Source organism: Nocardia gipuzkoensis, from assembly GCF_021183645.1.
Classification (GTDB): Bacteria; Actinomycetota; Actinomycetes; order Mycobacteriales; family Mycobacteriaceae; genus Nocardia; species Nocardia abscessus.
Window position 1 is genome coordinate 4916368 of the sequence record NZ_CP089225.1, and the last position, 114381, is coordinate 5030748.

At 68.5% G+C, this 114381-nt stretch carries 103 protein-coding genes and 1 pseudogene (1 of these 104 only partly in view); 58 read left to right on the plus strand and 46 right to left on the minus strand.

What is annotated here, in order from left to right; all coding sequences use genetic code 11:
• Positions 1 to 405 precede the first annotated feature (405 nt).
• The 9 genes from ctaD (at position 406) to LTT66_RS22300 (ending at position 10195) form a co-directional block, all read left to right on the plus strand.
• On the plus strand, positions 406 to 2148 hold the full coding sequence (gene ctaD, locus LTT66_RS22260; RefSeq protein ID WP_233060442.1) for an aa3-type cytochrome oxidase subunit I: 1743 nt from the start codon (positions 406 to 408) through the stop codon (positions 2146 to 2148).
• Between the two features lie 140 nt (positions 2149 to 2288).
• Positions 2289 to 3506, plus strand: coding sequence for a phosphoserine phosphatase SerB (serB, locus tag LTT66_RS22265; protein ID WP_233060443.1), 1218 nt, complete (start codon positions 2289 to 2291; stop codon positions 3504 to 3506).
• Positions 3507 to 3574: 68 nt separating this feature from the next.
• Positions 3575 to 4000 carry a protease inhibitor I42 family protein gene (locus tag LTT66_RS22270; RefSeq protein WP_233060445.1) on the plus strand — a complete coding sequence of 142 codons (426 nt, stop codon included), beginning with the start codon at positions 3575 to 3577 and terminating at the stop codon, positions 3998 to 4000.
• On the plus strand, positions 4000 to 4803 hold the full coding sequence (locus LTT66_RS22275; RefSeq protein WP_233060446.1) for an aminoacyl-tRNA hydrolase: 804 nt from the start codon (positions 4000 to 4002) through the stop codon (positions 4801 to 4803). Before LTT66_RS22270 ends, LTT66_RS22275 begins: the two co-directional genes overlap by 1 nt.
• 146 nt (positions 4804 to 4949) lie before the next feature.
• A complete protein-coding gene (locus tag LTT66_RS22280; protein ID WP_181718804.1) occupies positions 4950 to 5783 on the plus strand; it encodes an ABC transporter ATP-binding protein in 834 nt (277 codons plus the stop codon).
• 185 nt (positions 5784 to 5968) lie between these two features.
• Positions 5969 to 6739, plus strand: a complete 771-nt coding sequence (locus LTT66_RS22285) for an NUDIX hydrolase (protein WP_233069353.1) — start codon at positions 5969 to 5971, stop codon at positions 6737 to 6739.
• Positions 6740 to 7028: 289 nt separating this feature from the next.
• Positions 7029 to 7805 (plus strand): enoyl-CoA hydratase-related protein, encoded by a 777-nt coding sequence (locus tag LTT66_RS22290; protein ID WP_233060447.1) that lies wholly within the window; start codon positions 7029 to 7031, stop codon positions 7803 to 7805.
• Between the two features lie 37 nt (positions 7806 to 7842).
• Entirely contained in the window at positions 7843 to 8820 is a 978-nt protein-coding gene (locus tag LTT66_RS22295) for a class I SAM-dependent methyltransferase (protein ID WP_233060449.1), read from the plus strand.
• Positions 8821 to 8971: 151 nt separating this feature from the next.
• Positions 8972 to 10195 carry a THUMP-like domain-containing protein gene (locus tag LTT66_RS22300; protein WP_233060450.1) on the plus strand — a complete coding sequence of 408 codons (1224 nt, stop codon included), beginning with the start codon at positions 8972 to 8974 and terminating at the stop codon, positions 10193 to 10195.
• 25 nt (positions 10196 to 10220) lie between these two features.
• On the opposite strand, the gene LTT66_RS22305 is transcribed toward LTT66_RS22300, so the two are convergent.
• Together LTT66_RS22305 and LTT66_RS22310 are read right to left on the minus strand one after the other, a co-directional pair.
• Positions 10221 to 10817 (minus strand): hypothetical protein, encoded by a 597-nt coding sequence (locus LTT66_RS22305; RefSeq protein ID WP_233060451.1) that lies wholly within the window; start codon positions 10815 to 10817, stop codon positions 10221 to 10223.
• A gap of 44 nt (positions 10818 to 10861) precedes the next feature.
• Complete coding sequence (locus tag LTT66_RS22310) at positions 10862 to 12169, minus strand: outer membrane protein assembly factor BamB family protein (RefSeq protein ID WP_233060452.1); 1308 nt, start codon at positions 12167 to 12169, stop codon at positions 10862 to 10864.
• A gap of 233 nt (positions 12170 to 12402) precedes the next feature.
• On the opposite strand from LTT66_RS22310, the gene LTT66_RS22315 reads away from it, so the two are divergent.
• Complete coding sequence (locus tag LTT66_RS22315; protein ID WP_195064648.1) at positions 12403 to 13152, plus strand: acyltransferase; 750 nt, start codon at positions 12403 to 12405, stop codon at positions 13150 to 13152.
• A 75-nt stretch (positions 13153 to 13227) separates the two neighbouring features.
• Entirely contained in the window at positions 13228 to 13773 is a 546-nt protein-coding gene (locus tag LTT66_RS22320; RefSeq protein WP_181718797.1) for a DUF1697 domain-containing protein, read from the plus strand.
• Between the two features lie 11 nt (positions 13774 to 13784).
• Here LTT66_RS22320 and LTT66_RS22325 read toward each other — a convergent pair whose 3' ends face one another.
• The 3 genes from LTT66_RS22325 to LTT66_RS22335 are packed head-to-tail and all read right to left on the minus strand — an operon-like array spanning position 13785 to position 17517.
• Positions 13785 to 15038: a glycosyltransferase family 4 protein gene (locus LTT66_RS22325; protein ID WP_195064646.1), complete on the minus strand. Its 1254-nt coding sequence runs from the start codon at positions 15036 to 15038 to the stop codon at positions 13785 to 13787.
• A complete protein-coding gene (locus LTT66_RS22330; protein ID WP_233060454.1) occupies positions 15035 to 16702 on the minus strand; it encodes a 1,4-alpha-glucan branching protein domain-containing protein in 1668 nt (555 codons plus the stop codon). The genes LTT66_RS22325 and LTT66_RS22330 overlap by 4 nt, the downstream gene beginning before the upstream one ends.
• A complete protein-coding gene (locus LTT66_RS22335; RefSeq protein WP_233060455.1) occupies positions 16699 to 17517 on the minus strand; it encodes a class I SAM-dependent methyltransferase in 819 nt (272 codons plus the stop codon). Before LTT66_RS22335 ends, LTT66_RS22330 begins: the two co-directional genes overlap by 4 nt.
• Positions 17518 to 17781: 264 nt before the next feature.
• Between LTT66_RS22335 and LTT66_RS22340 the strand changes: the two genes are divergently transcribed.
• Entirely contained in the window at positions 17782 to 18567 is a 786-nt protein-coding gene (locus LTT66_RS22340; protein WP_181718794.1) for an electron transfer flavoprotein subunit beta/FixA family protein, read from the plus strand.
• 38 nt (positions 18568 to 18605) lie between these two features.
• On the plus strand, positions 18606 to 19562 hold the full coding sequence (locus LTT66_RS22345) for an electron transfer flavoprotein subunit alpha/FixB family protein (protein WP_043695803.1): 957 nt from the start codon (positions 18606 to 18608) through the stop codon (positions 19560 to 19562).
• 110 nt (positions 19563 to 19672) lie between these two features.
• On the opposite strand, the gene LTT66_RS22350 is transcribed toward LTT66_RS22345, so the two are convergent.
• Positions 19673 to 20329: a Uma2 family endonuclease gene (locus LTT66_RS22350; RefSeq protein WP_233060456.1), complete on the minus strand. Its 657-nt coding sequence runs from the start codon at positions 20327 to 20329 to the stop codon at positions 19673 to 19675.
• A 109-nt stretch (positions 20330 to 20438) separates the two neighbouring features.
• Between LTT66_RS22350 and LTT66_RS22355 the strand changes: the two are divergent.
• From LTT66_RS22355 to LTT66_RS22365, 3 genes and pseudogenes are all read left to right on the plus strand, one after another.
• Positions 20439 to 20538: pseudogene (locus LTT66_RS22355) on the plus strand (FAD-binding protein); the annotation flags it as partial.
• Between the two features lie 231 nt (positions 20539 to 20769).
• Positions 20770 to 20991 carry a hypothetical protein gene (locus tag LTT66_RS22360; RefSeq protein ID WP_233060457.1) on the plus strand — a complete coding sequence of 74 codons (222 nt, stop codon included), beginning with the start codon at positions 20770 to 20772 and terminating at the stop codon, positions 20989 to 20991.
• A 403-nt stretch (positions 20992 to 21394) separates the two neighbouring features.
• Positions 21395 to 22450, plus strand: a complete 1056-nt coding sequence (locus tag LTT66_RS22365; RefSeq protein ID WP_233060458.1) for a cobalamin-independent methionine synthase II family protein — start codon at positions 21395 to 21397, stop codon at positions 22448 to 22450.
• A gap of 215 nt (positions 22451 to 22665) precedes the next feature.
• Here the strand turns inward: LTT66_RS22365 and LTT66_RS22370 are convergent, their stop codons facing one another.
• The 3 genes from LTT66_RS22370 to LTT66_RS22380 form a co-directional block, all read right to left on the minus strand.
• Positions 22666 to 23343 (minus strand): hypothetical protein, encoded by a 678-nt coding sequence (locus LTT66_RS22370; protein WP_233060459.1) that lies wholly within the window; start codon positions 23341 to 23343, stop codon positions 22666 to 22668.
• Positions 23344 to 23600: 257 nt separating this feature from the next.
• Positions 23601 to 23810 carry a DUF397 domain-containing protein gene (locus LTT66_RS22375; protein WP_233060460.1) on the minus strand — a complete coding sequence of 70 codons (210 nt, stop codon included), beginning with the start codon at positions 23808 to 23810 and terminating at the stop codon, positions 23601 to 23603.
• Entirely contained in the window at positions 23807 to 24700 is an 894-nt protein-coding gene (locus tag LTT66_RS22380; RefSeq protein WP_233060461.1) for a helix-turn-helix domain-containing protein, read from the minus strand. The genes LTT66_RS22375 and LTT66_RS22380 overlap by 4 nt, the downstream gene beginning before the upstream one ends.
• A 237-nt stretch (positions 24701 to 24937) precedes the next feature.
• Here LTT66_RS22380 and LTT66_RS22385 point away from each other — a divergent pair, with 237 nt between their 5' ends.
• The 3 genes from LTT66_RS22385 (at position 24938) to LTT66_RS37460 (ending at position 26969) form a co-directional block, all read left to right on the plus strand.
• Entirely contained in the window at positions 24938 to 25639 is a 702-nt protein-coding gene (locus LTT66_RS22385; protein WP_233060462.1) for a hypothetical protein, read from the plus strand.
• Positions 25640 to 25644: 5 nt separating this feature from the next.
• Positions 25645 to 25905: a hypothetical protein gene (locus tag LTT66_RS22390; protein WP_233060463.1), complete on the plus strand. Its 261-nt coding sequence runs from the start codon at positions 25645 to 25647 to the stop codon at positions 25903 to 25905.
• Positions 25906 to 26039: 134 nt separating this feature from the next.
• Positions 26040 to 26969, plus strand: coding sequence for an IPT/TIG domain-containing protein (locus LTT66_RS37460; protein WP_408638660.1), 930 nt, complete (start codon positions 26040 to 26042; stop codon positions 26967 to 26969).
• Between the two features lie 152 nt (positions 26970 to 27121).
• On the opposite strand, the gene LTT66_RS22400 is transcribed toward LTT66_RS37460, so the two are convergent.
• Complete coding sequence (locus tag LTT66_RS22400) at positions 27122 to 27979, minus strand: LysR family transcriptional regulator (protein ID WP_233060466.1); 858 nt, start codon at positions 27977 to 27979, stop codon at positions 27122 to 27124.
• Positions 27980 to 28091: 112 nt separating this feature from the next.
• Between LTT66_RS22400 and LTT66_RS22405 the strand changes: the two genes are divergently transcribed.
• The 3 genes from LTT66_RS22405 to LTT66_RS22415 all read left to right on the plus strand — a co-directional run bounded on the left by LTT66_RS22405 (position 28092) and on the right by LTT66_RS22415 (position 31509).
• Entirely contained in the window at positions 28092 to 29381 is a 1290-nt protein-coding gene (locus LTT66_RS22405; protein WP_233060467.1) for an NAD(P)/FAD-dependent oxidoreductase, read from the plus strand.
• A 269-nt stretch (positions 29382 to 29650) separates the two neighbouring features.
• The gene (locus tag LTT66_RS22410) at positions 29651 to 30478 is read left to right on the plus strand and encodes a GNAT family N-acetyltransferase (RefSeq protein WP_181718788.1); all 828 of its coding nucleotides are present in this window, start codon (positions 29651 to 29653) and stop codon (positions 30476 to 30478) included.
• A complete protein-coding gene (locus LTT66_RS22415; protein ID WP_233060468.1) occupies positions 30475 to 31509 on the plus strand; it encodes a lysophospholipid acyltransferase family protein in 1035 nt (344 codons plus the stop codon). The genes LTT66_RS22410 and LTT66_RS22415 overlap by 4 nt, the downstream gene beginning before the upstream one ends.
• 132 nt (positions 31510 to 31641) lie before the next feature.
• Here LTT66_RS22415 and LTT66_RS22420 read toward each other — a convergent pair whose 3' ends face one another.
• Positions 31642 to 32007: a hypothetical protein gene (locus LTT66_RS22420; protein ID WP_195064638.1), complete on the minus strand. Its 366-nt coding sequence runs from the start codon at positions 32005 to 32007 to the stop codon at positions 31642 to 31644.
• Positions 32008 to 32254: 247 nt separating this feature from the next.
• Between LTT66_RS22420 and LTT66_RS22425 the strand changes: the two genes are divergently transcribed.
• The 4 genes from LTT66_RS22425 to ligA all read left to right on the plus strand — a co-directional run bounded on the left by LTT66_RS22425 (position 32255) and on the right by ligA (position 38218).
• Positions 32255 to 33484 carry a cysteine desulfurase family protein gene (locus tag LTT66_RS22425; RefSeq protein WP_233060470.1) on the plus strand — a complete coding sequence of 410 codons (1230 nt, stop codon included), beginning with the start codon at positions 32255 to 32257 and terminating at the stop codon, positions 33482 to 33484.
• Positions 33484 to 34599, plus strand: coding sequence for a tRNA 2-thiouridine(34) synthase MnmA (mnmA, locus tag LTT66_RS22430; protein ID WP_233060471.1), 1116 nt, complete (start codon positions 33484 to 33486; stop codon positions 34597 to 34599). The genes LTT66_RS22425 and mnmA overlap by 1 nt, the downstream gene beginning before the upstream one ends.
• 180 nt (positions 34600 to 34779) lie before the next feature.
• Positions 34780 to 35817, plus strand: a complete 1038-nt coding sequence (locus LTT66_RS22435) for a methionine synthase (RefSeq protein WP_408638862.1) — start codon at positions 34780 to 34782, stop codon at positions 35815 to 35817.
• Positions 35818 to 36103: 286 nt separating this feature from the next.
• Positions 36104 to 38218 carry an NAD-dependent DNA ligase LigA gene (gene ligA / locus LTT66_RS22440; RefSeq protein ID WP_233060473.1) on the plus strand — a complete coding sequence of 705 codons (2115 nt, stop codon included), beginning with the start codon at positions 36104 to 36106 and terminating at the stop codon, positions 38216 to 38218.
• A 151-nt stretch (positions 38219 to 38369) separates the two neighbouring features.
• On the opposite strand, the gene LTT66_RS22445 is transcribed toward ligA, so the two are convergent.
• A complete protein-coding gene (locus tag LTT66_RS22445) occupies positions 38370 to 38699 on the minus strand; it encodes a hypothetical protein (RefSeq protein ID WP_233060475.1) in 330 nt (109 codons plus the stop codon).
• 195 nt (positions 38700 to 38894) lie between these two features.
• Here LTT66_RS22445 and LTT66_RS22450 point away from each other — a divergent pair, with 195 nt between their 5' ends.
• The 3 genes from LTT66_RS22450 (at position 38895) to LTT66_RS22460 (ending at position 41275) form a co-directional block, all read left to right on the plus strand.
• Positions 38895 to 40139 carry an AAA family ATPase gene (locus LTT66_RS22450; RefSeq protein WP_233060477.1) on the plus strand — a complete coding sequence of 415 codons (1245 nt, stop codon included), beginning with the start codon at positions 38895 to 38897 and terminating at the stop codon, positions 40137 to 40139.
• Between the two features lie 21 nt (positions 40140 to 40160).
• Positions 40161 to 40484 (plus strand): hypothetical protein, encoded by a 324-nt coding sequence (locus tag LTT66_RS22455; RefSeq protein ID WP_233060479.1) that lies wholly within the window; start codon positions 40161 to 40163, stop codon positions 40482 to 40484.
• Positions 40485 to 40750: 266 nt separating this feature from the next.
• Positions 40751 to 41275, plus strand: a complete 525-nt coding sequence (locus LTT66_RS22460; RefSeq protein WP_408638662.1) for a GNAT family N-acetyltransferase — start codon at positions 40751 to 40753, stop codon at positions 41273 to 41275.
• A 235-nt stretch (positions 41276 to 41510) separates the two neighbouring features.
• Here LTT66_RS22460 and LTT66_RS22465 read toward each other — a convergent pair whose 3' ends face one another.
• Positions 41511 to 42161, minus strand: coding sequence for an ACT domain-containing protein (locus tag LTT66_RS22465; protein ID WP_181718780.1), 651 nt, complete (start codon positions 42159 to 42161; stop codon positions 41511 to 41513).
• A gap of 327 nt (positions 42162 to 42488) precedes the next feature.
• Here LTT66_RS22465 and gatC point away from each other — a divergent pair, with 327 nt between their 5' ends.
• Both gatC and gatA read left to right on the plus strand, forming a co-directional pair.
• Positions 42489 to 42788 (plus strand): Asp-tRNA(Asn)/Glu-tRNA(Gln) amidotransferase subunit GatC, encoded by a 300-nt coding sequence (gatC, locus tag LTT66_RS22470; protein WP_043695677.1) that lies wholly within the window; start codon positions 42489 to 42491, stop codon positions 42786 to 42788.
• Positions 42785 to 44269, plus strand: coding sequence for an Asp-tRNA(Asn)/Glu-tRNA(Gln) amidotransferase subunit GatA (gatA, locus tag LTT66_RS22475; RefSeq protein WP_233060481.1), 1485 nt, complete (start codon positions 42785 to 42787; stop codon positions 44267 to 44269). Before gatC ends, gatA begins: the two co-directional genes overlap by 4 nt.
• Before the next feature lie 96 nt (positions 44270 to 44365).
• Here gatA and LTT66_RS22480 read toward each other — a convergent pair whose 3' ends face one another.
• Genes LTT66_RS22480 through LTT66_RS22490 form a run of 3 tightly spaced genes read right to left on the minus strand, consistent with a single transcriptional unit; the run spans position 44366 to position 47047 of the window.
• Positions 44366 to 44812: an SRPBCC domain-containing protein gene (locus tag LTT66_RS22480; RefSeq protein ID WP_233060483.1), complete on the minus strand. Its 447-nt coding sequence runs from the start codon at positions 44810 to 44812 to the stop codon at positions 44366 to 44368.
• Positions 44813 to 44867: 55 nt separating this feature from the next.
• Entirely contained in the window at positions 44868 to 46256 is a 1389-nt protein-coding gene (locus LTT66_RS22485) for an alpha/beta-hydrolase family protein (protein WP_233060484.1), read from the minus strand.
• Entirely contained in the window at positions 46253 to 47047 is a 795-nt protein-coding gene (locus tag LTT66_RS22490; RefSeq protein ID WP_233060485.1) for a hypothetical protein, read from the minus strand. Before LTT66_RS22490 ends, LTT66_RS22485 begins: the two co-directional genes overlap by 4 nt.
• A 167-nt stretch (positions 47048 to 47214) precedes the next feature.
• On the opposite strand from LTT66_RS22490, the gene LTT66_RS22495 reads away from it, so the two are divergent.
• The gene (locus LTT66_RS22495; protein WP_233060486.1) at positions 47215 to 48438 is read left to right on the plus strand and encodes a sensor histidine kinase; all 1224 of its coding nucleotides are present in this window, start codon (positions 47215 to 47217) and stop codon (positions 48436 to 48438) included.
• A 65-nt stretch (positions 48439 to 48503) separates the two neighbouring features.
• Positions 48504 to 49166 carry a response regulator gene (locus LTT66_RS22500; protein WP_043695664.1) on the plus strand — a complete coding sequence of 221 codons (663 nt, stop codon included), beginning with the start codon at positions 48504 to 48506 and terminating at the stop codon, positions 49164 to 49166.
• Positions 49167 to 49173: 7 nt separating this feature from the next.
• Here LTT66_RS22500 and LTT66_RS22505 read toward each other — a convergent pair whose 3' ends face one another.
• Complete coding sequence (locus LTT66_RS22505) at positions 49174 to 50076, minus strand: serine hydrolase (RefSeq protein ID WP_233060487.1); 903 nt, start codon at positions 50074 to 50076, stop codon at positions 49174 to 49176.
• A 268-nt stretch (positions 50077 to 50344) separates the two neighbouring features.
• Between LTT66_RS22505 and LTT66_RS22510 the strand changes: the two genes are divergently transcribed.
• Positions 50345 to 52135 (plus strand): serine/threonine-protein kinase, encoded by a 1791-nt coding sequence (locus tag LTT66_RS22510; RefSeq protein ID WP_233060488.1) that lies wholly within the window; start codon positions 50345 to 50347, stop codon positions 52133 to 52135.
• A gap of 10 nt (positions 52136 to 52145) precedes the next feature.
• On the opposite strand, the gene LTT66_RS22515 is transcribed toward LTT66_RS22510, so the two are convergent.
• The 3 genes from LTT66_RS22515 to LTT66_RS22525 are packed head-to-tail and all read right to left on the minus strand — an operon-like array spanning position 52146 to position 55756.
• Entirely contained in the window at positions 52146 to 54638 is a 2493-nt protein-coding gene (locus LTT66_RS22515; RefSeq protein ID WP_233060489.1) for an FtsX-like permease family protein, read from the minus strand.
• Positions 54639 to 54687: 49 nt separating this feature from the next.
• A complete protein-coding gene (locus LTT66_RS22520; protein WP_181718771.1) occupies positions 54688 to 55395 on the minus strand; it encodes an ABC transporter ATP-binding protein in 708 nt (235 codons plus the stop codon).
• Between the two features lie 52 nt (positions 55396 to 55447).
• Positions 55448 to 55756, minus strand: coding sequence for a hypothetical protein (locus LTT66_RS22525; RefSeq protein WP_181718770.1), 309 nt, complete (start codon positions 55754 to 55756; stop codon positions 55448 to 55450).
• Positions 55757 to 55914: 158 nt separating this feature from the next.
• Here LTT66_RS22525 and LTT66_RS22530 point away from each other — a divergent pair, with 158 nt between their 5' ends.
• The 3 genes from LTT66_RS22530 to LTT66_RS37465 all read left to right on the plus strand — a co-directional run bounded on the left by LTT66_RS22530 (position 55915) and on the right by LTT66_RS37465 (position 60346).
• Entirely contained in the window at positions 55915 to 57225 is a 1311-nt protein-coding gene (locus LTT66_RS22530) for a sensor histidine kinase (RefSeq protein ID WP_233060491.1), read from the plus strand.
• A 238-nt stretch (positions 57226 to 57463) separates the two neighbouring features.
• Positions 57464 to 58153, plus strand: a complete 690-nt coding sequence (locus LTT66_RS22535) for a response regulator (protein WP_181718910.1) — start codon at positions 57464 to 57466, stop codon at positions 58151 to 58153.
• A 63-nt stretch (positions 58154 to 58216) separates the two neighbouring features.
• Positions 58217 to 60346, plus strand: a complete 2130-nt coding sequence (locus LTT66_RS37465; RefSeq protein WP_408638663.1) for a serine/threonine-protein kinase — start codon at positions 58217 to 58219, stop codon at positions 60344 to 60346.
• 46 nt (positions 60347 to 60392) lie between these two features.
• On the opposite strand, the gene LTT66_RS22545 is transcribed toward LTT66_RS37465, so the two are convergent.
• The 8 genes from LTT66_RS22545 to LTT66_RS22580 form a co-directional block, all read right to left on the minus strand.
• Positions 60393 to 60791, minus strand: a complete 399-nt coding sequence (locus LTT66_RS22545; RefSeq protein WP_233060493.1) for a rhodanese-like domain-containing protein — start codon at positions 60789 to 60791, stop codon at positions 60393 to 60395.
• Positions 60788 to 61336: a cysteine dioxygenase gene (locus LTT66_RS22550; RefSeq protein ID WP_233060495.1), complete on the minus strand. Its 549-nt coding sequence runs from the start codon at positions 61334 to 61336 to the stop codon at positions 60788 to 60790. Before LTT66_RS22550 ends, LTT66_RS22545 begins: the two co-directional genes overlap by 4 nt.
• Before the next feature lie 116 nt (positions 61337 to 61452).
• Positions 61453 to 62718 carry a cytochrome P450 gene (locus LTT66_RS22555; RefSeq protein ID WP_233060497.1) on the minus strand — a complete coding sequence of 422 codons (1266 nt, stop codon included), beginning with the start codon at positions 62716 to 62718 and terminating at the stop codon, positions 61453 to 61455.
• Positions 62719 to 63075: 357 nt separating this feature from the next.
• Positions 63076 to 64035 carry an SRPBCC family protein gene (locus LTT66_RS22560; protein ID WP_233060499.1) on the minus strand — a complete coding sequence of 320 codons (960 nt, stop codon included), beginning with the start codon at positions 64033 to 64035 and terminating at the stop codon, positions 63076 to 63078.
• On the minus strand, positions 64032 to 64355 hold the full coding sequence (locus LTT66_RS22565; RefSeq protein ID WP_181718763.1) for an ArsR/SmtB family transcription factor: 324 nt from the start codon (positions 64353 to 64355) through the stop codon (positions 64032 to 64034). The genes LTT66_RS22560 and LTT66_RS22565 overlap by 4 nt, the downstream gene beginning before the upstream one ends.
• A 70-nt stretch (positions 64356 to 64425) precedes the next feature.
• Positions 64426 to 65013, minus strand: a complete 588-nt coding sequence (locus LTT66_RS22570; protein WP_195064617.1) for a TetR/AcrR family transcriptional regulator — start codon at positions 65011 to 65013, stop codon at positions 64426 to 64428.
• 168 nt (positions 65014 to 65181) lie between these two features.
• Positions 65182 to 66312 (minus strand): Gfo/Idh/MocA family protein, encoded by a 1131-nt coding sequence (locus LTT66_RS22575; RefSeq protein WP_233060501.1) that lies wholly within the window; start codon positions 66310 to 66312, stop codon positions 65182 to 65184.
• Between the two features lie 574 nt (positions 66313 to 66886).
• A complete protein-coding gene (locus LTT66_RS22580; protein WP_233060503.1) occupies positions 66887 to 67042 on the minus strand; it encodes a hypothetical protein in 156 nt (51 codons plus the stop codon).
• A 167-nt stretch (positions 67043 to 67209) separates the two neighbouring features.
• Here LTT66_RS22580 and LTT66_RS22585 point away from each other — a divergent pair, with 167 nt between their 5' ends.
• The 5 genes from LTT66_RS22585 to gatB all read left to right on the plus strand — a co-directional run bounded on the left by LTT66_RS22585 (position 67210) and on the right by gatB (position 72764).
• Positions 67210 to 68100, plus strand: a complete 891-nt coding sequence (locus LTT66_RS22585; RefSeq protein WP_233060504.1) for a serine hydrolase — start codon at positions 67210 to 67212, stop codon at positions 68098 to 68100.
• Positions 68101 to 68182: 82 nt separating this feature from the next.
• Positions 68183 to 69217 (plus strand): ATP-dependent 6-phosphofructokinase, encoded by a 1035-nt coding sequence (locus LTT66_RS22590; RefSeq protein ID WP_233060505.1) that lies wholly within the window; start codon positions 68183 to 68185, stop codon positions 69215 to 69217.
• A 117-nt stretch (positions 69218 to 69334) separates the two neighbouring features.
• Positions 69335 to 69778, plus strand: coding sequence for a hypothetical protein (locus LTT66_RS22595; RefSeq protein WP_233060506.1), 444 nt, complete (start codon positions 69335 to 69337; stop codon positions 69776 to 69778).
• 651 nt (positions 69779 to 70429) lie between these two features.
• Positions 70430 to 71194 (plus strand): alpha/beta hydrolase family protein, encoded by a 765-nt coding sequence (locus LTT66_RS37250; RefSeq protein WP_332909631.1) that lies wholly within the window; start codon positions 70430 to 70432, stop codon positions 71192 to 71194.
• A gap of 64 nt (positions 71195 to 71258) precedes the next feature.
• A complete protein-coding gene (gene gatB, locus LTT66_RS22605) occupies positions 71259 to 72764 on the plus strand; it encodes an Asp-tRNA(Asn)/Glu-tRNA(Gln) amidotransferase subunit GatB (RefSeq protein WP_195064613.1) in 1506 nt (501 codons plus the stop codon).
• A 22-nt stretch (positions 72765 to 72786) separates the two neighbouring features.
• On the opposite strand, the gene LTT66_RS22610 is transcribed toward gatB, so the two are convergent.
• From LTT66_RS22610 to LTT66_RS22620, 3 genes are all read right to left on the minus strand, one after another.
• Positions 72787 to 73728, minus strand: a complete 942-nt coding sequence (locus tag LTT66_RS22610; protein ID WP_233060507.1) for an SMP-30/gluconolactonase/LRE family protein — start codon at positions 73726 to 73728, stop codon at positions 72787 to 72789.
• 106 nt (positions 73729 to 73834) lie between these two features.
• Positions 73835 to 74467: an NAD(P)-dependent oxidoreductase gene (locus LTT66_RS22615; protein ID WP_233060508.1), complete on the minus strand. Its 633-nt coding sequence runs from the start codon at positions 74465 to 74467 to the stop codon at positions 73835 to 73837.
• The gene (locus tag LTT66_RS22620) at positions 74464 to 75417 is read right to left on the minus strand and encodes an EamA family transporter (RefSeq protein ID WP_233060509.1); all 954 of its coding nucleotides are present in this window, start codon (positions 75415 to 75417) and stop codon (positions 74464 to 74466) included. The genes LTT66_RS22615 and LTT66_RS22620 overlap by 4 nt, the downstream gene beginning before the upstream one ends.
• Positions 75418 to 75496: 79 nt before the next feature.
• Here LTT66_RS22620 and LTT66_RS22625 point away from each other — a divergent pair, with 79 nt between their 5' ends.
• Positions 75497 to 76384, plus strand: a complete 888-nt coding sequence (locus tag LTT66_RS22625) for a LysR family transcriptional regulator (protein ID WP_233060510.1) — start codon at positions 75497 to 75499, stop codon at positions 76382 to 76384.
• 573 nt (positions 76385 to 76957) lie between these two features.
• On the opposite strand, the gene LTT66_RS22630 is transcribed toward LTT66_RS22625, so the two are convergent.
• Positions 76958 to 78064, minus strand: a complete 1107-nt coding sequence (locus tag LTT66_RS22630) for a PQQ-dependent sugar dehydrogenase (RefSeq protein ID WP_233060512.1) — start codon at positions 78062 to 78064, stop codon at positions 76958 to 76960.
• Positions 78065 to 78182: 118 nt separating this feature from the next.
• Here LTT66_RS22630 and LTT66_RS22635 point away from each other — a divergent pair, with 118 nt between their 5' ends.
• Positions 78183 to 79058: a DoxX family protein gene (locus LTT66_RS22635; RefSeq protein ID WP_233060514.1), complete on the plus strand. Its 876-nt coding sequence runs from the start codon at positions 78183 to 78185 to the stop codon at positions 79056 to 79058.
• A gap of 118 nt (positions 79059 to 79176) precedes the next feature.
• Here the strand turns inward: LTT66_RS22635 and ilvD are convergent, their stop codons facing one another.
• The gene (gene ilvD / locus LTT66_RS22640) at positions 79177 to 81018 is read right to left on the minus strand and encodes a dihydroxy-acid dehydratase (protein WP_195064605.1); all 1842 of its coding nucleotides are present in this window, start codon (positions 81016 to 81018) and stop codon (positions 79177 to 79179) included.
• A 411-nt stretch (positions 81019 to 81429) separates the two neighbouring features.
• Complete coding sequence (locus tag LTT66_RS22645; protein WP_233060516.1) at positions 81430 to 82017, minus strand: PH domain-containing protein; 588 nt, start codon at positions 82015 to 82017, stop codon at positions 81430 to 81432.
• Positions 82018 to 82353: 336 nt separating this feature from the next.
• On the opposite strand from LTT66_RS22645, the gene LTT66_RS22650 reads away from it, so the two are divergent.
• The 3 genes from LTT66_RS22650 to ilvC all read left to right on the plus strand — a co-directional run bounded on the left by LTT66_RS22650 (position 82354) and on the right by ilvC (position 86016).
• On the plus strand, positions 82354 to 84288 hold the full coding sequence (locus LTT66_RS22650) for an acetolactate synthase large subunit (RefSeq protein WP_233060518.1): 1935 nt from the start codon (positions 82354 to 82356) through the stop codon (positions 84286 to 84288).
• Positions 84285 to 84788 carry an acetolactate synthase small subunit gene (ilvN, locus tag LTT66_RS22655; protein WP_039799659.1) on the plus strand — a complete coding sequence of 168 codons (504 nt, stop codon included), beginning with the start codon at positions 84285 to 84287 and terminating at the stop codon, positions 84786 to 84788. The genes LTT66_RS22650 and ilvN overlap by 4 nt, the downstream gene beginning before the upstream one ends.
• 226 nt (positions 84789 to 85014) lie before the next feature.
• Positions 85015 to 86016, plus strand: coding sequence for a ketol-acid reductoisomerase (ilvC, locus tag LTT66_RS22660; protein WP_174188615.1), 1002 nt, complete (start codon positions 85015 to 85017; stop codon positions 86014 to 86016).
• Positions 86017 to 86086: 70 nt separating this feature from the next.
• On the opposite strand, the gene LTT66_RS22665 is transcribed toward ilvC, so the two are convergent.
• Positions 86087 to 86377, minus strand: coding sequence for a hypothetical protein (locus LTT66_RS22665; RefSeq protein ID WP_233060519.1), 291 nt, complete (start codon positions 86375 to 86377; stop codon positions 86087 to 86089).
• A gap of 446 nt (positions 86378 to 86823) precedes the next feature.
• Here LTT66_RS22665 and LTT66_RS22670 point away from each other — a divergent pair, with 446 nt between their 5' ends.
• The 3 genes from LTT66_RS22670 to LTT66_RS22680 all read left to right on the plus strand — a co-directional run bounded on the left by LTT66_RS22670 (position 86824) and on the right by LTT66_RS22680 (position 90365).
• Positions 86824 to 87798 (plus strand): acyl-CoA thioesterase, encoded by a 975-nt coding sequence (locus LTT66_RS22670; protein ID WP_408638863.1) that lies wholly within the window; start codon positions 86824 to 86826, stop codon positions 87796 to 87798.
• A 31-nt stretch (positions 87799 to 87829) separates the two neighbouring features.
• Positions 87830 to 88720 (plus strand): AAA family ATPase, encoded by an 891-nt coding sequence (locus LTT66_RS22675; protein ID WP_233060523.1) that lies wholly within the window; start codon positions 87830 to 87832, stop codon positions 88718 to 88720.
• Between the two features lie 220 nt (positions 88721 to 88940).
• Entirely contained in the window at positions 88941 to 90365 is a 1425-nt protein-coding gene (locus tag LTT66_RS22680) for a vWA domain-containing protein (RefSeq protein WP_233060525.1), read from the plus strand.
• Positions 90366 to 91287: 922 nt separating this feature from the next.
• On the opposite strand, the gene LTT66_RS22685 is transcribed toward LTT66_RS22680, so the two are convergent.
• The 4 genes from LTT66_RS22685 to LTT66_RS22700 form a co-directional block, all read right to left on the minus strand.
• Positions 91288 to 96750, minus strand: a complete 5463-nt coding sequence (locus LTT66_RS22685) for a DEAD/DEAH box helicase (RefSeq protein WP_233060526.1) — start codon at positions 96748 to 96750, stop codon at positions 91288 to 91290.
• 14 nt (positions 96751 to 96764) lie between these two features.
• Positions 96765 to 97661, minus strand: a complete 897-nt coding sequence (locus LTT66_RS22690) for a hypothetical protein (RefSeq protein WP_233060527.1) — start codon at positions 97659 to 97661, stop codon at positions 96765 to 96767.
• Between the two features lie 16 nt (positions 97662 to 97677).
• Entirely contained in the window at positions 97678 to 99765 is a 2088-nt protein-coding gene (locus tag LTT66_RS22695) for a hypothetical protein (RefSeq protein WP_233060529.1), read from the minus strand.
• Positions 99766 to 100218: 453 nt separating this feature from the next.
• Positions 100219 to 100518, minus strand: coding sequence for a hypothetical protein (locus tag LTT66_RS22700; RefSeq protein ID WP_233060531.1), 300 nt, complete (start codon positions 100516 to 100518; stop codon positions 100219 to 100221).
• Positions 100519 to 100656: 138 nt separating this feature from the next.
• Between LTT66_RS22700 and LTT66_RS22705 the strand changes: the two genes are divergently transcribed.
• Entirely contained in the window at positions 100657 to 101847 is a 1191-nt protein-coding gene (locus LTT66_RS22705) for a NaeI family type II restriction endonuclease (RefSeq protein WP_233060532.1), read from the plus strand.
• On the opposite strand, the gene LTT66_RS22710 is transcribed toward LTT66_RS22705, so the two are convergent.
• Entirely contained in the window at positions 101840 to 102112 is a 273-nt protein-coding gene (locus LTT66_RS22710; protein ID WP_233060533.1) for an HNH endonuclease, read from the minus strand. The two genes, LTT66_RS22705 and LTT66_RS22710, sit on opposite strands and share 8 nt — an antisense overlap.
• 34 nt (positions 102113 to 102146) lie before the next feature.
• Complete coding sequence (locus LTT66_RS22715; RefSeq protein ID WP_233060535.1) at positions 102147 to 102638, minus strand: hypothetical protein; 492 nt, start codon at positions 102636 to 102638, stop codon at positions 102147 to 102149.
• A gap of 325 nt (positions 102639 to 102963) precedes the next feature.
• On the opposite strand from LTT66_RS22715, the gene LTT66_RS22720 reads away from it, so the two are divergent.
• Positions 102964 to 103134, plus strand: a complete 171-nt coding sequence (locus tag LTT66_RS22720; protein ID WP_233060538.1) for a hypothetical protein — start codon at positions 102964 to 102966, stop codon at positions 103132 to 103134.
• A 541-nt stretch (positions 103135 to 103675) separates the two neighbouring features.
• On the opposite strand, the gene LTT66_RS22725 is transcribed toward LTT66_RS22720, so the two are convergent.
• A complete protein-coding gene (locus LTT66_RS22725; protein ID WP_233069356.1) occupies positions 103676 to 104083 on the minus strand; it encodes a very short patch repair endonuclease in 408 nt (135 codons plus the stop codon).
• 185 nt (positions 104084 to 104268) lie between these two features.
• Here LTT66_RS22725 and LTT66_RS22730 point away from each other — a divergent pair, with 185 nt between their 5' ends.
• Entirely contained in the window at positions 104269 to 105573 is a 1305-nt protein-coding gene (locus LTT66_RS22730) for a DNA cytosine methyltransferase (protein WP_233060540.1), read from the plus strand.
• A 278-nt stretch (positions 105574 to 105851) separates the two neighbouring features.
• Here LTT66_RS22730 and LTT66_RS22735 read toward each other — a convergent pair whose 3' ends face one another.
• Positions 105852 to 106754: a hypothetical protein gene (locus LTT66_RS22735; protein ID WP_233060541.1), complete on the minus strand. Its 903-nt coding sequence runs from the start codon at positions 106752 to 106754 to the stop codon at positions 105852 to 105854.
• Positions 106755 to 107111: 357 nt separating this feature from the next.
• On the opposite strand from LTT66_RS22735, the gene LTT66_RS22740 reads away from it, so the two are divergent.
• Positions 107112 to 107816 carry an HNH endonuclease gene (locus LTT66_RS22740; protein ID WP_233060543.1) on the plus strand — a complete coding sequence of 235 codons (705 nt, stop codon included), beginning with the start codon at positions 107112 to 107114 and terminating at the stop codon, positions 107814 to 107816.
• A 164-nt stretch (positions 107817 to 107980) separates the two neighbouring features.
• On the opposite strand, the gene LTT66_RS22745 is transcribed toward LTT66_RS22740, so the two are convergent.
• Positions 107981 to 109423, minus strand: a complete 1443-nt coding sequence (locus tag LTT66_RS22745) for a cytochrome P450 (RefSeq protein WP_233060545.1) — start codon at positions 109421 to 109423, stop codon at positions 107981 to 107983.
• A gap of 128 nt (positions 109424 to 109551) precedes the next feature.
• Here LTT66_RS22745 and LTT66_RS22750 point away from each other — a divergent pair, with 128 nt between their 5' ends.
• A complete protein-coding gene (locus tag LTT66_RS22750; RefSeq protein WP_233060546.1) occupies positions 109552 to 110019 on the plus strand; it encodes an NUDIX hydrolase in 468 nt (155 codons plus the stop codon).
• 28 nt (positions 110020 to 110047) lie between these two features.
• On the opposite strand, the gene LTT66_RS22755 is transcribed toward LTT66_RS22750, so the two are convergent.
• The gene (locus tag LTT66_RS22755) at positions 110048 to 111067 is read right to left on the minus strand and encodes a Gfo/Idh/MocA family protein (protein WP_233060548.1); all 1020 of its coding nucleotides are present in this window, start codon (positions 111065 to 111067) and stop codon (positions 110048 to 110050) included.
• Positions 111068 to 111099: 32 nt separating this feature from the next.
• Positions 111100 to 112104 carry a LacI family DNA-binding transcriptional regulator gene (locus tag LTT66_RS22760; protein WP_233060550.1) on the minus strand — a complete coding sequence of 335 codons (1005 nt, stop codon included), beginning with the start codon at positions 112102 to 112104 and terminating at the stop codon, positions 111100 to 111102.
• Between the two features lie 258 nt (positions 112105 to 112362).
• On the opposite strand from LTT66_RS22760, the gene LTT66_RS22765 reads away from it, so the two are divergent.
• The 3 genes in view from LTT66_RS22765 to LTT66_RS22775 are tightly spaced (at most 17 nt apart) and all read left to right on the plus strand, a layout consistent with a single transcriptional unit that may run on beyond the window.
• Positions 112363 to 113271, plus strand: coding sequence for a TIM barrel protein (locus tag LTT66_RS22765; RefSeq protein WP_233060551.1), 909 nt, complete (start codon positions 112363 to 112365; stop codon positions 113269 to 113271).
• Complete coding sequence (locus tag LTT66_RS22770) at positions 113268 to 114275, plus strand: sugar ABC transporter substrate-binding protein (RefSeq protein WP_233060553.1); 1008 nt, start codon at positions 113268 to 113270, stop codon at positions 114273 to 114275. Before LTT66_RS22765 ends, LTT66_RS22770 begins: the two co-directional genes overlap by 4 nt.
• 17 nt (positions 114276 to 114292) lie before the next feature.
• Positions 114293 to 114381, plus strand: the beginning of a protein-coding gene (locus tag LTT66_RS22775) for an ABC transporter permease (RefSeq protein WP_233060555.1). Its footprint extends 958 nt past the window's final position; the window shows 89 of its 1047 coding nt (coding positions 1-89); its start codon is at positions 114293 to 114295; the stop codon falls past the right edge of the window.

The following is a 114381-nucleotide window of genomic DNA, read 5'->3' on the forward strand; positions in this document are numbered from 1 at the left end:
CGACCTCTCGGACTCCACCTCGCTCAATCGCCGTATCCATGCGCGCAGCGGTGCCGCCTTACGTGCCCAGCGCACCCCGACCACGTCTTTCGAGCGAAGCGAGACCGAGCATGCGCCGTTCGCGGCCCGGCTCGTGTCCGAGCGGCCGCCGCGTCCGCGACGTAGTCGCCAGCGGCGGTCGCTCGGACGCGAGCCATAAAGGGGCCGCGAACACCCAGCGCCGCAGGCGCTGGCAAACCAACACAGCGAACAAATACGACAGAGAGTAGGACCCGTTCGGTCGGCTCGGGGGGCGCGGGTTTACGATTCGAAGAGCGCAAGCGAACTGTCGTCTGTCCCGACATAGGGATGGATGCGATCAGCGGAGCCTGCGGAGCGACTTAAAGGCACCTTTCAGGAGGATCAGTGACTGCCGTAGAGCCCCAGCCAGTCCCTCAGTTGGAAGCGACTCGGCCTTATCCGGCTCGGACCGGGCCGAAGGGCTCGTTCATCTACAAGATGGTCACCACCACGGACCCGAAGGTTCTGGGTGTCATGTACCTGACCACGTCGATGGGCTTCTTCCTCATCGGTGGCCTGATGGCCCTGCTGATGCGCGGTGAGCTGGCGCGGCCCGGTCTGCAGTTCCTCTCGACCGAGCAGTTCAACCAGCTGTTCACCATGCACGGCACGATCATGCTGCTGTTCTACGCGACCGCGATCGTGTTCGGCTTCGCCAACATCATCCTCCCGCTGCAGATCGGCGCCCCCGACGTCGCCTTCCCGCGCCTGAACGCCTTCAGCTACTGGCTGTACGCGTTCGGCGCCAGCATGGCGACCGCGGGCTTCATCACCCCGGGTGGCGCCGCGGACTTCGGCTGGACGGCGTACGTGCCGCTCACCGACATCCTGCATTCGCCCGGTGTCGGCACCGACCTGTGGATCCTGGGCCTGGCGGTGTCCGGTCTGGGCACCATCCTCGGTGGCGTGAACATGCTGACCACCGTGGTCTGCCTGCGCGCTCCGGGTATGACCATGTTCCGGATGCCGATCTTCACCTGGAACATCGCCGTCACCAGCGTCCTGGTGCTGCTGGCCTTCCCGCTGCTGACCGCCGCGCTGTTCGGCCTGGCCTACGATCGCCACCTGGGCGGCCACATCTACGACCCCGCGACCGGCGGCATCCTGCTCTACCAGCACCTGTTCTGGTTCTTCGGCCACCCCGAGGTGTACATCATCGCGCTGCCGTTCTTCGGCATCGTCTCGGAGATCTTCCCGGTCTTCTCGCGCAAGCCGATCTTCGGTTACACCACGCTGGTGTACGCCACGCTGGGTATCGCCGCGCTGTCCATCGCGGTGTGGGCGCACCACATGTACGCCACCGGCGCGGTGCTGCTGCCGTACTTCTCGTTCATGACCTTCCTGATCGCGGTTCCGACCGGTGTGAAGTTCTTCAACTGGATCGGCACGATGTGGCGCGGTCAGCTGACCTTCGAGTCGCCGATGCTGTTCTCCATCGGCTTCATCGTCACCTTCCTCTTCGGTGGTCTGTCCGGCGTCATCCTGGCCAGCCCGCCGCTGGACTTCCACGTCACCGACTCGTACTTCGTCGTGGCGCACTTCCACTACGTGCTCTTCGGCACCATCGTGTTCGCCACCTACGCGGGCATCTACTTCTGGTTCCCGAAGATGACCGGCCGGATGCTGGACGAGCGCCTGGCGAAGTGGCACTTCTGGACGACCTTCATCGGCTTCCACACCACCTTCCTGGTCCAGCACTGGCTGGGCGCCGAGGGCATGCCGCGCCGCTACGCCGACTACCTGCCCGGCGACGGCTTCACCACGCTGAACACGATCTCCACGATCGGCGCCTTCGTGCTCGGCGCGTCGATGCTGCCGTTCCTGTGGAACGTCTTCAAGAGCTACCGCTACGGCGAGGTGGTCACCGTGGACGACCCGTGGGGCTACGGCAACTCGCTGGAGTGGGCCACCACCTGCCCGCCGCCGCGGCACAACTTCTACGAGCTGCCGCGCATCCGCTCCGAGCGTCCCGCGTTCGAGCTGCACTACCCGCACATGGTCGAGCGCATGCGGGCCGAGGCCCACGTGGGCTGGGGCTCGGGCAAGCATGCCACCGAGGTCCATGAGACGGCGGCATTGACGAAGTAGGGCGGATTCACCGCGACGAGTGTGCACCTGCTGGCGACAGCGGGTGCACACTCTTTTGTGGAGAGCAACACGCACCGTTGGCGTTGTGACAACGATGTCCACCGGCAGCGACGGCGAACACCGAATTTGGAGCGCATCAGTTGGCCGACACCACCGTTCTCGTCACCGTCACCGGGCCGGACCGCCCCGGTGTGACGTCCGTGCTGCTCGCGGCGATGTCCCGGCACCGGGTCAGCCTGCTGGACGTCGAGCAGGTCGTGATCCGGGGCAGGCTGACCCTGGGCGTCCTGGTCACCTGCCCGAACGACGCCGAGGCGTTGCAGGAAGAGCTCGAAGAGGCCATGAACACCGTCGGCATGCACGTCGACGTGGAGGTGGACGCGGCGATCGGCAGGCAGCCGATGTCCACCCACGCGGTGGTCATCCTCGGCAGCCCGGTCACGGCGCGCGCGTTCAGCGCGGTGTCGCGGCAACTGGCCGCACTGGGCGCGAACATCGACACCATCCGCGGGATCGCCGACTACCCCGTGACGGGGATGGAGCTGATGGTCACCGCGATCGATTCCGGCCCCGACACCGATTCGCGGCTGCGCACGGCACTGGCCGAGGTGGCGGTGGCCGAGCAGGTGGACGTCGCGGTGGAGCGGGCGGGGCTGGCCCGCCGCGGCAAGCGGCTGATCGTGTTCGACGTCGACTCGACGTTGATCCAGGGCGAGGTCATCGAGATGCTCGCCGCGCACGCGGGCGTCGAGGACGAGGTGCGCAGGGTGACCGAGGCCGCCATGCGCGGGGAGATCGACTTCGCCGAATCGCTGCGCCAGCGGGTCGCGACGCTGGCCGGTCTGGACGAGTCGGTGATCGAGGAGGTGGCCGACCGGATCGAGCTGACCCCCGGCGCGCGCACCACGATCCGCACGCTGCGCCGGATCGGTTTCCGCTGCGGCGTGGTGTCGGGCGGCTTCCGGCAGGTGATCGAACCGCTCGCGCACGAGCTGGAATTGGACTTCGTGCAGGCGAACACGCTGGAGGTCGTGGACGGCAAGCTGACCGGCCGGGTGGTCGGGGAGATCATCGACCGGGCGGCCAAGGCGACCGCGCTGCGCAAGTTCGCGGCCGAGGCCGGGGTGCCGATGGAACAGACCGTCGCGGTGGGCGACGGCGCCAACGACATCGACATGCTCAACGCCGCCGGGCTCGGCGTCGCCTTCAACGCCAAGCCCGCGCTGCGGGAGATCGCCGACGCCGCGCTGTCGCATCCCTATCTGGACGCCGTGCTGTTCATCCTCGGGGTCACCCGGCACGAAGTGGAGGCCGCCGACGCCAGGGACGGCCTGCTGCGCCGCGTTCCGCTGGGCTGAGCGTCCGGCCCGGTCGCGTCCGCCTCGGTAGGCTCGCTGCTGTTGATCATTCGGCGATCGGAGGACGGGTGCGCAAGTCCCTGCTTGTGCTGCTGGCCGGGTTGGTGGTGGCGGGGTGCGGCGGCAGTGACTCGCCGGATGGGACGACGAACGGTGCCGCGAATCCCGTTGTGCGCGTGGGCGTGGCCGACCACGGGCAACAGCGGCGACTGCACGTCGGGCAGCGGCTGATCGTCGCGCTTCCGGCGAATCCGTCCACCGGTTACTCCTGGAGCATCGCGAAAGTGGATGCGGCCGTGGTGAAGCTGGACGGCGAGGCCGATTTCGAACCCGATCCGGCCGTGCCGGTCGCGCCGGGCGCGGGCGGGACGTCGGTGTGGACCTTTGTGGGCGCGGCGGCGGGTGCGACGGCGCTGACGATGGAGTACACGCGTCCGTGGGAACAGGGCCTGGAGCCGGCCAGGACGTTTTCGTTGACGATCGAGGTGGAGTGATGACGAGCATCCCGGAATGCGGCGCCGAGATCCGGGACGCCGGCGAGACCCGCACGGGCCCGGCGGTATCGGACGTCGAAGGGTTCCGGGTCCGGCACGCGGAGCTGTCCGGTGGATACGGCACGGGCGATCCGGAGGACCCGGCCATGGTGCAGGCGATGCCGATGGTGCTGCATCTGCCGAAGACCGATCCGCCGCCGCGCAGCGCGCTGCTCGCCGCCGCCGCGTCGGCCACGGTGGCGCTGTGCCTGGACGAGCGCGTCGGACCCGGCGGTGAGTGGGAACAACCGTATCTGGGGTGGAAGCGCTCGCGGATCCGGAAGGTGGCGCGCCGCGCCCGCGGCGCCCAATGGCGTGCGACCTGTGCCGTCCCGGGCGTCACCGTCGAGATCGGCGGCGCGCAGGCGCGGGCGCTGGTCCCCGGACCGGTGGGCGCGGTCGATCCGCGGATCAAGCGTCTGCAGATCGGCGGCACCGATCTCGAGCACGACGATCCCGGGCCGCCCGACCCGGAACTGCCGGTGCTGTGGGTGAACGCCGGGCTCGGGATGACGTTGGGCAAGTCGGCCGCGCAGGTGGGTCACGCGAGCATGCTGCTGGCCGGTGCGCTGCCGGTGAGTGACGCGCTGCGCTGGGCGGAACTCGGCTTCCACTGCGCGGTGCGCGAAGCCGGCGCGCAGCGCTGGGCGGCGCTGGCCGAGCAGGTGGCCGAGGGCAGCGCGGTCGCCGTGCGCGACGCGGGGTTCACCGAGGTGGCGCCGGGCTCGATGACGGTGATCGCGGTGCCCGCCCGATCCTGGTGAACGCTCTCGGGAGACCGTCGCGGTCGTCATGGGCGTGTCGGACGGTGCGGCGGACGCGGTCGTGACGGCGGTGATCCGGCATAGATCCGACCGACCGGATCGTTTTGCCTCCCCGCGTTGGCAACTGCCCCCTCGGGTGGGCCAAGATGGAGCGCGTGCCGCAACCGGATCCCGATCTGCTCATCGATTTCACCGACGTAACCGTCCGCCGCTCGGGCCACACCCTGGTCGGTCCGGTCACCTGGCAGGTCGAGCTCGACGAACGCTGGGTGGTCCTCGGCCCCAACGGCGCGGGCAAGACCTCGCTGCTGCGAATGGCCGCCGCCGAGATGCACCCCACCGGGGGCATCGCCCATCTGCTCGGGGAGCGGATCGGGAAAGTCGACATCAACGAGTTGCGTCCGCGCATCGGGCTCTCCTCGGCCGCGGTGGCCAGCCGGGTGCCGGTCGACGAGAAGGTCAGCGACCTGGTGGTGTCCGCGGGCTACGCGGTGCTGGGCCGCTGGCGCGAGCGCTACGACGACGTGGACACCGACCGCGCCATCGACATGCTGGAGAGCTTGGGCGCCGAACACCTCTCCGACCGCACCTACGGCACGCTGTCGGAGGGCGAGCGCAAACGGGTGCTGATCGCCCGCGCGCTGATGACCGATCCCGAACTGCTGCTGCTCGACGAGCCTGCCGCCGGCCTGGACCTGGGCGGCCGGGAGGAGCTGGTGGAGCGGCTCGGCGATCTCGCCGCCGACCCGGACGCACCCGCGATCGTGCTGGTCACCCACCACGTGGAGGAGATTCCGCCGGGGTTCACCCACGGCCTGCTGCTCAACGAGGGCGAAGTGGTCGCGCAGGGACTGCTCTCCGACGTGCTCACCGCCGAGAACCTCAGCGATGCCTTCCGCCAATCGATCGCGCTGGATCGAGTCGACGGTCGCTACTTCGCGCGGCGTGCACGGCGCGCGGGCAGGCACCGGACCCGCTGACTCGGACGGCGTGCCGTCGCGAACCAAGCGCGCGTTAGGCGTACCTCCGCCGTCGCTCCGGCCGTGCGCGGGCTGAGGGACGGACTACGTCCGACCGCGCCCGTTAAGGTGCAGGGGTGAGTGAGAAAGAGGCGCAGGCAGACTCTCAGCAACCGGTACCGCCGCTGAAAGACGCGTCGACGGTGATGCTGCTGCGCGACGGCGCCGACGGGCCGGAGATCTTCCTGCAGCGCCGGGTCGGCGCCATGGCGTTCGCCGCGGGCATGACCGTGTTCCCCGGCGGCGGCGTCGATCCGACCGACGGAACCGCGGACATCGCCTGGGCCGGACCCGAGCCCACCTGGTGGGCCGAGCGATTCGCCACCACCGAGGCCACGGCCAAGGCGCTGGTCTGCGCGGCCGTGCGCGAGACGTTCGAGGAGTGCGGTGTGCTGCTGGCCGGTCCGGCCGCCGACAGCGTCGTCTCCGACACCACCGGTTACCGGGGGGCACGCGGCAGGCTGGAGCGCAGAGAACTGTCGCTGGCGTCGTTCCTCGCCGAAGAGCGGTTGGTGCTGCGCGCGGACCTGTTGCGGCCGTGGGCGAATTGGATCACCCCGGTGATCGAGCCGCGCCGCTACGACACCCGGTTCTTCGTCGCCGTGCTGCCGGACGGGCAGCTGGCCGACGGCGCCACGTCCGAGGCGGCGGAGGTGCAGTGGAGCACCCCGGCCGAGGCGCTCGAGCGCTGGCGCTCGGGCGTCGACGTGCTGCTGCCGCCCACCTGGTCGCAACTGGTCGCGCTCGGCGCGTTCCGGTCCACCGCCGACATCCTGGCCGCGCAGCGGGCGATCGATCCGATCATGCCCGTGCTGGCCGATCTGGACGGCAAGCGGCTGCTGTCCTTCCCGGACAACCAGCGCTACTTCGCCGACCTCCCCGATCCCCGGCGGCTCAAGGGATCCGCGCGCCCGTGAGCGGCGCCACCCGCCTGCGGGCCTGACCGCTCGCGCTGTGTCTGTTGTCGGCGTGAGCGGGGCCCTGCGTGGTGACGCTGCGCTGCCGCCTGCGGGCCTGACCGCTCACGCTGTGTCTGTTGTCGGCGTGAGCGGGGCCCTGCGTGGTGACGCTGCGCTGCCGCCTGCGGGCCTGACCGCTCACGCTGTGTCTGTTGTCGGCGTGAGCGGGGCCCTGCGTGGTGACGCTGCGCTGCCGCCTCCGGGCCTGACCGCTCACGCCGGTGCGCACCCGGTAGCGTGGCCTCTCATGGCCGAATTCGTGACCCTGGAGCTGCCCGAGGGCGATGCCGCGCGGGGCGTGGCCGTCCTGCGGATCGCGCGCCCGCCGATGAACCTGCTGAACGTGCAGCTGGTGCGCGAGCTGGCCGAGGCGGCGGACGCCGCCGCCGTGCACCCGGGCGTCGCGGCGGTGGTCGTGTACGGCGACGAACGGGTGTTCTCGGCGGGCGACGACGTGGCCGAACTGTTCGGTCTCGGGAGCGAGCAGGCCGCCGCCATGGCGGCCGATCTCCAACATGCTCTGGGCTGCCTGGCCAGGATTCCGCAGCCCACCGTCGCCGCGATCAGCGGTTACTGCCTCGGCGGCGGGCTGGAGCTGGCGCTGGGCGCCGACCGCCGCGTCATCGGGGACAACGTGAAGCTGGGTCTGCCGCAGATCAAGACGGGCCTGATCCCGCTCGCGGGCATCCGGCGGCTGGCCCTGCTGATCGGGCCGGGCCCGGCGAAAGACCTCGTCTACACCGGTCGCTTTGTCGAGCCGGAGGAGGCGAAGGCGCTCGGCTTGGTCGACGAGGTCGTCGCGCCGGACGACGTGTACACCGCCGCGATGCGGTGGGCGCGCCGGTTCGTCGACGGTCCGGCCCGCGCGCTGGCGGCCGCGAAGGCGGTCTTCGAAGCCGGTCCGCACGGCCTCGATCGGGCCCGCGGCGAGTGGTCCGGCCTGTTCACGACGCAAGATCGCCTGATCGGAACAGGTTCCTATTTGGCCGACGGTCCAGGGTCGGCGGAATTCGTGGGGCGATAGCAGGCGTCAACTGGGGATTTGGGTAGGCTTGCCGACCATGACGGTACGTCCCGACGACCCCGCGCCGAACCCGCACGCCACCGAGGCAGAGGTCGAAGCAGCGCTCAAGGATACGAAGCTGGCCCAGGTTCTCTACCACGACTGGGAGGCCGAGACCTACGACGACAAATGGTCCATCTCCTATGACGAGCGCTGTATCGAGTACGCGCGCGGCCGGTTCGACCTGGCCGTCGGTCCCGCGCCGCTGCCCTACGACAAGGCGCTCGAGCTGGGCTGCGGTACCGGATTCTTCCTGCTGAACCTGATGCAGGCGGGCGTGGCGAAGTCCGGCTCGGTCACCGATCTGTCGCCGGGCATGGTGAAGGTCGCGCTGCGCAACGCGCAGCACCTCGGGCTGGACGTGGACGGCCGGGTCGCCGACGCGGAGACCATCCCCTACGACGACGACACCTTCGATCTGGTGGTCGGGCACGCCGTGCTGCACCACATCCCGGACGTCGAGCTGGCGCTCAAGGAGTGCCTGCGCGTGCTCAAGCCGGGCGGCCGCTTCGTGTTCGCCGGTGAGCCGACCACGGTCGGCAACTTCTACGCCCGCTGGCTGGGCCGGATCACCTGGAAGGCCACGACCACGGTGACCAAGCTGCCGATGCTGAGCGACTGGCGGCGCCCGCAGGAGGAGCTGGACGAGTCCTCGCGCGCGGCGGCCCTGGAAGCGGTCGTCGACCTGCACACCTTCGACCCGCGCGCCTTGGAGGCGATGGCCCGCTCGGCGGGCGCCGTCGAGGTGGCCGCCAAGACGGAGGAATTCGCGGCCGCACTGTGGGGCTGGCCGGTGCGTACCTTCGAGGCGGCCGTGCCCGCCGAGAAGCTCACCTGGCGCTACCGGATGGCGATGTACCGCGCCTGGCTGGGGCTGAGCTGGGTGGACGAGAACGTCATGCGCCGCGTGGTGCCGCGCCAGTTCTTCTACAACGCCATGATCACCGGCGTGAAGCCGAGCTCCGCCGGAAAGTAGTGGGCGGCGATCCCCTTCGCGTCCATGTCGCCCGCCTCGACGGCACGGCCGGTGCCGGAGAGGTGGGCGGGCGCGAAGCGTTCCCGCGCCGGGATTCCGAGGCGGCACGCCGCGATTACGGCGGCGGAGCGGACGTCACAGGGGATCGGTAGTGGGCTATCGCATCTCCCATGAGGATGTCCGTTACCTGGGTAGCGCGGCCGGTCGAGCCGCGCTGGCCGAGGTGGACCTGTTGGAGCTGACCCCGGCGACGCACCTGCGCGATTTGGAGCGGGTGCGTCGCACGCACGGCGACCGGGCGGCGGCTCTGATCGAGACGGTGCGATTGCGCCGCAGAGCCGGCGCCAAACTCCTCGATGCCGGGCAGTGGCTCTTCACCGACGACGCGCTGCAGCAGGCCACCCCGACGCTGGTGGCGCGGCAGCGCGCCGCACGGCTGGCCGGACGGACGGTGCACGACGTCACCTGCTCGATCGGAGCCGAACTCGTGGAGCTGGCCCGGGTGTGCCCGGCGGTGCTCGGCAGCGATCTGGACGAGGTGCGGCTGGCTATCGCCGCGCACAATCTGGGGCCGCACCGGCTCGGGGCGGGGGAGCCGGGTTCGCCTGCGCCCGCCACCGGTCCTTCGCCGCAAACCCGAAACGTGATGCTGGCCAGAGCCGATGCGCTGCGCCCGAGCAGTCGCGACACCGTGATCATCGCCGATCCGGCTCGGCGTGCCGACGGCCGGCGCACCCACGACCCGGCCAAACTGAGCCCACCGCTGCCGGATCTGCTCGCGGCCTACACCGGGCGCGATCTCGCCGTGAAATGCGCTCCCGGTTTGGATTTCGATCGGCTGGGCTGGTCCGGTGAGGTGGAGGTGGTCTCGCTCGACGGCTCGGTGCGTGAGGCATGCCTGTGGTCTTCCGGACTCACCGAACCCGGTGTCACCCGTCGCGCGACGGTGCTCTCGTCCGAGGGCGCCGCGTGGACCCTCACCGATGCCGAACCCGACGACATCGATGAGCGCGGGCCCGGGCAATGGATCATCGACCCGGACGGCGCCGTTGTGCGCGCCGGACTCGTCCGTCACTACGCCTCGAAACACGGCCTATGGCAATTGGATCCGCGCATCGCCTATCTCACCGGCGATACCGTCCCCGACGGGGTACGTGGCTTCCGCATCCTCGATCGCCTGGACTTTCGCGAGAAATCCCTGCGCGCCGAACTCCATCGCCGCGACTGCGGCCCCCTCGAAATCCTCGCCCGGGGTGTCGACGTCGACCCTGATGCTCTTCGTTCGCGCCTCAAACTCCGCGGCACCCGGCCGCACACGCTGGTGGTCACTCGCGTCGGCCGCGCCGCGACGGTCTTCCTCTGTTCCACCCCGTGATCACCGGTGTTTGCGCGAAGCGCTCCTACGCAGGGAGTTCGGCGACGACGAGTTTCGCGGCGGCCGCCCACCGCTGATCGGTCGGCGGAGCGGAAAGATTGCTGCCGACGAGGAAAATGCGGACGGCGAACCGGTCGGTGAGGACCCATGCCTGCGGGAAGTCGGGCTTCGCGTCGATGAGGACCGATCGTCCGATCCCCGGGAGTTTGCGGGTGGTCGGATTCATCAGCCGCGCGATGGTCGCCTCGGTCACCGAACCCTGTTGTGGCCGCATCACTTTGATCGACGCGGTGAAGGACAGTACTCCACCGGCTGTGAGGTAGTAGGTGCAGCTTCGACCATAGGAACCGTCGTTGCGTTTGGTACTGGTGTCCCGCCCGTCGCCGAGGCTCACGTCCGCGAGGGCGCTGATCTCCGCCCCGCTGAGCACGCACTCGTCCTCGACGGCGTGTTCGGCGAACGGCTCGTCGGTCACCTTCGCCGGTGTGGTTGCGTCCGGGCTTCGCGGTACTGCCACCGGATGCCCGCCGACCGTGGCAGCGCACGCGGCGGTAGACGAGAGCAGGGCGATCGCGACCAGCGTCGGCTTACCGAGCCGCGCGAGAATTCCACCCTTGGCCATAGTTCCCCCCACTTGAACCAGCACACAACAAGATCGAGGCGACTCTACTCCGGTTCGAACGCGAAGATCTCGCCGATCCGGGTGGCGACCACGACCTCGCCCTTCGAGCCCACCGATGTGCCCGTGACGGTCCCCTTCGCGCCCGGCAGGACGTCGGAGTCGATGGTGGCCCCGGTGCGCGCGTCGAAGGTGACGAGGTTGAGGCCGTCACCGATCGCCGCGGCGGCGTATCCGGTGTCGCCCGCCGTCTGCGCCGCAGGACCGCGCAGCGCGAGGTCCTTTCGCTCCCAGACGGATTCGACCGCGTCGCCGTTGTCGCGCAGCGCGAGCAGGTAGCCGTCGTCGCCGGACGGGATGATCAGGCCGTCGCCGGATACCGAGATGCCGCCGCGCGGCGCCCACTCCAACTGGTGGACCCACTTGGTCCGCCCCTCGGCGGTATCCAGGGCGATCAGCCGATTGCTGTTGTCGCCGACGTAGAGGGTGCCGCCGTCGGCGGACAGGGCCGGGCTGGTTGCGCTGCCGCGCTGCAGCAGTTCGGCGCGCCACTGCTGCTCGATCTTGCCGTCGGCGTAGCGCAGCGCGACCACGGCGGCGACGGGCCGCCCCGGCTGCCACAGCGTCACGTAGAAACGGCCGCTGGCGGTGTCGATCGGGGAGATGTTCGCGACGGGGCACTGCGGCCCTCCGGCGGCGCAGTCGTCCAGTCCCTGACCCGCGGCAGGCCAGCTGAGGCCGGCGTGGGCGAGGAAGTCCGGCTCGCCGAGCAGTTGCACGGTCGGCACCGTTCGATCGCCGGTCTGCCGCGACAGCACGTCGACCTGGCCGGATTGCGTGACCGTCAGCAGTTTTCCGTCGCCGGTGAACTGCACCGAGACCGGCGTCCCCGCGACGGGTGTGGCCCACCGCGGCTGCCCCAGGTAGTTGAACGAGATCACCTTGCTGTCGTCGCCGACGTAGACGTTGGTCATCCCGTCGACGGCCGACGGCGCGGCGATCGCACTCGCTCCCAAGGCATTGCAGAACCGTTTGCGGCCGGTGGCCATCTGGAAGGAGAAGATCGAGCAGTTCGGCAGCCGCGTGGTGACGAACAGCTGGCTGTCGGGCCCCAGCGTGACCGGCTGGGCGATCGGTCCGCCGACCGGGCGCGACCAGTTCAGCGCCACCTTCCGCGATCCGCTGACCGGGCTGGTGCCGCTGTTGCGGCCGTCGTGGTAGGCGGCGGTCCAGCCCTTGCCGGTGCCGACGGTGATGTCGTCGTAGTCGGTGCCGCAGCCGGTCAATGCCAGCGCGCCGCCCGCGACCAGCACGGCCAGTACGGCCGCGGCACGTTTCCGGGACGGTCGCCACATGGAAGTAGCCAGTACGCCGCCGCTTCGCACCTGCCGTACTCCTGTCGTAGTTGGCGTTCGCCGTCGCCGTCTCCGGCGCACGAGTCACTGTACGGGAGGCCCGTATGCGGGGTGAACGAGTCCCGGCGTTGTCGGCGCGGGTGCCCGTCGCGGCGCTCGTTCCGGGCGATAGGCTCTATCCGTCGCCATCGAGGCGGGCGACAGCCGGTAGGACCAGGACAGGAGAGCCGTTCGTGACGAGCATGTGGGGCGCACCGTTGCGCTCGCGCTGGCGGGGATCGCGCCGCCGGGATCCGCGGCAGGCGCGTTTTCTGACGCCGGCGTCGCTGCGCTGGGTGCTCGCGAACCGGGCGTACACGCCCTGGTATCTGGTGCGCTACTACCGGCTGTTCAAGTTCCGCCTGGCCAACCCGCACATCGTCCTGCGCGGCATGGTCTTCCTCGGCCGGCGCGTGGAGATCCACGCGACGCCTGAACTGAGCCGGATGGAGATCGGCCGCTGGGTGCACATCGGCGACGGCAACGCGATCCGCTGCCACGAAGGCTCGCTGCGCATCGGCGACAAGGTGGTGTTCGGCAAGGACAACGTCGTCAACACCTACCTCGACATCGAGATCGGGGAATCGACCCTGGTCGCCGACTGGTGCTACATCTGCGACTTCGACCACAAGATGGACGACATCAACGTCCCGATCAAGGATCAGGGGATCGTGAAGAGCCCGGTCCGCATCGGCCCCGACACCTGGATCGCCGCCAAGGTGACCGTGCTGCGCGAGACCAGCGTCGGCCGCGGCTGCGTGCTCGGCGCGCACGCTGTCGTCAAGGGCGAGATCCCGGACTACAGCATCGCCGTCGGCGCACCGGCCAAGGTGGTCAAGAACCGCAAGGCGGCCTGGGAGGCCGGAGCCGAGAAGCGGGCCGAATACCTTGCGGCCCTGGAGGACATCGCGCGCAAGAAGAACGGGGCCACGCAGTCCGCCTGACGGGCGCGCTGCTCGGCTGGGTCGCCGCTCGGTGGACGCGCGGCTTCGTCGGTGCGGGCGAGTAGCTTCGCCGGTATGACTGCCTACGCCGCCCTGTTGCGCGGGATCGCGCCGAGCAATCCGAACATGAGCAACGAAAAGCTACGGGCGGTGTTCGAGTCGCTCGGTTTCGAGGGCGTCGGTTCGGTGCTGGCCAGCGGCAACATCGTGTTCCGCAGCGCGGAGACCGACGTACCCGCGCTGGAGGAGCGCATCCAGCAGGCATTGATCCGCGAACTCGGGATCGGCGGCGGCACGATCATCCGCAGCCATGACGAACTGCGCGCGCTGCTGGACAGCGACCCGTTCCCCGGTCTGACCCACGGGCGCGGGACATATCTGATCGCGACGTTTCTCAAGGGCGAAGCCAAGGCTCCGGCCACCCTGCCCGAGCAACCCGACCCGCTCACCCGGGTCGTCGGCTACGACGAGGCCGCACGCGCCTTCCTCGCCGTCATCGACAACAGCGAGCCGGGCAAGACGCCGGACTTCATGGCCTGGCTGGACAAGACGTACGGCAAAGACATCACCACCCGCACCTGGCTCACCGTCGAGCGCATCGTCAAGAAGCTCGCGGCCTGACCCAGGGCCGGCTACTTCGGATCGCGTTCCGGCAGCGGACGTTCCACGATGGTCGGGCGGCCCAGCGGATTGCGTACCCGCCGCTTGGCCGACTGGTACACCTGGGCGGTTTCCGCGGCCACCACGTCCCACGCGAAATCGGCGGTGAGCCGTTCCCTGGCGGCGTAGGCCCGCTGCTGCGCTGCGGTGGGGTCGTCGAGGGTGGCGCGCACCGCCTCGACCAAGCCGTCCACGTCCGCGGGCTCGAACGAGGCGCCGGTGACGCCGTCGATCACGGCCTCGCCCAGGCCACCGGCCGTCGAGGTGATCAGCGGGGTGCCCGCCGCGGCCGCCTCCAGGGCGACGATGCCGAAGGGCTCGTACCGGCTGGGCAGCACGATCGCGTCGGCGCCGTGCAGCCAGCCGAGCAGTTCCGCATGGTCGAGCTGACCGGCGAAGGTCACCGCGCGGGCGACGCGGTGCACGCGGGCGCGCTCGCGCAACCATTCGAACTGGGTGCCGACGCCCGCCACGGTCAGCGTGGTGCCGGGGTGGGCCCGGCGGATGCGCGGCAACGCGGCGATCGCGTCCTGCACGCCCTTCTCGTACTCCAGCCTGCCCACGTACAGCAGCCGCGGCGGACCGCTGCGCGGCGAGCGCGGACGAAACGTCCACGCGCCCACGTCGATTCCGTTGCGGATCACCGTCATCGGGATCCGCTCCGGACCATACAGCCGCTCGACTTCGTCCTGCATGGACGAGGAGCAGGTGATCAGCGCGTCGGATTCGTTGGCGAGCCACCACTCCACCGAGTGCACCTGTTTGTTGACCTTGCCCGCGACCCAGCCGCTGTGCCGCCCGGCCTCGGTGGCGTGGATGGTCGACACCAGCGGCACGTCGTAGTACTCGGCCAGGGCGATGCCGGGATGGGCGACCAGCCAGTCGTGCGCGTGCACCACGTCGGGCGTCCAGCCGTCGCCGATGCCCGGCTTGCCCAGGGCGACGCCGGCGCGCACCATGGCATGGCCCATGGCCAGCGTCCAGGCGAGCATGTCCTCGCCGAAGTCGAACAGCGGCGGGTCCTCCGCTACCGCCACCACCAGCACCCCGTCGGCGATGTAGGAGTGGGTGGGATGCGTCGAGGAGTCGGTGCCGGAGGGCCGCCGGGACAGGACGACCACCTCATGGCCCCCCGCGGCCAATTCGACGGCGAGGTGATGCACGTGCCTGCCGAGCCCGCCCACCACGACCGGTGGGTACTCCCACGACACCATCAAAATCTTCATGCAAGTCCTTCTGCGGCCGAGCCCGGGTCCGCCGGTTCCGGTCCGTGGTCCGCGGTGGCGGGGCCCGGTCCTGGCGCGGCGGCGGATATCGCCCCGGTGACGCTGGGTACGGACCCCGCGGAGGTGAGTCGTCGCGCGTCCACGCCGGGGAAGAGTCCGTCAGCCGCCCCCCATCCTGCCGCCAACTGCCGTGCTTTGGCGACTTGGCCCGCCCCGACGGCCGCGGCGATTTCCCGCACCGCGTGCGCGTGGCGGTGCGCGCGGTCGCGCGCGTAGCCCGCGGCGGAGTCCTTGCTGACCATGAACGCCCAGTCGCTGGAGACGGTCAGGATCGCCTCGCGCAGCAGCTGATCGGCCACCTGGTCGCGCAGACCGGGGGCGCCGCCCTGTGCCGCGCGCATCTTGTCGACGGTGTCGAGGGTCAGCCGCACGATGTCGTCGTTCAGCTCGACCAGATCGCGGACCTGCTCGCCCGCCCACACCCGCCAGTCCTTGCCCGAACCCCAGGACGAGTCGGCCAGCGGCACCGGTTCGCCCAGGTAACCGCGGGTTCGCGCGTCGGCGAGGGTGCCCACGGTGACGCCTGCCTCCGGCAGCGCGCGCAACACCTGCGCCAGCCATTGCGGCCCCTCGTGCCACCAGTGACCGAACAGTTCGGTGTCGAACGCCGCGACGACGAGGGCGGGTCGCCCGATCCGCTCGGACTCGGAGATCAACCGCTCACGGACGGTTCGCACGAAGTCCTCCACGTCCCGGCCGACCGTGGCGGCGGCCAGTGCGGGATCGTAGGGAGCCTTGTCCGGGCCCGCGACGGTCTTGCCGGTGACCCGGGCGGGTTTGAGACCCGTCGCATGGTCATAGTGATGAAAGTCACGGTAGGCGCCATGGCCGGGATAGCCCGACTTCGGCGACCAGACCCGGTAGCTCACCTGCAGATCGCGTCCGAACGCGACCACGTCGGAATCCCGCACCGGACGGCCGAGCGTGGTGTCGCCGCGTAGCGCGGGGCCGTCGACCATGAAATGTGTCACACCCGCGGCGGCGTAACCGGCCTCCATGCCGGGCGTGTATCCGCATTCCGGCGCCCAGATGCCGGTGGGTGTGCGGCCCCAGCGGTGCCGCGCGTCCGCCAGGCCCTCGGTGAGCTGGAACTGGCGCAGTCGCGGATCCAAGAGCGGCTGGAACGGGTGGGCCAGCGGGCCGCCGAGCAGCTCGATGGTCTCCGCGTCGACGAGCGTGCGCCAGACCGGCGCCGCGCCGTGCCGCCAGTGCTGCTCGAACTCGGCCAGCGCCGCGGCGGCCAGGCGGTGTTCGTGCCTGCCCAGCGCGACATTGCCCGCCATGGCGGCCTCGTCGGCGCGCAGCTGCCAGTTGCCCAGCCAGTGGTGCATGCCCGCCAGGCAGTGCGGATCGTCCAGCTGCGCCGCGAGCACCGGAGTGATGCCGAGGCTGAGCAGATGCGAACGGCCCTCCGCGGCCAGCGTGCGCAGGACCTCCACCACGGGCAGGTAGGAGGCGGCCCAGGATTGGTAGAGCCATTCCTCGCCGACCGGCCAGCGGCCGTGGTGGGCCAGCCAGGGCAGGTGGGAGTGCAGGACCAGGGTGAACTGGCCCGGCACGGGGCTTGCGGCGTGCCCGCCGGGCACGGTACTGCGATCGGTCAAGGCTTCACCGCGATGGCGACCAGATCCAAGCTCGCGTCGATGTCCGCCTCGACCAGCACGAAGTCCTCCACCGTGACGCCCGCGACGTCCGCGGTCAGTTCGGCGGGCCAGGGCTCTCCGGCCAGCGCCCGTTCGATCTGGGCGTCGATGAACGACCCGCCGTGCTTGGCGTCCAAGGCTTTCAATCCGGGCCCGTGCTGCACGCCGACCATGCTGGAGACCTCGAAACCGGCGTCGACCAGCAGTTCGGTCAGCTCTGCCGCGTTCAGTTCCCTGGTGTGGAACGGGTTGAGCGGAGTGTCGCGGCCAGGGGAGAAGGTGATCCGGTTGGGCGTGCTGATCAGCAGTTCGCCGCCGGGCCGCAGCACGCGCAGGCATTCCCGCAGGAACTGGGACTGGTCCCAGAGGTGCTCGATCACCTGGAAGTTCACCACGACGTCGACCGAGGCGTCCTCGAGCGGCAGCTCGGCGAGGTTGCCCTGGATCATCTCCACGCGCGGATACCGTGCGCGCACGTGCTCGACGGCGCCGGTGTCGTAGTCGAGCCCGATCACCTTGGTGGCCACCTCGGCGATCATGTCCGCGCCGTAGCCCTCCCCGGACCCCGCCTCCAGCACGGTCTTCCCGGCGCAGCGGTCGAGCAGCCGGGCGTAGGCGATCTCGTGCCTGCGGAACCAGTAGTTCTCCTCGGCGATGCCGGGAACGGTGCGCTCGCCGGTCAGCGGCAGCGGTTCGACGGCGCCGGTGTTCGTCTCGGGGTCCGCGCTGATACCGGTCGGGTCGACCACTGCGGCAGGGATCACAGCCTCGCTCATCGTTCCGACGTTACTGGCACGGCATCCGCGCGGGACACCCCACCCGGTCGGCCCCGAAGTGCGGCTTCGGACGGCCCTGGGAGGGGTCGCCGAACCGGCGCACTGTATCGCGTGGTAACCACTTGTGAGAGAGAAGCCACTAAGTTACCCACGGGTAACTTAACGTAAGGTAATGTCACGGCCTGAGCCACCCACCCGGACGTACGGCGCAGCTCGTGCGACCACCACATACGCGTAACCAGAACAGGAGGTCGACGAAGACCGATGCCGAACATCGTCGTACTCATCAAGCAGGTTCCCGACACTTGGTCCGAGCGCAAGCTGACCGATGGTGACTACACCCTCGACCGCGAGGCCGCCGACGCCGTTCTCGACGAGATCAACGAGCGCGCCGTCGAAGAGGCGCTGCTGATCAAGGAGGCCCAGGGCGGCGAGGTCACCGTGCTGGCCGCCGGCCCGGACCGCGCCACCGAGGCCATCCGCAAGGCGCTGTCCATGGGCGCCGACAAGGCCATCCACATCAACGACCCGGCCATCCACGGCTCCGACGCCGTGCAGACGGCGTGGGTGCTGGCGAGTGCGCTCGGTCAGGTCGAAGGTGTCGAGCTGGTCATCGCGGGTAACGAGGCCACCGACGGCCGGGCGGGCGCCGTGCCGGCGATCATCGCCGAGTACCTGGGCCTGCCGCAGCTGACGCACCTGCGCAAGCTGACCGTCGACGGCGAGAAGATCACCGGCGAGCGCGAGACCGACGACGGCGTGTTCAAGCTGGAGGCCACCCTGCCTGCGATCGTCAGCGTCACCGAGAAGATCAACGAGCCGCGTTTCCCGTCCTTCAAGGGCATCATGGCCGCGAAGAAGAAGGAAGTGCAGACCTTCACGCTGGCCGACCTGGGCGTCGACCCGTCGACCGTGGGTGTCGCGAACGCGGGCACCACCGTCACCGCGGCCACGCCGAAGCCCCCGCGCACCGCGGGCGAGAAGATCGCGGACGAAGGCGACGGCGGCACCAAGATCGCCCAGTACCTGATCGGCCAGAAGATCATCTGATCTCGGCAGCGCTGCAGACTTCCTAGGAGAGAACACAAATGGCAGAAGTACTTGTGCTCGTCGAGCACGCCGAAGGTGCGATCAAGAAGGTCAGCACCGAACTGCTCACCGCGGCCCGCGCCCTCGGCGAGCCCGCCGCAGTCGTGCTCGGCACGGCGGGCACCGGCGAGAAGCTGGCCGAGGCGCTGGCCGCCGCGGGCGCCGAGAAGATCTACATCGCCGAGTCCGACGATGTGGAGAACTACCTGGTGACGCCGAAGGTCGACGTGCTGGCCGGGCTGACCGAGGCGGCCTCGCCCGCCGCGGTCATCGTCGCCGCCACCGCCGAGGGCAAGGAGGTGTCGGGCCGCCTCGCCGCCCGCATCGGTTCCGGCCTGCTGGTCGACGTGATCGACGTGAAGTCCGACGGCACCGCGGTGCACTCCATCTTCGGTGGCGCGTTCACCGTCGACGCCAAGGCCACCGGCGACGTGCCGGTGATCTCGGTCCGCCCGGGCGCCGTCGAGGCCTCGGCGCAGGCCGGTGCGGGCGAGAAGGTGACCGTGGAGGTGCCCGCGCAGGAAGAAGGCGTGGTCAAGGTGACCTCGCGCGAGCCGGTCGTGGCCGGTGACCGTCCGGAACTCACCGAGGCGGGCATCGTGGTCTCCGGTGGCCGCGGCGTCGGCTCGGCCGACAACTTCTCGGTCGTCGAGGCGCTGGCCGACTCGCTCGGCGCGGCCGTCGGCGCCTCCCGCGCCGCGGTGGACTCGGGCTACTACCCGGGTCAGTTCCAGGTCGGCCAGACCGGTAAGACGGTCTCCCCGCAGCTGTACATCGCCCTGGGCATCTCCGGCGCGATTCAGCACCGCGCGGGCATGCAGACCTCGAAGACCATCGTCGCGGTCAACAAGGACGAAGAGGCGCCGATCTTCGAGATCGCCGACTACGGCATCGTGGGCGACCTGTTCAACGTCGCGCCGCAGCTGACCGAAGCGGTCAAGTCGCACAAGGGCTGATAACTCCCAGCGCTGTCGAACGGCCCCGGACTCCGGTCCGGGGCCGTTCGCATCGGAGAGGCTCGAGGCGGCAACGACATCTTATGGTCGCGGTGCCCGCCACACCCCGGTCAGAAGGCGAGTGCGGTCCAAGGTATGTCGATCGGGAATGGGTGTGTGAACGACACGTTCTCTTCCTTTTCGCCGCCATTGGCCCACTCGCCGACGAGCCGATATGCAGCCGGGTGCAACGGTCTGACCCCATCGGGTAGCTGCGCGTATCCGGTCTCCAAACCGTACGCGCGAATGAAAGCAATGGCGCTGACATCCGCCTTCAGCGTCACTTCCCAGTACCACGGAATCCCGGCCTTCGCGTAGCGTGCCGCCTTGGCGGCGAGGACGGGGGCAGTGTTCGACGGTGAGAGCACTTCACCAACGAGAAGTGTGTCGGCTGCCCGTACGTCCTGGTATGGAGGCAGACAGCGGTGCACGAGGAAGTCTGGAGTAAGGAAGTCGGACTTCCCGTTCGTTCCGAGAAATACATTCGTCTCGAACTCGGCCTCCCAGCAGCCTTCGGGCCGTACTGACATATCCGCACGCGCACACCGCTCGATCTCGTTGACGATCCGGCGGGTGAACCGCTGATGTTCTCGGGGACCACGGCGCATCCACACCACACGCCCCTCCCAGAGCTCGATCTGTTCCGCGATCTCCTCGGGTAGACGCTCCAGTTCCTCCCAGGTCATGTATTCGGGGAGGTCAGGGCGCTCGGCGCGGGGGACGGACATGCCGCAATGATAGCCCCGGAAATATCTGTGGCTTCGACCGTTTTTCGCTGATAAGCAGTCCTGCCTGCCTCCGCAACGACGAGGATCCGCCGCTACAAGGGACCAGCTCGGTCGCGGTGTCGGTTCCGCCGACAACTTCTCGGTGGTCGAGGCCCTGGCCGACTCGCTAGGAGCGGCCGCCGGCGCGTCGCGCGCCGCGGTCGACCAGAACGAAGAGGCGCCGATCTTCGAGATCGCCGACCACCCCGAGTCGCTCTCCGATGCCCACCCATGCGCAGTGTGATCGGTTGAGGTGCAGTGGCATACCCGTCAGATGGCCCTGGACTGCTCGTGGTCGGCACGGTCGACGACTTCGTCCGCCGATCGGATGCGTTGCTTGCTAGTTTGTTGGCGTCAAGTCCCCCGAAGGGGGGGAGTCATCGACACTAAGGGGATCAGAAGTGAAGAAGACAGTTACGGGACTGCTGATGGGCGCGCTGGTCACGGGGGCCTTGATCGCCTCGGCACCTGCGGCGCAGGCAACGGTGTATCCGACCGAAAAGGAATGCCTGGCCGCCGCGAAGCAGGAGGAGAAGCGGCGCAATGCTGCGGGCGACATCAATGTGCCTGATTACAGCTGCAAGCGTGTAGGCAACGGCTGGCGAGTGGGCATCTTCCGCTGATCGAAATGGTGAGGGCGGGCTGACCTGGTCCGCACCGCCCTCGCCGCACAACCCCAGGACCACCGCGTCGATTGCTGCGCGGTGGTTCTGTTTCGTTTTCGCCTCCCGAAATGCTTGCCTCCGATTGCTATTCGGCCTGGTCGGGCCGCCGGAACTCGAGTGTGAGACTGATGATGGCCTGTCGAAAGGCTGCGCGGCAGGCCGGTTCGGCGGCGGCCGACTGTGCAACTCGAGTCCCGCGATCAGCGAACGCTCGGTTTGTTGTGCTCGGTCAGGAAAGGTCGGCGCGAAATTCGTGCGAACTCTCGAGGTCGGTTGAGCGAAAATCGTGACCGATGCGAAAGAAATTACGGTGCAGGTGATTTGGCGTCGGAGAGGCAGGTGGCGGACTTACACTCGGCCGGTGAGCATCCCAACGGAACCGATCGGTAGCATCCCTCGACCTCACGACCTGTTGGCCGCCATGGCCGACGATTCCGGCGACGCCGCCGCGCTCGCCGAACTCCAGCGGAGCGCGGTCGCCGAGACCATCCGCAAGCTGGAGGAACTCGGCTCTCCCGTGGTCACCGACGGCGAGCAGTCCAAGCCGAGCTTCGCCACCTATCCGATTGCCGGGCTGGAGAATCTGGCCCCGGACGGGGCGGTCATCCCGTTCGCCGACGGACACCAGAGACAGCTGCCCCGGCTGGCCTCGGGCCCGTTCCGCTACGCCGCGCACGCGGCGGACTATCTGCGCGACGCGCAGCAGCACGCCACCGTTCCGGTGAAGCAGGCCGTCATCGCGCCGTCGGCGCTGAGCCTGCTGTATCCGGTCGACGGAATCGAGGATTACCCCCGCGAGCAGTTCCTCGCCGATCTCGCGGACGCGGCCGAGGCCGACATCCGCGGCTGCCTGGAGGCGGGCGCGCACCTGGTGCAGCTCGACTTCACCGAAGGACGGTTGTCGCTCAAGCTCGACCCCAGCGGGGGAGTGCTCGACCAGTTCATCGAACTCAACAATTCGGTGCTGGACCGGTTCTCCGACGAGGAGCGGGCCAGGATCGGGGTGCACACCTGCCCGGGCGGCGACCAGGACTCGACGCACAGCCTGGACGTGGACTACGTCCAATTGCTGCCGAAGCTGCTGCAACTGCGGGTGGGCGCGTTCTACCTCCAGTTCGCCAGCGAGCCCGACCCGGAGAAGGTGCTAGCCGTGGTCGCCGAGCACCTGCCCGCCGACGCGCGGGTGTTCATCGGCGTCACCGACCCGATCGACCCGCAGGTCGAGACACCCGAACAGGTCCGTGACCGGGTGCTGCTCGCCGCTCGCTTCCTTCCCGTCGATCGGTTGGGCACCTGCGACGACTGCGGCTTCTCGCCGTTCGCCGACGACACCTCCACCTCGCGGGAGACCGCGTTCGCCAAGATTCGTGCGCGCATTGAGGGCACGGCGCTGGCGTCGACGGAGCTGGGCGTCTGACCGCAACGAGACTCGGGCGACTGACCCGCTCCAGGCCGTGTAGTGGCCGGGAGCGGGGCCGGTCGACTCGGTTGGGTTGCGAGTTGCGGTCAGGCGGGGCGGTTGAATTCGCCGCCTGCATGCCTGTGGTGAAGGCGTCCCACTTACCTGGTGTGTCTGGGTCCCCGTCAGGCTCAACAAAGGTCTTGCCTGCTGCGCGCCGTCACGCTCATGCTCTACTCCTGCCAGATCGTCAGATTGAACGTCGCGGTCGGATCATCGCCTTCGGCAGTCTTCGTAAATGTCGCGGCAGCCACGACACCGTTGCCGGTGATACACACTACGTAATTCCGTTGGGGACCAAAAACCTTTTCGGTAAACCTGGTATTCCTCTTGCAGGCTTCGAACGTCGCGGGGGGTGAGTCGAGCCTCGCAAGCTTCAGCGGAGCTTCGGTGAAGAAGGTCAAGTAGCGCATCTCGACGCCGATACCGTAATCCTTGGTGGGCAAGGGACATTCAGATAGTCTGCCGATGGGCAGACGGTAGCCATGTGCAATGTCGATAGCGCAATTGTCGACCAGTACCGTGCCAGCTGGGATGTTCGATACCGATGCCGTCGTCGATGCTTGTGAAGAGATCGCTGGCGTCGTCGGTGCGGAAGCGATCGCGGATGTGGACGTCGCGGGTGGAGTCGACACAGGTGCCGTCGCGCGCCCCACGAACACACCGGCTCCGGTCAAGGCGACGATGAGGCCGGAGATTGCGGTAATCCAAGCTGGTCCGATCTCGTGGAGTCGAGCACGACGACTACGCACGGGTTCAGGTGTCGGCGACCCATCTTGCCGTGATGGTGGTTGTTGCTGTTCAGGTTGATTCGCACGGGAGCCCCCCGTGGGCGGATGCTGCTCGCTCACCCCGCAGAGTCTATGGGCACGACAACATCAGTGTCGTGGAATGTGTTGACACAGAGTTGGAGTCGTTGAATTCGATCAGGATCACCGTATGCATGGTCGGCGGCGAAGGTGAGGAACCGCCGGGTTCTCGAAGGGCTCTGAGCATCGTCCGATAGACGGTCAGCGGTTCCGATGGACGCATGTGGACCGGCCCCGTCCCGGTCCCTGCGGTGGGCGGGGCGGGGCCGGTCGTTCTCGGTTAGGTGTGCGAGTGCTCGTCAGGCGGGGCGGTTGAATTCTCCGCCCCGCACGCCTGTGGTGAAGGCGTCCCACTCGCCTGGCGCGAATACCAATGCCGGGCCGGTCGGGTTCTTGCTGTCCCGGACGCCGATCATGCCGCCGCCCAGCCATGCCACTTCGACGCACTGCGAACCGCTGGCACTGCGGCTGCTCTTGAACCACTTCGCCCCGGATAGGTCACCGTTCACCGCTCGTAACTCCTTGCCACCCGCCGGAGCAGGTCTCGCGATTCCACTTCACCCAGGCACGTGTCCCGTATAGCCGAGGCGAGCTCACTGTAGAGCCGAATTTCCTCGGCTTTCTCCAGGTATACATCCTGTGCCGGTCCGCCCTCCAAGTAAACGATCGGCGGTTCGACCGGCACGCCTTTGGCGTTCGTATCGAACTCCATGATGATGAACAGACCGTGTGGCATTCCCCAGGCGAGCCCCGCGCTGAAGGGATGTATCCGCAGCGTGACGTTGGGCAGCTTCGAGATTTCGGCCATGTGGCGGTGCTGGGCCGAAATGATCTTCGGTCCGCCGACCATGCGGTGCAGTGCCGATTCGTGCAGCAGTACTTCCAAAGTCGCCGGTTTTGTCTTGCGGGTGACGATGGCCTGCCGCCTCAGTCGGTGCTCCACACGCCGCTCGATGTCCTCGCTGCTGAATTGCGGATATGCCCCGATCACCGCACGTGCATAGTCTGCGGTCTGCAACCAGCCGGGGACGTGTTCGTGGTACGTGGTGAGTCGCCGCGCGGCGGCTTCCAACCCGACGTACATATTGAAAGCGCCGCTGTACAGACCGCCGTACGCGTGGTACCAGCTCTTGGCCTTCGCCTGCACCGCGAGGTCGGCCGCCGCCTTGGTGTCCGTGGCATCCACTCCGTACAGCTCGCAGAGCGCCTGCGCGTCCTGTTTACGGACTTTCTGGATCTGGCCGGTCTCCAGACGCTGGAGTACGGCGCGGGATAGATCGACCAGTTTGGCGGCCTCGGCGATGGTGAAGCCCGCCGCTTCGCGGCGGTCACGCAGGAAGCGTCCGAGTTGGCGACGCGGCAGGGTCGATGAGGGGCCTTCTTCATCAGGGTCGGTCACGCAGGTCTCCTGGAAGTGAGTCGTGCGGGAGTGGAAATCGATCTGGTTCCGCTCGGGAACCGAGCACCGTCCTGGGTCATCGAGCAGATCAGGAATGGGTGCCCGTTTTTGAGCGTATGCGCTGGTCACCGGTGGTGTGCTGGTTTTCGGCGATCGAGGCGGAAACCCGCGCAGGTGTGCTGCCTCATCCCGAATGAACTCGAATCCACACGTCTGCAACACATTCCGGGAGCAACGATGCACACTCAGCAGATCGGCACGACCGGCCGACTCGCCTCGCAGAAGAGCCGGAAGTCGAATGCCGTAGGGCTGGTGCGGACCGACGTGTCCGGACCGCACGCGCCTAGGCACGCGACCGAGATACGCCGCCACGCCGAAGGATTGGGCTACCACTACCTCTACACCGTCCGGCCTCCGGAAAGAGAGGTCGACCCGGTCGGATACGCGCTGGCCATCGCCGTCGGCGTGCACGCCGACGCCCTCGTCGTCCACGATCTGACCACCGTGGACAACACCCCCGCCCGATTCTGCGAGACGTGCGACCTGGAGACGGTGTGCCCCGCGGTGACGTGGACGCGCGCGCGGCCCGGCGCGATCGGTCCCGGCCACGCCCACCCCGACCATCCGCTCACCGTCCCCGAGGCGCATCGAGTCATGCAGCAGCACAGAGGATGTCGTGCCGCCACCTGCCCACGGAAGGCGTCGGCGCTCAGCTGCCTGGTGCGGGCGGGCAAGCTCGTTCCGCCGGTATCCAGCCCACGCGAACGCGCCGCCGCCCGTGGCCTGGCGTTCGATCCGCCCGCTGGCCCGCTGCCCGTATCGCCTGGCCCCGATCTGGAATTACTGCTGCATGTGCTGGACGCGCTCAGCGCCTCCATCGCGGACTCCCGCAGCCCGGCATCCCGTCTCTCCGGTGTCACGCGAACCGAGCGGGACTGATGTGGATGCACGAGATCCATCACACCGAAGTCGGCGGCTATCAAGCGAGTTGGCGGCTGGAAGGCCACCGCGTCGCGATCATGGTCGTGCGCTGCACATCCGACGTGACGCCGATCGCCTCGTACGGCCCCGGTTCCTACCCCGATCTCGCCCGAGCCCGTGAACTGTTGCCGCATTTGACGGGACTGTGGGATGCGGTGCGCCACGACTTCTGGTCACGTCTGCTCCCGCGCCATCGACCTTCCTCGACCACTGGATCAATCTGAAAACGGAAGAAAACGGATCAAGGGATCTATTGCCCGCGTGCCTGTAGAGACGCCTTACTGAATAGGGTCAGGACCGCGTGAGTTCGCAATCCTGGCGCAGTGGAACAATCCGCGGGCGTCGAGGAGGTCGCACGATGTCTACCACTACTTCCCTTTCTGCGGCTCCGACTCTGAACTCGGCGAGCCCACGTTCGGGTCCGATCATCGGTGGAACCACGGTCATCCTGACCGGGACGAATCTGTCCGAAGCCACGGCGGTCGAATTCGGTACCATTCCAGCGACTTCGTTCACGATCGACTCCGCAACGCAGATCACGGCTGTCTCTCCTGCCGCGACGGGAGTTGTGCACATCACCGTCACCGCGCCGAGCGGGCGGAGTAACGGCGTCTCGTTCACTTATGTCGGCAAGCCTCCGCCATCCGGTGTGAATTTCGGTCCGGGCACGTCGATCACATCCGATGGCGGACCGCCCTGCGGAAGTTGGGGCACCGTAGGGGCTGTCGGATATGACGAACTCGGCAATCTTGTGGCTCTCACAGCAGGGCACATGATGACTCGGAACACCAGATCTCAGGAGGTATTCCTCACGGGGAATCGCAGACTGGGGCCGATCGGGTATTACGCCACGTGGGCCAGGAATTGGCCAGGGTTTCCGTCGATGCGGTTTCCGGCCGACTCTTCCAAGGATTACGCGGTCATCAAGCTGGACGAAACGAAGGTCAATCCGGTCAACACGACGCCGAACGGGACCGTGATCAGCCGGATCGGTGCGGATCCGATTCCGCTTTCGGACATCATGTGCAAGTACGGCCAGGTGTCCGGAACGACATGCGGTCTCGTGATCGAGTACGAGAACAACGTCATCAGGTCATGGGCTGCCGTCATTCCGGGCGACAGCGGTGGACCGGTGACCACGCGGAGCGGTCTGGTCGGAATCACCTCCGCGATCAATCCTCTCGAGCCGTGGGCGCCGTTCCAGTTCACCGGTATTCATGGAATCCTCGACGACATCGCAGGGCAAGGACCGAACACGATCGGAATCGGATTCACTCCGCTTCCGTGATCGCTGGGATCACGAGCAGTACGATGCCGCGCTCGATCAACTCCGCGGCGATCGTCGCTGCGGACGATTTCGGAAGTCCCGTGACCGATGCCGGGGACTGCCCGCAGCCGACGTCTCGCAGCGATGAACGGCCCGCTGACGAACGACCGTCCTCAGCAGCGGTGCAGCGCCTCGAGCAGGGTGTCCAGGATCGGTGAGCGCCGGGCGTCGGCGCGCAACACCGCCGACACCGGGATGCGCAGCTTGGATTCGGCCAGTCGCAGCACCACCAATCCTTCGGTCGTACTCTCCGCGTAGAGCACGGTCCACGCGTCGGGCCGGTTGATCAGCTCCATCGTCGCCGTGTGATCGGGTGGGATCGGGGGTCCGAAGGTGGGGCCCATGGGCAATTCGGCGAACGCGTTGCGGATCACCGTGTGCAACAACACCTGCTCCTGCTCCGGCGGCAGCAGCAGGGGGTACGAACTCAGGTCCGCCAGGGTCACCGTGTCCTTCTTCGCCAGCGGATGCGCGCTGGAGGTGGCGATCACGAGGTCCTCGACCCAGAGCTGCTCCACCACGAGGCCCGGCTGGTCGACGCGGCCGCGGATGAGCGCGAGGTCACAGTCTCCGTCGGTGACCGCGGTGATGCGCTGCCGGAAGGGCTTGATCACGAACTCGATCTCCGCCTCCGAGTGCGCGGCGCGCGCGCCCGCGATCGCCGACAGCGAGCGGGTGGCGAAGGACATGTTCGCGGCGAGCCGGATGCGCGGCCCCACCGTGCGCACGGCGGCGCGGATCGCCGATTCCAGGCTCAGCATTTGTTTCGCGAGGGGAAGTAGCCGTGCGGTGGCGTCGGTGGGCACCACCGAGCGGGTCGAGCGCTCGAACAGTTGCACGCCGAGGTCGCGCTCGAGCCGGGAGATCTGATGGCTGATCGCCGACTGCGAGATGAAGCAGCGCGCGGCGGCGCCGCTGAAGCTGAGTTCCTCGCACACCGCGACGAAGTAGGTGAGCTGCCGAAGTTCCACAGCGGCCTCCTATTAATTACGAATCGAGATAAGAGTCATCTAGATTATGCGCCCACACACCTGAAATATCCGCCCTCCGGATCGCGGTTGGTAATGAGAGAAGGAGGCTGTCATGCAGTACGTGGAAGCGGGAATCGAAACCGCTGGTGTCGTCATTGTCGGATCGGGGTTCGGCGGGCTCGCCGCCGCCAAGCAGCTGGCCAAGTCGGGGGTGGACTATGTGCTGATCTCCAGCACGCCCGAGCATCTGTTCCAACCGCTGTTGTACCAGGTAGCGACCGGTGTGCTCGCATCGGAGGAGATCGCGCCGCCGATCGCGGGCATCCTGCGCCGCCATCGGGAGGCCGATGTGCGCCTGGGCACGGTGGTCGACGTCGATCCCGACCGGGCCATCGTCACTTATGAGCACGAGGGTGTGCGCCACCGCATCCGTTACGGCTCGCTGATCGCGGCCACCGGCGCCAGCCAGTCCTATTTCGGCCGGGACGATTTCGCCGAGAAGACCTTCTCGCTCAAGACCATCGATGACGCGCGGCGGCTGCGCGCGCAGATCGAGCGCGTCTTCGCCGAAGCCGCGAACGCCGACGAGCCGACCAGGCGCAGGCTGCTGAGCTTCGTCGTGGTCGGCGCGGGCGCGACCGGCGTCGAGGTGGCGGGCCAGCTGAAGGAACTCGCGAAACGGCATTACCACCAAGAGGTTTCGGTCACGATCGTGGAAGGCGCGGGCGAAGTGCTCCCGCCGTTCGGCGGCGGGCTGTCGGAGTACGCGAAGAAGTCGCTGACCCGCAGCGGCGTGGACGTGCTGCTGGGTACCTTCGTCACCGACATCGAGCACGGCAAGGTCACCGTCAAGGGGCGCGACGGCGTGGAACACGGCATCGCGGCCGAGACCGTGGTCTGGTCGGCGGGCGTGCAGGCGGGTGGGTTCGCGAAGATCCTGGCCGAGGCCACGGGCGTGGCGACCGACCGGGCGGGCCGCTTGCTGATCAACCCCGACCTCACCGTCGGCGGCTACGCCGACATCTACGCCATCGGCGACATGACCTCGCTCAACGGCTACCCCGGTCAGTCGCCGGTGGCCATGCAGGAGGGCAGGCACGCCGCCGACATCATCCGTCGCAAGAAGCAGCCCGGCACTCCCTTCACCTACTGGGACAAGGGCAGCATGGCGGTGATCAGCCGGTTCAGCGCGGTAGCGAAGCTCAACGAGCGCATCACCTTCCGCGGCGTGATCGCCTGGTTCATGTGGCTCGCGGTGCACCTGTTCTACCTGGTCGGCTTCCGCAACCGCTTCGCCGCGGTCGCCTCGTGGCTGGTCGCGTTCATCGGCACCGGACGCCCCGGCTTCGCCGAAGCGGCGACTTCGACGAAGCTACTCGCCGAGCAGAGCCGCGCCGCCTGAGTTGTTCCCGTACCTGACGAATCGCGCTGCTTCCAGCCGGAAGCGGCGCGACGGCAGGTGCGTGGCGCTGGGAAGTTCGGGATCCGGCCGAAGAACGGCGAATCGCGCGACCAAACCGCATGTCGGAAGCGGTAGCGGTGCGGAAGGACGAACACGGTGGAACTGTTCGGTGAACGCTCGGTGTGACAGCCGTCTCGTTAACCGAACCGGCATCGTCGCGACACTTCGAGGTTGCTGCGGCGCATTGTCGGACTGGCTTCATCATGGATATGACTATTTCGTCCGTGTTGACAGCCCCGGCTCGAGCGACGGACTCCGGGGAGGAACGGTCGCGCTACTCGCTGGTGGTCTCCTCCGACCTCGACCACCGCGTCGCCGCGCAGCGCCTGCGCTACAACGTGTTCGCCAACGAGCCCGGCTTCCGGATCCCGGACGACGGCACCGGCCTGGACGCCGATCATTTCGACGAGCACTGCGACCACCTGCTGGTGCGCGACGACGCGACCGGTGAGTTCGTCGGCTGCTACCGGATGCTGCCGCCGGACAAGGTCGCCGCGGCGGGCGGGTACTACACGGCAACGGAATTCGATCTGGCCCAGCTGGATCCCGGGGGCATGCGCATCGTGGAGATGGGGCGCGCGTGCGTCGTCCCCGACCACCGCAACGGCTCGGTACTCACCCTCATGTGGGCGGGTATTTTGCACTACATCCAGCTCACCGGCTACGAGTGGGTGATGGGCTGCGTGTCGGTGCCGATGCAGGACACCGCGGCGGACGCGCCCGGGGTGAACGTGCGCGGGGTGCGCGACATGCTGCTCGGCCGCCACGCATCCGACCCGGAGCGCCGGGTGCACCCTTACAACCCGGTGGTGGTCGACGGTAAGACCCTGGACGAACTGACGCCGCCCTCGCGGCCGAAACTGCCGCCGCTGGTGCGCGGCTACTTGCGACTGGGTGCGGAGATCTGCGGCGAACCCGCGCACGATCCGGCTTTCGCGGTGGCCGACTTCGTGGCGCTGCTCGGGCTGGACACCATCAACACCCGGTATCTCGATCGACTACAGGAAGCCGCCGCGACCCTCGACGGGGGACGGTGAGGACTGTGGTCTTCGACGCGCCGCCCGCAATGTCCACCGCGCACGCATGGATGCCGTCGAGCCCCTGTGGACCCGGCTGCCTGGATTCGATCGATGAAGTCGGGCCGGGACGGGTAGCCGCCCGGCTGGCCGGGGTTGCCGGACTGCTGCTCAGCTTCCCGGTGGCGAACGCGGTGACGCCGCGTGGCAGGCGCGTGCCCTTGCAGCGCGGCTACGCGCGCCTCTTGCTCGGTTGTCTGGGCATGCGGCTGCGCATAGTCGACAACCGGGGGGCGGCGGACGAGCGGGGGGCCGTCGATGAGGGCGGCCCCGCGCTCGCACCGGCGGGGTTCGGCGCGCCGGACCGTGGCGCGCTGGTCGTCACCGGGCATATCGGCTGGACCGACATCGTCGCCCTGGCCGCGGTGCAGCCGCTGGGCTTCGTGGCGCGCGCGGACATGGTGGAGTGGCCGCTGATCGGCAGCCTCGCCGAGCTGATGCGGGTCATCCCGATCGAGCGCGAAAGCCTGCGACAGCTGCCCGGCGTGGTGGCCGCGGTGGGGGCACGGCTGGCCGCGGGCGAGCGGATCGGCGTCTTCCCCGAGGGCACCACCTGGTGTGGCCGCGCCTACGGCACCATGCGGCCCGCGCTGTTCCAAGCGGCCGTGGACACCGGTACTCCGGTGCAGCCGGTGCGGTTGCGATACCTCGACCGGCACGGCGTGCCGTGCACGGTGCCCGGCTTCGTCGGCGTGGACACCTTCGCCTCCTCCGCGCGCCGGGTACTGCGGTCGCGCGGGATGGTCGCGGAAGTGGTGCTGGAACCGGTGCAGCAGCCCGGCACGGACCGGCGCGAGCTGGCCCGCCGCTGCGAGGCCGCCGTCCGCGGCGCCGTTCCCACGCACCAGGGTGCGCCGGATGCCGCGCAGTGGATCGAGGCGGGGCATACCAGGGTGCAGGACCCCACGGTCACGGCCGATGCGCCGGAGGTGCGCCGCCCGCGGCGCCGTCCGATGCTGCGCGGTCGTCGGAGTACCGCCGCCGCGCAGTAGGCGACTCGCCGGACGACCGGAAACGGCTGCGCCGGATGTGGCGCCGCTGCCTCAGCAGCACTCGGCAGCAGCGACCCTGTACATGTTTTCGGGGCGAGCCGATGTCGGCTCGCCCCGAAGAACGTCAGGGACTCAGAAACCGCTGCCCGTGGGCGGCCGGAATCCGTGGTGCCAGCCCGGCCTGCCGTGATCCCAGTCGTCGTGACGGTTCCGGCCCCGGAACCAATCGTCGTGGCGGCCCCGATCCCAGTCGTTGTGCCGCCCGTGGTTCCACCCGTCGTGGCCGTGCCTGCCGTGGCCGTGGCCGTGCCTGCCGTGGCCGTGGCCGTGGCGGCCGTGTGCCGGGTCGATCTGGTCGATCGGGGCGGCGGGCTCGAGCACGATCGGGGCGGCGAGCGCGGGCACCGCGACGGCGGTGATCGGCATCAGGGCCAGTACGGACGCGGCGGCGGCGCGCGCCAGCACACGTCGCGTACGTCCATGGGTGCGTGGGTCCATCGGAACTTCCTCACTGATCGATTCGTCCGGTAGTCGACCGCTCGGCGTGCCCTCGATCCGCTCCGCGGAACGGGCGGCCTGCAATCAATACATCAAACAACGTACCGCTATTTAGCGGTACATTCAATAGGTAGAAATGACCGGATTCGCCCGCTCACAGGGCCGTGCACGCCGCGGAACGCGGCCCGCGCGGGCGCGCGGGAGGGGGGAATAACCGGCTGACCGTGACGGCTATCCTTAACTGGTCATGAAGTCGGCTTTTTCGGGTCCGGTCAACGGTGCTGCGCCCCAGACGGTCTACCTCGATCACGCGGCCACCACACCGATGCTGCCCGCGGCCATCGAGGCGATGACGGCTGCCCTGCGCACCACGGGCAACGCCTCGTCGCTGCACGGTTCGGGGCGTGCCGCCCGGCGGCTGCTGGAGGAGGCGCGCGAGTCGATCGCCGCCGACCTGGGCGCCCGGCCCTCGGAGGTCATCTTCACCTCCGGTGGCACCGAGAGCGACAACCTGGCGGTGAAGGGCATCTTCTGGGCGCGTCGCGACGCCGATCCGCGCCGGAACCGGATCGTCGCCAGTTCGATCGAGCACCACGCGGTGATCGATGCGGTGGAGTGGCTGCAGCGGCACGAGGGCGCGGAAGTGACCTGGCTCCCGGTGGACGCCGAGGGCGTGGTCGCGCCCGGCGCGCTGCGGGCGGCGCTCGCCGCCGATCCGGACGACGTCGCGCTGGTCACCGTCATGTGGGCGAACAACGAGGTGGGCGCCATTCAGCCGATCGGCGAACTGGCTTCGGTGGCACAGGAATTCGGCGTGCCGATGCACAGCGACGCGGTACAGGCGGCCGCTCAGCTGCCGATGGATTTCGGCGCGAGCGGGCTGGCCGCGGCAAGCTTCGCCGGCCACAAGGTCGGCGGTCCGCACGGCGTCGGGGTGCTGCTGCTGGGCAGGCAGGTACCGTGCGTGCCGCTGCTGCACGGCGGCGGGCACGAGCGCGACCTGCGATCGGGAACCTCGGATACGGCGGCGGCCATCGGGCTCGCCGCCGCGCTGCGCCAAACGGCGGTCGAACTCCCCGCTCGCACCGCCGAACTGGTCACGTTGCGGGACGCGCTGATCGACGGCATCCGCGCCGCCGCGCCGGACGCGGTGCTCAACGGGCCGGTCGGCGGGCGGCGCCTGCCGGGCAACGCACACGTCACTTTCCCGGGCTGCGAAGGCGATTCGCTGCTGATGCTGCTGGACGCGGCGGGGATCGAATGCTCGACCGGCTCGGCGTGCACGGCGGGCGTCGCCACGCCCAGTCACGTGCTGATCGCGATGGGCGTCGAGCCGTGGCAGGCGCGCGGATCGCTGCGCTTCTCGTTGGGGCACACGTCGACGCGGGCCGATGTCGACGCCGTGCTGGAAGTATTGCCGCAGGTAGTGGAACGGGCCAAGGCCGCGGGTCTGGCCGGTGCGAAAGGAGGTGTCTGATGCGGGTACTCGCCGCGATGAGCGGTGGTGTGGATTCGGCCGTGGCGGCGGCGCGTGCCGTCGACGCCGGTCACGAGGTGGTCGGCGTGCATCTGGCGCTGTCCGCGACACCGGGCACGCTGCGCACCGGATCGCGCGGCTGCTGCTCGAAGGAGGACGCCGGTGACGCCCGGCGCGCCGCCGACGTGCTCGGCATCCCGTTCTACGTCTGGGATTTCGCCGACCGCTTCAAGGAAGACGTCATCGATGATTTCGTCGCGGCCTACGCCGCGGGCGAGACGCCGAATCCGTGCCTGCGCTGCAACGAGAAGATCAAGTTCTCCGCGCTGGCCGACCGCGCGGTGGCGCTCGGCTTCGACGCGGTGGTCACCGGCCACTACGCGCGGCTGGCGGACGGCGTGCTGCGCCGTGCCGTCGACGCCGACAAGGACCAGTCCTACGTGCTGGCGGTGCTGACCGCGCAGCAGCTTTCGCGCGCGATGTTCCCGGTGGGTGACACCCCCAAGCCGCAGATCCGCGCCGAGGCCGCCGAGCGCGGTCTCGCCGTCGCGAACAAGCCGGACAGTCACGACATCTGTTTCATCCCCTCCGGCGACACCCGAGCCTTCCTCGGCGCGAAGATCGGCGTCCGGCCCGGTGCGGTCGTCGACTCCGACGGCCAGGTCCTCGCGCGGCACGAGGGCGTGCACGGTTTCACCATCGGCCAGCGCAAGGGGCTCGGCTTGCCGGGCCCGGCCGCCGACGGCAAGCCGCGGTACGTCACCGGCATCGATCCCGACTCCGGCACGGTCCGCGTCGGTTCGGCCGAGGACCTGCAGGTCTGGACGGTCGAGGCGGAGCGCGCGATCTGGACCTCCGGTTCCGCGCCCGCGGGCCCGATCGAGTGTGTGGTGCAGGTGCGCGCGCACGGCGGCACCGCGCCCGCGGTCGCCGAGGCGGTGGGCGACGGTCTGGTCGCGCGGCTGCGCGAGCCGTTGACCGGCGTCGCGCGCGGCCAGGCCGTGGTGCTCTACCGTCCGGATCCCGAGGGCGACGAGGTGATCGGCAGCGGGACGATCCGCGGCACCGCGCGCGAGTCCGGCGCGAGTGAAGCGAGGGCCGACGCGAGCCGGTGATCCGAATCCGGACCGGCCGGCGCTCTTCTCCCTCACGGCCTGTGCGCTGTGGAGGCACCGAAAGACGGGGTCCGGCCGCTGAGGGCTGCGGGATCGCGTGACGGCGGAATCGAACGGACGGAGTACGGCGCGGTGGACGAGATCGGCACGGATGACGTGGCGCAAGACAGTGGGACCGATGTGGCGACCGAGCCGGTGCGTCTTCCAGGCGGAATAGCCACCGGCGTCGGCTCCTGGCCGGGCCTCGACCCGCGCGAGGCCGCCGCGACCATCGTGGGCGAACTCGGCGACCTGCCGCACCTGGTGGAGTTGCCGGGACGCGGCGCGGGCGCCGACCTGATCGGCCGAGTCTCCGCCCTGCTGGTCGACCTGCGCTTCGACACCACGCCGCGCGGCTACCGGCTCGCGCAGCGCCCGGGTTCGGTCTCCCGGCGGGCCCATGACCTGCTGCGGACCGATCTGGACGCGCTCGAGGAAGCGTGGGAGAACGCCGGTCTCTCCGACGCCGGCCGTGTGGTGAAGCTGCAATCCGCGGGCCCGCTGACCTTGGCCGCGCAGGTCGAGTTGCCCGGTGGTCACCGCGTGCTCACCGATCCCGGTGCGGTGCGCGACCTTTCCGCGTCCCTGGCCGAGGGGCTGGCCCAGCACGTCGCCGAGGTGCGCAAGCGGCTCGGCGCGCACGTCGTGCTGCAGCTGGACGAACCGTCGCTGAGCGCGGTGCTCGGCGGCTCGCTGCGCGGTGTGAGCGTGCTGAACACGGTGCGCGCGCTGCCCGAGCCGGAAGCGCTGGCCCTGCTGGACACGGTGATCGCCGCTCAGTCCGCGCCGGTGCTGGTGCACAGCTGCGCCGAACCCCCCGCGCTGGGCCTCTTGCGCCGCAGCGCCGCCGCAGCGATCGGCTTCGACCTGAGCACCATCGGCACCGGGCAACTCGACGAGGTCGGAGAAGCCCTCGAGGCGGGTAAGCAGCTGGTGCTCGGTGTGGTCCCGACCGAGCCGCAGGCGGCCACGGTCACCTGGCGCGAATTCGCCGAGCCGGGCGTCCGGCTGGTCGATCGGCTCAGCTTCGGCCGCCGGACGCTGGCGCAACGGGTGGCGGTCAGTCCGGCATGTGGTCTGGCGGGCGTCCCGCTGGAGTGGAGCCGGAGGGCGCTGCGCCTGGCCGCGGAGGTCGCGCGTGCGTATGCCGAGGAGCCGGAGGAGCTTTCGTTCTCCTGACCTCGGGTGGCGACTGCGAGAGGGGCAGTGGTTCCGGTGCGCGGCTCGTTCGAAAACAAGCCGCAGTGAGCGAAACCAGCCGAGCATCCACGCAAACCCGGTAGTTCGTGGCGGGTCGTTCCGGCGGCATGCCGTGGCCGCGCGATGCGGCCGTTCGTTCCGCCCCGTCGTGGCGATGTCGTCCACGGCTCGGGGAAACGGACCGGCCGGAATCCGTGCCGCCGGGTGCGGCGACGTGCGCGAACATGACGAGGTGCTGTCGGCGGCCTCGGCTAATGTGCGATGCGTGAGTGACAGCGACAGTGCGGCGGCCCCGGCGACGGCGGAGCAGCGGGTCCAGTGGCAGCGACTCGCGGACGAGGTCCGTGAGCACCAGTTCCGCTACTACGTCCGGGATGCGCCGACCATCTCCGACGGTGAGTTCGACGCGCTGTTGCTGCGGCTGCAGACCATGGAGGACGAGCACCCGGACCTGCGCACGCCGGATTCGCCGACCCAGCTCGTCGGCGGCGGTTTCGCGACCGATTTCACCGCGGTCGACCACCTCGAGCGGATGCTGTCGCTGGACAACGTGTTCGACGTCGACGAGCTACGCGCCTGGGCCGCCCGGGTGGAGGCGGAGACCGGCCCGGACCTGCACTATCTGTGCGAGGTGAAGATCGACGGCGTCGCGCTGAACCTGGTCTATCGCGACGGGCGGCTGGTGCGCGGCGCCACCCGCGGCGACGGACGCACCGGTGAGGACGTGACGCTCAACGCGCGCACCATCGACGACATCCCCGGCGAGCTGACCCCAAGCGACGAGTTCCCCTTCCCGGAGGTGCTCGAGGTCCGCGGCGAGGTGTACTTCCGGTTGGAGGATTTCGAGACGCTCAACGCCGCCATCGCGGCCGAGGGCAAGCCGCCCTACGCCAACCCGCGCAACACCGCGGCCGGTTCGCTGCGTCAGAAGGATCCGTCGGTCACCGCGCGGCGCAGGCTGCGCATGATCTGCCACGGCTTCGGCCGCATCGAGGGGTACACGCCGACCTCGCAGTACGAGGCGTATCGCGCGCTCGCCGCGTGGGGTCTGCCGGTGTCCGAGCACACCAGGCGGGTGCAGGGCATCGACGCCGTGATCGAGCGGGTCGCCTACTGGGGCGAGCACCGCCACGACATCGAGCACGAGATCGACGGCCAGGTGATCAAGATCGACGAGACCGCGCTGCAACGCCGTCTCGGCTCGACCTCACGCGCTCCGCGCTGGGCGATCGCCTACAAGTACCCGCCCGAGGAGGCGACGACCAAGCTGCTGAACATCCAGGTGAACGTCGGCCGCACCGGCCGGGTGACGCCGTTCGCGGTGATGGAGCCGGTGTCCGTCGCGGGATCCACGGTCGCGATGGCCACCCTGCACAACGCGGCCGAGGTCAAGCGCAAGGGTGTGCTGATCGGCGACACGGTCACCATCCGCAAGGCGGGCGATGTCATCCCCGAGGTGCTCGGTCCGGTGGTGGATGCCCGGCCCGCGGACGCGCGCGAGTTCGTGATGCCGACCCACTGCCCCGAGTGCGGCACCGAACTGCGCCCCGAGAAAGAGGGCGACGCCGACATCCGCTGCCCCAACCAGCAGTTCTGTCCGGCACAGTTGCGCGAGCGCGTCTACCACGTGGCGGGCCGTGGCGCCTTCGACATCGAGGCGCTCGGCTACGAAGGTGCGATCGATCTGCTGAAGTCCCACGCCATCACCGACGAGGGTGACCTGTTCGATCTGGACGAGGCGTCGCTGCTGACCACCTCGCTGTACGCGAACAAGAACGGCAGCCTCTCCGCCAACGGCAAGCGGCTGCTGGAGAACCTGGCCGTCGCCAAGGACCGGCCGCTGTGGCGGGTGCTGGTCGGCCTGTCCATCCGGCACGTCGGCCCCACCGCGGCGCGGGCGCTGGCCGCCGAATTCGGCAGCCTGGACCGCATCCAGGAGGCGTCGCTCGAGGAACTGGCCGCGGCCGACGGCGTGGGCCCCACCATCGCCGCCGCGGTGGCGGAGTGGTTCACCGTCGAGTGGCACCGCGCCGTGGTGGCGAAGTGGCGCGCCGCGGGTGTGCGGATGGAGGACGAGCGCGACGAATCCATCGAGCGCAATCTGGCGGGCCTGTCCATCGTGGTGACCGGCTCGCTGCAAGGCTTCACCCGCGATGGCGCCAAGGAGGCGATCCTGGTGCGCGGCGGCAAGGCCGCGAGCTCGGTATCCAAGAAGACCGCGTTCGTGGTGATCGGCGACGCGCCCGGCTCCAAGGCCGCCAAGGCGGAGGAACTCGGTGTGCCGATCCTCGATGAGGAGGGGTTCCGGCGGCTGCTGGCGGGCGGCCCCGAAGCGGTCGCGCCCGAGACGGCCGCGGAGGACGCCGACGCCGAGGAGTGACCCAGCGCGGCAGCCGGATTCGGCTACCCGATGGCGGGTGCTGGGCACGGACGAATGTCGTAGCGCCACTGACGGTTTCGGCCGCTGCCACGCCCCTGAGGCGCGGTGGTGAACGTCAGCGCCGACGCCACGGCGCAGCCGTATCCCGGGCTCAGCGCACCGTGACCGTGGCGCCCAGCTGGCCCGCGATGTCGAATCGTCCGCAGCGGCCGCTGCTCAGGTCGAGCTTCTGGGTGATCAGCTTGCCCCGGCGGTTCTTGAACGTCGCCTCGGCGGACACGTCGGCGGTCGGCGTCGAGCACACCTTCGACACCACGCCGGGCGGGTCGTAGCTGACCGTGCCGCCACCTTGGCAGGTGTTCGTGCTGTCGGACAGGAACACCCGTGCGGTGCCCTCCGGACACGGCGCGTCCGCCACCGCCTCCGGCGCCACGACCAGCGAACCCAGCGCGAGCGCGGCGACGACGGAGCTTCGAACCACAAGACGACGAACCGTCGGTTCCATCGTTACCCTCATCCCATCGAACAACTTCGGCAGTACGCCGCGGCGAGCCGCAACGTGCAGGCATGCTAACCCGCTATCACACCCGCTGTCCCAGCGACCGCGATCGGGGCGGATCGCGGACGTCACCGGGCTGGTGTCGCCCACTTGTCGCGCAGACGGAAGTATGGCGGCATGCTGCGCAGTTTTCAGGTGACCAATCACAGATCGCTGGCCGACGAGCAGGAGTTGCGGCTCACCAAGGGAAGCGGGCCGGTGGCCGTGCCGGTGACCGCCGTGCAGGGCGGCGCCGCGGCGGGTAAGACGAACCTGATCGATGCGTTCTGGCAGATGCGTGACGCGGTGCTGCACTCGGTGACCGGGTGGGACCCGTACGCGGGCCCGGTGCGCGCGCCGCATCTCGGATTCGCCGACCGGCCTTCGGAATTCGTGGCGGCGTTCGTCGCCGAGGGCGTGCCGTACACCTACGGGTTCCGGCTGGACAACGCCGACGTGACCGCGGAATGGCTGCACACCCACCCGCGCTCGCGCAAGCGGATCGTGTTCGAGCGCAGCGGCGAGCAGATCAAGATCGGCCCGATGTTCGAGGCGTCGCGGTACGGGATCACCGCGCTGGCACCGCTGGTCCGTCCGAACGCCCTGCTGCTGAGCCTCGCGGGCCAGATGTACTCCGACGCGCTCGTGCCCGCGTACCGATGGTTCGAGTCCATGCTCGAGGTGCAGCGCGGTCCGGCCGAACCCGACGCCATCGCCCACCGGCTGGGCAGCCACATCTCGCGGTCGCCGGAGAACGCGGCGCGGCTGCTGATGCTGTTGCGCACGGCCGAGCTCGGCATCACCGACCTGCTCGTCGCCGAACACGACCCGATGTACGCCGACTACCTGCGCGAACTGGACGCCGACATCGCCGGCCTCGGCAAGCAGATCGACCTGTGCGCCGGCTCGCCCGCCTATGCCGACCAGTTGCTCCGCGACAACGGCCTCACCGGCACGCTGCTCGAGCGGGAGCTGACCAACCTGAAGGCGGCGCGCGACGCCCTGTACGCGCGGATGGTGGCCCGGCGCGGCGTGGGACTGAGCCTGGTGCACGACGGCATCGACATCCCGTTCGAGATCGGCGACGAATCCTCCGCGACGCTGTCGTTGCTGCGGGTACTGCCCGTCATGCTCGACGCACTGGACGCGGGCCGCGTGCTCGCGGTCGACGACATCGGCGCGTGCCTGCCCGCCGAGGAGACCGACCGCTTGATCCAGCTGTTCCAGAACCCGGAGACGAATGCCCGTGGCGCCCAGCTGATCTTCACCACCGACAACCGCCTGCTGATCGATCGGGGCAACGGGCGTTCGCAACGCACCCGCACGTCGGTCTGGCAGGTCCGGCGCACCGCCCAGGGCACCAGCGAGCTCGCGCCGGTGTGACGCGCACCTAGCATTGAAGTCATGCTGGAGTTCGCCACGCTGGTAATCCTGATCGCGGTGCTGGTGTCGTTGATCGTGCTCGTGATCCGCGGCCAGCGGGGCAATCGGTTGGTGAACCCGGAGGAGGGGACGCTGTACATCACCGGTGTGAGCCCGCGTCCCGATGCTCTCGGCGAGCAGTTCGTGACCATTACGGGGAACCTGACCGGTCCTTCGGTCCCCGGCAAGGTCGTGTACGGCCGTTTCGTGTGGGATACGAGTTCCTGGCCGGAGATCGGTGATCTGCTCACCGTCGTCTATCCGGCGGGCAAGCCCGACCGCTGGCAGATCGCCCGGCCCGCCTGAGCGATCGCGGCGTCCTCCTCGGGACCGGCTCCGGTGGCGACGGCCGGGTGCTCGAACCACTCGGCGGTGGCGTTCGTGGCCAGGCTGCCGCGTCGGCGTATGTCGATCGCGGGCAGCGAGCGCGTCACGACGCCGCCGTCCGCCCGGGAGCAGCGCACGGACGCGACACGGCGGTGATGCGGCGCGAACCTGGCAACCGGCCCGAGCCCAGCAGGTGGGCCGGACGTGCCGTAGCCCACGTCATGGTCGATGGCATCATGCCGGGTATGGATGTGCGGGAGGCGGGTGTCGTCGTCCGGGCGGCGCGGCCGGACGAGTACGACGCGGTCGGGGAGCTGACGGTGCAGGTCTACGTCGGCGAGGGGTATGTGGAGGCGGGCAGCTGGTACGCGGGCGAGCTGGCCGACACCGCCCGCCGTGCCGCATCGGCCCGGATCCTGGTCGCCACGCACGCCAGCCGGATCGTCGGCTCGCTCACCGTCGCACCGGCCGGTACTCCCTACGCGGAGATCGCGCTTCCGGGTGAGCTGGAGTTCCGCATGCTCGCCGTCGCGAAGGCCGCGCGCGGACTCGGCGCGGGAACGGCATTGGTGCGCACCGTGATCGACCTGGCCCGCGCGGAGGGCCGCGCCGCGGTGGCCCTCACCACGATGCCCGCCATGGTCGACGCCCGCCGGATGTACGACCGCTTCGGCTTCCATCCCGTGCCCAGCCGGGACTGGCGTACCAGCGCGGGGGACCTGCTGCACGTTCTGCGGCTACCGCTCGACTGTTCCGGTGAGTCCGCCTGACGGTTCGTCGCGCATCACCGGTCCGGCCCGCTGCCGCGACGGTCGCTCAGCGGTACACGTGGAGGGGGTGGTACATGCGAAGGCGTCTGCCCGCGGGGCGTTCGAGCGGCGCTTGCACGGGCGTGGCCCGCGCCGGTGACGCTCGCTTGCGGCGATACTCGCGCCGCGTCCGCAGACGACCGTCGGATCGACGTGTCACCGAGGGCGCGCCCGAACCTGAAGCGCCCGTTCGGAATCAGCCGAGGACGGTGGCGACGATGCCCGCGAGGTAACCGAGCCGGGCCACCTCGGAGGGCCGGAAGTCGGGACCGCCCGGCCGGCCGAGCAGCAGCACCTTGCCGGAGTTGCCGAGCGGAGCGGCGGCCAGCTTGGTGTCCATGTCGCGCCAGATCTCCGGCACCCAGCCGGCCTCGGGATCGAGCACGGTGGGCTTCTCCAGCGGCATCCACGGCGCCGAACCCGCCTGTGTCTGTGGCGCACTCGGGCTGCCGACCACCCGGTAGGCCCCCTGCGGCCCGATGTCGATGATCGTGCTCCAGCCGACCCGCAGTACCCGCGGCACGCCGTCCACCAGCACCTGCATCCGGTCGTCGCGAGCGCTCGCCACCTGATCGATCAGCTCGAGTTCGCGGTGGGTGTCGAGCACGCCGGAATACGGGCGGATCGAGTCCACGTGCACGTCGCCGATCGATTCGGCGGCGGTGATGAGGGTGTCGGGGAGTGCGCCGGAAGGTACTTCGACGACCAGATCGTCGACGGCGTAGCCCGCGCCGCGCTCGACCACGTCCAGCGAGAGGATGTCCGCGCCGACGGAGCCGAGTGCGAGCGCGAGCGCACCGAGACTTCCCGGTCGATCCGGAAGTTGCACGCGGAGCAGATACGACACGTGCGTTCCTTTCCTTGAGCGGCCGAGGCTCTGAACGGATACCCGGGTCACGCAATACTTACACCCCTTACGCCCGGTTATCGAGTCGAAGTCCGTCCAGTGACGCATGCCACTCGGCGAATTCACGCCAAAGCGGCGTGTCGGGCTATTTCGCGCAGACGTGTCGCGCGCCCGGGCGAGTTGCCAGGGGCCTGCTGGGCGCCGGTCGCGCCGCCGCGCCGACGAAGCGCGGGTGCCGGGCGGTGGCCCGGTCGCGAATGGCTAGGCTGTGTGGGTTGAGCACTGTTGACAAGCACTGTTGATAACGAAGCCGAAAGGGGTCCCGCGGTGCCCGCCATCTCCCGCGACGAGGTCGCACACCTCGCCCGGCTGTCCCGGCTCGCGCTGTCCGATGCCGAACTGGATCAGTTCGCCGGACAGCTGGATTCGATCCTGAGCCACGTGCGGACCATCTCCGAGGTCGCCGCCGCCGACGTCCCGCCCACCGCGTCGCCGAATCCGGCGACGAATGTGACCCGTCCCGACGAGGTGGTGCCGGGCCTGACTCCGCGCGAGGCGCTCTCCGGCGCGCCCGCGGTCGACGAGCAGCGGTTCATGGTGCCGCAGATCCTGGGAGAGGCCGAATGAACGCGGGTGAGCCCGACCTGACCACGCTGTCGGCGGCCGAGCTCGCCGGCAAGATCCACGGCGGCGAGCTGTCCTCGGTCGAGGTCACCCAGGCGCACCTGGACCGGATCGCCGCGGTCGACGGCGAGTACCACGCCTTCCTGCACGTCGCGGGGGAGCAGGCGCTGGAGGCCGCCGCCGCGGTGGACTCCGCGATCGCCTCGGGAGCGGCGCCCGCCTCGCCGCTGGCCGGAGTTCCCTTGGCGCTCAAGGACGTGTTCACCACCACGGACATGCCGACCACCTGCGCGTCGAAGATCCTCGAAGGCTGGGTGTCGCCGTACGACGCGACGCTCACCACGCGGCTGCGCGCGGCGGGCATCCCGATCCTGGGCAAGACCAACATGGACGAGTTCGCCATGGGCTCCTCCACCGAGAACTCGGCCTACGGCCCCACCCGCAACCCGTGGGACACCACCCGCATCCCGGGTGGGTCGGGTGGCGGTTCCGCGGCCGCGCTGGCTTCCAACCAGGCGCCGCTGGCCATCGGCACGGACACGGGCGGGTCGATCCGCCAGCCCGCGGCCGTCACCGCGACCGTCGGCACCAAGCCGACCTACGGCACGGTGTCCCGCTTCGGGCTGGTCGCCTGCGCGTCGTCGCTGGACCAGGGCGGTCCGTGCGGCCGGACGGTGCTGGACACCGCGCTGCTGCACGAGGTGATCGCCGGATACGACCCGCGCGACTCCACCTCGCGCGACGTGCCGGTGCCGCCGGTGGTAGCGGCCGCGCGCGCGGGTGCGCAGGGCGATCTGCGCGGCGTGAAGGTCGGTGTGGTGAAGGAACTGCACTCCGACAGCTATCAGCCGGGCGTGCTCGCCTCCTTCGACGCCGCCGTGGCGGTACTGAAGGATCTCGGCGCCGAAGTGGTCGAAGTGTCGTGTCCGCACTTCGAATACGCGCTGTCGTCCTACTACCTGGTCATGCCGTCGGAGGTGTCGTCCAACCTCGCGCGGTTCGACGCCATGCGCTATGGGCTGCGCGTCGCCGACGACGGGCAGCACAGCGCCGAGCAGGTCATGGCGGCCACCCGCGCGGCCGGATTCGGCCCCGAGGTCAAGCGGCGCATCATGATCGGCACCTACGCGCTGTCGGCGGGCTACTACGACGCCTACTACGGCCAGGCGCTCAAGGTGCGCACGCTCATCGCCCGCGATTTCGACAACGCCTACCAGCAGGTCGACGTGCTCGTCTCGCCGACCAGTCCGTTCACGCCGTGGAAGCTGGGCGAGAAGGTGGACGATCCGCTGGCCATGTACCTGTCGGACCTGTGCACCCTGCCCACCAACCTGGCCGGTCACCCCGCCATGTCGGTCCCCTCCGGCCTGAGCAAGGACGACGGCATGCCGGTCGGGCTCCAGATCATGGCGCCCGCCCTCGCCGACGACCGCCTCTACCGGGTGGGCGCCGCCTACGAGGCCGCCCGCGGCGCCATCGTCTGACGTTCGTCGCAGAGCCGCTTCGCTCCTCGCGTGGTCGCGAGGAGCGAGTGGCTCTGGGACTCGCTCTGCGAGCCAGGTGAATTCCGGCCGCTGCCCTCAGGAAGCGCGCAGCGACTCGGCCTGCTTCCGGATACCGTCGGTCATGCCCTCGAAGCCGCGCCGCAGGTTCTTGCCGAGCAGTGCCACGACTACCGGATGCAACCAGCCGCCGAGTTCGAAGTGCGACTCGTAGCGGGTGCGACCGTCCGCGAGCGGCGTCAGCGTGTGCGAGCGCAGACTGTGCAGCGCACCCGGGGGCACCGGTTTCATCGAGTAGCTCAACTCGCGCCCCGGCGTGTGCGAACGGATCCATTCCCGCTGCTTGCGCGGGCGCGACCCGGAGACACGGACGAGCATGTCGATCGGCTCGCCGGGAACCAGCGAACTGCGGCACTCCGGGACGAAGGGGTTCCACTCGCCGTAGCGCGGGAAATCGGTGATCACCTGCCACACCAGGTCGGCGGGAGCGTCGATGTCGACGGCGAGATCGATGACAAAGGCCATGCGCAAATTAGAACATGTTCTATGACGGTCCCGTCCGGGTGCCGCGCCGAACGGCTCAGCAGGAACCGAGGGCGGTGCCCTGATCGGTGCCGTAACGGTGGCCGTGGCCCGGGGGAGCGTGCAACGCGGCGAGCAGATCGGCGGTGGTCTGCGCGAAGCTGATCACCGGAAGCCACCGCGGGACCGGAGCGTCGACGCGGGCGCCGGTCAGGTCGGGCGCGCGCCACAACTGGGACGGCGACCAGTGGATCACCGGGTCGGAGCTGTTGGCCAGCACCGTCGCACCGCCGCGGTGGACGTGGTTGGCCGGAGGACCGGCCCAGAGGGCCGCGCAGGTTCGATTGTCCTGCTCGGCGTCGTCCGCGAAGACGGCATTGCCGCCGAGAGCGCCCAGGCTCTGCCCGTACACGTACAGCCGGGGCTTGTGCGCCAGCCCTTGGATGTGGCGTTCCACGGCGGTGAACAGACTGCGTGCGGCCGTCACCGCCGCGTCCCGGCCGAACACGAACGTCGCCCAGCTCGGCAGGTAGGAGTACTGCAGCCCGACCAGCGCCACGTCGCCGTCGAAGCGCCGGTCGAAACCCGCCACAGCGTTCGCGTCGATCCAGCCCGATCCGGTGGGCACCGCGACGACCAGGTGCGAGCGCGCGAAGCCGCCCGAACGCTCCAGTTCCCGGATCGCCAGCGCCACCCGGCTGTCCAGGTCGGGCGCCGAGGCCACGCCGACGTAGACCCGCACGGCCCGCACCGGTGCGCCGCTGACGAACTTGCGTCCTTCGGCGCCCAGCGACGCCCAGCTCACCGCCGACTCGGCGCTTCCCGACCCGCTGTGCGAAACCGGCTGCACCACAGCGGGATCGAATTCGGCATTCGCACTCGCGTACACCGACTCCCGCCATCCGGCCACCGCGGGCGCGCCGACCAGATACAGCAGCACCCCCACGACGGCCGCCAGGGAAACTCCGCGCGCCCATCCCAGCTTGCCCAGCGCCCAACCGAGCGTGCGAGTGACGCCGACGAGCAGTCCGATGATCAAGACGGCGCCGAGCGCGCACCGCACCCAGTAGTCCACGCCGATCCGCGGCGTGCCCATCGCCGCGCGCAGCCGGTTCTGCCAATGGCCTGCGTTCGCCGCGGCGCCCACCACCAGCACCGACGTGGCGATCAGCAGCGGCAGCCGTACCCACGCCTGCCGCTGGTCGATGTCGAAACCGCAGCGCCGCAGGATGGTCCGCAGCACTCCGGCCACGCCGAGGGCGAGCGCCGCGAGAAGCCCGGTCAGCACGGCTTGCGCGCCGGGGGTGCGCGGAAGCAGTCCGGGCGCCAGCGAGGCCAGGACACCGGTTCCGATGCCGAGCGTCGTGCCGATCCGCGGCGGCGAGACACGGCCGATCGCGGCCGCGACCCACGGGCGATCGAGGAGCTCCGTGACGGACGAAGTCATCGCCGTACCACTGCCGCGCCGGTGCCATACGGCAGATCTGCCACGGCTTCGGGAACACTCCGTCGATTGCGCACGACGAGAACCGCGCTCAGACCGGCGATTCCGGCGCCGAGCACGCCGAGCAGCTTCCAACTCGTCGTCGACCCGGTATCCGCGGCGCCCAGCAGGGATTCGACTACCGGCGCGCCGTAGTCCTGGCGGCGCGAATTCAAGTCGACGGCGGTGTTCGCGATCGACGCCATCGCATCGCATCGGGCACGGGAGAACGGGTCGACGCGCGCCGCGCAGGCCTGGTGCATCTGCCGGTCCAACGTCGCGTCGAGGGCCTGCCGTGCCCACGGGCCCAGCGGTTCGCCGCGCTGGTCGGCATAGCGCAGCAGGTCGTAGCCGAGGTCGTGGGCCTTGCACGCGGTGTCGAACTCGGCGGGCAGCGTCACCGGAGACGAGCAGTCGCCGCGCGGATTGACCAGCAGACCGTCCAGCGTGCTCGGCCGGTAGCCGAACGACGCGACGAAGTCCGGGGGGATGGCGGTGAGCGCGCCGGGGCCGCCCCCGGCCAGTTCGGCCACGGCGGCGCTCACCTGCGCGCTCTCGATCGGCGCGGCCGCCGCGGCGGCCCGCGGGGCGGGGGCGAGGAATACCGTCGCCGCCACGGCGGTCAACGCCGTCGCGGTGAGCGCCGCGTAGCGTCTCGTGTGAGTGGTGACGGAAGAGGTTGCGGCGGAATGATTTCGGGCTCCTGCGGCCAATGCGGACCGGGTCTCGCGCCCGGCGCTGGTCGGTGTGCTCATGGCGACGACGTTAGGGTCCCCGCTTCCGCACCTGCCTCACGCCCGGGGATGTTCCGCGTCCGCTGCTGCCGGGTGAGCCCTCCGCGCGCTCTCGCACCGGGGTACCGGGCCGGAATCACCCGTGGGTATGAGGCCGCGGCGCGCGGGCAGTTCCTAGTGTCGTAGGCATGAACCGAGAAAGTCGCGCCTGGACGCGACGGCTGGACGCGCGGACCTGGTTCGACCTGGGCACGGTGCTGGTCGCGCTGATCTGGTATACGGTGGCCTGGCCGACCCTGCATCTGACCCACGCGGTGCCCACCGCGGCACAGCCGTTCATCGCGGCGCTCGCCGCGTTCCCGGTGCTGCTCGTCCGGATCAACCCGGCGTTGGGCTGGGCCATCTCGGCGGGCTCCGCGCTGGTGATCGCGCTGGCCATTCCGCATCAGCCGAACAACGAGCTGCCGTTCCAGGTGGTCCACGTGCTGTGCCTGCTGGTGACGCTGTTCGCGGTGGCGTTGCGCGCGCCGGGGCAGATCGTTGCGGTGGCCTGGGCGGCGACGGCCCTGCTGTTCGCGACGACCATGCCCGGCGAAGGGGACGCGTTCGCGAACGCAGCCTGGGGCTGGCCGATCGCGCTGGCCGCGCTGGTGCTGTTCGGCCTGCTCATCCGCGGGCTGGCGCTGTCGCGGCGGCAACTGGAGCGTCAAGAGGAACAGAACGAGCTGGAGCGGGCCCGCCGCGCCATCCTGGAGGAGAAGGCCCGCATCGCCCGCGACCTGCACGACGTCGTGGCCCACCACATGTCCCTGGTGGTGGTGCAGGCGCAGACCGCGCCCTACCGGGTGGAGGGCGTCGGTTCCGCCGCGCGTGCCGAGTTCGAGTCCATCGGCGCCACGGCACGAGAAGCGCTCAACGAGATCCGGGGCATGCTGGGCGTACTGCGCAGCGACGGTCAGCTGCCCGAGCACGCGCCCCAGCCGAAGGCGTCCGACGTGATCGGCCTGTTCGAGGGCGCGCGACGCGCGGGCGTGCACATCGAGTGGACCGTCGACGGTGCGCTGGAGACGATCCCGGAGATCACCGGCCTCGCTCTCTATCGCGTCGTCCAGGAATCGCTGTCCAACGCTTCCCGGCACGCCCCGGGCGCGCCGGTCCAGGTGGGCATCGCACGCGGCGCGGATCTGCTGCTCGACGTCGAGAACGGGCCGGGAGCCACGCCCGCCCGGCCGGTCGGCAACGGCGGCCACGGCGTCGCCGGGATGCAGGCGCGAGCGCTCGCCGTGGGCGGTGAGGTGACAGCGCAGCCGCGTGCGGACGGTGGGTTCCGGGTGCACGCGCGCTTTCCGATCGGCGCGCCGGAAACGGCTGCTGTTGTCGGTGCCGCCGCGAACGGCGAACCGCAACGCTGAGCGGGCCGCTGCCCGCCTGGCGGACGGGTCGTCTTCGGCCCCGGTGGGACAATTAGGGTGAGCGGGTGGCAATTACGGTGTTGATCGCCGACGACCAGGCGATGGTCCGGCAGGGGTTCGGGGCGCTGCTCGCGGCTCAGCCGGACATCAGCGTGGTAGGCGACGCGGCGGACGGCAAGATCGCGGTGGCCGAGGCCAAGCGGCTGCGCCCGGATGTCGTGCTGATGGACGTGCGCATGCCGCAGATGAACGGGCTGGACGCGGCCCGCGCCATCCTGGCCGCCGGGTTCGATCCGCCGGTGCGCGTGCTGATGCTCACCACCTTCGACGTCGACGACTACGTCTACGAGGCGCTGAGCCTCGGCGCCAGCGGATTCCTGCTCAAGGACGCGCCTGCCGAGGAACTGGTGCGCGCGGTGCGCGTGGTCGCCGACGGCCAGGCCCTGCTCGCGCCGACGGTCACCCGCAGGCTCATCGCCGACGTCACCCGCCGCCGCAGCGCCCGCGCCAAGCCGGCGCCGCAGCTGTCCGCGCTGACTCCCCGCGAGCGGGAAGTACTCGAACTGATCGCGAAAGGCATGTCCAACACCGAGATCGCCGAGGTGCTGTTCGTGGCCGAGCAGACCGTGAAAACCCATGTCTCCAAGGTGTTCTCGAAGCTGAATCTGCGTGACCGGGCCCAGGCGGTGGTGCTGGCCTACGAGACCGGCCTGGTCACCCCGGGCTGATCCGGTTTCACAGCGGTGCGCAGGACCCGCCGCGCAGCTCGTGGAGGTGGCGGCCGAGCATCCGCGCCATCCGGCTCAGGATGGTGGTGGCGTCGTCGAAGCTTCCGGAATCGGCCTGGGCCGCGAGCGCCACGGCGATCAAGCCGGACCGGACCGGCACCAGGCCGAATTGGCGGACGGTGTAGACGCCGGTCGCGTCGTCGGGCCCCCAGCCGCCCTTGAAGGCCGTGCCCTCCAGCACGCCCAGACCCCAGGCCTGCTCGGGCGTTATCTCCGTCATCAGCTCGGTGACCTGGAACGACTCGGGCAGGCATGGCAGGCGGGAGGCGAAGCGGGCCTGATTGGCCAGCGTCCATTCGGTGCCGCCGAAGGAGGTGTAGTCCAGCGTGGTTCGCGGGCCCGCCACACCGGTCGTGGCGTCGCCGGCTTCATCGATCACGTCCTGGACCGCCTTGGCCGCTTCCAGCCCGTCGCCCAGCGACTGCCAGAGTGTCTCGGCGGCACCGTTGTCCGACCAGGTGATGGCGGCCTCCACCTCGGGGAGGATTCCCTCCTGGGGGTTGTGCCGCAGCGCTGCGATCGCGAGGGGAACCTTGATGGTCGACCACGCGATGCCGCTGACCCAGTCGCCGAAGACGGTCATCCGGCCGCCACCGACGGGCATGATCGCCATGCCGACCTGCCCGGCCAGCTGCGGCTGCAACTGGGTGAAGTCGGCGGCCAGCGAGTCGGGCACGGACACCGCGAGGTTCGGCCGCCAGGCTCCCGCCGTGTCGACGACCACGGCGGGGGCGTCGGTGACGGGCCGGTCGCCGGGGAACAAGGCGCACGAGGTCAGCGTGAGCAACACCACCATCGCCGCGGCGCGCAGCGCCGAGCGGCCTGTCGAAGCGGATCCCGTCGACCTCACCACCGAGTCCTCCCCACCACCAGTGGCGTGTTCACGCTGTTGTTCGGCGGTGCAAAATAGCTCATCGGGCCCGTCCGGCCGGTGACCGGACGAGAGACATCGCCGCGGCACGCGACGGTGTCGACGGCACGATGTCTCGAACATAGTTTTGCCGATCTTCCCGGAGAATTCGAAACCCCGTGGCCACGGCGTCACCCGGTAGGCTCCAGGATCGGTAGGAAAGCGCCCGGACGTGCCTGTCCGGGCGCCGCGGTCACCTGAAGGGGGCGTGTTGCTCGACAGCGGTGCGGTATTCGCCGGGTTCACCATAGAGAAGCTGCTCGGCCAGGGCGGCATGGGATCGGTGTACCTCGCCCGTCACCCCAGACTGCCCCGGCAGACCGCGCTCAAACTGCTGAACCGGGAGCTGTTCACCGACGTGGAGGTGCGGGCCAGGTTCGAGCGGGAGGCCGACCTCGCGGCGCAACTGGACCATCCGAACATCGTCGCGGTGTACGACCGCGGCACGGAGGACGACCAGCTGTGGATCTCCATGCAGTACGTCGACGGCGTCGACGCGGCGACGGTGAACCCGCAGAGCCTGCCGCCGGAGCGGGCGGTGCAGATCATCGAGGGCGTCGCGTCCGCACTGGATTACGCGCACGGGATGGGTGTGCTGCACCGGGACGTCAAGCCGGCGAACATCATGCTGGCCCGCGCGGTGGGCGGCCACGGCGAGCGGGTCTTCCTCACCGATTTCGGTATCGCCCGCCTGCGTGAGGATTCCACGCACCTGACCCAGACCGGCATGTTCACCGCGACGCTCGCCTACGCCTCGCCCGAGCAGATGACCGGTGCGCACCTGGATCACCGCTCCGATCAGTACTCGCTGGCCTGCGCGCTGTACTGGCTGCTCACCGGCGTCGCCCCCTTCGACGCACCCGCCCCGGCCGACATCATCCGCGGGCATCTCCAGCTGCCGCCGCCCTCGGTCGCGGCCCAGCGCGCCGGTCTGTCGCCCGCGCTCGACCCGGTGATCGCCAAAGCCATGGCGAAGCGACCCGACGACCGCTACGTGTCCTGCGCCGAATTCGCCGCGGCCGCACGACGAGCGCTCACCGCACCCGCCCCGACCGTGCTGGCCGCGCAGTACCAGCCGCCGCCCGCGCCCACCGTCATCGCGCAACCGTCCTACCCCGTGCCGGAGGCGAGTCCGCCCACTTACGTCCCCGCGTCCGCCCCTGCTTACACCGCCCCACCGCAGTACAACCCGAATCCGACCGGTGGACAGCACTTCCCGGCGTCCGACGGCTATGCCGCGGCGGCTGCGCAGCCGGGTTATCCCGCGGCGCCGTCGTATTCCGCGCCCACCCCGCCGCCGATCGGCTATCCCTCCCATCAGCCGCCGGGCTACCCGGCGCAAAGCCGCTCGAACACCGGCCTCATCGTGACGATCGGACTGGTGATCGTGACGCTGCTGGTCGGGATCGGCGTCGTCGTCGCGAAGGTCGGATTCTCGGATTCCGCGTCGCCGCTGGACCTGGGCACCAAGACGCCCGCGGGTCCGTCCGGCGCGGACAAGCTCGCCACGGCATTCCCGGAGCTGCTGCCGCAGGGCGTCGACACGAAGTACGGCATCGGCTCGGGCCCGGGCTATCGCGGCAAGACCTGCTTCCTGAGCACGGCCAAGCCGGGCGGCAAGGTGTCCAGCGCCAATGGCGTACCCGACTTCCCGAAATGGGCGACGGCCTGGAACTGCTGGGGCACGCCGATCGCCGAGCCCGACTACGTCCTCATCGGCTTCCCCTCACCCGAGGACGCTCGAGCGGCGGTGCGGGACCTGCCGTCGAATACGGCGGCGACCGAGCGCAACAGCGGCAAGTCGTATTCCACCTACCGGTGGCAGGAGGCCGGTGGCGGATCGCCGGACGGTTACCTCGTCGTGGACTTCGACGACGACCCGGCCCGGTCGAGCTACCTGCTGTTCGCCACGGTGACCCTCACCGACAGCAACCCGAGCTCCGGATTCGGCATCACCACGCCGAAGTTCAAGGCGTGGTTCGCCGACCTGCCGCTGTGAACCCGTCGAATCAGTCGACCGCGAGCGCCTCCACGATGGGCATCCGAGCCGCTCGCAGCGCGGGCGGAACCGACCCGAGCAGCGCGAGCGCCAGCGCGATCATGCCGTAGACCAGCAGCATCGGGCTCGGCTGGTAGGTCACGTCGATGGTCAACGCGTTCCCGATGGCGACCGTGGCCAGATACTGCACCGACGCGCCGAGCGCCAAACCGAGCACTGCGCCGACGACTCCGATTCCCGCGGCCTCGGCCAGCACCGACCGCATCAGGAACCGGCGCCCGGTGCCCATGGCACGCAATACACCGAGTTCCCTGCGCCGCTCCAGCACCGAGAGCATCAGCGTGTTGAGCAACGCGACCGTGGCGACCAGCACCACGATCCACAGAATGGCATTGCTCATCGCCATGCCCTGCCGAATGCTCGACGACGCGGCCACCACCGTGCCCGCGCCGGTGTCCACGTGCAGCTCCGGCGGCACCACCTGCCGGATCGCCGCGAGCACCGCGGCGGGATCGGCGCCCGGCTCGAAGTCGACGGCGATGACCGTCTCCCCGGGCCGCTGGTACCAGGTGCGCATCAGGTCCAGGTCCATCATCACCACGCCCGCGATGGCGGAGAAGTACGGGATCACCTGCAGCACCCGCACGGTGCGCGGTCCCGTCGGCGTCGGCAGGGTCAGCTCCGCACCGGCCTCGACGCCGAGCGAGCGCGCCACGTCCCGGGAGATCGCCACGCCCTCCCCGGCCGACAGCCGGGCGACCGAATCGTCGGTGAGCATCCGCATGCGGGTTTCGCGGGCATCGGGCGGAAACCCTTGCAGCATCACGCGACTGCTGCCCAGCGTGGCGAAGGCCATCTGCGCCGGGCTCAGACGCGCGACGCCGGGCACCGCCGCGAGCTTGCCCGCCAGATCCTCCGGCAGCAGCGGCCCGGTCGGGAACTGGGCCATCGAGGCCGGGCTGACGTAGACGTCGTTGCGGGCCAGATCCGTGAAAGTGACCGTGGCCGAATCGATCATGTTGCTCGAGGCGCCACTCATGCCGACGGTGGCGCCGACGCCGATCATCACCGTCATCGCCGTCGCCCATACGCGCCGAGGCGAGCGCTCCAGCGTGGTCGCGCCCAATGCGCCGGGAGCGCGGAACCAGCGCGCGATCCCCGCCGCGGCCCGCACGATGGGACCGGTGGCCGCGAAGCAGAGCAGAATCGCGGCGATGAACGACATCGAGATCGCGGTCAGCGAGTAGCGGCCGAGATCGCTGCCCGCGATCAGCACCGCGGCACCGGCCAGCCCGCCGCCGATCACCACGGCCAGCCAGCGCAGCAGCGGGCTCGCCGTATCGGCGCGTGCGGCCCCGACCGGAGCCAGCGCCTCGATCGGCCGCACCCGGTACACCTGACGCGTGGCGAGGGACGCCGCGAGCACGCTGGTGAACACGCACGCCACGACCGCGAACGGAATCACGTACCAGGGCACCGAATACTCGGTGCGCGCCTCCACCGACTGCACGATGGCGGTGGGCAGCGTGCCGATCGCGACACTGCCCATGAACACCCCCAGCGCCGCGCCGACCCCGCCGCCGAGCACCCCGAGCAGCGCGGCCTCGGCCAGCAAGTCGCGCACCATCGGGCCGCGTTTGCCGCCGATCGCGCGCAACAGCGAGAGCATCGGTCTGCGCTGGGCGATCGCCATGCTCATCGCGTTGTAGATGAGAAACGCCGAGACGATCAGCGCGGCGGCCGACGCCATGGTGGTGGAGTAGCGGACGATCTGCACCGCGCCGCCCGCCTGGGCGGTGCGCAAGCTCGGCTCGGCCACTACCGCGCGGCCCTCCACCACGGCGGTGAGCGCCGTGCGCACCTGCGTGAGGTCGGCGCCCTCGGCGGGGATGATCTGCACGGAATCCAGCCGTCCCGCCCGATCGGTGACCTTCTGCGCGAGCCCGAGCGGGGCGGCGATGAGGTGACCGCCGTTGAGTTTCCGGGAAGTCTCCTCGTCCAGGACGCCTGCCACGGTGACGGTCGTGGCGCCCAGCGTGAATTGCTCACCCTCGGCGCGGCCGAGCCCCGCGCCCACCAATACCCCGTTGGGCACCGAGAGCAGCTTTCCCGTGAAAGCGCTCATCGGCGCGGTCAATTCGCTGCCCAGCGCGCCGATGTTCGAGTCGGCGCCGATCAGCAGCGCGCGGTCGGAGCCGGTGCCCACCTGCACCCGCAGCATCGGCACGGCCACCGCGACGCCGGGCGTGGTCGCTATCTGCCGCAGCAATTGCTGGTCGAAGCCCGCGTCGGTGATCCCGCTGACCTCCAGCTGCGCCTTGCCGCCGAGGCCGCGGGTCAGCTTGTCCACCGAGCCGGTGACCGAGCCGGAGATGCTCAGCACCGCGACCAGCAGCGACGCCGAGACGCCCATCACGATCAGCGACATCAGAGTGCGTCCGCGATGGGCGAGCAGCTCGCCGATGTTGAACAGACGCAGGCGATCCCACGCGGCGCCGATCACGCGGTGCGCTCCATGATCACGCTGCGCTGCCGCCTCCGGTCCTGACCGCTCATGCGTTGACCGTCCGCTCGACCTTGTCGTTGGACCCGATCCGTCCGTCGCGCAGGGTGATCACCCGGTCGCAGTAGGTGACCGCGCCCATATCGTGGGTCACCATCACCACCGAACTACCGGAACCGGCGATCTCCCCGAGCAGTTCGAGGATGGCGGCGCCGGTCTTGGAGTCGAGGTTTCCGGTGGGCTCGTCGGCCAGGATCAGGGGCGGGTCCATGATCAGCGCCCGCGCCACCGCCACCCGCTGCATCTGCCCACCGGACAGTTCGGCGGGGCGGTGTTCGGCCCGCTCGGCCAGCCCGACCCGATCGAGCAGTTCCAGGGCGCGCGGCTTGGCCTTGCGCAAACCCGTGCCGTCCAGCAGTTTCGGGATCGCCACGTTCTCCCATGCCGAGAGTGTGGGCAGCAGGTTGAAGAACTGGAACACGAAACCGACCTGGTGCCGCCGGAATGCCGACTGCTGTTCCTCGTCCAGCGCCCCGATCTCCTCGCCGCGGAACCGGATCGAGCCCGCGTCGGGACTGTCCAGGGCGCCGAGCAGGTGCAGCAGCGTGCTCTTGCCGGAACCGGAGGGCCCGATGATGGAGGTGAATTCCCCGGTCTCGATCCGCAATCCGACGTCGTCGAGCGCGCGGACGGCCTGGCCGCCCACCCGGTACTCCTTCGTCACGCCCGATAGTTCCAGCATTGCCGGTTCCGGCATCGTCGTCCCCCGCTCCGTACGGTCGATCAAGTTCTTCGTTCCTCGTCGCGCGCTACCGCGCCATGGCCTCCGACGCGAGTTTGCGGCGACGATACTGTGCGTCGAGCACCGCGCGCAGCACCGGCTGCTCGGCCGCCAGCTCGAGATAGGCCTCCATCGTTGTCAGCCCTTGGTCGAGTTTCGCGGCGAAATGGAGATTCCACCGGTAGCGCAGCGTGAGCAGGAGCCCGTCCGCGCCGCCGAACAGCCGATCCAGGTCGGGGATTCCCTCGAACAGGTCGGGATCGGCCGGGTCGAGCGCCGCGCGGGTGAGCACGGTGTGCACGATGTCGGTTCGAGCGTGCTGATCCGTCCAGGACATGGCCATCGCCTTCCTCTGTGAACTATCGCCAACGCTACGGACGTGACCGCGTTGTTGTCGTCGTGCCAGGGACCCGATTGCATCTCCGCCCACGGTAGGAGAAGCGGCCCGCTCGCGGGACGATGTACCGGCCCGGACGCGGCGGCTAGCCTTACAGAATGGGTTCGACCGGCCTGTCCGAAGCGCCGCCCGGTACGCCTCGCGGCCGCGTGTGGGCTTCGATGCGGCGCATCCGGGAGCGGTGCGCCGAGTTCGCCCGCGATCCGGTCGAGGCGTTCCGGCGCAGCGTCGAGGAGTTGCCCTACGACTATCCGCCGTCGATCATCGTCAGCGTCGATGTCGCGGTCTTCGCCGTGGCGGTCGCGGCGGCGGTGCAGCGGCACAGCTACTTCCCGACCCTGCTTCCGATCATCGCGGTGCTGCTGACCTGTGCCTTCGGTCCACTGCACGCGTTGCTCGGCGTGCTGCCGCGCCCGCTGCTGCTCGGTGTGCTCGCCATGGCGGCCGAGGCGCTGTTCCTCGCCCAACCGGTCGCGGCCGACTTCGCGCCGTTCATCCTGGTCGCCGCCGCCGGTGAGATCGCGGCGATCGCGCCGAAACGGGTGAGCATCCCGGTCACCGTCGCGATGATGCTGCAGTTGGTCGGCTTCGACGCGATCGGGCATGTGCCGGAGGGGCTGCCCACCTACCTGGTCGGCATCGCCTTCGGCTGGATGGCCGGGCTGATGCTGCAATATCAGCGCCGCTTCCTGTACCAGGAACGCGGCTATCAGGACATCCGCGCGGCCCAGGCCGCCGACGAGGAGCGTCACCGGATCGCCCGCGAAGTGCACGACGTGATCGCGCACTCGCTCAGTGTCACGCTGCTGCATCTCACCGCCGCCAGGCACGCGTTGCAGACCGACCGCGACGTGGACGAAGCTGTGGAGGCGCTGACCGACGCCGAGCGGCTCGGCAGGCAGGCGATGGCCGATATCCGCCGCACGGTCGGCCTGCTCGACGCGCGGCCCTGGAAACAGGTGCCGGAGCCGGGCGTGGCGGACATCGAGGACCTGATCGGCGATTTCGCACGGGCGGGGCTGGACGTGTGTTACGACCGCGACGGTGATCTCGGCACGGTCTCACCCGCGGTCGGGCTCGCGCTGTACCGGATCGGTCAGGAGTCGCTGGCGAACGTCGTCAAGCACGCGCACGGTGCGTCCGCACGGGTCCGGCTCGCGGTGGACGCCACGTTGGTGACACTGACGGTGGACAACACCGTGCCCGCCGGACTGCCCGCGCAGCGCGGCGCGGGCATGGGGCTTTCCGGCATGCGCCAGCGCGCCGAACTGCTCGGCGGCCGGATGACCGCGGGCCCGTCCGACCGCGGCTGGTCGGTGCGCGCCGGTATCCCGCTCGCGCCCGGCCGCGGCGGATTCTCGTGTCCGGCGCCGCCCGGCGCCGCGACGACCGGACGGGAGGGCACGTGAGCGAGCGTCAGCGAGTGGACCGACGGCACAGCGCGCCGTCGCGAACGAGGGAGCCGAGTGCCCGGCGGGGTGGTGTTGTGAGTGGGTGTGGAGTGGACCGAGGGCACGGTGCGCCATCGCGGACGATGGAGTCAAGTGCCCGGCGGGGTGGTGTTGTGAGTCGGTGTGGAGTGGACCGAGGGCACGGTGCGCCGTCGCGCAGGACGGTGCCGGGCGGGAGCGAGGCGCAGCCGTGAGCATGACCTCCCCCGCGAGTGGCGAAGACGCGGTGACCGTGCTGGTGGTGGACGACCAGGAACTCGTGCGCGGCGGTCTGCGCCGCATCCTGCGCAGGCGCGACGGATTCGTGGTCGGCGAGTGCGCGGACGGTGACGAAGTGCCCGCGGCCGTCGCGGAGTTCCGCCCCGACGTGGTGCTGATGGACCTGCGGATGAAGCGGGTCGGCGGCATCGACGCGACCAGGATGCTGCGGGCGCGCGACGGCGCCCCGCCGGTTCTCGTGCTCACCACCTTCGACGACGACCAGCTGCTGTCCGGGGCGCTGCGCGCGGGGGCCGCCGGATTCATTCTCAAGGACTCGCCCGCCGAGGATCTCATCCGCGCGGTGCGGATGGTCGCGGGCGGCGGGGCCTGGCTGGATCCCTCGGTGACCGGTCGCGTGCTGTCGGCCTATCGCACGGTGCGCCCGGTTCGCACCGCCACCGATGCCCGCCTGTCCGAACTGACCGCGCGGGAGTACGAGGTGCTCGAACTGATCGGGCGCGGCCGGGTGAACGCGGAAATAGCTCGCGAACTCGGCATCTCGGAAGTGACCGTGAAAAGCCATGTGGGACATATATTCGGGAAGCTCGACCTGCGGGATCGAGCCGCGGCGATCGTGTTCGCGTTTGACCACGGGGTGGTGACACCCGGAGAATCCACTCTTTGACGGGCACATGCGCACCGCGTGATCTCGGTTCGCGATCGCTGCCCGAGATGCGGAGGAGGACGGGTGCAGGAACCTGGGCCGAGAACCGGAACACGGTTCGGGCCGTACGAACTGCGGTCGTTGCTGGGCAAAGGGGGAATGGGGGAGGTATACGAGGCGTACGACACGGTCAAGAACCGTGAGGTCGCGGTCAAGCTGCTGTCGGAAGAACTCGCCAAAGACCCGACGTACCAGGTGCGTTTCCGTCGCGAATCGCTGGCCGCCGCCCGGCTGGCCGAACCGCACGTCATCCCGATCCACGACTGGGGCGCGATCGACGGTGTGCTGTTCATCGATATGCGGCTGGTGCGTGGCGTCGACCTGCGCACGCTGCTGCGCGGCCAGGGGCCGTTGAGCCCGGCTCGCGCGGTCGGCATCATCGAGCAGATCGCCTCGGCCTTGGACGCCGCGCATGCGAGCAACCTGGTGCACCGCGACGTGAAACCGGCGAACATCCTGGTCACGGAGGCGGATTTCGCGTACCTCGCTGATTTCGGGATCGCGCACACCGAGGGCGACAGCGCGGTGACCCTCGTCGGCATGGCAGTCGGCTCCTACATCTACATGGCCCCGGAACGCTTCGACGTCGGGCCGGTGACCGGCCGCGCCGACGTCTACTCGCTGGCCTGTGTGCTGCACGAATGCCTTACCGGCGCCACACCTTTCCCGTCGGCCAGCATGAACGTGCTGATCAAGTCGCATCTGTCCGACCCGCCGCCGCGCCCGAGCACGCAAGCCGGCGGCATACCCGCGGGGCTGGACGAGGTGGTCCGTCGCGGCATGGCCAAGGATCCGGCCGATCGCTTTCCGACCGCGACCGCGCTGGCCAGGGCCGCCCGCGCCGCGCTCGCCGCGGCGCCCGCCACCGGCCCCACGATCGTGGTGCGCGCGCCCGACCGGACGCAGCGTGCCGGTGCGGCGGCTGCGCCGGAGTCGACGGGCGAGCTGTCGCTGCCCGCGGTGATCCACCCGAGCGCGCCGACCGTGGTCCGCCCCACGGAGACCCAGTTCACGCCGATCCCGTCTGCGGACGTGCCCGCACCGCCGCCCGGTCCACGAGCGCCGTACCCGGCCGAAGTGGAGTTGCCTCCGATGCGTCCGTTCCCGGACGCGCACCTGTACCCGGAGACCCAGGCGTACTTGGATGCCGCCGGATATCCGCAGGCACCGGACTATCCGGCCCCGCCGACGCAGGTGTATCCGCAGAACTATGCCGATTCCGCGCAGGCATTCGCGGGCGACTCGGCTGCGGCGGAACCCGATTTCACACCGGCCCACGCGGAACCGACCACCGCCCAGGCGTATTCCGAACTGCCGCCGCAGGCGTACTCGCAGGCCCCGGATCGAGCCTTCGCCGAGACGCAGCGCCATCGAGGAGTGGAGAACTACCCGGAGGCCAGGCAATATCCCGATCGCGGACAGCTATCCGGTGCCGGCGCCCCACACGGGATGTCCGACTATCTACCCGCGCCGGACTCGGCTCCGACGCAGTACCTGACCCCGGCGCGGGAGGAGGGGCATGCGGTCGGCGCGATTTATCCGCCGCGAGGTGATTACCCGGCGCACGTCGGGGACCCGGTGGGACGCGACGAACCGGGGTACGGCTACGACGATTACGACGAGGCCGCCTACTCCGCATCGCGTCCGGGCCGATCCATCGCCATGCCCATCATGGTGGCCGTTTTCGCCATCGTCGCGCTGACCGTCGGTGGCGCCGTCGCCTGGCAGTCGTTCGGCTCCGGCGATGTCGCGCCGACCTCGGCCGCCGCGCGCTCCGAGGCGTCCGCGCCGACCGCGCGTCCCGGTACCCAGGCGCCGAGCAGTACGTCGCCGCGGCCCGCGAGGTCCACCTCGGCCGCGCCGACTTCGGTCGCGCTGCCCGCGGGCGCGAAGCCGTGCGGCCAGGGTCGAGCGGCCTCCGGGTCGTTCACCCAGTCGGCGACGGGGACGGCGATGACCAGTTGCGCGTTCGCCGAAGAGGTGCGCAAGGCCTACGCCGAACTCGGCACGTCGCAGAACAGCGCCCGCGACGCACCGCGCACCGTCGTCGCGACCAGCCCGGTCACCGGCCGGGCCTACACGATGAATTGCCGAACCGAAGGATCGGTCGTCACGTGCAGCGGCGGTGAGAACGCCGTCGTGTACGTCTACTGACGCTGCACCGGCGGCGGGCCGGTCGTAGCCGGTCGGCGTGGCGTCGCTACGGCACGGCCGGGCTTCCGCCCGGGACCACCGGCAGGCCCGCCGCCTTCCAGGCCCGGAAGCCGCCGACGAGGTCGGTCACCCGACGCAGACCGAGACGGAGCCCGTCGGCGGCCGCGAGACTGGAGGCGTAGCCCTCGTTGCACATGATCACCACCGGAGTGTCCGAGGTGATGCCGGGTAACCGGTTGTCGCCGTTCGGATCGAGGCGCCACTCCAGAACGATCCGTTCGACCACCACGGCGCCGGGGATCTCGCCCTCCTCGCTCCGGTTCGCGTACGGCCGGATGTCCACGATCAGTGCCCCCCGCGACTGCAACTCGGCGGCCTGCTCCGGCGCGACCCGTTCCAGCTGTGTTCTGGCTCGCGTGACCATGTCTTCGGCGCCGGTACTCATCGTTCACCCACTCCACTCGCTGACGTCCCTGCGAAGTCCGCCAGCGTACGGTACTTGCGGACCGGTCGCAGCGGCGGCGAGTACGCGTGCACCGAAGCGGCGGGCCACAGTTTGTCGTTGCGGAGCCGGTGCGCTCGATCGGGGCCGAATCCGACCGTGTCACCGGCCCGCCACTCCGCCGTCCGGACGGAGCCGCCGAGGTGCCGGTATTCCTCGCCGAGTTCACCGACGGTCACGGTGAACGCGCCGGAGGCGCCGCCGTGGTCGTGCGGTTCGGTGCCCTGTCCCGGAGCCCACGACAACAGCCACAGTTCGACGCCCATGGTCAACGCGAGGCGCGTCCACCAGCGCTGTTCGGCGTCGAATCGCACGAGGTCCAGCAGCGGCGTCGCCAGTTCCGCGGCCACCTCGCTGGTCAGGCTGTGTAGTTGCGCGGGTGACCACAGTGCCCGTTCCGGATGGATGGCGTCTCGAACCAGCGGCACATCGATGTGGGGATGGATATCGCGCGCGTGCTCGATGTGCACCGGAAGGGATGTGGTCACCTGTGCTCCTGACGTGGTCGGTCGGACGAGCGCTGCACGGCTGCGCCGCGTGGATTCTCCGCCATCGCGGCGCGCTTGCCACCTATCACGATCAGCGCGAACAAAATTCGATCGGCCTACCCGAACGCGGGCATGGGCGGCGATTCGGGGAAGACGACCGGCAGCGACACGAGGGCGCGGTGGAATGGACCCGGTCGCCAGCTCAGCTTCTCCGCCGCGACCGCGAGCCGCATCTCGGGCAGGGCATCGAGTAGTTGGTCGATGGCGTCCTGCGCGATCAGATAGGCCATCGATCGCGCGGGGCAGGCGTGCGGTCCGGCCCCCCAGGCGAGATGCGCTCGGTTGTCGGTGTATTCGCCGGTGTGGATCGCCGGGTCGTTGTTGCACGCGGCCATGCTGATCACGACCGGCTGGTGTGCGGGCAGCCACACGTCGTCGATGAGGATCGGCTGTTTCGGGTAGCTGAAGCAGTAGTTGGCACCTGGCGGGTCGTTGAACAGCACCTCGTCGAGGGCGTCTCGGGTGGAGAGGCTGCCGCCGAAGACACCGCTCGCGAACCGGCGGTCGGTGAGCATCAACCGCAGGGTATTGGCGATCAGGTTCTGCTGCGGCTCGATTCCCGCTCCGTACAGGGTGACCAGCTGGTGGATCATCTCCATGTCGTCCAAGCCCGCCGGGTGGCGCAACAGCCGGGAGGTGATGTCCTCACCGGGGTTCTTCCGCTTCCTCTGCACCAGGTCGAACAGCGCGTCGGCGAGCATGGCATTGCCCTTGTCCGCGTTGACGCCCTCGAAGATGGCGGCCATGCCCACCGCGACCTGCTGGCCGATCTCCGGCGGGCAGCCGAGCACGGAGTTGAGCACGGCGAAGGTGAGCGGGAACGCGTACTGGCTGATCAGATCCGCCGCGCCGTCCTGGCAGAAGGAGTTGATCAACGGACCGGCGATCTGTTCGGTGAGCGTGTGCAAGACGTGCAGATCGACCGCGCCGATACTCGCCACATTCACCTGCCGGTAGCGCTGGTGCTCGAATCCGGTGCTGCGCAGCGCGTTCGGCCGCCACTCCATCATCGGCAGGATCGGGCACTCACCGGGAATGTCCTGCTGCCAGATCCGAGGGTCCGACGGAAAATGCACCGGGTCGTTGAGGATTCGCAGTGCCGTGTAGTAACCGATCACCAACGTAGCCGGAACGTTCGGCGCCAGTTCGATCGGAACGAGCGAACCGTATCGGCGCCGCATCTCGCGGTAGGCGCGATGCGGGTCGGCGGCGAAAGCCTCCGTGTACAGCGCGACCCGAGGCCCGTCGTTGTCGATGGGTGAACTGTGTTGGACGGGCGAGTCTTCCGGGCTCGCCGAGGTGTTCTGCGGGGACTGTGGCATGGACAAAAGGCGTGACTCCAGGAAGCAGACTCTTCGACGACGCGGTCGACGCGTGCGGGCACGCGGGTCGGCTCCACGCCGGTCAGGTGCGTGTTTCGCGAACTGTCCCGGGATAGTAAGCAGTTCGCACCTGGCCGTGGGGTCGTTTGCGCGGACCGATGCGCGAATCCGGAGCTATCCGCCATCACAACCGCCGGACGACCGGCGCCGGCGTGAAGCGGTTCCGGCGCCCGCAGGGCGGCCGAGCACCGGAGAACGGCCGCCGGATGGGGCCGAAGCCACACGGGCACAGCGGATCACGGCGGCGTCGCGGGAGAGCGCCACCGACTTCCGATGGCATGGTGCTCGGGCATCGGCCTACTTGCCGAGGTCCGCGGCATACCGTTCGGTGAGCTCGGCGACCCGGTCGTCAGGCCAGGGGCAGCGGATGTCCCCTTGGGTGGCGGCGAAGAAGAACTCCAGGTGCACGTGCCAGGCGGCCAGCAGGGTCGGCCGCAGCCGCGCCAGGCGCGACGGCACGGTCTGGGTGAGTTCGACTCGCACGCCGAGCTCGGGGTCGGCATCGAAGAACCAGCGCACCGTACCGGCGACGGCGCCGTCGTGCCGCCACTCGTACGCCATCGACCGGGGCGGCTCGACGTCGACGAGTTCACCTGCCGGGACATGCTGATTCATCGACCGCGTCGGTGGAAGGGCGCCCACGGACGGCGTCTGCTCCTCGACCAGCAGTGACCACAACGTTTCCAGCGGCTGCCACACCAGGTCGCGGGCGAACCGCAGCACGTAGCCATCGGCGACCTCGTCGCAGTAGCCCACGTCGAGCCCGAATTCCGCGATGTAGCGCTCGATGTCGGCCGTCAAGGTCGTGACCGGTGCACTGTGCGCGTCGCCGAGCGCGGCGGCGAGTGCGGACAGGCAGCGGTCCCAGCCGGTCGCGGACCTGGCCGCGCCGAGCCGTGCGCGCGGGCCGCCGCCGAGCACGTGGGTGAAGATCAGCAGTGTTCCGTCCCCGTCGGCCACGAGTTCGAATCGCAGCACGTCCTGATTCCATCGGAACATGTAGACCTTGGGCGGATCGACCTCGAGCACTTCACCGTCGGAGGCGCTGTCGACCGTCTCGGGCGCCTCGGCGAAAGTGAAGCGCATCGCCGCGCCGGGCCGCGGAGCGGTGGTGACCGTGGCCGGGAACCAGGCGGCCATCTCGCTCGGGTCGCTGATCGCGCGCCAGACCTTTTCCGGTGGATGCGCCAGCCTGCGTTCGAAACGCAGCGTAGGGGCGCCGTCGATGGTGCGCAGCCGAGCTCGGGAATCGTTCATGGTTGTCCCTTCTCGTCGGGCATGGCGTCGAGGTGGCGCTCCAGGGCGTCGAGGCTCGCCTCCCACATTCGCCGATAAGGCGCGAGCCACGCCTCGATCTCGGCCAGCGGTTCCGGGCGCAACCGGTACCAGCGGCGCTGCGCGTCCTGGCGCACGTCGACCAGGCCCGCGCCACGCAGGACCTTCAGGTGCTTGGACACCGTGGGCTGGGCCAAGCGCAGCTCGGTGACCAAGTCGCCGACCAGTCGCTCGCGCTCGCGCAACAGATCCAGGATCTCCCGGCGGCGTGGCTCCGCCAGCGCCTCGAACGTTGATGCCATATGGGCAATATAGCTCAATGGGAATATAAGAGCCAGGGATCGGTGTGGGTGAGCCTGTCCAGGGCTGCGCTCAGGGCTGCGGCCAGGACCGCAGTGCGAGATCCACGGTGCGGCGCAGGTGGGACGGTTTCGCGCCCGCGGCCGCCTGGACCGCGATCCCGTCGGAGATCGTCATGAGGTATCGGGCGAGGTCGGCCGGCTTGCTGTTTCCCGGTAGGTCCCCGTCGGCGCGTGCCCGCTCCAAACGCCGCCGCAGCGCGGCCTCGCCCGCGAGGCGGATCGCGACCGCGCTCTTGCGGCTGTGCTCGGCCTCCGGCCCGCAGGCCTGCACGCTGCGTACCGAAAGGCAGCCGGGGCTGGCGTGCCCGGTGGTCAGCTCGATCGCGCCGCGCAGGAAGGCGGCGGCGACCGCGCGGGCGGTCGGGAGTTCCAGGGCTTCGGCGACGTAGTGTCCGGGTCCGTCGGCATAGCGTTCGAGCGCGCGATCGAACAGTTCGGCTTTACTACCGAAGGCGGCGTACAAGCTCGGACGGTTGACGCCCATCGCCGCGGTGAGATCCGACAGCGCGGCGCCCTCGTAGCCGTATCGCCAGAACACCTCCAGCGCTCGATCCAGCGCGCTATCGATGTCGAAGCCGCGCGGCCGCCCTCCGGGCATGGACACCTCCCAGTTTCTTACCTATCAGTACTGTACTGGGTGCCGATGCGGCCGGCCGTGAAGTTTGCTACCCGCCGGTACACAATGTCTTCCCGGTTGCGTCTTCTCGCGGAGCGGCTCCGACCCTCAGGCGGCTGTCGTCCGCGATCCGACCATGATGACGAGCATTCACAGCGCGGTGACCTGGCGGCGCATGCCGGTTTCCGCCGCAGCGGTGACGGCGTCGAGCAGACGGCGCTGCCGCAGGCCGATGGTGAAGTCGGGGCGGGCGGTCCTGCCCTCGGCGATAGCGATAGCGGCCTCGCGGTAGACGCCCGCCACGTGGGCGATCGGGCCTGCGGGCAGGGTGGACGGCAGTCGGCGGTAGTGCTCCGGCACCTGCAGCTCGCTGACGGCTCCGTCGTTGCCGCGCAGTTCGATGCGCCAATCGGCCCAGTGCAGATACATTCCGGCTTGGACCGGAGTGATGGTGAGAGTTCCTTCCGTACCGCGTATGTAGAGCGCGAATCCATGCGGTGCGTCCGCATGTCCGCCGTGCACCGTCACCGTGACGACGGCCCCGCGGGCCAGGCGGCCGGCCACGGCCAGTTGCCCGGGCTGTCGATTCGGGACGGTGCGGCCGGTCCCGAGCACGGTCAGCTCGTCGTGCAGGGTGGCGAGGACGGCGGATACCTCGGTGAGTTCACCGGCCAGGTGTTCGAGCACCCCGAGCACGTGTCCGGCCATGATGGTCAGCAGGCCGCTGCCCTTGCCGGGATCGGTGGTCCAGGCGAGTTCGGGCCGAATCGAGCTGCCGCCGAACGGGTCTCCGGCGGCGACGAGGGTGATCGCGGAAACGGCCCCGATCCGACCGGCCGCGAGCAGGTCCTTGACGAAGTTCACCGACGGCGAGTGGTAGCCCTGCAGCACCACGGTGTGCACCACGCCCGCCGCCACCGCCGCGGCGGTCAGCTCGGCGGCCTCGGACGCGCTCGTACCCATCGGCCACTCGCAGACGACGTGCTTCCCGGCGGCGAGCGCCGCGCGCACCACGGCCGCGTGCCCCGGTGACTTGATCGCCGCCACAACCAGATCCACTTCCGGATGCGCCGCCAGTTCCGCCGCGTCGGTGAACGCGTGCCGGGCGCCGGTGGCGTCGGCCGCGGCTTCGGCCGACGCGCGCTTCGTCGTCGCGACCGCCGTGACGCGGAACTCGGGCAGCTGGGCCAGCGCCGGTAGATGGGTTGCGGCGGCCCAGCTGCCCGTGGGATTCGCGCCGACGATGCCGACACCGAGCGGTGCGGTGGTGCGACCGGTCATGCATGCTCCTAGTTCTGTACCGTTTGGTAGCAAACTAGACGACGCACGCACCTGAGGCAACCGGTGATGTACCGATCGGTAAAAAACTTGGAGGCTGATCCGGTTGGATGGGTGCGCTCCCGACCGGGCTGTCTCGGGGTTGCTGTGAGATTGCGAGTCCGAGCGCGCTGAGCTCGTGCCCGCGCGGTGGAGTGCCGTGGCCGACCGGTCCGGTGCGGGATCGCCGACGCGGAGGCGAATCCGAAGTCGGCAGTTTCTTCCCGCCGAGCTGGTGCCGATCTGGCGGAACGCGCCGTCGCGACCGGCCTTCGGCCGGACTCGATCCGGCGGCGTCTCGCGTTCGGTGACCGCCGGTCCGATCGGGTGCCGGTCGTCGGCATACCGACGGTTCGAGGGGCGTGTGCCGGTGGTTACCGGTCGAGCCGGGGCGTATTCGTGAAGCCCTCCGAACGCGTTCACGGGAAGTCGGCCCCGAAAGGCCGTCGCCTGGGCACCCGATAAATCCTGCGGTAATGCTTCAATGCTATTGAGCGTGACGGGCGTGCGGCGGTCTGTTTCGCAGCGGCTGTGGCGGTCAGGCGATTTCGGTGAACTGGGGCGTAATCAAAACATCTAGTACGTTCTCCGGGATAACGAGAAGCAGTTCTCGGGTGAGGTAGGCGGCGAACAGCGTCGCCGGTACCGATCCCGGCCGCTCGGCGACATCGGGCGGGTAGGTGGAGGTGTCCATGCTTGTTGACCACGCCGTCGTCATCCGGCGGGGCCACAAGAGTCAGCCGACCCATGGCCGCGGCCCCTGCCGTCGCGGTGGGCGGTCGGCGAGGCGGGCCGGTGCGGCGTCGGGACGCCGAACCGATCTCGCAAGCCGGCCGAGTTCGCGAAAAGAATGTGTCGAAAATGCTTACTGATCGATTCCGCAAAGCTCGAAACGCTCTCGGGTGCGCGGCGCTCGTCGTCTCTCTGGTAGCCGGATGCGGAGCCGACCGCAGGGAAGATCCGGCATCCAGCGAACCCACCATCACCGAGGCCGCGGCGCGTACCGACCAGAAGGGCTTGTCACTCATCGTGCCGGGCACGCTGGCCGCGAGCTATGCCGAACTCGCGGCAGGCGTGCGCGGGAAGCTCGGCATGGCCATCATGCCGGTCGGCGGGGAGCAGCCGGTCACGTTCGGCGAATGGACCAGCGGTCCGGCCTGGTCGACGATGAAAGTCCCGCTGACCATCGCGGCTCTGCGACGCAGCCCCGGCAGCTCGAGTTATGCCGCGTCGGCGGCGATCACGCAGTCCGACAACGCCGCGGCCGACGTGCTGTGGCAATCGCTGGGCACCGCGCAGGAGGCGGCGCAGGCCGTGCAGGCGGTGCTGCGCGAAGGCGGTGACAACAAGACCGCCGTGCCCGCCACCCGTGCCCGCTCCGAGCACTCGGCCTTCGGGCAGGCCGAGTGGTCGCTGACCGACCAGGTGCGGTTCGCCTCGCGCCTGCCCTGCCTGCCCCAGGCCGAGCGGGTGACCTCGCTGATGGAGCAGGTCGTCGCCAGTCAGCGCTGGGGTCTCGGCGAGTTCACCGGAGCCGAATTCAAGGGCGGCTGGGGACCGGACACCTCGGGCGCTTACCTGGTGCGGCAGTTCGGGATCATCAGCATCCCTTCCGGGCAGATCGCGATCGCGGTCGCGGTGCAGCCCGAGTCGGGAACGTTCAGCGACGGCATGAACGTCCTGGACAAGCTCGCCACGGTTGTCTCCGAGCATCTCGACGAGCTGTCCGGGGGGCGCTGCGCCGCGGCCTGAGCTCGTCCGGCCGGGTTGGTGTTACACACCGTTCACGGGGGTGGGGCTGCCCGGATCGGACATGAAGGGCAAGATAGCGGCCATGCGCATCGGAGTTCTGACCGGAGGCGGAGACTGCCCAGGGCTGAACGCGGTCATCCGTGCCGTCGTTCGCACCGCGAACGGCCGTTACGGAGACGCGATCGTCGGCTTCGAGGACGGGTGGCGCGGCCTATTGGAGGACCGCAAGATCCAGATCAGGAACGACGACCGCACCGACCGCATCCTGACCAAGGGCGGCACCATCCTCGGCACCGCCCGCACCAACCCGGACGTGCTGCGCGCGGGCCTGGGCCGGATCAAGCAGACCCTGGACGACAACGGCATCGAAGCGCTCATCCCGATCGGCGGCGAGGGCACGCTCACCGCCGCGAGCTGGCTGTCCGACGAGGGCGTGCCGGTGGTCGGCGTCCCGAAGACGATCGACAACGACATCGATTGCACCGACGTCACTTTCGGCCACGACACCGCGCTGAGCATCGCCACCGAGGCGATCGACCGGCTGCACACCACCGCCGAGTCGCACCAGCGCGTCATGCTCATCGAGGTGATGGGCAGGCACGCGGGCTGGATCGCGATCAGCGCGGGCATGGCGGCGGGCGCGCACCTGACCCTGGTGCCGGAGGTCCCGTTCGAGGTGGACGAGGTGTGCGCCATGATCAAGCGGCGGTTCCAGCGCGGCGACAAGCACTTCATCTGCGTCGTCGCCGAGGGCTCGCACCCGGCGCCGGACTCCGGATTCACCTTGCGCGAGGGCGGTATCGACGAGTTCGGCCACGAGCGTTTCACCGGCGTCGCCCAGCAGCTCGGGGTGGAGATCGAGCGGCGCATCGGCAAGGAGGTCCGCACCACCGTGCTCGGACACGTGCAGCGCGGCGGCAGCCCCACGCCCTACGACCGGGTGCTGGCCACCCGCTTCGGCCTGCACGCCGCGGAGGCGGTGCACGCGGGGAAGTTCGGTCAGATGGTCGCGCTGCACGGCACTTCCATCGACCTGGTTCCCCTGTCGGAAGCCACCAAGCAGCTCAAGCGGGTGCCCGCGGATCGCTACCGCGAGGTGGAGGCGTTCTTCGGCTGAGTTCGGTGCTGGGCGTCCGAGGCGGGACAAAGTGCATCGCCCCGGAGGGCATCGGATGCCATAGTGATCGAAACCGCTTCTGCGAGTCCGTACCGACGCCCGGCTACCCTGGCCGGTATGGCCGAGCTCCACGTGAACGATCTGCCGGACCCTACCGTCGATGTACTGCGCCGCCGGGCGCGCGCGGCGGGGCTACCGCTGCCGGACTACATCGGGCGCGAGCTGGTCGCACTGGCGCGGCGGCGCACCGCCGACGACACGGTCGTCGAATTCTTGGAATCCGAAGGACGCGACTCGGGCCCGGAGATCGATGAAGACGCCGTGGCGCTTGTTCAGAGCTACGACCTGCCCATCGAGGCGCTCGGCGTCCTCGGTCGCCGCGCTCGCTCCGCCGGGTTCCCGCTGGGGGAGTACGTGCGTCGCGAACTGATCCGAACCGCTCGGCAGGCCACCGTCGACGACGCGCTGCTGGAGTTCCGTGAGGTGCAGGAACGGGAGCCGGGCCTGCGGCTCGACATGGCCGAGATCGCCGCGGCGGTGCGGTACGCACGCGGCGAATAGCCGGGGGCCGCGCCGGACTGTCGGTACTGTGAGTCGCATGCGCAGTGGGCGACTGATCGGGTTGGCTCTGTTCGTGATCGCGGCGTTGGTGGCCGGGTGTTCGGAGTCGAATCCACCGGAGCCGACCATCGGTGATTGGCACGGCGCCATCGAGGTTCCCGGGCAGCCGCTGCAAGTCGGAGTGAGTTTCCGCGACGACGGCACGGCTACCATCGACATTCCTTTGCAGGGCGTGACGGGCGCGCAACTGAAAGACGTCAGCTCCGACCGCAGCGGCGTGTCGTTCGCGATCCCGGACATCCCGGGCGACCCGGTGTTCCGCGGCGAGTACGAGTCCGGAACCGACCGGATCACCGGCGATTTCACGCAGGCGGGTCAGAGCTTCCGGCTGGTACTGAGCCGAGGCAAGGTCGAACCGCCCGCCCGCCCGCAGGAACCGAAGCCGCCGTTCCCGTACAAGACCGAGGACGTCACCTATCGCAACGGCGACATCACCATCGCGGGCACCTTGACCGAGCCACAGGGTTCGGGACCGTTCCCCGCCATCCTCATGATCACCGGAAGCGGCCCTCAGGACCGCAACGAGGAACTGATGGGCCACAAGCCCTTCCTCTTGCTGGCCGACACGTTCACCCGCGCGGGCTACGCCGTGTGCTGCGCACCGACGACCGCGGCGTCGGCGGCACCGGCGGCAAACTGGACGACGCGACCTACCCAGACCTGGCCGAGGACGCCGCCGCGGGTATTCGCTTCCTGCGCGCACGCCCGGACATCGACCCGGCACGAGTCGGGCTCTTCGGGCACAGTGAGGGCGGCTACCTCGCGCCGCTGGTCGCCGCGCGCCCGGACAGCGGCGTGGCGTTCGCCGTCCTGATGGCCGGACCGGGCGTCCCCGGCTCGGATGTGCTCGTCGAACAGACCCGCTTGATCGCCGCCGCGAACGGCACACCGCCCGACCAGGTGGACGCCCGGGTGCGCGACACCGCCGAACTGGCCGCCCTGCTGAAAGCGGGTGACCTGGACGGCGCGAAGCAACTGGCCATCCGGCAGAACCAGGCCCTGCCCGCCGACCAGCGCGTGCCGGACGACCAGGCGGCCGCGCAGATCACGCCGTATCTGGCAGCCCTGGTCGGCTACGACCCGGCGCCCGCCCTCGCCGCCCTGCGCGTCCCCGTGCTCGCGTTCTTCGGCGGCAAAGACCTCCAGGTGCCCGCGGCGCAGAGCGAGCAGCCGATGCGCGACCGGCTCGCCGCCGACCCCGACGCGACCGTCCACGTCTTCCCGGGGCTCAACCACCTGATGCAGCCCACCGAGACCGGTCGTCCCAGCGAGTACAGCACCATCGAAACGACCGTCGCTCCCGAGGTGCTCGACTACGTCACCGGCTGGCTGCGGCAGCGGGTCCCGGCGAAGTAGCGCGTCGCCCCACGACGCGAGAGCCGCTGCGCTGCGGCGGGAGCGTTTACCTAAACTGATGGCCATGAGCGCACCCACGGTCGACCTGATGGATTACTCGGATGTCATCGCCCGGTTCGAGCCGGTGCTCGGCATGGAGGTCCACGTCGAGCTGAACACCGCGACGAAGATGTTCTGCGGTTGCCCGACCGAGTTCGGCGCCGAGCCGAACACGCAGGTGTGCCCGGTGTGCCTCGGTCTGCCCGGTTCGCTTCCGGTGGTCAACCAGAAGGCCGTCGAGTCCGCGATCCGGATCGGGCTGGCGCTGAACTGCTCGATCACCCCGTGGGGCCGGTTCGCGCGCAAGAACTACTTCTACCCCGACCAGCCGAAGAACTACCAGATCAGCCAGTACGACGAGCCGATCGCCACGAACGGCCACTTGGACGTGCTGCTCGACGACGGCAGCACCTTCCGGGTGGACATCGAGCGCGCGCACATGGAGGAGGACACGGGCAAGTCGGTGCACATCGGCGGTGCGACCGGTCGCATCCACGGCGCGAGCCACTCCCTGCTGGACTACAACCGCGCGGGGGTGCCGCTGATCGAGATCGTCACCAAGCCGATCACCGGCGCGGGGGAGCGGGCGCCCGAAGTGGCGCGGGCCTACGTGACGGCGCTGCGCGATCTGCTGAAGTCCCTCGGCGTCTCCGACGTGAAGATGGAGCAGGGTTCGCTGCGCTGTGACGCCAACGTCTCGCTGATGCCGGTCGGCGCAACCGAATTCGGCACCCGTACCGAGACCAAGAACGTCAACTCGCTGCGCAGCGTCGAGGTCGCGGTGCGATACGAGATGCGCAGGCAGGCCGCGGTGCTCGTCGGCGGCGGCACGATCGTGCAGGAGACCAGGCACTTCCACGAGGCCGACGGCACCACCTCGCCCGGCCGCCGCAAGGAAACGGCCGAGGACTACCGCTACTTCCCGGAGCCGGACCTCGAGCCCGTCGCGCCCGACGCGGAGTGGGTCGAGCAGTTGCGCGGCAGCATCCCCGAGTACCCGTGGCTGCGCCGCGCGCGCATCCAGTCCGACTGGGGCCTGTCCGACGAGGTGATGCGCGACCTGGTCAACGCGGGTGCGCTGGACCTGATCATCGCCACCGTCGACGCGGGCGCTCCGGCCAACGAGGCGCGCTCCTGGTGGGTCGCCTACCTCACCGAGAAGGCCAAGGAGCGCGAAGTCGCGCTGGAGGACCTGCCGATCACCCCGGCCCAGGTCGCCGAGGTGATCAAGCTGGTCGACGCGAAGACGATCAACAACAAGGTGGCCAAGCAGGTCGTCGACCACGTGCTGGCCGGGGAGGGCGACCCGGCGCAGATCGTCGAGGCCAAGGGGCTCGGCATGGTCAGCGACGACAGCGCGCTGCAGTCCGAGGTGGAGAAGGCCCTGGCCGCCAACCCCGACATCGCCGACAAGATCCGCTCCGGCAAGGTGCAGGCCGCGGGCAAGATCGTCGGCGACGTGATGAAGGCGACCCGCGGCCAGGCGGACGCGGCCCGGGTCCGGGAACTCGTCCTCGCTGCCTGCAGCTAGGCGGTGAAGCCCCCGCTGCCCGTCAGCGGGGGTTCTCGATCGCGACCGAACCGTAGGGCGTCGCCGGGGTCGGCGGCGTGGTGTAGCGGGCGTTCGGCAAGTACAGACGTTCCCCGAATGCCGCGACGGTGGTCGGTACGTCGAAGCGCGGGTCGGTGACCCGGCGCAGGACCGTGCCCGTCGTGCCCGCGTGGTCGAGCGCGACCACGGCGATCGCGTTGGACCGGTTCTGGACGACGAACAGCGTGCTGCCGCGCAAGAGCAGCCCGTCGCCATCGGGCAGCGTCTCGGCGCCGAGATCGATCTGCCGTGTCGTGCCGGTCGCCGGATCTACGCGGAAGAGTCGGCCGGTCACCGACTGCATGATGATCAACCCGGTGCCGTCCGGCGTGCGCACGATTCCATTGGCGTTGATCGCTCCCGGCTCGTAACGGATGTCGCCGGTGAGCGGGCGTCGCACCGCCGCCGCGGTATGCGGCAACGCGGTGTCGTCGCCTACGGGCAGGTGATACAGCACGGGTGTCCGCGAGTCGGTGAACCACGCGCCCGTGGGCGTGAGCACCACGTCGTTGACGAACGTGTCCGGCGGCGTTCCGAGCCGGTAGCTCGCCGGCACCGCGCCCGTGCGCGTGTCCACGATGCGGGCGTCGCCTCCGGTGCCGCCCGCGACGAACAGCCGCTCACGGTGGTCGATCTGGAGTCCGAGCGCCGGCGTACCCGGGCCGGGGCTCAGGATGGCGCCTCGCCCGGTCACCAGGTCGGCGCGGTAGATGGAGCCGTCGGCCCGCGAACCGAAGTAGGCGACCGGCCGCGACCCGATCGCGATCCCTTCCGGCTGGAACCCGGCGGGGAGGTCGATCGTGGCCGGGAGAACCGGACGGTGCGCCACCGTCCGATCCGCGGGTATCGACGCCGTGGCGCCGAGGCAGGCGAGCGCGACCGCGATACCGAAAGTTCGCTTCATCTGATCGTTCCCTCCGTCGTCGTGGTCGCCGGGTTGCCCGCGAGCGCTTCTGATTCCGGTTCGACGGATGACCTGCACGGTCCCGAGCCGGAGGCTTGCGGTCCGCTCAGTAGCCGACGGTGAACTGCCTGTTCTCGCTGGGACTCTCGAGCTCGTCGACGACGGCGACAGCGAGGTCTTCGGCGGAGATCCGGGACGTGCCGTCGGCGCTGGTGACGAGTGTGGTGGTGCCGCGCCGATAGGTTCCGGTGCGCCGTCCGGGTTCGAGGACGGCGGGCGGGCTGAGATAGACCCAGTCGGCCGGGTGCGCACGGCAGGTCTCCCACTGTGCGACGCTGGCCGCGGCGATGGGCCGGATCGCTTCCGGTACGTACTCCGGGCTGTCGAGAACAAGCCGGTCCGGGCGTCCCGGGTTCCGCAGTGGGGCGGCGCCGCCGACGACGAGGATGCGCGTCCGGGTGGTCGTGGCCGCGTCCAGCAGGGCCGTCGTAGTCGCCGTGACGGTGTGTTCCTGCCCGAGGGCCGGACGGGTCGCGGCCACGATCGCGTCGGCGCCGTCGAACAGTCTGCTCATCCGGTCGGGGTCGTTCGCGTAGCCCTCCACGGCGGTCACCCCGGCGGGCAAGGTGGTCGGCGGTAGTTTCCGGAAGACGGCGACGAGCTCATGGCCTCGGCTCGCGGCTTCGTTGACGACGCGTGAGCCGACCATGCCGGTGGCTCCGACGACGGCGATCTTCATCGAGGTGTCCTTTCGAGTGGGGGTGTCGACGCGAAGGGTGAACGGCTGGGAGCGGGAAGCTGCCCCGCGACGATCGCGGCGAGTGCGAGCCCGAACCCGACGATCTGCGCCGGGCCGAGGGTCTGGCCGAGCAGAACGGCGCCGAGAACCGCGGCGACCAGCGGCGAGAGCAAGACGAGAACCGCGACCGAGGTGACGGGCAAGGTGCCGATGCCGCGGAACCACAGCACATAGGCCAGAAGACCGCCGATCAGGCCCAGCCAGAGATAGCCGAGGACAGCGGGCGAGTCGATCGCCGGAGGCGCGCCCTCGAAGAAGAACGTGACCGGCAGCAGGAACAGGCCGCCCGCGGTGAGCTGCCACCCGGCGAAAGCGGTGGGCCCGGCCTCAGCGGGCCGTCCCCACCGTTTTGTGAGCGTCAGGCCGAGCGCCATCGAGGCCGCCGCGCCGAGACCCGCCACGACCCCGGCGAGGTCGAGCACCGCGTTCGGCCCGATCACCACCAAGCCGACCCCGACGACGCCGATCGCGCCCCAGGCGAGGCGCCAGGCGGAGGGGCTCTCGTGCAGCACCACCACGGCCAAGACGGCGACGACGAGGGGCTGGGCCGCCGCCAAGGTCGCGGCCACGCCGCCGGGTAGGCGTTCGGCGGCGAGGAACAGCAGCGGGAAGAGCAGCCCGATGTTGAGCACGCCCAGCACCGCGGCCTTTCCCCACCAGGCGCCACGCGGCAGCGTCCGCGTGATGGCCAGCGCGATCAAGCCCGGGGGCAACGCGCGCAGCAGTCCGGCGAACAGGGGGTGCCCCGGGGGAAGAAGTTCGGTGGTGACGACATATGTCGTGCCCCATGACGCGGGAGCGAGCGCCGTCAGGAAGGTGCGGGACAGGTCACCCCGGGAAGCGACCCTGCCCGCTCCACCAGAAACGACCTGCGCGGCTGGACTTTTCACATTCGAAGTCTCGCCCGGCAGCGATCAATGAGTCCAACACATGTTTGTCACTTCATCGATCGCGATACATGATTGATCCATGGAGCTACAGCAGATGCGCTACGTTCTCGCCGTCGCCGAGACGAACAGCTTCACCCGGGCCGCCGAACGATGCCTGGTCGTCCAGTCCGCCCTCAGCCACCAGATCGCGCGCCTGGAACGGGAACTGGGCGCGCGACTGTTCGAGCGCACCAGCCGCCGGGTCCGCCTGACGCCTGCCGGTACGGCGTTCCTCCCGGCCGCCCGCCAGTGTCTGGACGCCGCCGAGCGGGCGGCCGCCGAAGTCGCCGCGGCGGTCGGGCAGGTGCGCGGACGGCTCGCCGTCGGCCTGATCCCCACCGTCGCCGCGGTCGACATCCCGGAGGCGCTGCGTGACTTCCGCGGGCGATACCCGCACGTGCGTATCAGCCTGCGCGTGGGCGCGAGCGAGGAACTCGTCGAGAAGGTCGAGCAAGGAGCCATCGACGTGGCTTTCCTCGGACTGCCCACCACGGCGCGCCCCCGAGGTGTCGCCGCCCACGAACTCGCCCGTGACCGCCTCGTCGCCGTGGTCGCGCCGGACCACCCCCTCGCCGGTGAGCCGACCGTCGACCTTCGCAGGCTGTCCTCGGAAGTCTTCGTGGACCTTCCGGCCGGAACAGCCGGACGCCTGCAATCCGATCAAGCCTTTGAAGCCGCCGGTCTCGGCCGGGACGTCGCCTTCGAAGTGACCAGCGCGGACTACATCGCCCGCCTCGTCAGGCCCGGCCTAGCCGTCGCGATGCTCCCCTCCGCCTACGCCCCGCACCTCGAGGGCGTAGTCACCATCGAGGTCGCCGACGCACCGGCCCGCGTCGAATACGTCATCTGGAGCCGCAGCCGCCCACCCGCGGCCACCGCGTTCCTCACCATTCTCGGCATCGCGGCGCAGGACCCGAACGCCTCCTGAAGCCCCCGCGCCGCATCGGCCGAGTCCGGCCGGTCCAGAGCTCCGACCTCAGCGTCATGCACGAGTATGGGCTCCGCAGCCGCGTTGCCGCACAGCACAGGGTCTCGTGCGGTGCCTCTATGGGTTCGCAACGAAATCGGGCGGCGTTCGATGGTCCGGCTCGGCAGTAGGACAGGATGCGACGCGCGCCGCCGCCGATTTCGAGCGGGTACTACCGTGGCGTGCGCCGTTGATCGTCTGGCTCATCCCGCCGCGCGCGCCACATCAGCACGACCACCGTTTCGAGCGGACCGAGACCGAGCCTTGCCCGGTACACCTTCGCTCGGTTCCGAACCGGTCACCATCCGCCGCCGCACCGTCAGCCACGGCAGAGCCGAGGTCCGCGATTACGACTCCACCAGACCACACCAGCCCAACTCCCGGTTTCGAGCGAAGCGAGACCGAGCATTGTCCCGTTCGCGGCCCGGTTCGCGTCCGAGCGGCCGCCGCGTCCGCGGCGAAGTCGCCAGCGGCGGTCGCTCGGACGCGAACCATCAGGGGGCCGCGAACACGCCGCGCCCGCGCGGCCGAAACTCAGTCCGGTCCGCCGCCTCCGGCCTGCGGGGGCGGGATGCGGACGACGCGGTCGTCGAACGGTCCCGGCTGGCCGTCGGTCTTGTTCACCGTGGTCACCCAGATGGTGCCGTCGGCGCCGACCGCCGCGCCGCCGAGCTGTCCGTACTTGTCCTGGGCCACCAGGGTCGGCGCCGCGGTGACCAAGTGGGTGTTCGGGTCGGCGCCGGCGATGGCGAGGGCCTTCGCGCGGGTGAGCGAGATCGCGACACCGTCGGTCGCGGCGGCGCAGCCCGCGACGCCGGGGCGGTCCGGCCAGGTCCACATGGTGGTGACCACGCCGTCCCCGCCGAGCCGCTGCAGCCGGTCCTCGGCGGCGGTGCGGTCGGTGATCCAGATGCTGTCCTTGCTGTCCCGGCACACGTCTCCGGCGGTGCCTATGCCCGAGGCCGCGATTTCCGGTGGTGGCGTGCGGCCGGGCACCGGGGAGTTCACACGCAGCAGTTTGCCCGCGAGCGAGCCCGCCGAGGCCGCCGCGCCGGGATTGCCCGCATCGCCGGTCAGTACCAGCATCTGGTCGGACGAGACGAAGTCGATCGCGCCGTGGTTGCCGGTGGCGCCCTTGGGGATTCCGGTGAGCACGTCCTTGGGGGAACCGCCTTCGGCGATACGGACCACCCGGTTGTCGCTGGAGGTGGTGATGTACGCGTACATCAGGCCGTCTTCTCGGTAGGTCGGCGACAGCGCGATGTCGCTGAGGCCGCCGTCGCCGGAGCCGTCCACGTCCAGCCGGGCGATCTCGACCGGCGGCTGCTCCGGGACCACCTTCAGGATTCGCCCGGTGCGGCGCTCGGCCACCAGCGCGCCGTCGGCGAGCGTGACCAGGCCGCCGGTGGTGTCCAGGCAGGTCGCCACCACCGCCGGGTCCGGATCGATGCACGGGCCGCTCGGCCGGGTGGTCGAGGTGGGCGGCTGGCTCGGTTTCTTCGGGTCGATGTTGGCTCCGCGCAGGGTCGGTTCCGGGGTGAACGGACTGGACGCCGAATCGTCGAACCGGGCGCAGCCGACCAGCAGGACGGAGCCGAGCGCCAAGCTCGCCGCGACGCGGCCCACGACAACCAAACTCATAGCCCAGACGTTACGGAAATTCCGTCGCCCGCGCCCCCTCCGGGTGGGTGTTGCGCGCACACTGACACACCGTCCCGTACTTGCCCGCCGTACCGCGCCGCAGCATAGGGTATTGATCGTGACCGACAAGCCGAAAGAAACGGCCGAATCCAAGGCCGGGAACTCCGCTCCCTCCACGGCCGAGCAGTCGGCGGTGTCGTCCACCGGTCGAGGAGTGACCAGCCCGTACGACTCGCCGACCGAGCAATTCGCGCGAGTGGATCCGGCCCAGCGGCCCCATCTGTCCAAGGACGTTCCGCGCACCGAGGACGAGCTCGGGCTCGACCCGGAGGTTCCGAGCACCGCCGAGAGCAAGGGCGCCGGAGGCAAGGCGTCCACCTACGAGTACGCCAGCATCCCGCCCGCCCCGGGCCCGCCGAACGACACCGGCCGTCTGCGCCGCCGTACCGGCGAGACCCGCCGCGGCACGCTCGATCTGGGCTTGTTGCTGTTGCGCTTGGTCGTCGGCGCCACCTTCCTCTACCACGGCTTGCAGAAGCTCACCGGCTGGTTCCACGGGCCGGGCCTGGACGGCACCCGCGACATGATGGAGCGCGGCGGTTGGGATCACCCGACCGTGTCCGCCATGCTGCTGATCGCGGGCGAGGTGGGCGGCGGCGCGCTGCTGATCCTCGGGCTGGCCACCCCGCTGGCCGCGGGCGCGGTGCTCGCGGTGATCCTGGACGCCTGGGCCTGGAAGCAGGGCATGGCCCCGGGGTTCCAGTACAAGGCAGGGCCGGGCGCGGTGGAATTCGAGAGCGTCCTCGCCGGCGTCGCCGCCGTCATCATCCTGACCGGCCCCGGTCGGTTGTCCTTCGACCGCAACCGCGGCTGGGCCATCCGCCCCGCCTCCGGCTCCTTCGTCGTCCTTCTGCTCGCCGTGGCGGCCGCGGTCGGGACCTACTGGTACCTGCACGGCGGCAACCCGCTCACCGGCATCGGCCCCTTCGACTGAGTCCGGATGAACCTAAAGGCCCCTTCCTCCCTCATCGGGAGAAAGGGGCCTTTGCTTCAGAGGTCCTCAGCGACAACGGATTCCAACTGGCACGGCCTGAGACCCCGAGTGGCGGGGGCTACGGCACGTGGCGGACCGCGCCTTTGTCCGCCGAGGTGGCCATGGCGGCGTAGGCGCGCAGGGCCGTCGTCACCGGACGATCACGGTTCACCGGCTGCCAGGGCCGCTCGGAGGCTTCCATCTTCGCGCGACGCTCGGCGAGGACGGCGTCGTCGACGAGGACCTCCAGCGTGCGGGTGGCCACATCGATGCGGATCTGGTCGCCGTTCTCCACCAGGCCGATGACGCCGCCGCTGGCCGCTTCGGGGGAGATGTGCCCGATCGACAGCCCTGAGGTGCCGCCGGAGAATCGGCCGTCGGTGATCAGCGCGCACTCTTTGCCGAGGCCCGAGCCCTTCAGGAAGGCGGTCGGGTGCAGCATCTCCTGCATGCCGGGGCCGCCCGCGGGACCTTCGTAGCGGACCACGATCACGTCGCCGGGCTTGATCTTCTTGCCGAGGATGACCGACACGGCCTCCTCCTGCGACTCCACCACCACCGCGGGGCCCTGGAAGGAGAACAGCTCCTCATCGATGCCCGCGGTCTTGAGCACCGCGCCGTCGGGCGCGATGTTGCCGCGCAGCACGACCAGGCCGCCTTCCTTCGTGTAGGCGTGCTCGAGGTCGCGGATGCAGCCGCCCGCGGCGTCGGTGTCCAGCGACGACCACCGGTTGTCGGTGGAGAACGGCTCGGTGGTGCGCACCCCGCCCGGCGCGGCGTGGAAGAGCTCGATGGCTTCCTGGGATGCCTTGCCGGAGCGGATGTCCCAGGTGTCCAGCCACTCGTCGAAGCTCGCGGTGTGCACGGTGGTGACGTCGGTCTCCAGCAGCCCGGCGCGGCGCAGTTCGCCGAGGATGGCGGGGATGCCGCCGGCGCGGTGCACGTCCTCCATGTGGTAATCGGAGTTGGGCGACACCTTCGCCAGGGTGGGCACCCGGCGGCTGGTCTCCTCGATGGTGTGCAGATCGAAGTCGATCTCACCTTCCTGCGCGGCGGCCAGCGTGTGCAGCACGGTGTTGGTCGAGCCGCCCATCGCGACGTCCAGGGCCATCGCGTTGCGGAAGGCTTTGGCGTCGGCGACGTTGCGCGGCAGCACCGACGCGTCGTCCTCGCGGTACCAGCGGTTGGCGATGTCCACCACCACCGTGCCCGCCCGCTCGAACAGCGCCCGGCGCGCCGCGTGGGTGGCGAGGGTGGAGCCGTTGCCGGGCAGCGCGAGACCCAGCGCCTCGGTGAGGCAGTTCATCGAGTTGGCGGTGAACATGCCCGAGCAGGAGCCGCAGGTCGGGCACGCGGACCGTTCGACCTCGGACAGACCCTCCTCCGACACCGCCTGATTCGCGCTCGCGGAGATCGCGGTGATCAGGTCGGTGGGCGCCTGCGCGACGCCGCCGACGACCACGGCCTTGCCCGCCTCCATCGGTCCGCCGGAGACGAACACCGCCGGAATGTTCAGCCGCATGGCGGCATTGAGCATGCCCGGGGTGATCTTGTCGCAGTTGGAGATGCAGACCAGCGCGTCGGCGGTGTGCGCGTTCACCATGTATTCGACGGAGTCGGCGATGATCTCGCGCGAAGGCAGCGAGTAGAGCATGCCGCCGTGGCCCATGGCGATGCCGTCGTCGACGGCGATGGTGTGGAATTCGCGCGGCACGCCGCCGGCGGCGCGCACCGCGTCGGCCACGATGTCGCCGACGTTCTTCAGGTGCACGTGGCCGGGCACGAACTGGGTGTAGGAGTTCGCGATGGCGACGATCGGCTTGCCGAAGTCGGTGTCGGTCATGCCGGTGGCGCGCCAGAGTGCGCGTGCGCCTGCGGCATTGCGGCCGATGGTCGTGGTTCGTGAACGAAGCGGTGGCATTTCGGTGGTCCTCGGGTCGCGGGGGCTGACGTGCGACGGCGCAGAGCCTGCTCGGCGGACCATCACGTTACTCCCGCGGATGGGCGCGCCCCCCGCCGGTCGTGGCGGGTCGTGCGAGGCGTCGATCGGTGTCAGCCGGGTTCGGATGGTCGCCCGTGCGTGGTGTCGCCGGGCCGACGGTGTCGCCGGAGGTGCCGGACCGTCGAGGGTGGGGATGCGGAGAAGGGTCGCTGCTCCGGCAAATCATCCCATCACCCGACCGCAACAGCTTACGCGGAGGGAACGTTCCGCATCGGTGCGCTCGCTGAGTCCAGCGGGGCGTCCACGCGGCCCGAGCGCGGCGCGGGTTCGTCATCGCCGGTCAGGTACCGCGATCGGCCACGTCGGAGCCGCGGAGAAGGTGACCGCCCGCTACGGCGTGTCTTCGCCGGTGGCGTCCTCGGCCGACTTCGCGATCCCGTTGGCTCGCGAGCTGCCGTCGCCGCTCGAGCCCGTCTCGGGTTCGGTCGAGTCCGCGGGTTCGGATTCGTCCGCCGGGGACGCCTCCGGCCGCGCGAACGGGTCCGGGATTCGTCCGCCGGACGCCGCCGCCAGGTCGCGCAGCCGGTCGTAGCTCACCGCGGGCAGCTTCGCCTCCGTACCGTCGGTGAGGTCGGCGCGCACGTAACCGCGCTTGGGGATCCGCACGCCTTTCACCTGCGCCCAGTCGAGGTGGCGCGAACCGAACAGCGTCCGCAGTTCCAGTCCGGCCGCCGAGACGGTGGTCTGCGTCCGCAGCACCCACGCCAGCACCACGACCGGGATGAGCAGCAGCCACCACAGCCCGGCGGGCCAGCCGACGAACGGGAAGAACACGCACATCAGCAGGATGAAGACGCCCAGGAACGCCAGCCGTGGGATGCGGATCACACGGGCGTCGGAGGCGCTACCCGTATCCGTTGCCGCCGCGGGCGTATGGGACGATTCAGAAGGTGGCACGGACTGATGCGGTGATGACACACCACCATCCTCGCATCCTGGTGAAGGGCACAAGCATCCGCACTGTCCCACATAATGGGACACAAGGGGTCATCTGTTTGACTCTTCGGTTCACACCCGCTTAACGTCGTGCGCGTGAATCGAAACGAGTTGCTCGTAATCGGCCGGCGCGTCCAGCGTTGAGCCTGACACACTGAGTCGAATACGTCAGCTCGCGTTGCGACGCGCCACCCTCGATCAGCCTTGTGCTGTCGGGGGCTTTTTTATGTTCGGACTAATGTCCAGCATGGCGAAGCGCAAGACACCGCTGGCACAAATTCCGGGGTCAGAACCACAACCAGTAAGGAAACGAAGACGGTGAGCGCACCTACCGCACGGCCCGGGCCCTCGGCCCGGAGGCCAGCGCCTTCGGCGAACCAGCAGGCCACGCCCGCTGCCAACGCGACCTCCGCGGCCAACCGCCGCCCGGTCCCGCCCGAGCGGGTCACCGGCGCGCAGTCGGTCGTCCGGTCGCTCGAGGAGCTCGGCGTCGACACCGTATTCGGCATTCCGGGTGGTGCGATCCTTCCGGTGTACGACCCGCTGTTCGATTCCACCAAGGTGCGCCACGTCCTGGTCCGGCACGAGCAGGGCGCGGGTCACGCGGCCACCGGTTACGCCCAGGCCACCGGCAAGGTCGGTGTGTGTATGGCCACATCCGGCCCCGGCGCGACCAACCTGGTCACCCCGATCGCCGACGCGCAGATGGACTCGGTCCCGATCGTGGCCATCACCGGCCAGGTCGGCCGCAGCCTGATCGGCACCGACGCCTTCCAGGAAGCCGACATCTCCGGCATCACCATGCCGATCACCAAGCACAACTTCCTGATCACCGACGGGGTCGACATCCCGCGCATCATCGCGGAGGCGTTCTACCTCGCCGCGTCCGGCCGCCCCGGCGCCGTGCTCGTCGACATCCCCAAGGACGTGCTGCAGGCGCAGACCACCTTCAGCTGGCCACCGGAGATGCGGCTGCCCGGCTATCGCCCGGTCACCAAGCCGCACGGCAAGCAGGTGCGTGAGGCCGCGCGGATGATCACGGAGGCCAAGGCTCCCGTGCTCTACGTCGGCGGCGGCGTGATCAAGGCCGACGCCTCGGCCGAGCTGCTGCAGCTGGCCGAGCTGACCGGCATCCCCGTGGTCACCACGCTGATGGCGCGCGGCGCGTTCCCCGACAGCCATCGCCTCAACATGGGCATGCCCGGCATGCACGGCACCGTCGGCGCGGTCGCGGCGCTGCAGCGGTCGGACCTGCTGATCACCCTCGGCGCGCGTTTCGACGACCGCGTCACCGGTCAGCTGGACTCCTTCGCCCCCGGCGCCAAGGTCATCCACGCCGACATCGACCCGGCCGAGATCGGCAAGAACCGCCACGCCGACGTCCCGATCGTGGGCGACTGCCGCGAGGTGATCGTCGAGCTCATCGAGACGCTGAAGGCCGATCCCGCCGCGGGCAATTCGCTGCCGCTGCCGTTGACCGACTGGTGGACCTACCTCGACGGCGTGCGCGACGCCTACCCGCTGGGCTGGACCCCGCCCGCGGACGGCTCGCTGTCGCCGGAGTTCGTCATCGAGGCGCTCGGCAGGCTGGCCGGACCCGACGCGATCTACTGCGCGGGCGTCGGTCAGCACCAGATGTGGGCCGCCCAGTTCATCAAGTACGAGAAGCCGCGCACCTGGCTGAACTCCGGTGGCCTGGGCACCATGGGCTACGCCGTCCCGGCGGCCATGGGCGCCAAGATGGGCGCGCCGGACAAAGAGGTGTGGGCGGTCGACGGTGACGGCTGCTTCCAGATGACCAACCAGGAGCTGGCCACCTGCGCCGTCGAGGGCGTCCCGATCAAGGTCGCGCTGATCAACAACGGAAACCTCGGCATGGTGCGCCAGTGGCAGACGCTGTTCTACCAGGAGCGTTACTCCAACACCGACCTGGGCACGCACTCCCTGCGCATCCCCGACTTCGTGAAGCTCGCCGAAGCCCTCGGCTGCCACGGCATCCGGGTGGAGCGCGAGGAGGACGTGGAGGCCGCCATCCGCGAGGCGCAGTCCATCAACGACCGGCCCGTGGTGATCGACTTCATCGTCGGCAAGGACGCCCAGGTGTGGCCGATGGTCGCCGCGGGCACCAGCAACGACGAGATCATGGCCGCTCGCGGCATCCGCCCGCTGTTCGACGAGGACGAGCAGGCCGCCGAGCCCGCGGTCATCCACGCGGCGATGTCGCACGAACAGAACAGGGTGAACAACGGATGAGTACCACGCATACCCTCAGCGTTCTCGTCGAGGACAAACCGGGCGTGCTGGCACGGGTCGCGGCGCTGTTCTCCCGCCGCGGCTTCAATATCGAGTCGCTGGCGGTCGGCGGCACCGAGCTCCCCGAGATCTCGCGCATGACCATCGTCGTCACCGTCGAGGACCTGCCGCTCGAGCAGGTCACGAAGCAGCTCAACAAGCTGGTGAACGTCATCAAGATCGTGGAGCAGGACTCCGACAGCTCGGTGGCCCGCGAACTGATCCTGGTGAAGGTGCGCGCCGACGCCAGTGTGCGGACCCAGGTGATCGAGGCGGTCGGACTGTTCCGCGCGAAGGTCATCGACGTGTCGCCGGACGCGCTCACCGTCGAGGCGACCGGAACCCGGTCCAAGCTCGACGCGCTGCTGCGGATGCTCGAACCGTATGGCATCCGGGAGATCGTGCAGTCCGGTGTCGTCGCGGTGGGCCGGGGACCGAAGTCCATCACCGCCACCCGGTGAGGTAGCGAGCGGCACACCGATGGGGCCGACCGTCCGGCGGCGGCCACACGCTAGTCTTTCTGCGATCGACGGTTGGCGTGCCGCCTCCCCGCGTACGCGGGAATGATCCCCTCCCGCTACCGCGGAGGTGATCCGATCCAGAACAACGTAAATCGCACCGGCGCAAGCACGGTGTACCCCGCCTCGCGCGGGGACTATCCCGGAAGGAACCACAGTGGCAGTCGAGATGTTCTACGACGACGATGCCGACCTGTCGATCATCCAGGGCCGCAAGGTCGCTGTCATCGGCTACGGCAGCCAGGGCCACGCGCACTCGCTGAGCCTGCGCGACTCGGGCGTCGAGGTCCGGGTGGGCCTCGCCGAGGGTTCGAAGTCGCGTCCGAAGGCCGAGGAGGCGGGCCTGACCGTCGGCACGCCGGCCGAGGTCTCGGCGTGGGCGGACCTGATCATGGTGCTCGCGCCCGACACCGCGCAGGCGTCGATCTTCACCAATGACATCGAGCCGAACCTGAACGACGGCGACGCGCTGTTCTTCGGCCACGGCCTCAACATCCACTTCGGCCTGATCAAGCCGCCCGCCAACGTCACCATCGGCATGGTCGCCCCGAAGGGCCCGGGTCACCTGGTGCGTCGTCAGTTCGTCGACGGCAAGGGCGTTCCGGCGCTGATCGCGATCGACCAGGACCCGAAGGGCGAGGGCCAGGCGCTGGCGCTGTCCTACGCCAAGGGCATCGGCGGCACCCGCGCGGGCGTCATCAAGACCACCTTCAAGGAAGAGACCGAGACCGACCTGTTCGGTGAGCAGGCCGTGCTGTGCGGTGGCACCGAGGAACTGGTCAAGACCGGTTTCGAGGTCATGGTCGAGGCCGGTTACGCGCCGGAGATGGCCTACTTCGAGGTGCTGCACGAGCTGAAGCTGATCGTCGACCTGATGTACGAGGGCGGCATCGCGCGGATGAACTACTCGGTGTCCGACACCGCCGAGTTCGGTGGCTACCTGTCGGGCCCGCGGGTGATCGACGCCGACACCAAGAAGCGCATGCAGGACATCCTCAAGGACATCCAGGACGGCAGCTTCGTCAAGCGTCTGGTCGCCAACGTCGAGGGCGGCAACAAGGAGCTCGAGGCGCTGCGCAAGCAGAACGCCGAGCACCCGATCGAGGTCACCGGCGCCAAGTTGCGCGGCCTGATGAGCTGGGTTGATCGTCCGATCACCGAGACCGCCTGATCTCTCGGCCGATTCACGCGGGTGGCCCGCTCCGGATCTCGGAGCGGGCCACCGGCGTCTTCGGAGACTTCTAACTGCTGCCGAACATGCCGGGTGCCTGGCCTTGCCCGTAGCCCTGTCCGTAAGGGCCGCCGAACTGGTTGTAGCCCCAACCGAACAGCGGGTTGTTGTTGCAACTCCAGTTCTGGAACGGACCGAAGGCGCACCGGTCGTAGTACGGGTCGTACCGGGCCTGAGTGGCCCCGGGTGTGCTCGGGGTAGCCGAGGCGGGCATCGCCAACGCGGTCAACGGGATTGCGGCGATCGCACCGGCGACGGCCGCGCGGGCCAAGGTGCGGCGTGCGCTGATTGTGGAGAACAACGTAAATCCTTTCACTCTGCGGCGGGCATTCCGTCCGCCATCCCCCATTTCGGGTCTGTCTGCGGCCTACCCCCGCAGGCAGATCTGGATCTACGGTCGCTGCTTCGCGGTCGCGCTTACCGACGGGGCAGCGACTGCACCCCTTCACTCTTGCGCACTCGCCGCCAAAGGTCACGGGTGTTGTCTCCCCTGCGGGCAAAATCAAACCGGGGTATTAGGGGCTACCCCCCTATACGGGTTGCTCACCGATCGCGGAACCGGCTCTCCGGTCGCTGTCTCGTTACTCGCTCGTATCGACGCCGGGGCCTAAGGTTCTCCCGGACAACGGGGTCAGATAGCCGAAGATTCTCCGCCCGAACGGATTGTGAACCTTGACCGAATCGACAGACATCGACCCTCGCGCGACAGTCTCGAATCCGGCCGCGGCCGGTCGGCGTCCCGAGGCGATTCACCGATTTCTCGTCCAGCCCGCCGACGCGGGCATCCTGGGATCGGTCGACGGCGGCAAACTCCTCGAATGGATCGACAAAGTCGCCTACGCGGCGGCGGCGCAGTGGAGCGGTCGTTACTGCGTCACCGCCTACGTCGGGAACATTCATCTCGACCGCCCGATCGCGGTCGGTGAGCTTGTCGAATTGCACGCGAATCTCGTCCATACCGGCCGCACCAGCATGCATATTCTCGTCACGGTCTATTCGACCGATCCCACCCGGGTGAAGCCGGTGCAGTCGGCGCAATGCCTGACGATCTTCGTCGCGGTGGACGACGACCGGCGCACTGTCGAAGTCCCGCAATGGAATCCGACCTCGCTGCTCGAATTGCAGCGGCACCGGCAGGCGCGTGCCCGGATCTCCGTGCGCAAGCACATCGAGGAGGCGATGGCCGCGCAGCGATACACCTGCGCGGGCACCGCGCCCAGCGCCACGCTGCGCTTTCTCGCGGCGCCTTCGGACATCAACTGGGGCGGGAAAGTTCACGGCGGCCGGACGATGCGGTGGATCGATGAAGCGGCGTATGTGTGCGGTGCGGACTGGGCCGGGCAGCGCGTCCTCACCTCTTACTTCGGTGGGATCCGCTTCTACCGGCCGATCGTGATCGGTCACGTCGTGGAGGTCACCGCGCGCTTGATCCACACCGGCCCGCGCAGCATGCATGTGAGCGTGCACGTGACCTCCACCGACGCGCACTCCGACGAACCGGCGCTGGCGGCGCACGGTCTCGCCGTGGTGGTCGCGGTGGACGACGACGGAAAAGCGCGACCCGTGCGGCAGTGGGCCCCGGTATCCGAGGAGGACCGAGCGCTCGACGCGCACGCCAGGCACCTGGTGGAACTGCGTGCGCTGGTCGAGCCGTTCACTCCGGCCGGCGCCCTGCCGTCCGACGCCGAGCCGAGTCATTTCCGGACACCGGGGCCGAGCTGACGCCGAAGCTGCCCGGCTAGACTAGTTACCGATGAGTAAGTTCTTCGCGTCGGTGGACGAGGTGGCCGGGCGCCTCACCGAGGCCGGGTACCTCCCGTCCCTCGACATCGCCACGGCCGTGTTCCTCGCGGGCCACCTCGGTAAGCCCCTGCTGATCGAGGGTCCGGCGGGCGTCGGCAAGACCGAGCTGGCCAAGGCCGTCGCCACCGCGACCACCTCCGATCTGGTGCGCCTGCAATGCTACGAGGGCATCGACGAGGCACGCGCGCTCTACGAGTGGAACCACGCCAAGCAACTGCTCCGCATCACCGCGACGGACAACGAACGCTGGGACAGCACCCGCGACCACGTCTTCACCGAAGAGTTTTTATTGGCGCGCCCGTTGCTGGCCGCCATCCGCAATCCGCGTTCCACGGTGCTGCTCATCGATGAACTCGACAAGGCCGATGTCGAGCTGGAAGGGCTCCTGCTCGAAGTGCTCGGCGACTACCAGGTGAGCATCCCGGAACTCGGTACCGTCACCGCGGTGCGCAAGCCGTTCGTCATCGTGACCTCCAACGCCCACCGCGAGCTGTCCGAAGCGCTCAAGCGGCGCTGCATCTACCTGCACATCGACTACCCGACGGCGGAACTGGAGCGGGCGATCGTGCGGATGAAGGTTCCCGAGCTGGACGAGGCGCTGGGGGAGCCGGTGGTCCGCGTGGTCGGCGCACTGCGGCAGCTCTCGTTGCGCAAGGCTCCGTCGATCTCCGAGACCGTCGACTGGGCGAAGACGCTGGTCGCGTTGGGTGTGCGAGATCTATCCGGCGGTGTCGTCCGCTCGACGCTCGGCGTGCTGCTGAAATACCGATCCGACCATCGCCTGGCGGTGGAGCGGCTCGGGCTCGATATGGATGCCGAGCAGGGAGGGGCGGTGGGATGACGTTCGGGCTCGGTCAACTCACTTCGTGCTCACTCGCAGGGCCGCTACGCAATCCGGCCTCGCATGCGCCCACCAGCCGCTCCGGCGTTGCGAGTGAGCCGCCAGGAAGCACCGTCGGGCCTACGCGTTCTCGCCCGCCATCGCTTCTGACATCCGCCATTCGACTACCGTCCGAGCCGGTCGCCGTGCCGACTGCGAGGCGGGGGTGCCGGAGTCGGGCATGAGCCTCTCTCGAGACAACGCAGGTGAGACGGGTACCGACCTCTCCGGCTCGATGACCGATCGGCTCGTCGAATTCGTCGGCCTACTCCGTGATCACGGCATCGACGCGGGGCCGAGCGAGACCATCGATGCGGCGGAGGCGATGCTTGCCCTCGGAATCGGCGACCGCAATCGCCTGCGCTCCGGCATGGCCGCCTGCCTGCTGCGCCGCAACGGTCAACGCGCGGTGTTCGACCAGCTCTTCGACCTCTACTTCCTGACCGCCCAGCAGCCGCGGGCTGTCGATCAGCCGACATCGGAGTCCGTCGAAGCTTTGCGTGATCGCCTCGTCTCCGCACTGACACAAGATGATTCGGAGTCGGTCGCCGAACTGGCCCGCCGGGCGCTGACCGAACTCGGCGGTTACGGCGGCGCGGGAACCGGTCAGTCCTCCGCGCCGGTCACCACCGCGTCCGGCGCAGGCTGGTCCTCCTACCTGACCATGAAAGCCCTACGCCCGGAAGAACTCATCGATCGCATCGTCGCGGGCATGAACGGCACCTCCCAGCTCGACACCACCGTCCACACCATCGAAGCCAACCGCCGCCTCGACGCATTCCGCACCGCCGTCCGAACCGAAGCCCGGCTGCGCTCGGCGCAACTGCGCGGCACCGAATACATCGCCCGCCGCGGCGTCGAATCCAGCACCGACCAGATCGATTTCCTGGGCGCCCGCGAACAGGACCTCGCCGAAATGCGCCGCCTCGTCCACCCTTTGGCCCGCAAACTCGCCACCCGCCTCGCCGTCCGCCGCCGCAAAGCCGTGCGCGGCCACATCGACCTACGCCGCACCCTGCGCCGCTCGATGTCCACCGGCGGCGTCCCCATCGACCCGGTCCTGCGCGCCCGCAAACACGGCCGCCCCGACCTCGTCGTCCTCGCCGACATCTCCGGCTCGGTCACCGGCTTCGCCGAATTCACCCTCCACCTGATCCAGGCCCTGCAAGACCAGTTCAGCAAGGTCCGCAGCTTCGGCTTCGTCGACACCTGCGACGAGATCACGGCCTTCTTCACCCCCGGCGAACCGCCCACTCCCGGAACAGCCGCCCGAATCATCCGCTCCACCAAGGTCGCCCGCTTCGGCAGCTCCAACTACGGCGAAGCGTTCCAAGGGTTCCTCGACAACTACGCCGACGCCCTCGGGCCGCGCACGTCGGTCCTCATCCTCGGTGACGGGCGGACCAACCGCACAGACCCGAATCTCGCGGCGGTGCAGACCATTGTCGACCGGGCGAAGCACACCTATTGGCTCAATCCCGAGCCGTCACGCTCGTGGTCGACCGGGGACTCCGCAGCCCACGTGTACGCGGAGTGCGTGACGATGTACGAGTGCCGGAACGTCAAACAACTTTCCGAGGTCATAGCCCGGTTGTTGCCCTCGTGAGAACCATCTAGAAGTCATACGCACCCTACGCTCGCCGAGCGGATTGCCGACCACGTCGTCGCGACGCGATTCAGTGGCTCGCCGTCTCGAAGTGACCTCGAAGTTATCCTGATTCACATGGTGTCCGATCCGCCCTGGACGCGGGACGAATTGATCCTCGCCTGCGAGCTGGTCATGGACAACGGCTGGCGACAGATTCGAGAGCCAGATCCCGCGCCGTTGAACTGTCTGAGCTGTTGAATCGTGCATCGATCCATCCGCCCGAGCGCCGAAGTCCGAGATTTCGAAGTACTGGAAGTGTCTCGCGGAAGACTGCCGATCTGGAGACGGCGCACCCTGACCATCAAAGGGGGCAGACTCGCGGGTCGAAGCAGGACCGAGAGGTTCTGGCCGACTTCCGGAGTTCCCCTGATGAGATGCGCGCAGCTGCCGTGGAGATTCGAAGAGGCATCTTGTCCGGCGAGTCTGCGGGGAAGTCGGCAGGCGGTTGAGATCAATCAGCGCCACTGACTGTGCGACAACGACAATGTCGGGCGTGCCGAATATCCCGCGCGACGGGTCCTCCAGTTTCTCCTCGGGGATGACGCGTGCAGTCGGGTCTTGCCCGAGCACCTCGGCGAGCAGCGGCGCGCGACCGATCAGCCGGTAGCGGGTCAGGGTCCAATCTCCAGGCGGCGTTACCGCGCTCGGTCAGGACGACTTCGATCGCCGCTCGCATCGACTCCTTGAGGTCGGCAGCCTTGTGGCCGTCGGCTTAGATCCAGGTTTTGACAACCTCATGCGCCAGATCGCCCTTGTTCTCCCGCCGGACCTTCGACGGTGATCGGCTTTGCGCCGCACGGACCGACGGACGCCGGGCAGCACGTCAGCCGCCAGGCCCGCGATGGTGACAGCCAGGCATCGCCTGTTGGCATCGGTGCACTCATGGCTGGCTGGCTGCGAAGTCGCAGAGCTGGAACACCCGTCCTGGATCGCGATCAAGCGTGAAGGCGTCGATGAAGAACGTCTTCTTGGCGTCACCAACAGTCGCCTCGGCGAAGGCCGCAATCTCACCCAGCCGGCCGTTGAGGAAGGTGCTCTCGGAGGCCTCCAGCGGGTGCCGCACGACCAGGATGTACTTGCCCAGCTGCGGATGAGTGAACTGCACCGTGCCGGGCACGTCCTCGATTGCTGACGCGTCGTAGCCGTGGGCCCAGTTCGCAAGGGCACGCTCCTGAGCTGCCACGTCGATCGTGAGCCGACCCGTGCGGAGCACCTCGAGCAGGTCGCGGGCCAGCCGCCAGTCGAGCAGCGCGTGATACGACATGTTCCCGTAGTCGCGCAGGCAGCGGTAGCATGAGGCGCTGCAGATCTCGGCGTGCTCCGGCTCTGCGAGATGCATCAGGTAGGTATCAACGTCGTCGAGCAGCGTGGGGAGCACGGCGGGGCGACCGAGGTGCGTGCTGAAGCCGGCGCCGTTTTCCAGCGAGTCGGCGATGAACGCGTACGGCGCAGGTTCGCCGTTCGCGACACCAGCGAAGATGCCCGCCACCAGCTCCAGTGGCTCGATGTCCAGCTTGGCCGAAGCCACCTTGCGCAACAGGAACGCCAGCGAGTACCAGGCTGCCCGTCGGCCATCCGATGGCTCAGGTACGCCGCTGGGCTGGAAGCGTGAGGCGAAGTCCAGCCGCAAACCTTCGCCCAGGATCGTGCCGCGCTCCGGGCCGAGGAACAGGAAATCGGTCGGCTGCACCGCGCCGAGGGCCACGCTGAACGGATCACCGGTGACATCGCTTCGCCGTGCGAGCCCCTTCTCGACGGCCTCGACAGAGACGTAGCCGCCCCAGTTCGGCCAGATCGCTGCCGCCGGTCGGAACTCGAATAGCCGCCCGCCATTGTCGTTGATCACGTACCGCTGACCGGGGCCGGAGTAGGCCATCGCCGAACCCTGCTTTCCCGGCTCGAGCTTGGACAGGTCGGCAAGGGCGCGGGCAGCCATGGCCCGGGGAGACCAGCTGAAGTTACCGTCGAAGTCGCGAGGCCAGTGGCCCGCCCGAGATCCCAGCGGCTCGCGCAGGTTGAAGCGGGTGAACCCCCCAGGTGCACAGCACTGCGGACAGATCGTGATGTCGCCGAGGTCGTCTGAGGACAGGAAGGAGCATGAGCGGCACAGGTAGATTTCACGGGAGACGCCCAGGGCGTCGTCGTCAGCGTGCTGCGGTGGTCGGCCGACACCCTTGAAGGCCGCGACGCCGACTGAAGTGTACACGCGACCGTCGCGCACGACTTCGCTCATCGGAGCGAATTGGCTGACCGCCATGGCGAGATCCCGGTCGATGGTCATCGGGGGCGGCCACGGGTACGACGAGCCGGGCCGATCAAGGTAGAGGTACCGCACGCTCGTCGGGAAGCCGAACATCGGCAGCACGCCGCGCTCAGCCAGACGCTGGCTCAGCTCCTCGTGGCCGACCTCATCAACTGCGTCGTCGATCAGCTTCGGCAGCCCAGCGATGCAGCGATCGGCCAGCTCGACGGCGTCTCCCGCAAGCTTCGTCCGGGCCGTCATCGCTGTCGCGGCTTCCACGATCCGTGTGCGGTTCTTGGCCAGCCAGCTGGCGAGGAGCGGCCGGGCCGTTGGCCAGCCGTCGACGGTGCCAAATGCGCCGTGCACGTTCGTCGTCGCGGTGAAGCTGCCGCCCGCGCCGGTGATGGCTTCGGCGACATCCGGCATGGCAAGCCGCAAGACTTCACCGTGTAGCGACCGCATGACGATTTCGTCTCGGTCTACTGCGAGGTACGGCTGGGGTGTTGGGTCGTTGATGATGCGCTCTGGTTGATCGAAGTAGTACTCGTCGTGGCTGCGACCCCGGCAAATCGTCAATGCCACCGCGACCGGCGTGCCACGGCGACCGGCCCGGCCAACACGCTGCTGGTAGTTGAAGCGGGTCGGCGGCATGTTGCCGAGCACGACGGCGGATAGCGCGCCGATGTCGACGCCGGCCTCCATCGTCGTGGTCACGCTGAGCAGGTCGATGCCATCCGCCAGCGGGATCTCGGGGCTGGCGCCGGAGTCGAGAAAGACCTCCTGGAAGCAGGACTGCCGCTGTTGCGCGTCGCTGCGGTCAGTCTGGCCAGTCAGTTCCTTGCTGTTGAGGCGGAACCGCCCCGAACGGGTCGTCGCCCGCCAGCCGTAGTAGTCGTGCTCGACCTCATACGGCTCGGCGTCCGTTGGCAGCACGGTGCTGCAGTAGGTGCAGTAGCCGCAGCCACGCGACAGGTGGCTGCGTCGGCAGTTGGTGCAGCTCCAGCTCTCTTTGCCGCCACGGCGCAGGACGACACTGCCCGGATCGATGAGGTAGTCGCGGACGGCTGTCTTGCATTGCTCGCCGAAGATGCGCATCAGGTCCTCGACCTTCGGGCCGCCCGCTGCCTCGATCTTGCGCCAGAAGCGCTTGAGTTGCCGGGGCGGATCGCTCGGGCGCGGATCGCGCAGGCCGATGAAGCGACGGGTATCGGCCAGCACCCGGAGACTGGCGCGGGCGTAGGCCAGGTCGCTGGTAGCCGGAATTTCAATCGGCCCCTTATCCGATGCCAGCGCCAGCCAGCCCAGGCCGAGGGACTCGAAGTCGCGTCCCGCGCCAGAGAACAGGCCGTTCAGGATTTCCGTCATCAGGGACTGGTCGATCCGCAACCGCAGGGCGGTGAGCTGAGGGGAGAGGTCCGACCGCAGCTTGATCGGTGTCGCGTCCCAGTCGGAGAGGCGCGTCCATGGGCGCTTGGGGTCACCATCGGTCTCCTGCAGGCTGGCGTGCGGGCCGCCGGGGTTGAGGCCGAGCGACAGCAGTTCTTCGGCGATCGTGCCTGCCGTCACCTCGAGCGTTGCCCCCGTGGTGAGCCGGGCAATGAGGTCCGGTTCGTCCTCGACTTTCGTGCCGGGCCGTCCTTCCCAGATGTTGCGCAGCTGCGTGAAGACGCCAGCATCGCTGGCCTCCAGCCGCTCGATTGCCTCCCATGACGCGGGTGTCCGCTCGTTGTCCGCGAAGTGGGCGCGGGCCAGGGCGATATCCGCAGTCGGATTGCTGGTTGTCTCCAGGTACTCGTTGAGCAGCAGGCGGAGGAGGTCCTGATAGTGCCGCAGTGCCATGCCCGAGGACAGCTTGGCGGCATCCTGGCGGCTGTCCGTGAACAGGATGATCTTGCGGTCCTCATGCGCCAGGTCGGTCGCGAGTTCCGTGGTCAGTACCTGGTTGATCTTCTCGAAACCAGTGCGCATGCCGCGGATCGGCGAGCGCTGCGTCGCCGGGTCGGTATGCGGCAGGCGGCCATCAGGACCCCACTCGATCGCCCAGTCGTCGCCGCAAGCCGGGCAGCAGGTCGGGAAAGGGCTGACGGTTGTCACTTCACGCGGGGCACGGACGTCCGCATGGAATGTCCAGCCGGTGTGGTCGCGTCCGTTACCGACGTTGCGTACCTCGCCGCTGGCCGGGTTGAGCACGCTGCGGCGGAAGCTGTATTTGACCTTACCGCCATCCCTTGTCCATGTCGGTCTTTCGGGTGCATCCAGGTTCTCGACCGGGTTCGGCCAGTAGAGAAGGTAGTTGGCGGCAGTCCGCTCTAGACGCACTCGATCAGGCAGCTTGGACAGTTCAGGGATATCGCCGAGCATGAGGGTGCGGACGACCCGCTTCTGGGTTGCTCCTTCCGGTGTAAAGCCGCCGAGCATGACATCGCCGCAGTTCTGGCAGTAGAGCAGTTCGAGCACGCGAGCACCGCAACTGCATCGGGTGACCGGCTCGCTGTACAGTCGGCCGACCGGACGCGGGCCGGCCTTTTCCGGTGCATCCGGGCACTTCGGATCAGTACAGGCCCAGACCCCCGGCACGTTGCGGAAGAAGTAGTGCGCGCGGACCTTTGGGTCGGCCTCGAAAGGCTTTTCGGCCATGCCGCGCAGCAGGTTTGCCAGCGCATCCCTGCCCTCGCTGCCGGTCTCCGGGAAGACGCGAGCCGCCGTGTCATCGAGCGATTTGGCGGCGGCTTCCTCTTCACCCTTGGCGTTGGGCTCCAGGAAAGCCCGGCGCAGCGAGTTCATCAGGCCGCCGTCGCGGGCGATCGCCGCGGCTACGGTCGGGCTCGCTGCGGCGATCGCCTTCGCGTCGTCAGCGGTGCCGGTCGGCGCCGTGGACGGCATGGCAAGGCTGCCGCGCACGAACTCGAAGGACGAAGCGTCGACGCCGAAGAACTCCTCGAGATACTGCCGGTCACGATCGGCATCGATCGATGCCGATGCCGCAAGGATGCGCAGCTTGTCGGGCCGGTCGGTCAGACCGAGGCGGTGCTTCAGGTTGCGCAGCAGGTACGCCACTTCGGTGCCGGCCGTGCCGCGATACATGTGCAGCTCGTCAATGACCAAGGTGAAGCGGTGCGACGCATCGGCATCGAGCCATTCCCGGGTCTTGCCGAAGAAATGCTCGTCGCGCTCGCGCAGCAACATCACGTTGAGCATCGAGTAATTGGTGACCAGCACGTCCGGGGGCTGGTCGGCCATGTCCCAACGCGACCGCATCTCGGCGCCATCGAGCCGCGGGACGAAGTAGCGGACCTCGTCCTTACCGGTTGCGGCCGCCACCTTGGCCGCCCGCATGGCGCGTTGCTCGGTCTCGAAGAGGATTTTCTGCAGGCGCTCCACGGCGATGTCGCTGGTGCAGACGCCGGTCACCGGCGTCGCGCCGGTGTAGCGGCCGAAGAAGAACCGGTGTCCCCGGCGGTTGTCGTCGAGCCAGGCACGCACCTTGTCGCTATCCAGTGCCCGTCGCATACGCATCAGCTGGTCGTCGACCAGCGCGTTCATCGGGTACAAGATCAGCGCTCGCACGGCATCCTTGCGCCCCGTCTCACCGCGGCGTTGGGGCTGGAAACTGCCGCCGGGCGTCCGCCACCATGGATTGAGCGGCGCTGGTCCGCCCGTCCAGCCGCGGGACTCTTCGAGTAGCGAGGCGAGGATCGGCAGCAGGAACGACTCGGTCTTGCCGGAACCAGTGCCCGCCGTAATGATCATGTTGCGCCCGGGCGTCAGACCGGCTTCGAGCGCCTTTTCCTGATGCAGGTACAGCGGCCGATCTGGCGGGATCAGGCCGGCCCCAGCGAAGCCGCCCAACTCGGTTGGCCCGCCGCACGCGAGGACGGATTGCTCGAGGTTGTAATCGGATGTTTCGTACTCCGGTCGCAGCTCGATCAGCGGCCAGCGGTAAACGCCGTTGTCCCGGTCGAACAGCCGGCGGCGTTCGTCCTGGAGCCGTTGATTCTGTAGTCCGAACGGGGTGTCGTAGTAGCGGAAGTAGGCCTCACGAAGCCGCTGGAACGTGCCCATCACGTCGAGGTTGCGCTGGTTCGGTTCTACCGGTGTCATGTGCCCTCCCGTACTCAATCTATGACGACAACGTGCTGGCGCACCGACCATGCCACCAGCTCAGCGATCGTCAGGGGAACGTTCTTGTATATGGCCGTTCTGGCTATCGTGCTGAACTTGGTTAATAGCCCGCTGCACAGCACCAGCGCCCGGGCCTGCAGCGGTGGCAGCGGTGCGCCCTGGTCGACGAACAACGTGCCGACCGCCTCGTCGCCGACCTGCCGTTCTTTGCGCCAGCGAATGACCTGCTTTTGGCGGTCGGCGAGCGTCCACCAGATGCCGTGCGCGTGCTCGGTCGCAGACCAGTTGTTTCCGCGGCGGTAGCGGTACTGGTGGCGCCCTTGCACGAGGAAGCGGCACAACCCATCGCCGTCCGGTGGCCCGGCTACAAAGTCGATCCCCCCGCTGCTGCTGATCGTCAGGTGCTCGGTCGGGGTGCCCCATGCCGGCGGCGCGGCCGGGGCGCCGAGCTGCAGCCGTAGCAACCGCTCGGCCAAGTGCTGCGCCGCGCAGCCGACATAGCGCACGCCGCTGTGCGCCAGCAACATTTCCATCTCGCTCAGAGAATCCGTTTGCAGGTAGACCGACGACGGCGCACGCAGGCGGGCCGGTTCGCTCGCATCGTGCTCCGTTACGCGGACCGCGAAGTCGTCCTCGAAGCCCTCGACGAGACCGAGCGGGCGACGTCCCGCGATCACGACCGTGCCGTCGCTGGCCGGCAGCAATGCCGCCGCCGCGGGTGCAATGCCCCAGCGACCACGGTCCCAGTCGATCTCGGCGTGGCCGAGCGCTGACAGGTCGCGCAACCACCGGGCGGTCGCGAAACTCGTGGGGTTCACGTCGGCGGTTCGGGCGAACCAAGTGATCCGCTGGCGAAGATCCTGGATATCGCCGGTCCCGGTCTCGCTCATCCAAGCGAGCATGATGTCAGCGCGCACGGTAGTGCTCCCACGCTCGCGCATACAGCCGCCAGAGAACGTTCTCCGACTGCACGCTGCTGTACAGCTCGTCCCAGAGCAGCCGCTCCTCGATCGACAGCCCGCGGAAGCTCGGCTCACGGCCGCGCAGTTTGGTGATTGACCAGCCCGTCAGGCGCTTCTGCGCCAGCCAGACTGCCTCGCCGGTCGGCACCTCGAAGTACAGGTAGGGCAGCTCGGGCAGGCAACTTGGCGAAGGCGGGTCGCTGATCTTCGCCACGTGACCGTCCGCCCCGATGAGCACGGTCTCCCCGGAGCCGCGACGGGCCAGTACAGGCCGCTTGATGTCCGCACCCGGCACGACGGCGCCGCAGATCCCCTCGACCCCTTCGGCGAGCTTCTGCAACTTGCCGTCTACCCAGCCGATTCGTCCGACGTTAATCGGCGCGCGGTCGTCGATGGCGCCGCGCTCGACGACGAAGGTCAGGGTCTCCTCGTCGGCCTCGACGGTGTGCGTGCCGTCGCTGTAGCCACCGCCGAGGCGGCAGAACGGGAATGGGAAGAGCGACGCACGGATGCGGCCAGCCTGGCCGTCCAGTGTGACGTCCACGTCGCGTGGTTCCGCTCCGACCGGCAATACAAGATCGGGCTCGCCACCGGCCAGGTACACGTTGCGGGCGAGGCTGCGGACGATTGGAAGACCATTGATGAGCGTTGGCCGGATCGTGGCACCACGCCGCATGCCAGCCGCCACCGATCCCGGCAGTGCGGCGAGGGCGCTGTCCAGCCGCTCTTGGTCGGAGAACACCACCTGCGAGAAGACAGCGAAGCCGCTGCCGAGCAACCGAGCGCAGTACGGCGGATCGAGCGTTCGCCAGCCGACATCTGCGGCTGACCGCAGTGCCTGGCTGACCGCCGCCGCCACGTCGGTCGCGACAACGAACACGTGCCCTTCATACGGCTGAACGACATCCACCGACCGCCAGCCGCCGACGTCGGTGTCCTCGGCGAGGGCGAGCATTTTGGTCGGCTGAAACTCCGCCACGCATTTTTCACCGCGGGCGACCAGGCCCGTGGTGAGGGCGTTCGCCGTCACGTCGGGCAGCCCCTCTGCCTTGTACATGGTGCTGTGCGGGTCGGCCGTGATCATCACCTCGAATGGTGCCCCAGCATCGACGCCCGTCAGGATGTCGCCCGCGATGTCCCGCACCGCGGGGACGACCCACCAGGCTCGCACGTCATCGAGATCGAGTGCCAACCGGAGCTTGAGCCGACGCAGACCTTCCGACGTGATGATGTTGCCGTCCCACGCAACCGCCAAGTCGTGCAGGAGCGGGGCCAGGATTGGCACGAGGTCGTCGTCATCGAGCGACTCGACGAATCGGTCGGTCAGCCCGTGGCCCCGGCGGCTGACCCACAGCCGCAGCATCCGCAACAAGGACTCGGCGCTGGGCACACCTTGCACACGCAGGTCGAGAGTGGCGAAGAACTGCGTGAGCGCCGCCCGGTCGCTCCGCCGGAGAAGCGTCTGCGACAGCGGATAGCCGATGCGCGGCTGCTCTTGGCCGACGCCGATGGTGGAGATGCCGTACTCGCCGCCCCACTCCTTGAGCCAGCGATCCAGCTCTTCCCACATGTCGACGACGTCGAGGAAGGCGCCGCGTTCGCGTAGGCAGTAGCGGGCGGACTCGATTGTCTCCTCCGACTCGTCCGGCAACAGAACGCGAACGAGCGGCATGTAGTAGTTGTGCCGAAATATGCCGCCGTGGCTGCGCATCTCGGAGGCCGCGAGCACGCTGAGCGCGAGAATCGGCAGCGTCGGCGGGGGTTCTATGCGGTCGCCGCGTCGCCACTGGGCCGTCAGCCGCTTGGCGCGAGCGAACATCGACGTTCCGTAACCGACGTCGACGACGCTGCGGACGGCGCTTGCCAACGAACGGGCGCCATCTTCCCCTTCATCGGCGAGGTGCTGCAGTTCGTCGCTGTCCACGAACATCACCACGGGCTGACCGGAGCGGCCCTTCAAGAAAGCGAGCACCAACCGCTCCTGCCACAAGGCATACGCGTCAGGCAGGGCTTCCACGGTGACGGTGACCACATACGGACTTTACGACCGGCCAACACTTTTCGCCGACAGATCGGCCGTCGCGGGGAGCTGAAGTGGTCGCAGTGTTTGATGAGCAGGTCGGCGAGCGCCATCGTCTGCAAGATCGACTGCCTATGTACAACCAGCGGGTCGGGCTGGTTCTCGTCGGTGAAGAACGTGCAGCCAGCCTCTGCGACAGGGTTGCAGGCGCTCGGCGAACGCGCGGCTGGCAGCGAAACGGACGACCGGGGCCTCGGACCATTCCTGGACATGTCCTCGGCAGCTCGCTGCTGTCACCATGCCGACCGCATTCAGGGCGTACGTCAGCCCGACAATGCCGATCTCGAGTCGCCCCGATTCGGCGGGACGTCTTAAGCGAACTCGCTCGGAGCGTCCCGATCGGCGTCTGTCAGATCTTCGCCCGGATCGCTGACGTACCCGTCTTCCGCGATGGCCGCCAGGCGGTCAAGGCGGGGCTTCATCCTGTGCCAGTACAGCTATCGCCTCGGCCATGGATCGCTCGATGGCGAGGTACTCCCCGGCTTCTTCGAACGTCGCGTCGATGATCCGCCAGCTGTCATGGAAGCAGCCGATGCCAGGCCGCTCGTCGTCGCCCAGCTTGTCTATGTTGTCCTCGATTTCACGCGGCGTCCAGTACGTCGTGTCCTTGGGCGATTTCGAAGTGCCGACGGGTGATATCACCGGATACATGGGCGGCTCCTGGGTGCTGTTGACTTTGCTTTTGAAATCACCGCCGACCGACACACTGCCTACCTAGAGGGTGGCTCCGGCCAAAGCGTGCCGCACTACCTCGACGGCATCTGTCAGCGCCCGTGCTCTGGAAAGTAGTCGGCGAGGCCCTGGATTCCAGGATTGCCGGAGTCAGATGACAGACTGCCGGACGTGGTAGATAACGACGAGGCGCAGCTTCCTTTCGACAGCGTCGATGAGGTTTCGTGTGTCAAGGACAGCCGCGCCCGGGCAATTCGTCGTCGCCGCAACAAGTTCCGGACACACCCCTCACCGAAGGGTCAGATGTCCGCACTCAGGAAGGCGTGGACGCCCGGCACCAACCTGAGCCAGGCGGTTCCGGCCGAACTGGAATCCCTCGTGAATTGGTTCGAAGGCCAGCCTGACGCCCGCGAGCGATTCCGCTGGGCACTCCGCGACTCGCTCGATGAGTGTCTCGACGGCCAGCGCACCGGCCGGTGGGCCTACCAGCACCTGACCAAGACGGAGAAGACGTACCTAGGTACAGCGGTCGAGGTGAACCTGACCAAAGAGTTCGAGATCGAGAACGGCGCCGATCTCGACTGGCAGGTCCTCGGCATCGACTTGGACTGCAAGTTTTCCAAGGACGCCGGGAGCTGGGAAATTCCGATGGAGATGTACCTCTGCCCCGACCACGGCGACCGCTCCGGCAAGGCGGACCACCCGGCGCTACTGGTGTGGTTCAACGACAACACCGGGCATTGGGCCGCTGGCATGGTCAAGGTGACCGATGATCGCCTGCGCTGGAAAGTAGCGAAAGAGGGCGAGCCGCCTAAGCGTGCCTACAACCGAGACAACAAGCGCAAGTTCGCGGATCACACGTTCACGGGCATCTACTGGCTGTGGGGCGGGCTGCAGAGGGACCTGCCGTCTAACCTGCTGCTCGGCCTGGCGGACGACGCACGGTCGCGGATCTTTGCCGATGCCAAGTCCGGCCAGAAGCGCGTCAACCAGCTGTTCCGCGAGGTGCAGGGACGCATCGTCGGCAGGCAGACCGTGCTGACCGTCGCTCAGCAGGACGACGCTCCGAAGCGAGCCCGGGACGCACGGATCCAGCTGCGCACTGAAGGCATCATCGTGCTCGGCCACCAGGACATGCACCCAAAGATCGCGCGGGCACTGAACATCACTGTGCCGGTCAAGGGGGAGTGGATCGCCGTGCGCCTGAAGTCGGCCTCAGCCAACGAGACGAACTGGTTCGCGGTCGATGGGGTGCACTGGACCGTGGCCACCGCCGCCGACCCAGTAGTGGCTGCACCGGAGCTTCCAGCGGTCAATTACGCAACGCGCTACAGCTTTCCGGCGCCCAGCCCGACTAACTGACGTTCAGCGTGGCGGTGCGCTTGGCGCGCAGTTCGGCCGGTGTGATGAACGGCTTGTGCGCGTGCAGCACCCGGTGACATGCAGGGCAGACCAGTGGGAGATCGGTCAACTTCGTCCGTGACTTGCCGATCTTGTGCAGCGGCACCACGTGGTGCACATCGATGACCTCGATGCCGTCGCCGTACTGCTCGCGCGACCCGAAGTCGCAGACCTCGCAGGCCAATTGTCCAGTCGCTGTGAGTACCGCAGCCTTCTTGCGCTGCACCAGCCCACGGTCGCGCTCGTATCGGCGGTGCAGCCTATACAGCAGGCTTCCTCCGCGCAGACTCTTCCTCTTCCTCGGTCGACTCGTTGGTCTCCGGCACATCGCCCGCGCGGAGGACGGCGAGCGCGACTTGGTGCAGTTGCTCCGACCGGTCGGCCCACTCGTTCCAGACCGCAACGTTGCCTTGCGCGCCGTGCTGCATGCCGGTTCGGGGATGCGCCGGATCGATCGCGGCGAAGTTCGAAACCTCAAGCGCGACGCCGGCGGCGTTCCGGAAATTCGGATTTTCGCGAACCTCCGGCGGGTGGATGGTCAACCTGCGCAGGGCTGCACTGAGTGCAACCGCTTCCTTTGTCGTCTTGCTCCAGCTGCCTTGGCCACGCCGCTTCAGGTATGCATCCAGCGCCAGGATGAGTTCGTCCCGCGTCCAGTCCGGCAGGCTCTCTGGCCTTGTCACCGTGGAGCCGAGTTTGCCGAGCAGGTTCGCGACTGTGGCGTCGCCGCCGCTGAAGTCGCTCGATAGCACAGGCGTCGGACTGCTGGTAGCCGTGGTCGGCCGCCACGATCGCTTTGGAGTCGTAGAACCGGCCATCCTGGACGACGAAGTACGACCGCGCCTCCCCGAAGCCCTACTTGGCGAGGAACGCTTGCCGCCCGAGCTCGTCGAACTCGGCCAGCGCCCTGCGCACGGCAGTGGAGTCGGTCAGATCACGGAACGCCATGGCGGGCACGGTAGCGCTACGGGCCGACAGGACGCCGACGGTCGATGGAAGCCGCTGAGTCACAGGCGTAGATATCCTCAGGAGGTTGAGCTCATCCGACTCGTATTCAACGGCCCTCGCTCGGTTGGGATGCTCGACTTCGAGGCGGCGCCATTGACGGTTCTGTTCGGCATGAACAACGCCGGCAAGACGAACATCCTTGAGGTCACCACTGAAGCCCTCGACGACGAGAAAGTCGCCACCGCAGCCAGTTTCAAACATCAGCGAAAGCACTCTTCGCCGCTCACGGCATCGCCCTGATCCACTGCCCGGTCACCGGCAACGACGCCTGCTACCGCGCTTGCGAGAGTTCGCCTAGGTGCTGAACGGAGCCCGCCACCAACGCACCCGCCCCCACATCCCGTCACAACGGCAACGGTCGAGCACTCGCAACGGATCCTGGCCGTCCTGCTCGACGACCTGGGCCCGTGTACGAGCTGATCGTTAGTGCGCGCAGAGTGACCGACCCGATGCGGGCCGGTTGTACGCCGCGACGATCCTCGATCCGATCATCGAAGGTGTCGCGATCGCTGACGAGGTATCACCGTTGATTGTACCGATACCTGCGCTTCTCTTTGCACAGCTCCTAATCCGGAGCGTATCAAGTGATCTGGCGTTGTGGAGTCATCTGGCTGCCAAGCGGCCGCCTGCTGGACCAGCTCAACGCTCAGCTTCACACGTGCAGCAATTGCCGCTTTCACCAGACTTCGATGCGTGACCGCCGTAGAGGACGACCCTGCAGCGGTCTAGACCAGCTTCATTAATGTTCATCACAGGACGCGCCGGGCGGTCGGTTCGACTGTCAGCCCTTCGCTCTAAGATCGCTCGCATGTTCGAGCCCGTCTCCGAGAGCGCAAAGCACGGCCTGCACAGCAGCCTCGAGTTCTTCGTGCTCCCAGAGGCGAACAACTTTCCACCCTGCGCCGGTCAAGGCAGCGTCTGCCGCGCGATCACGTTCGACGTTGCGGCGGAGCTTAGGCGCCCAGTACCACTCGTTCGTAGTGGGCTGCCGACCGTGTACAGGACAGACATGCCAGAAGCACCCGTCCACGAATACGGCGACTTTGCGGGCGGTGAAAACGATGTCTGGGCGGACCTTCACCGAGCCAAGCTCCAGGCGAAGGTCCTTGCGATAACGGTATCCACGTCGGTGCAGAGCGCGGCGAAGCGTCACCTCGGGCTTGGTGTCTGCTCGCCGGTTCGCCTGCATGTTGCGAGAACGGCCAGCATCGAGCGGAGCTGGATAGATGCCTCGCTCATGCGCCGTCCGTCGGGCTATCTCCGCCTTGGTCTCAGTCATGTCCACTCCGGCTGTATGAGGAAAGACGCCCTACGGAAAGATACACCTGACGATTGGCCCGGACGCCGCCGGCCACGACACCGAAAGGCATCGATGTGACGGAACTTCGGGTCATTGAGATCTGCGCCGGCGCAGGCGGTCAGGCCCTCGGCCTCGAGCGCGCTGGCTTTGAGCATGAGCTGGCGATAGAGCTTGATGACACTGCAGTTAAGACGCTCAAGAAGAATCGTCCGAAATGGGATATTCGGCAGGGCGATGTTGCCGACATAACGGTGTGGAACCCGGCAGATTATGCACCCACGCCGGAGAGGCGCGCAATCGACTTGTTGGCTGGCGGAGTTCCGTGTCCGCCGTTTTCGATTGCTGGGAAGCAGCTTGGAGCAAACGATGAACGAGATCTATTCGCCTGGGCGGTCGAGCAAGTCGGAGTTATGCAGCCTCGTGCGCTTTTGCTAGAAAATGTTCGAGGACTCAGCATGCCGCGATTCGCTGGATACCGTCAGCATGTTCTCGATCGACTTGACGAGTTCGGCTACTCTGCGGCTTGGAAGGAAATTCAAGCTTCTCGTTACGGCGTGCCACAGCTACGTCCGCGGTTCGTCCTCATAGCCATGCAGCATCATGTATTTCAGGGCTTTGAATGGCCTGAAGAGCAGGATAAAGCGCCATCAGTCGGTGAGACGCTACGCGACATGATGAAACGCAAGAAGGTATTCGGCGATGACGACGAGCTGCAGAAGTGGGTTGAACGCGCTAAAGGAGTTGCCCCGACAATCGTCGGTGGATCAAAAAAGCACGGTGGGGCGGACCTCGGTCCCACTCGTGCAAAGCTGGCTTGGAAGGAGATGGGTGTCGACGGCCATGGCCTGCACGATGATGACAAGCCCTATTCTCGAAACGATCGGTCGATAACCGCTTTGGGTCCCAAGCTTACTCCAGAGATGGTCGCTCGCCTCCAGGGTTGGAATGACGGTGAATTTAGCTGGGAGTTTGAGGGCCGCAAGACTGCAAAATACAGGCAAATCGGAAATGCATTTCCGCCACCTGTCGCAAAAGCTCTCGGATTGGCGATCGCCAATGCGCTAAAGCGCGAGGAGCTTCGTTCCTCTTCCGCCCTTGAGTGCTTGGCTATTAAATCCGCAGTAGATCCGATCTATCGAGCACTTCGCGACAGCGGCGGGTATATGACCGTGGCTGACATAGCTAATAAGTCAGAGGCCTTCTTGAATGAACGAGAAATAGTTCGCCGCATTGATATGCTCAGCCACGACTTCGAGATAGAAGAGAAAGAGTACGACGGCTTGATTTCGTATAGGCTGGGAGGATTCCGTGCCTTTACAGGTCAGCATGATCATTCGCGGCATGAGAGTTTCGAAAAGAACCGATCAAGAATCAGCTGAGTGAGTCGTCTGTGGGTACGGCGAGAAACGCCGGACCCGCAGACGCCCACAGATCTGTATCCGGAACCACAGCTACCTCCTTCATCCTGGCCTGCTCAGTTGCGGTTCATTGCGTTGGTCGGGTCCGGTAGCGCAGCCCTGCTCCTGGTTGGATGGAATCGCTGTCTCGCACCGATGCCCGGATTGCAGGGGCCTGATCAGTTCTTGTCGGCATCCCGCGCGAGCAGCGCGGTGGTGCGATGCCGTCGGCTAGCAGGGTGAATGGCGATGTGACAGGGCTAGCTTGAGCGCTGGCGTGATATGAGCGCACCCTTGTCGCTCCATAGCAATGCGCTGGAAGAAGGTTGTGCCCACGAAATGTCCCAGCTGTCCCGGCATGCACGAATTTCGTTGGCGCACCGCTTCATCTCGGTGTCCGTCGGAAGCGCGACGGTTCCGAACTTATTTGGTCGGGCCATCTGCAGGTCGACAAAGCTGAAGCGACTCTGATCGCCTAGGTGATCCTCCGCTGGATGCTTGCGACCCTGACTGCCGCTGCGATAGTTCGGATTCCCAATGTAGATACTTACTACTGCATTGCCGCACCACAAATCCGCACGAAACAGGGCATCCGCGAGAGGGTGGCTAAGGCAGGGCAAGCCGTGCTGGCGTAGCCAGCCTAGAGCGTATATTTCGCGAAGAAATGAATAGTAGAACGCACCGATGCGCCACTGCATGGCGTTTCGAGCAGAAACAAGGGCCTCGTCGCGAGATATATTTTTGGTTTTCACCAGGTGGTCGGCGGCCTTTGCTTGCATCATCTGGGCCGGTTCCCAGAGCCAGGGGCGCCGAGCCGGAGCTGCGCTCCACCCGTCCCGGAATTCTTGCCAACTGTAGATTCTACCCAAGTCTTCCAGGCAGAAGTGAAAGAGGTGAGAGAAAGCAAAGTTGGGCCGCCAGTCCCTGACGAGTTTGGCTGTGTTGTGGAAGTCCTCGCGAAGGTCGCCCAGGGGATGCTCGGTATCCAAGGACAGGATGTGCTGTGGCTCAACGTCGTAGATCCTGGCACTTTTGTGAGCAAGAACCTTGTCGGCAACGTACTCCCGTCCCGGGAGGCTCTTCCACCAGTCAAGTCGCCGTTTCGCTTTGCCTGTGGAACCGAAGTACCGTGCGACGTCGACCCCTGTGACTTGCATGCTCATTTCACCGCCCTGCCTTAAGGCATCTCATCTCGATGTGTACCGGTTCACGCTAGGCCATGGCACTGACACTTCAGATGAGATGCATTGCGACGCAGCGGGAGTGTCTGCTACAGGCGAGGGGGGCTCAGCGCTCTGCTAGGCAGTCAGTCGGGCCGGGTGAGGAAGCGGTACCAGGACGCGGTGACGATCGTCGACCGCGCGGCATCTGAGGTCCGTGGTCGGCGTCAAGTCATGCCGTAGTCGCCGGAAGGTCTGCCGAACGTTGCCGAACGGCCGCCAGGCATGCTATGAATGTAGCTGCGGCACAACGCGGTTGTTGCGCTCAGGCGCATCGGATTAGAAATGAGGAGTGTGACGGTGGCGAGTCAATCTATGTCATCGGGGCGACGAGTTGCGGCGTTCATTGCCGGTGTCGGGGAGGGGAACCGCTTCACGAAGATGGAGTTGTTCAATGCTGTCCCTGGTGTCGCGCAGGCGGACCGGAGGATGCGTGATCTGCGCGAGATGGGCTGGCAGATCGACAACTACAAGGTCAATCCCAACCTCTCTCCGGACCAATACCTGCTTAGAAAGATCGGCGTCCGTATCGATCTCGGCGAGAAGCCTCCAGTAACGGTGCGCCGCACCGTTACTGGCCCGAAGCGTCGACGGATCCTGGAACGAGATGGCAGGGCGTGTCAGATCTGCGGTATCGCAGCGGGTGAAGCATTCCCTGATGAGCCTGCGAGAACTGCAACGTTGACGATCGGGCACTTGATTCCCAGGGAGCGAGGCGGTTCGGACAACGATGGCAACCTCCGGGCCGAATGCCAGCGGTGCAACGATGAGGCGCGGGACGTTACGACCAATCCCCCGGATCCGGACGAGGTTTTCACTGCGGCTCGGAATGTCAAGGGTGGTCTGAAGACGAAAACCGAACTCTACCGCTGGATGCTGGCCGGAAGGCGGGAGATCGGAAATGTTGAGCGTGTATTTCTCGACTGGTCGCGGCTTCCGATTGAGCAAAGGCAGGTCGTTATGAACAAGCTCGGGTTGGAAGTATTGCGGCGCCCGACGCCATAATCGACTGGTCAGTCGGCAGAGAGATCTCTGATGCCGCGTTGGGTCTACCGCTCGATGCGGCATCAGTATCTGCAGATCTGTAAAATGCTACATTCGTATCCCAAAAGATTTGACTCCACACCGCAATAGCGTACACACGTCGGCCATTGCATTTCTGTGAAGTTTCACGCTTTCGGGGAAGGGTCTCGTAGTCCCGGCCTGCCAGCAACGTCGGGGGCCTTCGCAAAGAGCGGCTGATGGTGTTCACCCGACGGTGTGTGCAGAACTGCGGTACGCAGTCGCACCGTCACCGGGAGGTGGTTCACCTCCAGCGTGGCCCGCGCGACCTCGTGCACGGCAGCTCCCGGAACCACCTCCAGCCGCGCCCGCGCAACCACCGTAGCCAGGATGGTGACCGCTTCGTACCACGCGAACGGTTCGCCGATGCAGTTTCGGTTGCCGAGGCCGAAGGGCTGGTAGACCCCGGATCGGGTCACGGTCTTGCGGTATTCCGGCGTCCACCGGTCCGGGTCGAATCGTGCCGGATCATCGAAGTACTTCGGGTTGTTGTGCAGCGTGTACGGCGAGTAGAAGAGCGTGGTGCCCGCGGGGAGCGTGACTCCGCCGAGGTCGAGTTTCTCGATCGTCTCGCGTGTGCCGAGCCAGGTGGGAGCGTATCGGCGCAGCGTCTCGGCCATCACTCGCTCGGTGTACTGGAGACGCTGGATGTTGTCAGCGGTTACCGGGCCGCCGCGCAGCACCTCGGCGACTTCCTCTTCGACCCGCTCTCGCACGTCCGCGCGCCGCGCCAACTCGTAGAAGGCGAAAGCCATGGTGTTGGCGGTGGTTGCGAAACCCGCGGCGTAGAGCGTCATCACCTCGTCGTGGAGCTCGCGATCGGTGAGGGCGGTGCCGTCGTCGAAGCGGGCGGTGAGCAGCATCGACACCAAGTCGCCGTAATCGGTTTCGCTCGCGCGGTATTCGGCGATGATGTGGTCGATCGCATCGGAGAGCCTGCGCACTGCGGCGTCGAAAGTGCGGTTGCGCAGTGGGATGCGCGCCAGCCACGGCATCATGGTGCGTTTCGGTAGCTCGTCGACGATCACCGGAAATGAACGCAGCGACTCCGCGACCACCGCTTCGCCGAGTTCGCTGGCGAACAAAGCCTTCGCGACGATCCGCATGGCCAGCACCCGCAACCGGTCATCGAGCTCCAATCGCGCGCCGTCACTCCAGCTGTCGACCATGGCATCGGCTTCCTGCTGCATGATCCGCACATAGCCGGCGATCTTCTCGTGGTGAAAGGCCGGTGCCATCAGGCGGCGATGCCGCAGGTGCTTCGGCTCGGCCGACACGGACACACCATCGCCCAGCAGCGCCCGCATGGCCTCGAAGAATGCCCCCTTCTCGACGCTGTGCGCCTCCTTGCCGCGCAGCAACGAAACGATCAGCTCCGGCGCGGTCACCAGATAGGCGTCTCTGCTGCCCAATCGGATTCGCGCCAACGGCTCCGGCGTCCGGTGCAGCTCGGCGAAGAACTCCAATGGCCTGCTTCGGAGCGCCAGGCCGTGACCGACAATCGGCCATGCTCGCTGGACAGGGCGGCCGACAGCCGTATGCGTACTCATGGAGGCCCCTCGGGAGAGTTCCTGTGCCAATCTTCGCTTACCTGTTCGTGTTTGTCGCGGGTGTCGACAGTGCGTCGCAGGACGTCGAGCGGAGGACGTTGGGATAGTCTCCTGTGGGAGGTTTGGGGATGAGTTTCAGGCTGGCGGCATACGCCGTCTGCATCGAGGACGCACGGGTGCTGCTCGTCCGTTACGTACCACCGAGGGGCGAGACCAACTGGACTCTTCCGGGCGGTGGGGTCGAGCACGCGGAGGACCCGTTCGACGCGGTGACCCGAGAACTCGCTGAAGAAACCGGCTGCCACGGGGTGGTCGAACGTCTACTCGGCGTGGACTCGAGGGTGATTCCCGCGGCAGCCGCGCATGCCGGAGCCGAGCACCAGAATGTCGGCATTTTCTACCGGGTCCGTGTCACCGGCGGGCGACTGCGGCATGAGCCCAATGGTGCGACCGCCGAGCCGATCTGGACCCCGATTCCCGATGTCGCCCGGCTGCGCAGGTCATCACTGGTCGACATCGGTCTGGCGCTGGCTCGGACCGTTCCGGCAACCGGCCATGTCGCTCCCGTCCCGGTCGGCGGCTTGATCCAGCATTGAGGCGCCCCGCCCTCTTCCCGGCGACCTCTCAGCGCCGAACTTCAGCTATCTCGACAGCCCGGCCTTCCCGCCGAGACAGATCGCAGGCTTCGGCGACGTAGAACGCCTCCAATGCGTCGGCCGGAGGGCAGGGATTCTCGAGTTGACCGGTCGCGACTTCGATGAACGCCGCCAATTCGTCGGCATAGGCCGGACGGAACCGCTCCATGAAACCCCCATAGGGGGGATAGGGGGAGGGGCTGTGGTCGGGTTCGACGGAAGTCAGCGGCGCGCGGTCGTCCAGTCCGACGATGGCGTTCCCCTCGGAGCCCAACGCCTCGAGCCGGACGTCGTATCCCACCCCGTTGTAGCGGGTCAGCGACACGGTCGCGAGGGTTCCGTCGTCCAAGCGCAACAACACGGCGGCGGTGTCCACGTCGCCCGCTTCGGCGAAGAACGACGCACCCCGGTTCGCTCCGAGGGCGAACACCTCGGTGATCTCGCTCCCGGTCACCCAGCGGATGATGTCGAAATCGTGCACTCCGCAGTCGCGGAAGATGCCGCCGGAGCGGGAAATGTATTCGGCGGGTGGTGGGGCCGGGTCGAGGGTGGTGGCGCGCAAGGTGTGCAGCCAGCCGAGGCTGCCGGAACGGATGGCTTCGCGGGCGGCGCGGTAGCCGGCGTCGAAGCGGCGTTGGAAGCCGATCTGGACGGGGACGGAGGAGTCGTGGAGGTGGTCGATGACGGCGAGGGTGCCGGTGATGTCGGCGGCCACGGGCTTCTCGCAGAAGACGGGGATGCCCGCGTCGACGGCGCGGATGATGAGTTCGGGGTGGGAGTCGGTGGCGGTGGCGATGATCAGGCCGTCGAGGTCGGCGGCGTAGAGGGCGTCGAGATCGGGGGCGAATTCGATGCCGAGGTGGGTGGCGGTGGCGCGGGCGCGGTCGGGGACGGCGTCGGCGACCAGGACGGTGGCGACGGTGGGGAGTTTCCTCAGGGTCTCGGCGTGCGAGGTCCCGATGCGGCCGGTTCCGGCGAGGCCCAGCGTGACGGCTCGGTGGGAGGACATCGGCTCTCCTTCAGGTGGAATCGCGACGGGCGTCAGGGACGTGGGGCGGCTGTGGTGGAGCGGACGACGAGCGAAGGTTCCACCCGGCGACGGACCGGGGCGGTGCGGCCGTCGCGGAGTCGTTCGGCCAGGGCCTCGATCGCGAGGCGGCCCATCTGGGTGCGGGGCTGGTCGATGGTGGTCAGCGCGACGTGGCGCAGGGCGGCCAGCGAAGTGTTGTCGTAGCCGACCACCGAGACGTCCTCCGGCACCCGCAATCCCGCTTCTTCCAGCGCGGACATCGCCCCGACGGCGTTGAAGTCGTTGCCGCACACCAGCGCGGTGGGAAAGTTGTCGCGGGAGAACAGGTTCAGTAGTCGCCGCGCCGCGGCCATGCCCGCGGAGTCGGTGTGCTCGCTCGCTACGACCATCGGTTCCAGCCCGTGGCGCTGCATGGCGGCACGGTAGCCCTTGCGGCGCGGCGCCGCGGTGAAAGCGCCGCCGCCGTCGAGGTGGACGATGCGCCGGTGCCCGAGCGAGATCAGGTGATCGACGGCGAGGGCGGCGCCCGCCTCGCCGTCGTCGTTGACCGTATCTATCCCGGCGACGGTGGAGGTGCGCGACACCAGCACCAGCGGTGCCTGCTGCGACGCTTCGCGAATGGCGGCGGCGGGCAGGATCGGGGACAGCAGGACGACGCCCCCGGGCCGGAAGGACAGCAGGCTCGCCAAGGCGGTGCGTTCGCGCCCTGCGCTGCGCCTGCCGGTGTTGAGGATCAGTTCGAGGCCGGACTCCTGCGCGGCGGCGTCCATGCCCTCGACGACGTCGGCGAAGAAGGCGTTGCGCAGGTCGGAGACCAGGACGCCGACGATGTCGGAGGTCCGGCTGGCCAGCGAGCGGGCCATGAGGTGCGGTTGATAGCCGAGGTCCTTGGCCGCGTCCAGCACGGCGCGGCGGCGGTGCTCGCTGACCTTCGGGGAGTTGCGCATGACCAGCGAGACGAGGGCGCGCGAGACGCCCGCGCGAGCGGCGACGTCTTCCATGGTCGGTCGTGCCATGTCGCCTCCGTCCTGCGTCCGCCCCCTCCACCGGGACGGACGATACGCGGTGCCCGGAAGCGCGGCAATAGAGCGCTCTAATCGAACTCGACACCCACGAAGGCGACCGCGAATCGCCCGGAAAATGCGTAATAATCGCTGGTAGAACCACTTTGACCGGTGCGAGGGAAGCTCTTGACACACTATGACCTGCGTTACATAGTTGGAGCGCTCCAATAGAACGGAGCCAACTCGATATCGAAGGTCGGAGAAGTGCCGATGACCGAATCCCTGCACCCGCTGCGCCTCGCGGCCGCGCCGATCTCCTGGGGGGTCTGCGAGGTCCCCGGCTGGGGTCACGTGCTCGACGCGCGCACGGTTCTGTCGGAGATGGCCGCGCTCGGCCTGTTCGCCACCGAACTCGGGCCACCCGGCTATCTGCCGTGCGATCCGGCTGAACTGCGACGGCTCCTCGAGGAATTCGGTATCACCGCCGTGGGCGGCTTCCTCGCCGTCGTGCTGCACCGCGACCGGCCCGACGCGCTCGCGCGCGCGGAGCACACCGCCGCGCTGCTGGCCGCCACGGGCGCGGAAGTCCTCGTGCTGGCCGCCGCCACCGGACTCGGTGGATACGACGAGCGTCCGCAACTCGACGACTCGCAATGGCGCGCCTTGATCGGCACCGCTTCCGCGATCCGCGACGCCGCCGCCGGGTACGGCCTGCGCACGGTGCTGCATCCGCATGTGGGCACCCATGTGGAGAGCGAGGCCGAGGTGGAGCGGTTCCTCGCGGACGCCGATCTCGACATCTGCCTGGACACCGGACATCTGCTCGTCGGCGGCGCCGACCCGGTGCGGCTCGCGCGGCGGCACGCCGAACGGATCGGGCACATCCATCTCAAGGACGTCCGCGGCTCGCTGGCCGACCAGGTGCGCGGCGGGAAGCTCGAGTACAGCGAGGCGGTGCGCCGCGGACTGTACGTGCCGCTGGGCGAGGGTGACGTCGACATCGCGGCACTCGTGCACACCGTGCGGAGCGCGGGATATCGGGGCTGGTACGTCCTGGAGCAGGACGCCGCGCTGCGGACATCCGACTCGGCGGGCAAGCCGAGCGGCGATACCGGGCGCAGCCTGCGGTACCTCACCGACATCGCGCTCACGGCGGCCGGAATCCAGTGTCGGCGATGACGATGTCACCGCGACCGCGGCGCGGCGCGACCGCGCGATATCTGACCCGCCTGCTGCCGTGGATCGCGACGGCCGCCGTCCTGGCCGCGTGCAGCGGTCCCGGCGCCGACGCGCCCGCCCCTTCACAGACGCCGATCGCCGTCGGAACGGTGAAGTCGGTAGCGGTGGTGACGCACGGCAGTCCGGGCGACGCGTTCTGGAATGTCGTCAAGAACGGCGCGGAGGCCGCGGGGAAGGACCTCGGTGTCCGGGTGGACTACAACTCCTCCGGTGATCCCGGCCAGCAGGCGAAACTGATCGACAACGCGGTGGCGCAAGGGGTCGACGGCCTGGTGGTCTCCATGGCGAATCCCGAGGCGCTGCGACCGTCCGTCGAAAAGGCCGTTGCCGCGGGAATTCCCGTGGTGACGATCAACTCCGGCGAGTCCGAGAGCGCGAAATTCGGCGCGTTCGTTCATGTGGGTCAAAGCGAATCGCTGGCCGGGCGGGCCGCGGGCGAACGGCTCGCCGAGGCCAGGCGCACGAAGATGCTGTGCGTGATCCACGAGGCGGGCAATATCGGCGCGAACGAGCGCTGCGCGGGCGCGACGAAGGCGTTCGGCGACGCGACCACGCTCCAAGTGGACATCAACAATCCGACCGACGCGCAATCGAGGATCAAAGGCGCGCTGGAGGCCGACCGGTCCATCGACGCGGTGCTGACGCTGAACTCCCAGGTCGCCGCGCGGGCCGTGGACGCCGTCCGGGAGGCCGGGTCGCCCGCCACCGTCGCGACGTTCGACCTCAATTCCGATGTGGTGGAGGCGATTCGGGCCGGAAAGCTGCTGTTCGCGGTCGATCAGCAACAGTACGAGCAGGGATACCTGCCGATCGTGCTGCTGCGGCTGTACCGGGCGAACCTGAACACCGTCGGAGGCGGTGCGCCGGTGCAGACCGGCCCCGGCTTCGTCGACAAGAGCAACGTGGACGCCGTCGCCGCGCTCGTCGCGCAGGGCACGCGCTGAGGCCGGGAGTGGATGAGATGACCGTTGCCACAAAGCCATCCGATCCGACGCGGGACCGACCGGGCCTCTCGCCGCTGCAACGCCTGGCCGTGCGGCCGGAGATCGG

Bases quoted from the DNA above. Each gene is read 5' to 3' on its own strand.
- LTT66_RS22275 (WP_233060446.1), top strand. From the start codon at position 4,000: ATGACGAGCATCCCGGAATGCGGCGCCGAGATCCGGGACGCCGGCGAG.
- LTT66_RS22280 (WP_181718804.1), top strand. From the start codon at position 4,950: ATGGAGCGCGTGCCGCAACCGGATCCCGATCTGCTCATCGATTTCACC.
- LTT66_RS22285 (WP_233069353.1), top strand. From the start codon at position 5,969: ATGCTGCTGCGCGACGGCGCCGACGGGCCGGAGATCTTCCTGCAGCGC.
- LTT66_RS22290 (WP_233060447.1), top strand. From the start codon at position 7,029: ATGGCCGAATTCGTGACCCTGGAGCTGCCCGAGGGCGATGCCGCGCGG.
- LTT66_RS22295 (WP_233060449.1), top strand. From the start codon at position 7,843: ATGACGGTACGTCCCGACGACCCCGCGCCGAACCCGCACGCCACCGAG.
- LTT66_RS22305 (WP_233060451.1), bottom strand. From the start codon at position 10,817: ATGGCCAAGGGTGGAATTCTCGCGCGGCTCGGTAAGCCGACGCTGGTC.
- LTT66_RS22310 (WP_233060452.1), bottom strand. From the start codon at position 12,169: ATGTGGCGACCGTCCCGGAAACGTGCCGCGGCCGTACTGGCCGTGCTG.
- LTT66_RS22320 (WP_181718797.1), top strand. From the start codon at position 13,228: ATGACTGCCTACGCCGCCCTGTTGCGCGGGATCGCGCCGAGCAATCCG.
- LTT66_RS22325 (WP_195064646.1), bottom strand. From the start codon at position 15,038: ATGAAGATTTTGATGGTGTCGTGGGAGTACCCACCGGTCGTGGTGGGC.
- LTT66_RS22335 (WP_233060455.1), bottom strand. From the start codon at position 17,517: ATGAGCGAGGCTGTGATCCCTGCCGCAGTGGTCGACCCGACCGGTATC.
- LTT66_RS22340 (WP_181718794.1), top strand. From the start codon at position 17,782: ATGCCGAACATCGTCGTACTCATCAAGCAGGTTCCCGACACTTGGTCC.
- LTT66_RS22345 (WP_043695803.1), top strand. From the start codon at position 18,606: ATGGCAGAAGTACTTGTGCTCGTCGAGCACGCCGAAGGTGCGATCAAG.
- LTT66_RS22350 (WP_233060456.1), bottom strand. From the start codon at position 20,329: ATGTCCGTCCCCCGCGCCGAGCGCCCTGACCTCCCCGAATACATGACC.
- LTT66_RS22385 (WP_233060462.1), top strand. From the start codon at position 24,938: ATGCACACTCAGCAGATCGGCACGACCGGCCGACTCGCCTCGCAGAAG.
- LTT66_RS22390 (WP_233060463.1), top strand. From the start codon at position 25,645: ATGCACGAGATCCATCACACCGAAGTCGGCGGCTATCAAGCGAGTTGG.
- LTT66_RS37460 (WP_408638660.1), top strand. From the start codon at position 26,040: ATGTCTACCACTACTTCCCTTTCTGCGGCTCCGACTCTGAACTCGGCG.
- LTT66_RS22405 (WP_233060467.1), top strand. From the start codon at position 28,092: ATGCAGTACGTGGAAGCGGGAATCGAAACCGCTGGTGTCGTCATTGTC.
- LTT66_RS22410 (WP_181718788.1), top strand. From the start codon at position 29,651: ATGACTATTTCGTCCGTGTTGACAGCCCCGGCTCGAGCGACGGACTCC.
- LTT66_RS22420 (WP_195064638.1), bottom strand. From the start codon at position 32,007: ATGGACCCACGCACCCATGGACGTACGCGACGTGTGCTGGCGCGCGCC.
- LTT66_RS22425 (WP_233060470.1), top strand. From the start codon at position 32,255: ATGAAGTCGGCTTTTTCGGGTCCGGTCAACGGTGCTGCGCCCCAGACG.
- mnmA (WP_233060471.1), top strand. From the start codon at position 33,484: ATGCGGGTACTCGCCGCGATGAGCGGTGGTGTGGATTCGGCCGTGGCG.
- LTT66_RS22450 (WP_233060477.1), top strand. From the start codon at position 38,895: ATGCTGCGCAGTTTTCAGGTGACCAATCACAGATCGCTGGCCGACGAG.
- LTT66_RS22455 (WP_233060479.1), top strand. From the start codon at position 40,161: ATGCTGGAGTTCGCCACGCTGGTAATCCTGATCGCGGTGCTGGTGTCG.
- LTT66_RS22460 (WP_408638662.1), top strand. From the start codon at position 40,751: ATGGATGTGCGGGAGGCGGGTGTCGTCGTCCGGGCGGCGCGGCCGGAC.
- gatA (WP_233060481.1), top strand. From the start codon at position 42,785: ATGAACGCGGGTGAGCCCGACCTGACCACGCTGTCGGCGGCCGAGCTC.
- LTT66_RS22480 (WP_233060483.1), bottom strand. From the start codon at position 44,812: ATGGCCTTTGTCATCGATCTCGCCGTCGACATCGACGCTCCCGCCGAC.
- LTT66_RS22485 (WP_233060484.1), bottom strand. From the start codon at position 46,256: ATGACTTCGTCCGTCACGGAGCTCCTCGATCGCCCGTGGGTCGCGGCC.
- LTT66_RS22490 (WP_233060485.1), bottom strand. From the start codon at position 47,047: ATGAGCACACCGACCAGCGCCGGGCGCGAGACCCGGTCCGCATTGGCC.
- LTT66_RS22495 (WP_233060486.1), top strand. From the start codon at position 47,215: ATGAACCGAGAAAGTCGCGCCTGGACGCGACGGCTGGACGCGCGGACC.
- LTT66_RS22520 (WP_181718771.1), bottom strand. From the start codon at position 55,395: ATGCCGGAACCGGCAATGCTGGAACTATCGGGCGTGACGAAGGAGTAC.
- LTT66_RS22525 (WP_181718770.1), bottom strand. From the start codon at position 55,756: ATGTCCTGGACGGATCAGCACGCTCGAACCGACATCGTGCACACCGTG.
- LTT66_RS22530 (WP_233060491.1), top strand. From the start codon at position 55,915: ATGGGTTCGACCGGCCTGTCCGAAGCGCCGCCCGGTACGCCTCGCGGC.
- LTT66_RS22535 (WP_181718910.1), top strand. From the start codon at position 57,464: ATGACCTCCCCCGCGAGTGGCGAAGACGCGGTGACCGTGCTGGTGGTG.
- LTT66_RS22545 (WP_233060493.1), bottom strand. From the start codon at position 60,791: ATGAGTACCGGCGCCGAAGACATGGTCACGCGAGCCAGAACACAGCTG.
- LTT66_RS22555 (WP_233060497.1), bottom strand. From the start codon at position 62,718: ATGCCACAGTCCCCGCAGAACACCTCGGCGAGCCCGGAAGACTCGCCC.
- LTT66_RS22560 (WP_233060499.1), bottom strand. From the start codon at position 64,035: ATGAACGATTCCCGAGCTCGGCTGCGCACCATCGACGGCGCCCCTACG.
- LTT66_RS22565 (WP_181718763.1), bottom strand. From the start codon at position 64,355: ATGGCATCAACGTTCGAGGCGCTGGCGGAGCCACGCCGCCGGGAGATC.
- LTT66_RS22570 (WP_195064617.1), bottom strand. From the start codon at position 65,013: ATGCCCGGAGGGCGGCCGCGCGGCTTCGACATCGATAGCGCGCTGGAT.
- LTT66_RS22575 (WP_233060501.1), bottom strand. From the start codon at position 66,312: ATGACCGGTCGCACCACCGCACCGCTCGGTGTCGGCATCGTCGGCGCG.
- LTT66_RS22580 (WP_233060503.1), bottom strand. From the start codon at position 67,042: ATGGACACCTCCACCTACCCGCCCGATGTCGCCGAGCGGCCGGGATCG.
- LTT66_RS22585 (WP_233060504.1), top strand. From the start codon at position 67,210: ATGCTTACTGATCGATTCCGCAAAGCTCGAAACGCTCTCGGGTGCGCG.
- LTT66_RS22590 (WP_233060505.1), top strand. From the start codon at position 68,183: ATGCGCATCGGAGTTCTGACCGGAGGCGGAGACTGCCCAGGGCTGAAC.
- LTT66_RS22595 (WP_233060506.1), top strand. From the start codon at position 69,335: ATGGCCGAGCTCCACGTGAACGATCTGCCGGACCCTACCGTCGATGTA.
- gatB (WP_195064613.1), top strand. From the start codon at position 71,259: ATGAGCGCACCCACGGTCGACCTGATGGATTACTCGGATGTCATCGCC.
- LTT66_RS22610 (WP_233060507.1), bottom strand. From the start codon at position 73,728: ATGAAGCGAACTTTCGGTATCGCGGTCGCGCTCGCCTGCCTCGGCGCC.
- LTT66_RS22615 (WP_233060508.1), bottom strand. From the start codon at position 74,467: ATGAAGATCGCCGTCGTCGGAGCCACCGGCATGGTCGGCTCACGCGTC.
- LTT66_RS22625 (WP_233060510.1), top strand. From the start codon at position 75,497: ATGGAGCTACAGCAGATGCGCTACGTTCTCGCCGTCGCCGAGACGAAC.
- LTT66_RS22630 (WP_233060512.1), bottom strand. From the start codon at position 78,064: ATGAGTTTGGTTGTCGTGGGCCGCGTCGCGGCGAGCTTGGCGCTCGGC.
- ilvD (WP_195064605.1), bottom strand. From the start codon at position 81,018: ATGCCACCGCTTCGTTCACGAACCACGACCATCGGCCGCAATGCCGCA.
- ilvN (WP_039799659.1), top strand. From the start codon at position 84,285: ATGAGTACCACGCATACCCTCAGCGTTCTCGTCGAGGACAAACCGGGC.
- ilvC (WP_174188615.1), top strand. From the start codon at position 85,015: ATGTTCTACGACGACGATGCCGACCTGTCGATCATCCAGGGCCGCAAG.
- LTT66_RS22675 (WP_233060523.1), top strand. From the start codon at position 87,830: ATGAGTAAGTTCTTCGCGTCGGTGGACGAGGTGGCCGGGCGCCTCACC.
- LTT66_RS22680 (WP_233060525.1), top strand. From the start codon at position 88,941: ATGAGCCTCTCTCGAGACAACGCAGGTGAGACGGGTACCGACCTCTCC.
- LTT66_RS22685 (WP_233060526.1), bottom strand. From the start codon at position 96,750: ATGACACCGGTAGAACCGAACCAGCGCAACCTCGACGTGATGGGCACG.
- LTT66_RS22690 (WP_233060527.1), bottom strand. From the start codon at position 97,661: ATGAGCGAGACCGGGACCGGCGATATCCAGGATCTTCGCCAGCGGATC.
- LTT66_RS22720 (WP_233060538.1), top strand. From the start codon at position 102,964: ATGCTCGACTTCGAGGCGGCGCCATTGACGGTTCTGTTCGGCATGAAC.
- LTT66_RS22725 (WP_233069356.1), bottom strand. From the start codon at position 104,083: ATGCAGGCGAACCGGCGAGCAGACACCAAGCCCGAGGTGACGCTTCGC.
- LTT66_RS22735 (WP_233060541.1), bottom strand. From the start codon at position 106,754: ATGAGCATGCAAGTCACAGGGGTCGACGTCGCACGGTACTTCGGTTCC.
- LTT66_RS22745 (WP_233060545.1), bottom strand. From the start codon at position 109,423: ATGAGTACGCATACGGCTGTCGGCCGCCCTGTCCAGCGAGCATGGCCG.
- LTT66_RS22750 (WP_233060546.1), top strand. From the start codon at position 109,552: ATGAGTTTCAGGCTGGCGGCATACGCCGTCTGCATCGAGGACGCACGG.
- LTT66_RS22755 (WP_233060548.1), bottom strand. From the start codon at position 111,067: ATGTCCTCCCACCGAGCCGTCACGCTGGGCCTCGCCGGAACCGGCCGC.
- LTT66_RS22760 (WP_233060550.1), bottom strand. From the start codon at position 112,104: ATGGCACGACCGACCATGGAAGACGTCGCCGCTCGCGCGGGCGTCTCG.
- LTT66_RS22765 (WP_233060551.1), top strand. From the start codon at position 112,363: ATGACCGAATCCCTGCACCCGCTGCGCCTCGCGGCCGCGCCGATCTCC.
- LTT66_RS22770 (WP_233060553.1), top strand. From the start codon at position 113,268: ATGACGATGTCACCGCGACCGCGGCGCGGCGCGACCGCGCGATATCTG.